Here is a 114320-nt window from a genome sequence, read left to right as displayed (position 1 = left end):
GACCTACGACCTCGATGTGCTGGTGATGGCGACCGGTTTCGAGGCCACCCGGCTACCTGCCGCGGTACGGGTGCGGGGCCGCCACGGGGAGGTCCTGGACGACCACTGGTCGGCGGGCATGGTGTCATTCGCCTCCACGGCGGTCCACGGTTTCCCGAACATGTTCGTCCTCGACGGTCCGAATGCCGCCCTGGGACACAATTCGGCCATCTACATGATCGAGACGCAGTTGGATTATGTGGTGGGCGCTCTGGACCACATGGCGCGCAACGCCATCGTCGCCATCGAGGTGACCGCGGCGGCCGAAGAGGCCTACACCCGGGAGATCGACGAGCGCAGCGCCTCGACGGTGTGGTTGACCGGATGCAACAGTTGGTACGTGGATCCCAGAAGCGGTCGGCTCACCCTGTTGTGGCCCGGCACCGCGGTGTCGTTCCGCGAACGCAACGGCACCTTCGATCCGACGCCCTATGAGATCGAATCCCGACCCGTCGACGAAGGAGGTCGATACCCGTGACAGACGAGACGATCGCCGATGCACTCGACGCCGCCCGTTGCGGCGCCGACCTCGATGAGACTCAGGCCGCCGCCTTGCTCGCCTGCTCCGGTGACGACTTGATCGCACTGCAGGAGATCGCCTCGCGGCTGCGTGACGACGGCCTCGCCGGGGCCGGACGTGACCGGCAAATCACCTATTCCCGAAAGGTGTTCGTCCCTCTCACCCGGCTGTGTCGGGATCGATGCCACTATTGCACCTTCGTCACCGTCCCCGGCAAACTCGCCCGCGCCGGGCAGGGCATGTACCTCGAGATCGACGAGGTAATCGAGATCGCCCGCAACGGTGCCGCGCTCGGGTGCAAGGAAGCACTGTTCACCCTCGGTGACCGCCCGGAGGATCGCTGGTCGCAGGCGGGTGAGTGGCTCGCCGCGCGGGGGTATGACTCCACCCTCGACTATGTGCGCGCGGCAGCGGTTGCCGTATTGCAGGAGACGGGTCTGCTCCCGCACCTGAACCCGGGGGTGATGAGTGCGGCCGAGATGCGGGCGCTGCGGCCGGTCGCGCCGTCGATGGGCATGATGCTCGAGACCACCTCGCGTCGGCTGTTCACCGAGAAGGGGCAGCCGCACTACGGCAGTCCGGACAAGGATCCGCGCGTGCGGCTGCAGGTACTGCACGACGCAGGGGCCGAACGCGTCCCGTTCACCACCGGCATCCTGGTCGGGATCGGGGAAACCCTCTCCGAGCGCGCCGAATCCATCATCGCGATCCGCGACATCCACCGGGCGCACGGACACATCCAGGAGGTCATCGTGCAGAACTTCCGCGCGAAGCCGGATACGGCGATGCGCGGCACCCCGGATGCCGAGATGACCGAATTCCTGGCGGCGGTGGCGGTGGCCCGTGTGGTGCTCGGACCGCAGATGCGAGTGCAGGCGCCGCCGAATCTGGTGTCGGCGCGGGAGTGTGCGGCGCTGATCGCCTCCGGTGTCGACGACTGGGGTGGCGTGTCACCGCTGACGCCCGATCACGTCAACCCCGAACGCCCCTGGCCCAACCTGGACGCGCTCGCGGAGATCACCGCGGAGTCGGGTTACATACTCAGCGAACGCATCACCGCGCAGCCGCCCTACGTGCTCGCCGGTTCTGAGTGGATCGATCCGGGTCTGGCCGGGCACGTCGCCGCCATCGCCGACCCGTCGACGGGTCTGGCGGCCGACGTCCACCCGCAGGGCCGTCCCTGGCCGGCCGTCGCCTGATCTCGGCCCTCCCGCCGAGAAGAACCCGGCATCCCGCCGAGGAGAAGCGGGCTCAGTCGCCGTCGAGTGCGCGCAGCGCCTGATGACCACCGATGACATCGGTGGCCCGGTGCAAGCCGAGCTGCTGCAGCGATGCCGCGGCGAGGCTGGAGGTGTAGCCCTGCGAGCACAGGATGATCCAGCGCACGTCGTGATCGACCGCTTCGGGTAGGCGCGCGTCACTGGCCGGATCGCAGCGCCATTCCAGAACGTTGCGTTCGACGACGAGTGCGCCGTCGGCTTCACCTTCCGCGGCTCGTTGGCCGGCCGGGCGGATGTCGACCAGGACCGCGCCTGCCGCCACCTCCGCCGCGACATCGGCCGCCTCGATGCGGTGCAGGCCGCGACGCGCCGCGGCGAGCAGATCGTCGATGGTGGGCACGTCGATCACTCCGGTTGGTCGGTGAGCTCGGTCCGGGTACGGCGTAATCGGCCCGGCTCGAGGACATCGTAGAAGGACATCGCCGTCAGCGGTGGGGAGTAGGCGTGCACACTCAGCGTCGGTTCGGTGGCCCCGGCGGTGCCGGCCGTCTGGCCGGGGTCATGGCGCTGCACATCGTGGACCCACCCCAGGGGGAACGATGCCTGATCGCCCGCGGCGAGCACCCGCACGGCGAGGTCCTGGCCGGTCCATCGGTACTCCCGCAGCGCCCCGGACAACACCGTCAGGGCGCCGATCGACCCCGCGTGGTCGTGCAGTTCGGTGGCACGGTCCGGGGTCCAGCTGATCAACCACAGGTCGAGCTCGTCGGTGGTCTCCAACCGTGCCGCCCAGCGCTCGACGGCGTCCCACTGTGGCGGGAGGAGGTGGTCGTAGACCCCGTCGAGGACGTCGGCCACACCCTGATCGGTGATCCGGCGCAGGTCTGCGGGCCGCAGCCGCGTCGGCAGCGTGGTGGTTCGGGTGCGCACTGGGTCGGCATGTGTGATCACGTGCACCAGAGTCGCGTGGGCGGGCCACGGCGTCGAGGATTGGACGCGCGCAGATCACAACGACGACAGAGTATGTGATCCGCATTACGTCTGAGCTCGTGGAACGGGGGCGGGTGTCGAACAGGGGGACGCCCGCCCGATACTCTTGGACACGGACTCATGTGTATGTGGCCCGTTCGTTCGGGGTCGCCGCGCGGTCCGTGATCCGGTGCGTTCAGCCCACGCACCGACCCCGGCGACGACACCGCGACCGCGATCGTTGCCGGGCCGCGAGTGTTTTGCAGCGAAGGAGAGTGTGGTGACCTACATCATCGCGGAGCCTTGTGTCGATGTCTTGGACAAGGCCTGCGTCGAGGAATGCCCGGTGGACTGCATCTACGAAGGTGGCCGGATGCTCTACATCCAGCCCGACGAGTGTGTCGACTGCGGTGCCTGCGAGCCGGTGTGCCCGGTCGAGGCGATCTTCTACGAGGATGATGTGCCCGACGAGTGGGAGCCCTACGTCAGCGCCAATGCCGACTTCTTCGACGACCTGGGATCACCGGGCGGTGCGAGCAAGGTCGGCAAGACCGAGGCGGACCCGGCGTTCATCAAGGGTCTACCGCCGATGAACGAAGAGGAATGAACTGACGCCGTGAGCACGTCTGGTTTCGCGACACGACGGCGGGTCAGCTCGGTGCTCCCGGACTTCCCGTGGGACACCATCGGCGCCGCCCGGGCGCGAGCCGCCGAACATCCCGGTGGCATCGTCGACCTGTCGGTCGGGACACCGGTCGATCCGGTCGATCCGGTGATCCGGGAGGCGCTGGCCGCATCCTCGGAGTTCCCGGGCTACCCGACGACAATCGGCACGTCTGCGTTGCGTACCGCTGCGGTCGGCGCCCTGGCCCGTCGGTTCGGCACCACCGGTCTCGACGAGTCGGCCATCCTGCCCGTGATCGGCACCAAAGAGGTCATTGCCGGCATGGTGTCGATGCTCGGTATCGGCGCAGGCGATGTCGTGGTGATTCCCGAGGTTGCTTACCCGACATACGAAGTCGGGGCGCTGCTGGCCGGTGCCACGGCGGTACGGGCGGATTCGACCGTCGCGCTGGGCCCCACCTCACCTGCGTTGCTGTATGTGAACTCGCCGTCCAATCCGACCGGCAAGGTGCTCGGCATCGATCACCTCCGCAAGGTCGTCGACTGGGCACGTGACCGGGGCACCATCGTGGTCTCCGACGAGTGTTACCTCGGTCTGACGTGGGAGGGGGAGGCATACTCGATCCTCGATCCCCGGGTCAGCGGCGGCGATCACCGTGGTCTGATCGCGGTGCATTCCTTGTCCAAGGTCTCCAATCTCGCGTCCTACCGGGCGGGCTTCCTCGCCGGTGACCGAGAACTGATCGGTGAACTACTCGCCGTTCGCAAACATGCCGGGATGATCGTGCCGTTCCCCATCCAGGGGGCGATGGTCGCCGCGCTCGACGACGACGATCACGCGCACGCTCAGCGCGAGCGCTACCGGGCCCGCCGCGAAGCGTTGCTCGCCGCGGTCACCTCGGCCGGATTCCGGGTCGACCACTCGGAAGCCGGACTCTATCTGTGGGCCACCCGGGGCGAGGACTCACGAACCACCCTGGATTGGCTCGCCGACCGCGGCATCCTCGCGGCACCCGGCGACTTCTACGGTCCCGCGGGCGCGCAGCATGTGCGCATCGCACTCACCGCGACCGACGAACGCATCGCCGCGGCCGCCGAACGTCTGAACCACTGAGGTGTGCCCGGTGCAAAACCGGGCACAGCCAGCGGTCAGTTGTTCTTGTGCAGCGCCTCGTTCAGGGCGATGCCGTCGCCCTTCCAGGGGACGACCTCCACGGCCCCGGTGAGGCTGTTGCGTCGGAACAGCAGGTTGGACTGCCCAGCCAACTCGCGGGCTTTGACCGCGGTGCCGTCCGGACCGGTGACCTTGGTTCCGGCCGTCACGTACAGGCCGGCCTCGATCACGCAGTCGTCGCCAAGGGGGATGCCGCAACCCGAGTTCGCACCGAGCAGGCACCGCTTGCCCAGCGCGATGATCTCCTTGCCGCCGCCGGACAACGTGCCCATGGTGGAGGCACCGCCGCCGATGTCGGAGCCGTCGCCGACCACCACACCGGCCGAGATACGACCTTCCACCATCGACGAGCCCAGCGTCCCGGCGCTGTAGTTGACGAAACCCTCGTGCATGACGGTGGTCCCGGGAGCGAGATGAGCGCCCAGACGGACCCGGTCGGCGTCCCCGATCCGTACGCCGCCGGGCAGCACGTAGTCGACCATGCGCGGGAATTTGTCGATGCTGTAGACGGTGACCGGACCGCGCGAGCGAAGGCGCGCGCGGGTGGTCTCGAAACCGTCGATGGGGCAGGGTCCGTGATTGGTCCACACCACGTTGGTCAGCAGGCCGAAGATGCCCTCGAGGTTGGTGCCGTGCGGTGTCACCAGACGGTGCGACAGCAGGTGTAGACGGAGATACACGTCGTAGGCGTCGATCGGCGCCGACGACAGGTCCGTGATCGTGGTCTTCACCGCCACCGTCTTGACTCCGCGCGCGGCGTCCTCGCCGATCAGGTCACGCAGATCGTGCGGGACGGCGTCACCGTCGAGGACGACGGTCTCGCTCGTGGCGGGAGTGTTCAGTTCCGGCTCGGGGAACCAGACGTCGAGGACCACGCCCGGGTCAGCCGACCCGCCGTTGGTCACCGTGGCAATACCGGTTGCGAAAGCGCCGTTAGTCGTCACGGATGCACAGCCTACCGGGGGAGGGTGACACTCGATCGATGGCCGGGGCATCGACATCGGAGACCGCACGTGGTGCCGTGTGGTCGGCCGAACACGAGGTGGGGACGGCCGAGATCCTGCCGGACGGTTGCATGGATCTGATCTGGGACCGACGGCGTCTGCTGGTCGCCGGTCCCGACACCCACCCACACCAGCACGTCTGCGAGTCGGTCGAGCACATGGTCGGCATCCGGCTGGCGCCGGGCGTCGCGCCATGCGTGCTCGGCGTCCCGGCGTATGACGTTCGGGATCTGCGGGTCGATCTGACCGATCTCTGGTCGTCGGCGGAAGCGGCGCCCTGGCTCGACGCGCTCTGCGCCGCCGCCGAGCCGTCAGCGGTGCTGCGTCGACTCGCCGACACGCGTCGATGGGAGGTGCCCGGATGGGTCACTCCGGTCGCGGATGCGTTGGCGGGTGGTCGCCGCGTCGACGAGGTCGCCGGTCTGCTCGGTGGTACGACGCGCACCTTCCACCGCCATGCCCTGCGACATTTCGGCTACGGACCCAAAACGTTGCAGCGCATCCTCCGGGTACGTGCAGCGCGGGTCGACCTCGCTACGGGGGTCGAGCCGGCGCAGGTCGCGGCCGGCCGGCACTTCGCCGATCAACCGCATATGCATCGGGAGTTTCTCGACCTGGTGGGCCGCGGCCCGGATACCTTTCGGTGCGGCCCATAGCGCCCGAATCACTTGAGCGGGCAATAGAAGTCGACGGGATTGCCGTCGGGATCGCGGACCACGGCGTACCGCTGACCCCAGAATGCATCGAACGGTTCGTGGGCCGAAGAATGGCCGGCGTCGACGAGCCGCCGGTGCAGCGCGTCGACCTGCGCCGGCGAGGCGCACTCGAAGGCCACGGCCATGCGGTGGCCGCCGGACGGTTCGGTCCAGTCGGGGGTGAACGACGAGACGACATCGCGGGTGTCGAACATGATCCGCAACCCACCGGCAGTGGTGTCGGCATGCGGTTGGTTCTCTGCCCCCTCGGGGAATGTGAGACCGCACAACCGATAGAAGCCGAGAGCTGCGCCCATGTCGCGGGTGACGATGGACAGTGCGTTGAGCGCGGGAACCGGGGTGTCGTCGACAGAGGTCATGGCGGTGACGCTACTGCGGTCGGCGGTGAGGGTCTTGAACGTTTCGGACAATTGCTGCGGGTGGTGAGCGGTCGGTGAGCTCGGCCGACGGCTACGGTGATGGGGTGACTGCTGCCGACCTCGATCTACGCGCCGACCCGGTCGAGCTGACCGCGGCACTCGTCGACATCGCGAGCGAATCGGGCGACGAAGCCGCTATCGCCGATGCCGTGGAGAGTGCATTACGTTCCCAGGCAACCGGTTTCGAGATCGTCCGCGACGGCAACCGGGTTCTCGCGCGCACCGATCGGGGGCTACCGAGCCGAGTCATCCTGGCCGGTCATCTCGACACCGTGCCGGTGGCAGGCAATCTGCCGCATCGACGCACCACCGACGACGACGAGGGCGATGTGGTGCACGGCTGCGGCACCGTCGACATGAAGTCCGGCGACGCGGTGTTCCTGCATCTGGCTGCGACGTTGGTTGATCCGGCCCACGACCTGACGCTGATCTTCTACGACTGCGAGGAGATCGCTGCGAAGTACAACGGGCTCGGCGTGATCGAGCGGGAGCTACCCGACTGGTTACGCGGCGACGTTGCCATCCTCGGTGAACCGACCGGTGGACTGATCGAGGCCGGCTGCCAGGGCACCCTGCGGGTTCGGCTGTCGGCCTCGGGCGTCCGCGCACACTCGGCGCGGTCGTGGATGGGCGACAACGCCATCCACAAACTCGGTGGGGTGCTCACCACCCTCTCTCGCTACCGGCCGCGGACGGTCGACATCGACGGCTGTGAGTACCGCGAAGGGATGTCGGCGGTCGGACTCGGCGGTGGTGTCGCGGGCAACGTCGTACCCGACGCGGCGTATGTCGACGTGAACTTCCGTTTTGCACCCGATCGCAGCGTCGAGCAGGCCCTCGCGCACGTGCGTGACGTGTTCGCCGACTCCATCGCCGATGCCGAACTCGGTGTCGAGGTCATCGACTCGGCCGCGGGCGCCTTGCCGGGGCTGTCGAACCCGGCCGCGGCCGCATTGGTCGAAGCCGCCGACGGCCGGTTCCGCGCCAAGTACGGGTGGACCGACGTCTCGCGATTTTCGGCGCTGGGCATCCCGGCGGTCAACCTCGGGCCCGGAGACCCGAGTCTGGCCCATCGCGTCGACGAACGCGTTCCGGTGAGTCAGATCGGCCAGGTCGCAGATCTGCTGCGTGCGTTCCTGACCGGCTGACCGATAGGGAGATCTTCGATGGCGCGCACCGAGTACGACTCCGAATACAACTCAGGCGAGACGGGTCCTCGTGGCTCCGACAATCCGTCGGCGGACCTGGAGACTTGCTATGTGGGCCCGATCCGGGTCCGCCGGGATCCCGGCGAGGCGTCCGAGACCACCGACCGACGCCTGCTCGAGTGGGTGGATCCGCGCGATCGTGACTTACGTGCCGAGCGCACCATGCGCGACTCCTGGCGAGTACTGCGAATCCAGTCGGAGTTCGTGGCCGGGTTCGACGCGTTGAGCGAGGTAGCCGAGGCGGTCACGGTCTTCGGGTCGGCCAGGTTGGTGCCCGGTAGCGCCGAGTTCGATCTGGCGATCCGGCTCGGACGGGCGCTTGGGGAGGCCGGCTACGCGGTCATCACCGGTGGCGGTCCCGGCGCGATGGAGGCAGCCAATCGGGGCGCCTGGGACACCGGCGCGCAGAGCATCGGGCTCAACATCGAGCTGCCGTTCGAGCAGCACCTCAACGAGTGGGTCGACGTCGGCATGAACTTCCGCTACTTCTTCGTGCGTAAGACGATGTTCGTCAAGTATGCGCAGGCCTTCGTCTGTCTGCCCGGCGGCTTCGGCACTCTCGACGAAATGTTCGAGGCGCTGACGCTGGTCCAGACCAAGAAGGTTGTGCGATTCCCCATCGTGCTGGTCGGGCGGGAGCACTGGGCGGGCCTGCTGGACTGGATGCGCGAGGTTCTGCTGGCCAAAGGGATGATCTCCTCTGACGACCTCGACCTGCTCCACCTGGTCGACGAACCCGCCGAAGCGGTCGAGATCATCGCCGCTGCGGCTGCAGGGCGGGGTGGTCGATGAGCGCGATCTGTGTGTACTGTGCGTCCGGCCCGGTCGATCAGAGCTTTCTCGATCTCGCCGCCGACCTGGGGACCGCGATCGCCGACGCGGGACACACGGTGGTGTCCGGGGGCGGCAACATCTCCATGATGGGCGCGCTCGCGGAGGCGACGCGGGCCGCCGGCGGTAGGACCGTCGGCATCATCCCGCGTGCGCTGATGGAGCGCGAGGTGGCCGATCTCGGTGCCGACGAATTGGTGGTCACCGACACCATGCGCGAACGCAAGCGATTGATGGACGAGCGGGCCGACGGCTTCATCACGCTGCCGGGCGGGATCGGAACCCTCGAAGAGCTTTTCGAGACCTGGACCGCGGGATATCTCGGGATGCACGCCAAACCGGTGGTGCTGCTCGATCCGGTCGATTTCTATGCGCCGTTGCTCGAATGGCTGGATGATCTGTGTGGGCGTGGCTTCGTCTCCCGCCGCGCGTTGGACCGCCTTCTCGTCGCCCAATCCATACCGACCGCCATCCAACTTGCTACTGCTCGGTAAGGTAGGGCGCACGGCGTGTCCACGTGCGTATGGTGCGCGCCGCAGACCAGCGAGAACGCCGAACAACGCGAACATCGAACAACGCGAACACCGAGCGGCGTCAACACAAAGATGTGGAGTAGAGATCTGATGCCGAGCAGTGACACCCACACGGACACCTCCGCGGCCGAGCCGGTCGGACTGGGGGATCTGGCCCGGGGCGTGGTCAAGATGGCGCCGCATGCGCTGAACATGATCAAGCATGCGCCGGGACTCATCCACCGTCCGCCGCAGGCGAAGCGGACCATCGGCTCGATCTTCCAGAAGCACGCGGCCGCTCACCCCGATCGACCGTTCATCCGGTTCGAGGGTCGGTCGATGACCTACGGCGAGGTGAACCGCCGGGTCAACAGGTACGCATCCTTGCTGACCGACAACGGCGTCGGCACCGGTGATGTTGTCGCGATCCTGTCGAAGAACAACCCGACCGACCTGATGCTGATCCTGGCCACGGTGAAACTCGGTGCCGTGGCGGGCATGCTGAACTACAACCAGCGCGACAAGGTGATGGCGCACAGCGTGTCACTGCTCGAGGCCAAGGTCCTCGTGCACGACCCGGACTGCGCCGAGGCTTTCGGGTCGATCCCGGCCGACGTGCAGCCGCCGCACGTTTTCGATTTCGCCGAGTTCGACGCGGCGTCCGCGGACCGCAGCGAGGACAATCCCGCGGTCACCGAGGAGCTGCCGGCGTCGACCAAGGCGTTCTACATCTTCACCTCGGGTACCACCGGTATGCCCAAGGCGAGCGTGATGAGCCACAAGCGCTGGCTCGCGAATCTTTCCGGGATCGGCGGACTGGCGGTGCGCCTGCGCCACAGCGACACCATGTACGTGCCACTGCCGCTGTACCACAACAACGCGTTGTCGGTCGCGCTCGGCTCGGTCCTCGCATCCGGGGCATGTATTGCGATCGGCCGGTCGTTCTCGGCATCGAAATTCTGGGATGACGTCATCCTGAACCGGGCGACGGCCTTCTGCTATATCGGAGAGCTGTGCCGATACCTGTTGGCGCAGCCGGAGAAGCCGACCGATCGCCGGCACGCGGTGAAGGTGATCATCGGCAACGGAATGCGGCCGGAGATCTGGGACGAGTTTGCCGAGCGGTTCGGCATCGACCGCATCGTCGAGTTCTACGGCGCGAGCGAACTCAACGTCGCCTTCGTCAACGCCTTCAGTGTGAAGCGCACCGCCGGATTCTGTCCGTTGCCGTACAAGATCGTCGAATACGACGACCACGGCGAACCCCGCCGCGATGCGAACGGGCGTCTCACCAAGGTGGGCAAGGGTGGCACTGGTCTGCTCATCGCCGAGATCAGCGAACGGGTGCCGCTCGACGGCTACACCGATTCCGAGGCGACCGAGAAGAAGATCATCCGCGACGCGTTCAAGCCGGGCGACGCCTACTTCAATTCGGGCGACCTGGTGCGCGATCAGGGATACGCACACATCGCCTTCGTCGATCGGCTGGGTGACACCTTCCGATGGAAGGGCGAGAACGTGGCCACCACGCAGGTGGAAGGTGCCCTCGACTCCTTCGGGGCGATCGCCCAGTCGGTGGTGTACGGCGTGGAAGTGCCCGGCACCGACGGCCGCGCGGGCATGGCCGCGGTCAAACTGCGCGAGGGCGCCGATCTGGACCAGGGTGAGCTCGCCGCGCACCTGTACTCACACCTGCCGTCCTATGCGGTGCCGTTGTTCATCCGGGTGGTCGACGATTTCGAGCAGACCTCGACCTTCAAGAACCGCAAGGTGGAGCTGCGTGACGAGGGCTACTCCGACACCGGCGACGACCCGCTGCACGTGTTGGCCGGTCGCGACAAGGGGTACGTCGAGTTCTATGCCGACTATCCCGATGACGTCGCGAACGCGAAGGCGCCGAAAGGCTGAACCGCTCCCTGCCGGTCGAGTAGGTGTCGAGCGTTCGGTGGGTGTTGTTCTGCTGGTCGAGTTGGTGACGAGCGTCGTGTTCGGTGGGTGTTGTTCTGCTGGTCGAGTAGGTGACGAGCGCAGCGAGGAGCCGTATCGAGACCCTCGTTACCCTGGCACCATGCTCTCCACGCTGTGCGGCAAGTCCGTCGCCACCGACCGGGCTCTGGTGATGGCCATCGTGAACCGGACGCCCGATTCCTTCTACGACCGGGGTTCGAGCTTCACCGACACGGCGGCCCAGGAGCGGATCGAGCAAGCGGTGGCCGAGGGCGCCGACATCATCGACGTCGGTGGCGTCAAGGCGGGGCCGGGCGACGAGGTGGACGTGGCCACCGAGACCACCCGGGTGGTGCCGATGATCGGCTGGATCCGTGAGCGTTTCCCCGAGGTGTTGATCAGCGTCGACACCTGGCGGAGCGAGGTGGCCGAGCAGGCTTGCGAGGTCGGAGCCGATCTGATCAACGACACCTGGGCCGGCGCCGATCCGGCGTTGGTGAAGGTGGCGGCCGCACACCGTGCCGGCATCGTGTGTTCGCACACCGGAGGCGCCACCGTACGGACCCGTCCACATCGGGTGGCGTACGCCGATGTGGTGGCCGATGTGGTGGCCGACGTCACTGCAGCCGCCCGTCGTGCTGCCGATGCGGGGGTGCCGCGTGATTCGATCGTGATCGATCCGACACATGATTTTGGCAAGAACACCCATCACGGGCTTGCCTTGTTACGCCAGGTGAACGTTCTTGTTAATACCGGCTGGCCAGTGCTTATGGCGCTGAGCAACAAGGACTTTGTAGGGGAGACTCTGGGTGTGGATCTCGATGAACGGCTGGAGGGAACCCTGGCCGCGACCGCTCTGAGTGCCGCTGCCGGCGCCCGGATCTTTCGCGTCCACGAGGTTGCCGCCACCCGTCGCGTGGTCGACATGGTCGCTGCCATCGCGGGAACACGCCCACCCGCCCGAACAGTCAGGGGACTCGCATGACCAAACAGGTTCGTCGAACCCAACAACAACGTCGGCCGGCTCGTGCCGGGGGTCGCACCGCGACCGTTGCCAACAATCGGGACAAAACCACCATGTGGCCGACTCCCGCGGACACCATGGGTGCCAAACAGCGGTGGTCTGCCACCAACACCTGGGAACAGCCGGACTGGACCATCGACGAGTTGGTGGCCGCCAAGGACGGGCGCACAGTGTCTGTGGTGCTGCCGGCGCTGAACGAAGAAGAGACCGTCGCCGACGTCATCGCGTCGATTCGGCCGTTGTACGGCACGCTGGTCGACGAACTGATCGTGCTGGACTCCGGGTCCACCGACGCGACCGCCGCGCGTGCCCGGGAAGCCGGCGCCACGGTGGTCAGCCGCGAACAGGCGGTACCCGGTCTCGAGCCCGTCAAGGGCAAAGGAGAGGTGCTCTGGCGGTCGATCGCGGTCGCGACCGGCGACATCATCGCCTTCGTCGACTCCGACCTCATCGACCCCGATCCGATGTTCGTGCCGAAGATGCTCGGCCCATTGCTCGTCGACCCGAAGATCCAGTTGGTGAAGGGGTACTACCGGCGGCCGCTTCGGACCGGCGGCCAGCAGGATGCCAACGGCGGCGGACGGGTCACCGAGTTGGTCGCGCGTCCGCTGCTCGCGTCCCAGCGTCCCGATCTCACCGGAGTTCTCCAGCCGCTCGGCGGTGAGTACGCCGGTACGCGCGAACTCTTGTCGTCGGTGCCGTTCGCGCCTGGCTACGGCGTCGAGATCGGGCTGTTGATCGACACATTCGACCGCTACGGACTCGACGGCATCGGCCAGGTGAATCTTGGCGTGCGGACCCACCGGAACCGTCCGCTGATCGAGCTCGGTGTGATGAGTCGGCAGATCGTGGGAACGCTGATGCGGCGCTGCGGAATCGAGGACTCGGGGATCGGACTGACCCAATTCACCGCCGAGCCCGACGGTTCGTTCACCCCGCACACCACCGAGGTCTACCTCGAGGATCGACCACCCATGAGTTCGATTCTCGTCGAGGAGTCCGACGACGCGGAGATGGCGTCCTAGCACGCCCCAGGTGACATACGCCCCTGGTGACAACGAGTACGCCTCTACGGGGTCGATGACCGTCGGGGCACGCGCGGCAGGCTGTCTGCCACTATTGGTGCCATGCAGACGATGTTGCTGTATCTGCTGATCATGGCCGTGGTGGTCGCGGCGGTGTTCGCCGTGGTCTGGTTCGTGTTCGGCCGTGGTGAGGAGGTGCCGCCCATCGACCGCGGTACCACGCTGACTCGGTTGCCGCGTGCCGGCATCACCGGCGATCACGTTCGCGGCCTGGTCTTTCGGCAGACCCTGCGCGGGTACTCGCCGTCGGAGGTGGACTGGGCGATGGAGAAGCTCGCCCGTGAACTCGACGAACTGCGCGGCGTCGTGCTCGACCTGCAGGCACGCGAGGAAGCCGACATGCCGAGCGTCAACGGCATTCCGGGCCACTCCGTCGCGGCCGGCCCAGAGGTCGACGAGCCCCGATCAGACAGGACGTGATCGACGCGTCGATCATCCGATCGGACCTCCGTGCCGGGCGTCGAATGGGCGTTTTCGGCACGTCGCCGCAGAGTGCGCGGGTGATCATCTCGCCACCACGTATCATTGTCCTGGCACCTGTGGCAGTCCGATCGCTGCGCCGGGTGTCGTTCCACACGGTGTGGCGGATGCTCTGAAAGGAGTTCGAGAATGGCGGCGATGAAGCCACGTACTGGGGATGGCCCCCTCGAAGCGGCCAAGGAGGGACGTGGAATCGTTGTCCGGATTCCGATCGAGGGCGGCGGGCGCCTGGTGGTCGAACTGAGTGCCGACGAGGCTGCCGCCCTCGGCGAGGAACTGCGCGGGGTCACCGGCTGAGTCGATCAGCTGATCGGCAGGTTCCGCTGCGCGTCGTCGAATCCGCGTTGCGGTGCCCGGTCTGTTCCGTCGCACTCGAGGTCGCCGACGACGACCGATCCCTGATCTGTGTGACGTCACATCGATTCGACATCGCCCGGCAGGGGTATGTCTCGCTTCTCGACGGTCGCTCGACACCGCATCGCTCCGACACCGCTGCCATGGTCGGCGCGCGACGGCGGGTGCATGAATCCGGGCTCTTCGACCCGGTCTTCCGAGCGGTCGCCGATGCCGCGTGGCCGGTACCCGGAAGCGACCTCGAATCGAACCGACCGCCGATGGTGCTCGATGCGGGCGCCGGAACCGGCCACTACCTGGCCGCGACTCTCGCCGGCTCGGACGAGTTGTGGGGCATCGGACTGGACCTGTCGAAGTTCTGTGCCCGTGCCATCGCTCGTGGACACCCGCGTGCCGCCGCTGTGGTCGCCGACGTCTGGCGTCCCCTGCCGATCCGCACCGCCTCGGTGGGTGCGGTGCTGTCGGTGTTCTCCCCCCGCAACATCGACGAGTTCGCCCGGGTGCTGCATCCCGGCGGGGTGTTGGTGGTGGTGACACCCAACGCCGATCACCTCGGCGAGATCGTCGGACCGATGGACATGTTGGGCATCGCCGACGACAAGGACCGACGACTGCGCTCGGCACTCGGCGACCGTTTCGAGGTCATCGGCGAACACCCGGTGGCGCACCGCCGCGAGCTCGATGCGGCGGGCATAGGCGACCTGGTGAGCATGGGTCCCTCCGCATTCCATCGCACCGCCGACGAGATCGCGTCAGCCGCCGCGGCGATGACCGAGATCTCCGGGCCCTGCGGGGTGACGGTGTCGGTCACGGTGACGGTCTGTCGGCCGACGACCGGTGATCACCGCAGGGTGAGCCGGTAGACCTCGAGCGTCTGCTCGGCGATCGATGCCCACGAGAACTCGGCCTGCGCACGTTCGCGGCCGGCGGTGCCCATCGCCTCGGCTTCGGCCGAATCGGAGACGACGGCGTTGACCGCCTCGGCCAGGCCCATCTCGAACGCGCGGGGATCGACCGGGTCGTAGGGCACCAGGCGCCCGCTGACGCCGTCGCGCACCACCTCCGGGATTCCGCCGACGGCAGAGGCCACCACGGCGGTCCCGCACGCCATCGCCTCGAGATTCACGATGCCGAGCGGTTCATAGATCGACGGACACAGAAAAACGTGTGCGGCGGTGAGGATCTCGCGAATTCGCGGCTGAGGCAGCATGTCGCGCACCCAGAAGACGCCGTCGCGGGACGTGGCCAGTTCGGCCACCGCCGCTTCGATCTCCGCGCCGATCTCCGGGGTGTCGGGAGCGCCTGCGCACAACACCAACTGGATGTCGGGATGGAACTGGTGGGCCGCTGCCACGAGATGTGCCACGCCCTTCTGACGGGTGATCCGCCCGACGAAGGCGACGATGGGACGGCTCGGGTCCACCCCGAGTCCGGTGAGCGCCGATTCCGGTCCGAACGGATCGTCCACCGGGAACCAGCTGGTGGTGTCGATACCGTTGCGCACCACGTGAACCCGTTCGGGGTCGAGCCGAGGGTAGGTGTTGCACACGTCGGTGCGCATCCCCGAGCTGACCGCGATCACCGCATCGGCGTACTCGACCGCATTGCGTTCGGCCCAACTCGAGACGCGATAGCCGCCACCGAGTTGTTCGGCCTTCCATGGGCGCATCGGCTCCAGTGAGTGCGCGGTGAGCACATGCGGAACCCCATGCAGCGCAGCCGAGAGGTGGCCCGCCAGGCCCGTGTACCAGGTGTGCGAATGGACCAGGTCGGCGCCATGCGCCCCGATCGCCATCCGCAGGTCCGTGGACAGCGTGGTGATCGCCGCGTTGGCCCCGGCCAGACCCGGATCGGGCTGATAGACCTGCGCGGTTTCCCGGTCGGCGCCCATACAGTGCACATCCACCGTGGTGAGTGCGCGCAGATGTCTGACGAGCTCCGTGACGTGTACGCCGGCGCCGCCGTACACCTCGGGTGGATACTCCCGGGTCATCATCGCCACCCTCATGCGCACGACGCTAACCGGATCGTCGCCGGCTCGCCATCGGTGTGGCGAAACTCGGCTTCGGGAGAGGGCCATTCGCCTAGCCGCGACGTTCGATGCCCGTTAAGTTGGAGCATGTGAGATCACAGCCGCACGTGCTCGGAATCGTTCTCGCAGGCGGCGAGGGGAAGCGCCTGTACCCCTTGACGATGGATCGCGCCAAACCGGCGGTTCCGTTCGGCGGCTCGTACCGGCTGATCGACTTCGTGCTCTCCAATCTGGTCAACGCCGGCTATGAACGGATCTGTGTTCTCACGCAGTACAAGTCGCATTCACTTGACCGTCACATCTCGCAGACCTGGTTCTCCTCGGGCTTCCACGGTGAGTACATCACCCCGGTGCCCGCCCAGCAGCGGCTCGGGCCACGCTGGTATACCGGCAGCGCCGACGCGATCTTCCAGTCGATGAATCTCATCAGCGACGAACGGCCCGAGTACATCGTCGTCTTCGGCGCCGACCACGTGTACCGGATGGATCCCTCGCAGATGGTCGAGGCCCACATCGATTCCGGTGCTGATGTCACCGTCGCCGGCATCCGGGTGCCCCGCGCGGAGGCGACCGCATTCGGCTGCATCGACTCCGATTCGACGGGACGGATCACCCGATTCCTGGAGAAGCCTGCCGAGCCTCCGGGCACCCCCGACGATCCCGAGGTCACCTTCGCGTCGATGGGCAACTACGTGTTCACCACCGACGCGCTGGTGGACGCGATCCGCGCCGACGCCGCCGACTCGGATTCCGACCACGACATGGGCGGCGACATAATTCCCGCCTTCGTCCGCCGGGATCGCGCCTATGTCTACGACTTCAAGGACAACGAGGTGCCCGGGGAGACAGAGCGGGACAAGGGCTACTGGCGAGACGTCGGTACGCTAGACGCCTTCTACGACGCACACATGGATCTCGTGTCCGTACACCCGGTCTTCAACCTCTACAACCAGCGGTGGCCGATCCGTGGCGAGACCGTCAACCTGCCGCCCGCCAAGTTCGTCCAGGGGGGAACGGCCCAGGATTCGGTCGTTGGTGCGGGTTGCATCGTGTCGGCCGGCACCGTCAGCGACTCGGTGCTGTCGGCGAACGTGGTGATCGAAGACGGCGCGATCGTCGAGGGCAGTGTGCTGATGCCCGGTGTGCGGATCGGTAAGGGAGCGGTCGTGCGCCACGCGATCCTCGACAAGAACGTGACGGTCGGCGAAGGCGTAGCGCTCGGCGTCGATTCCGAGGTCGACCGAGAGCGGTTCTCGGTGAGCAGCGGTGGTGTCGTAACCGTGGGCAAGGGCTTCCGCGTCTGACGCAGCATGCGGGAGTTCACCGACGCATCGCCACCGTTACCGCTGCCGTCGGCGTCACCGCATCGCGGCGAGGCCCCGGTCGATGAGGATCGGGACGTCGACGGTGTCCGTGTCCGCGGGGAGAGCATCGATCGGCCACCATGCCAGGTCGACCGACTCGTCGCTGCGGATCACCGGTGGCGGATCTCCGTCGGAGGTCGGTTCGGTGATCGCGGCGTAGCGCACGTCGAGGTGGCGTGTGGGTACGCCGAGCGAGCAGGTGATCGGATGGGTATGCAGATGGACCGGCATCGGCGAGAGTCGCAGGGTGGCGATACCGGATTCCTCGATAGCCTCCCGACGCGCGGCGTCGGCGATCGTCGTGTCGTCCGGCTCACAGTGCCCGCCGAGCTGAATCCACTTACCCACGCGCGGGTGCAGGGTCAGTAACACATGGCGCAGGGACGCGTCGAACACGATCGCCGACGCGGTGACGTGGCCGGGTTCGCTGGCACGCAGGCACCCGTCGGGGGCTGCGGCCAGGAATGCGAGATACGTGTGGCGCAGGGAGTCCTGTTCGGCATCGGGGGCGGCCCACGAGCGTAGGGCCTGCTCGGTCGAGGCCTTCAACGACGGTGCGCTCATCGCTCGATCACCAGTCCCGTGGTGTCGGCCGGTGCGCGGGTCGGGCTCTCGGTCGCGGGCCGCCCGACGGCGACGGCGCCCAACGGCTCCCACCCGTCGTCGAGGTCGAGAGCCCGGCGCACCACTTCGGGGGCGAAGATCGTCGACCCGATCCAGCAGCTACCGATCCCGCGCACCGACAGCGCGACCAGTAACGCGTTCACCGCGCCGCCGGCTGCGACGGTGAACATCGTGTGTTCGGCAGCGTTGCGTCGCGCATCCCGATACTCGTGAGCCCCGTCGGGAACCAGGAACGGTATCACCAGTTCCGGTGCGTCGTACAGGATCTGACCGCGGCCCAGACGTTTGGCCACCGACTCCGGTGACTTCGCGTCGCTCTCGAGATCGATACGCCAGGCCTGTCTCATCTCGTCGAGCAGGTGTGCACGGCGGTCGCCGGACCGCACCCACACGAAGCGGACGGGATGGGTGTGGTGCGGGGCCGGGGCGGTCAGCGCATCCGCGAACGCGGCGTGCATGATCTCGCTCTCGACGGGTTCGGGCGCAAAGGAACGCACCGATCGGCGGGTCAGCAGTGCCTCGCGCCGTCCGAGTTCGATGGCCTCGGCGGTGCCGAGTCGGAACAGGTCCTCGTCGGCGGGGCGGACCAGGTCGGCCGCCCGCGAACCGTCGTCGACAGGATGCAGGCCACGGATGACGGCGATGGGCATCCCGCCGAGTTTGCCCTTGACGAGATCGGCGGCGGCGGCGATCTCGTCGGCAACGGCGATGTCGGTCACGATCAGCGGATTGCCGTGCGCATCGACCGACCCGTCATAAGGGTGAGAGACGGCGACCCCTGCCGACCCGATCGCGACATCGGTCTGGCCGTTGCGCCACGCCCGACCCATGGTGTCGGTGACCACCACCGCCACGTCGAGATCGGCCAGCTCGTGGATGCGCCGTCGTAGTCCGGCCGCGCTGAGGTCCGGGTCGACGGGCAGCAGCGCGAGCTGATCGGTCGCGACATTCGAACCGTCGACGCCGGCGGCGGCCTGGACGAGACCGTTGCGGTTCTCCGTGATCAGCGTGCGGTTCTTGCGAGCCAGCACGCGAACCGATTCGGCGTCGATGAGTCGTCGGCGCAGAGCGTCTCGCTCGTCGGGGTCGGTCGGCGCATCGACCATGCGTCCCTCGACCTTGGAGAAGATCTTGCTGGTCGCCACGATCACGTCGCCGTCGGCGAGCCAGGGCGCCGCTGTGAGCAGTTCGGCGGCGACGTCCATGCCCGGCCCGAACTCGCCGAGGCCGGTGACCGGCCGGATCTCGAGTCCGCCGCTCGCGCCGTGGTCGGGTCGACCGGTGCCGGCGGTCATGCGGGTCCGCCAACGGAGCCGTCGTCGAGGTCGGGAGTGCCGACTCCGACGAGTGCGCACGCAACGCGCACCATCTGCGCGGTGGCGGCGGGATCGGTCATCAGCAGGGGAGCCGAGCCGATGGTGATCCCGTCGACGGCGGCCCGGTCGCCCTCGGCCACCAGCCAGCCGTCCAGGATTCCGTTGCCGCTGCGAGCGCCGTAGTGGGCCGCGATCGCCTCCGCCGAGGTCTCCACGCCGATCACCGACAGACATTCGTCGGCCATCCCACGCAGGGGCCGGTTGTCGATGACCGGCGAGATCCCGACCACCGGTGCGGACGTGGTCCGGAGCGCACTTCGGATGCCGGGCACACTCACGATGGCGCCGATGCTGACCACCGGGTTGCTGGGCGCGAGCAACACGACGTCGGCGTCGGCGATCGCCTCGGCAACTCCCGGCGCGGCTCGGGTGTCGTCGGAGCCCACCTGCGCGAACCCGAAGGTGGGTATGCGGGCGCGGTGGCGCACCCACCATTCCTGGAAATGAATGGCCACGCGCTCACCTTCGTCACCGTCGGGTTTGGCCACCACCACATGGGTCTCATGTCGGTCGTCGGTGGCCGGCAGCAAGCGCACCCCGGGCTGCCAACGCCGGCACAGGGCTGCGGTCACGTCGGACAGTCGATAGCCCGCGTCCAGCATCTGCGTGCGGATCAGGTGTGTGGCGAGATCGCGGTCACCCAGACCGAACCAGTCGGGGTCGGCGCCATAGGCGGCCAGCTCTTCCTTGGCGTGCCACGTCTCGTCGACCCGGCCCCAACCGCGGGCGGTGTCGATTCCGCCGCCGAGGGTGTACATGCACGTGTCGAGGTCAGGGCAGATACGCACCCCGTGCATCCAGGCATCGTCGCCGACGTTGACGACTGCGGTCACCGAATGCGTACCGGCGCTGGCGCCGGCATGTGGCGGGCTACCGATGACGTCGCCATCTGCCGTGTCCCGGTGCGAGGGCTGCTCGGCCGGATCGGGAAAGGGGGTGGGCTCGAATACCTCCCGCACGCCGGAGAGAAACCGCGCGCCACCGACACCGCCCACGAGGACCGTCACTTTCACCTCGTTCACTCTAGGCCATGTCTCCCAACGCCCTTGGCGGGCGTTGGCTGCTGTCACATGACTGACGCGTCGTCGGCGATGCATCGCGAACGTGCTGCGAGGACGCGAAGTCCGAGGTCACCGTCGGTACGCCGATGACGTGGCGACCGGGTGGCATCGGGTTCGCTACCATGGGTGGCACTCTGGGGGGGAGGGGATCGGCGATCTGTGAGATTGCAGATCTCCACCGACCCGGTCCGTGTCGGACCGAGAGATCCCGAAGACTGGTGGTATGAAGGAATCTTTCGGTTTAACTTGACCGCGGTGGCCTCGGCCGTGTGTAATCACATCAGTGTCATTCCGGGTTTCGAGATCGAGAATCGATGGAGCGCAAGGCTTTCGCTCATATGTTCGAAGAGCCCGGTGGGGGTTGGCCCCGGACACGCGGTGAGATCGACGGTGTGGGCAGATGCGGCGGAGCGGCAGGGTGGCCGGCCGCATCCGGCGGTAACTGGAACTGACAGACTCTCGAGCTAGGAGGCGCCGACGATGGCTTTCGAAAACCCGATCGGCAATCCCCTTGAACCACGCAATATTTCCGATCAACACAGCCCTGCCGCACCGATCGATCGGGCGGAAGAGCTCGCCGGTGCCGAGGTGGGCGTCAATCCCATTGGAGTGCCCGGCGATTCATTCATGTCGCCGATCATCGGTGTGGATTCCGCTGAGCCGGTAGAGAATTCGCCGTGGCCTCAGCGTCGCCACCTCTCCTTGGTGCCCAACGATTTCGATGATCTCTTCGACGCGGTCGAGGAACAGTGGCAGGACCGCGCGCTCTGTGCGCAGACCGATCCGGAGGCGTTCTTCCCGGAGAAGGGCGGGTCCACCCGCGAGGCCAAGCGCATCTGCCAGGGCTGCGAGGTCAAGTCGGAATGCCTCGAGTACGCGTTACACAACGACGAGCGGTTCGGCATCTGGGGCGGTCTCTCCGAGCGTGAGCGCCGCCGCCTCAAGCGCGGCATCATCTGAGGGTCCGCCGGTCCGCTCAGCGGGCCGAACAGTAGGGCGGTCACAGCTCCTGCGGTGTCACCGAGTGCTGTTCACCGTCACGGCGCCGATCACTCCGGCCCGCGGTCGACGGTGTCCTCATCGACGCCGAGGTGGGTCGCCACCTGCTGCACCAGGACTTCGTGGACGAGTTCCAGCAGATCGGCGCCACGCTTGGCGCGGATCTCCAGTGGTCGCCGAAACAATATGATCTGGGCCCGCGTGGGCTGACCGGTCACGTCGACGCCGGCCGGGATGAGTCGAGCCAGCGGTATGGCCCCGTCGGCGGTGACCTCGTCGGGCCACTGGATCGACTCAGGGTCGCGCGGGAGCATGCGGGGGATGTCGTCGACGGCGATGTCGAGCCCGATGAGCTGTTCGTGCCAGTGCGCATCGATCTCCGCGAACGCTTCGAGAGCGGTCACGTCGAACGAGTCGGATCGGCTGGCGAATGCCGGCACGGATTGGGGTAGCAGCGGCGAACGCAGACCGCGTCCACGGCGGTCGCGGACCCCGATTCGCCGACCGGATCGCCGTGTGGGTGCCCCGGACCGAGACTCCGCGGCCCGGCCGCGGGTTTGGTTCAGCCGACCCCGCGCGTCCTGCCCGCGGCCGCGCGGATCGTCGCCACGGCCACGCGAGGGGCGGGGAGCATCGAAGCGCATGTCGAGAGTGTAGGTATTTGTCACGTCGGTGTCTCGGGTGAGGTGTCTTTGGGCGTGCGCGCGTGTCGCCACCGGCGCGCAAGGCCCCGCGGGGATAACCTCGACTGCGTGAAGCTCCCCCGACAGTGCTGCAGGCCCGGCTGCGCCCGTTCCGCGGTGGCTACCCTGACCTTCGTCTACGCCGAGTCGACCGCGGTGATCGGACCGTTGGCCAGCAGCGCCGAGCCGCATTCGTGGGACCTGTGTGACGAACATGCCCGACGGATCACCGTGCCACGGGGCTGGGAGATGTTGCGCAGCGAGAGCGGCTTCTCCGCGCCGGTCGCCGAGGACTACGAGCTCACCGCGCTGGCCGAGGCGGTCCGTGAGGTCGGCGGCGCCGACCGTGTCGATGTGACACCGGGATTCCCCGATCTGTTCGATCCCCTCGACGACACGCGGCCGCCGGGCCGACATCGTCGCGGACGTCCCGGGGTGGCGTCATCGGAATCGTCACCGTCGGCCGATGAGCCCACACGTCGCTCGCCGCATTCCGCACGGCCACGACCGGGACGTCGAGGTCACCTACGGGTGCTGCCCGATCCCATCGACTGATCGGGGTGCGCGGCGGCGGCCGTACCGGTCATTCGCGTCGGCCTGCGTGTGGTCGCAACGTGGCGCTCGGGTCGTCGGCGAAGTGGTTGACGAGTCGGCTCCGTGGTTAATCTAGATGGCATGCGCACCGGTTCCCTCGACCTCGATGACGTCGAGGAGTTGATCGATGCCGACGTGGACGGACTGCTGCCGACGGTTGCCCTGGCCGGCGCCCAGGTGCGTGCGGTCGCGGAGGCGCAGCGTGAGGGAGTGTTGGAGCCCCTCAAGCAGTTGCGTCCGCGCAGCGTCGTGATCGTGTGCTCGCCCACCGGTGCCGCTGCGCCTGCGGCCGCCCTGGTGACCGCGGCCGTCGGCGCGCGCGTCGACGTGCCGATCGTGTGTGCCTCGGTGCTGCCGGGCTGGATCGGTCCGCTCGACGTGGTGGTGATCGCCGGTGACGACGCCGGCGATATGATGCTGGCCGACGCCGCAGCCCGATCGTTGCGCCGCCGCGCGGAGGTCGTGGTCGCCGCCCCGATCGAGGGTCCGTTGCGGGAAGCGCTGGGTGGCAACGGTATCGATCTGTCGCCGCGCGTCGGCGTGGACCCGCGTTTCCGGTTCCCGGGGTTTGTCGCGGCGCTGTTGGCCGTCGTGGTCTCGCTGTCGCAGGTGCGGTTCACCGGTCGCGCTCCCGGGCTGGCCGACCTCGCGGACGCCATCGACGCCGAGGCCGGAGCCAACCATCCGCGTCAGGAGAGTTTCCACAACCTTGCCAAGGCGATCGCGGGACGACTCGATGGCCGGTCGATCCTCTGGGTCGGCGACTCCGCGGCAACCGCGGTGGTGGCCGCGCAGGCGTCCCGGGCGCTGGTGGCTCTGGCGGGCGTGATCTCTGCGACCGCCGAGATCGGTGACGTCATGCGGCTGCATCGGGAGTTCTCGGCACGCACCGGATCGGCCCCCACCGATTCGATCTTCTACGACCCGGACTTCGACGGTCCGGCAGCGGAGGCGCCACCGCGGGTCATGGCGGTCACCACGCCGGCGCGCGACTGGTATCTGCGCAGGCGGCTCGACGGGATCGGCGATCTCGACGTGCTGACCGGCGAATCGGGCACCCCGACGCCACCGAGCCCGACGCAGATGCCCGATGAGGCGGCCGCCGACGCACCCGCAGACATCGAAGCGTTGCTCGTACTGGTGTTGCGGATCGAGATGGCCGCCGTCTATCTCCGGCTGATCAGGACCTGAGGTGATGAGAACCCTGGAAGGCGTGGTGCGGCCCTACGCGTGGGGGTCGCGGACCGCGATCGCGTCGATGCGAGGCAAGGCGGTGCCGTCCCCGCATCCGGAGGCCGAGTTGTGGTTCGGGGCTCATCCGGCCGGACCGGCGTCCTGTCTCGGCGCGGACGGTCAGATCGACGTCGACTTGCTGACGGCGATCCAAGCAGACCCACCCGGGATGCTGGGTCAACACACGATCGACCGATTCGACGGTAGGTTGCCGTTCCTGGTAAAGGTCCTCGCGGCCGAGGAACCGCTGTCGTTGCAGGCGCATCCGAGTGCCGACCAGGCGCGCGACGGCTTCGAGCGCGAGAACGCACAGGGCCTGCGACTCGATGCCTCAGATCGCAACTATCGCGACCCGTGGCACAAACCCGAACTCATCGTGGCGCTCACCGAGTTCGAGGCGTTGGCCGGTTTCCGCGATCCGGGTGCGACCGTGGACTTGCTGCGAGAACTGCAGGTCGCTGAACTCGATCCGTATCTCGGTATGTTGGCCGGGCAACCGGATTCCGAAGGTCTACGCGCCCTGTTCACCACATGGCTGACCCTGCCCGACGCGTCCATCACCACCCTGGTGCCCGCGGTGCTGGCCGCGGCGGTAGAACTCCTCAGCTCGGGACGGCCGAGGTTCGCCGCGGAGCTGCGCACCGTGCTGGAACTCGGCGAGGTCTACCCGCGAGACCCGGGAGTCCTGGCGTCCTTGCTGCTCAATCGGATTCATCTCGAGCCGGGGGACGGACTCTACCTGCCCGCGGGAAACCTGCACGCGTATCTGCGGGGGACCGGGGTGGAGATCATGGCGAACTCCGACAACGTGCTCCGCGGTGGATTGACACCCAAACACATCGACGTCCCCGAATTGCTGCGCGTGCTCGATTTCACACCCGCCGCCGTGGATGATCTCGTGCCTGCGGTACACACCGTCGGCGCCGAGCGCATCTATGTGACCGCCGCTCCCGAGTTCCGGTTGTCGCGGGTGGAGCTCGACGGCACCGGCCTGCTGTATGCCTCCTCGATCTGTTTCGACATGCCCGGTCCACAGATCCTGACCGTGCTGACCGGTTCGATCGAGGTCCGTCCGATGGGTGGCCGGCCCATCACGGTTCGGGCCGGGCAGGCGGTCTGGATCGCCGACTCCGAGCCCGATGTGGTGGTGCACGCATCGTCGTCGCGTGCGGTGTTCTTCCGGGCACTGGTCCCGGTGAGTGCGGGGCGCGAGCAGTAGCGCCGCGCCAGCGCTTCGCTACCGCCCCAGCATCTTCCATTCGTCGGGGGTCGCAACCATCGTGACGGCCACTCGCTCGTTGGCCGTGGTGACCGAGATGTCCTGGGGCGCCCGCGGGTTCTGCCGGAGGATGACCGCTGCGTCGGGGACTAGGTCGGTCACGCGTGGGTCGTCGGGTGCGAGAACCGTCAGATGCGTGGTGTGGGGTTCGGCCGGCGGCGGGGTGAGTCCGTCGTAGACCGCCACCCGGTGCCCGAGCGGGGCCTGGACCCGGTCGGAGCTCAATGCGAGTCGCCGCAGATCGCCGACCTGGGCGATCAGGTTGTGCCAGTGGGCCGGTCGCACGGAGTGCACGGTGACCGCAGCGCCGATCGCGATCGCCCGCAGGATCACCTGACCGACCACCTGTGGTCCAGCGCAGAGCGCCACCGCCCGGACGTCGGGACCGAGCAGCGGTACCGCGACGGCTCGCCCGCTGTGGTCGGCACCAACAAGTTGTCCACATCCGCCGGCCGGTATCCGCATCGACCGCAGCAACGCGAGGGCGTCGTCGCCGTGAGCGCACCGGAGGCGGCGATCGAGCCTGCCGGGTACGGCAATCGGCAGACTGGCTGCCAGAGCGTCGAATTGGTGTCCCTCCAGCACGGTCAGACCTGCCGGGAGCGGATCGGCCGTTCGGCCCGCCGTCGGCAACTCGGCGAATCGCACCATGCCGCTGACCTCGAGTGCGCGCTCGGCATCATGGCGCAGGCGCACCGTCGTGGTGGTCGACAACGCGGTGTTGACCCAGATCGTCGACATGACGGACGCGAGTAGGTCCGGGTCGATGAGCGCGCTACGAAACCGCAGTTCGCCTGCGGCGATGGAATCCCACTCCTCGCCCATGTCGTCGATCGGTGCGCCCTCGGACAACTGGGTGGTGACCGTGGTGATCTCGGCGGCGTTGAGGATCGAGACGCGCAGGCCGCTCTCCGAGAGCCGGTTGGCCACGCGGCGAGTGCTGATCGTCGCCGTGCGCAGGGCGCCGACGGCACCTCCGCCACGACGCGCCACCGCGTCGGCGCAATCGAGGGGGTTGAGGCGGAGCACGACCAGCACGGAGCGGTGCGCCGTCGCCGCCAGCGGGCCCAGGGTGCGGTGGTAGGTCTGCGCGATCGTGCCGCCGCCCCAGCTACGCACGCCGTGGCTGATCACCTCGATCGAATCCAGTCGGATGTCGAACGGGTTGATGCACTCGGCGAGCGCATCCAGTGGCACCACCTGGCCGGTCGGGTCGTTCACCGCGGCCCCGGCCGGGGTCAGATAGGTCACCGCAGGCGTTGCGGGCGACACCCGGAGCACGGTGATCAGTGTGTCGCCCACCCACCGGGCGCCGATGGTGTCGGTCACCGACGTCGGTGTCCTCAGGGGGGTGCGGCCGGTCTGTGGTCCGGCCGGAATGTCGAAGGACGCCGGAACGAGGTCGGCGGCGCCCCGCTGTGCCCGCGCCCAGCGGAAGCCGATGCGGTGCGACCAGGCAGCGACCATCGACCTGCGCCCACGCAGCGGGATCAGTGCGAGTGAGGCGAGTGCGGCGAGTATCAGCGCGATCGCACCCAGCGTGGACCCGCTGACGGCCCATCCGACGAGTCCGGCGGCGAGGACGGTCTCGATCAGCACCAGGGTGCCCAGCGGCAGGCCACGACGGTGCCGGTGTGCGCCCGCGGGATGATCGGTGTCCACGCGCGCCGCCGACCGTGTCGCCCCCGCGCTCGTCGCAGTCGGTGGCGGTGCGCCCCGCATCACCATGGAACCCCCCTCAGTTCTCCGGGTGACAGGCACGACACCCGCGGAAACGTATCGGCTACGCTACTACGCGGCGAATCGTCGGTGACCACGTGATACTCGGTGAGGCGAGGATGAGCCGTGTCTGCCACGCAGTCGGAATGGGGGAACGATGGCCCGGCAGCTGACCACCAGGGCGCAGGTGAACGGTTACCGTTTCCTGCTGCGCCGTCTGGAACATGCGCTGGTGCGGCGGGACGTGCGGATGCTGCACGACCCGATGCGCTCGCAGATACAAGCACTACTCGTCGGTACCGTACTGGGCCTGCTGGTCCTGGGTGGTTGCGGGGTGTGGGGGCTCATCCGGCCACAGGGCTCGGTGGGCGACGCGAAGATCGTCGTCAGCAAGGATGGCGGCGGCAACTACGTCGTCATCGATGACACCCTGCATCCGGTCCTCAATCTCGCGTCGGCTCGGTTGATCACCGGCAGCAGTGAGTCGCCTGCGTCGGTCAGCGACGGCAAACTCGCGTCATATCCGCGCGGACCCTTACTCGGTATCCCCGGCGCGCCCGGCGCGTTGCCGTCGTCGGGCCACCCCGGCGAGTCGTTCTGGACCGTCTGCGACACCGCGGCCGTCTACCCGAACGTCTCCGGAGAGTCGATCACTCTCACCGTCATCGGGGAGCGACCAGTGCTCGGCGGAGCGATCGACTCCGCGGACAGCGATGACGCGGTCATGGTGACCACCGGTGGCGAGACCTACCTCGTGTACACGGTGATGCGTGATGGCACGCCGCGCACGGTGCGGGCAGCCGTGGACACCGACAGCGTTCCGGTGATGCGTGCGTTGGGCCTCGAGGGGGTCGCGCCGCGTGAGATGAGTGCCGGACTACTGAACAGTTTCCCCGAGGTCGACCCGATCGAGGTGCCCGACATCAGCGGTGAAGGTCGGCCCGGGGGAATGCGCGACGACGACATCCGCGTGGGCTCGGTGGTGAAGTCCGTCGGCATCGACGATCAGACGAGCTACTACGTCGTGTTGCGGGACGGTGTGCAACAGATCACCGAGGCGACCGCAGAGATCCTGCGTCTCGCCGATCGCGACGGCACCGCTCCCGTCCAGACGGTGGCGCCGGGGGAGATCGCGGCCACGCCGACGTCCGCACGCCTACCTGTCGACGACTTCCCCGATCGCGCACCGAATCTGGTGGATGTCGACACCGGTGGCACGCTGTGTCGATCCTGGTCGCGCGGTGCGGATGATCCCGCGGCGACCACCGGGTTCCTGATCGGTCGGACGTTGCCCCTACCCGACGGTGCCGAGCCGGTATCCCTCACCTCGGCGGACGGTCCGGGCCCGGGCGTCGATCAGGTGTACCTCCGTCCGGGCACCGGTGAGTACCTCCAGGTCACCGGCGCCGAACCGGACAGCGAACGCGTCGAATCACGGTTCTTCGTCAGCGATTTCGGGATTCGCTTCGGGGTGGCCGATGCCGAAGCCGGGCAGATCCTGGGATTGGGTGAGCGTCCCATGCAGGCGCCATGGTCGGTGATCTCGCTGCTGGCCGCCGGTCCGTCCTTGTCCCGGACCGCCGCGCTGGTGTCCCACGACGGCATGGTGCCCGATCAGGACGGCCGGGCCATCGCCGACCCCGGCAACTGACCCACCGTCGGCAAACTGCCAACTGAACCTGCGCGTCGACTGGGCGCTGTTATCCGTTGACTGGGCGCTGTTTTCGGTCGACTGGGCGCGGCTGCCGTTCAGGACGTCAGTGGGCCGCCGACGATGTTGGAGACGATGCCGCGGATGATCCGGGTCCCGTCTTCGGAGCGCAGCTCGTCGTACCAAGCGGCAGTCGCCGCCGGATCCTTGGCGTGGGTCACGTCGCACCGCCGGCGCGCGCGCAGGACGAGATCGCCGGCCCGCTCGGTGCGCGACGACTCGTAGGCGGCCAGCGCTGCGTGGACATCGTCGCGGTGCTCTGTGAACGCGAACTGAAGTGCCACTGCGTCTTCCATCGCCGAACAGCCGCCCTGTCCGATGTCGGGAGTGGTGTTGTGGGCGGCGTCGCCGAGCACCGCGACCCGGCCCTTGACCCAGGTGTGAAACGGATCGAGGTCGAGGATCTCGACGCGATTGGTGGTCGCCGGGTCGAGCTTCTCGATAAGCCGCTGGACCCCGGGGGCCCAACGCGCGAAATTGTCCGCGAGGACCTCGCGCGCGGTACCGCGTTCGTAGGGTTCACCTTCTGGCATCGTCACATCGAAGAAGAAGTAGAAGCGATTGTCGGCGATGGGCATCACCGACACCCGCTTTCCGTCGCCCACGTAGGTGGTCCACTCGGTGGCCGGCCCGATGGCCTCATCCACCTCGACGAGACCGTTGAAATTGACATAGCCCGCATATCGGCGTTCCACCGGTCCGCCCAGGACATATTCGCGCGTCAGGGATTTGGCACCGTCGGCGCCGATGACGATGTCGCCCGTGGCGGTGGTGCCGTCGGCGAACTCGACCGTGGCCTGCGTGGGGCCGTCGGCGACACTGACCATCTTCTTGCCGAAGTTGATGTCCGCCATGCCGTACGCGGTCATCAGCATCATCTGCAGCTCGGCCCGGGCGACGGGGTACGGGCGCTGCCCGACCTCATCGATCAGTGGTTGCATGCTGAAGCGGCACATGGTTTCGCCGGTGAACCCGTCGACGTAGGACATGGAGTCGACGATGCCGCCGAGCGCCGCTGTCTGTTTCTCGAGTCCGAGGTGGTTGAGGCATTTGACGCCGTTGGACCAGACCGAGATCGCGGCGCCCACCGGCTTGTTCTCGGTCACCTGTTCATAGACCTCGACCTCGTGACCGATCTGCTTGAGCGCGATGGCAGCGCTGAGTCCGCCCATTCCGGCGCCGATGATGACAGCCTTCACCTCGTGGGGTCCCTTCTCTCCGGTATCGCCATCCGTGCGGGGCCGGGGCGACAGGTCAGTCAAGGCTATGACGGTTGCCGCACCACCGCAGAACGGCCGAGGTGACCGCGGGCTCCGTGAACGTGGGGGTCAGTCGCCGGTCACGCCGCGCGCCAGGGTGCGGACCATCTCTTCCCACTCGGCGGTGATGGTCTCTAGGTCGAGGCCGGCGACTTCGACGAGATGCTTGACCGCCGCCGCATTCAACGGAGACTGCACCGCGACCGAGATGACGTCGAGGCGATCGCCGAATCCCAACTGATGCAGCAAGATCTGGACATGGCGGTTGGACGCCGACCACACCGGGTGGTTCATGAAGTCGCCGCCGGCGCCGCCGGCCTCGAGCAGGATGTCCAGATGGCTCGAGGTGAGCTTGAGCCGGGCCCGGCCATAGGCGAGCAGGCGATCCAACGGGGGAGCGCCCGGCCCCAATGGTTGCGGCCCGGAGATGTAGGCGCGCTGGATCTCCGACTCTGAATGATCGAGTAGCGCGAACATCAGGCCCGTCCGGCTGCCGAAGCGCCGGAACACGGTGCCCTTGCCGACACCTGCTTCGCGGGCGACCGCGTCCATCGTCACGGCGGCGGCGCCGTGATTGTCGATGAGGTTCTGGGCCGCCGCGAGCAGCAAGCGGCGATTCCGCGCGGCATCGGCCCGTTCGGTGTCCGCCCGTTCGCCGACGCCGACGGACATGCTCAGAGGTATGAAACCGCCGTCGGGACCGTTCGACACAGTGACGAGGGTAACGGTTCGGGCGGATCGGGAATCGGTGGGATCGGCCTGCCGTTTGATACTTCGAATGGCTAACCATCGAGTGCGTGGATAACAGGAGGAGCGTCCATGAGCGAACGCAATGTGGAGATCGTGGCGCTGGTGGGCAGTCTGCGCCGCGAATCGATCAACCGAGGTCTCGCCCAACTCGCCGCCGACAAGGCTCCGGCCGGCATCACCGTGACCGTGGTCGATGGTCTGGGCCGGCTGGCGTTCTACAGCGAGGACGACGACCCCTCCATCGAGTCAGGTGCGACTCTGCCCGACGGCGTCACCGGGTTGCGTGAGGCGGTCGCTGCGGCCGACGCCGTGCTGCTGGTCACCCCGGAGTACAACGGCACCATGCCCGCGGTGTTGAAGAACGCCATCGACTGGCTCTCGCGCCCGTACGGTGCCGGTGCCCTGTCGGGCAAGCCGGTCGGCGTGATCGGCGCGGCATTGGGCCGGTTCGCGGGTACCTGGTCACGTGAAGACACCCGTAAGTCCGTGAAGATCGCTGGCGGCCACGTCGTCGAGGAGGTCGAGTTCGGGCTGCAGACCTCCTCGATGTCCGACGACGGACTCGCCGACGCGGAGCTCGTCACCGGGGTGGTGGACGCGGTTCGCCGTCTGGCCGATGAGGTGTCGGTGTCGGTCTGATCAACCGATGGTGACGATGCGCCGCCGCGAGCAAGGGCTCGCGGCGGCGTTGGTCGTTTGCGGGGTTGTGGAGTGCCGTGGGACACCTTGTGGACTGCCGGGGGACAACATGTGGACGACACGCCGGACACGCCCGACTTCACGATCTCGTATGCCTGCGACCTGCGACTTTCACGAATGTTATTCACAACCTCTAGTGGTGGTGCGAATTGTCAGCCACTAGGTGTAGTGTTTGGGAGACCGGCAGGGCGGATTACCAACACGAATGTGATTCTGCGGAAAGCGCCTCGAAGACGGTGATATAGGTCACCATCTTCACGTTGGGAAAGTGCGGCCACCGCACTGCGTTGAAGACAGATGTAGAGCGTGAATGCAGATGTCGAGCGCGAAGGTGGCGGGTTCGGTTTCCTCTGACAAGGGCCGAACGGTGACGGCCCGGATGGGTCGATGCCGGCGACATGGTGGACACCCGGGCAGCGGTGGACGCCACAGCACACACGACGACCAGACCAGCCTGATCCAACAGACGCATCGAACCGCACGAGGAGAACTTTGATGGCCATCACCGTCTACACCAAGCCCGCCTGCGTCCAGTGCAACGCCACCTACAAGGCCCTCGACAAGCAGGGCCTGGCTTACGAGGTGGTTGACATCAGCACCGACGATGAGGCGCGCGACTATGTGATGGCGCTCGGTTACCTGCAGGCCCCCGTGGTGGTCGTCGGCGACGAACACTGGTCGGGTTTCCGCCCGGACCGCATCAAGGCCCTCGCCGCATCGGCTGCCTGATCCCCCTCTGTCGGCCTGATGGGGAAGTCGGGTTCGATCATGGTGCGATCGGGGTAAGCGAGATCACGAGGTAGCACACGAGTCAGGAGTTTGGAGGTCGATCGTGACCCAGGCCTCGAATCCCGACGCTTCGGTCCGGGCGTCCCACCCGGCGCCACTGATCGTCTATTTTTCCTCGGTGTCGGAGAACACGCATCGATTCGTCGAGAAGCTCGGATTGCGCGCGCAGCGTATCCCGGTCCTCGGCGATCCTGCGGTGTTCACCGTCGATGAGCCGTTCGTGCTGGTGCTGCCCACCTATGGCGGTGGCAAGGCGACCGGCGACCGATCCGGGTACGTGCCCAAGCAGGTCATCAAGTTCCTCAACAACATCCACAACCGCTCGCTGATCCGCGCCGTCATCGCGGCCGGGAACACCAACTTCGGCGAGGAGTTCTGTCTCGCCGGCGACATCGTCTCGCGGAAGTGTCGGGTGCCCAATCTCTATCGGTTCGAGCTGATGGGCACTGTCGACGATGTCGAGCGGGTACGGGACGGGCTGGCCGATTTCGCGCTGAGCTCGGCGTTCACCCATCCGGACCGGGACGCGCTGAGCGTTTCGCGCGCCTGAACTGTCAGACCCCACGAGTACCGTTTCGCCCACAATCATCTAGCTGCAGGAGTCTTTCGTGTCGCCAACCGCCGCACCCGTCTCGGACACCGCCTCGGCCAGCAAGTCCGGAGTGCATCCCGGCCCGTCGGGGCACGAACCCGGCGAATTGGACTATCACGCGCTCAACGCGATGCTGAACCTGTACGACAGGGACGGCAACATCCAGTTCGACAAGGACCGCGAGGCGGCCAACCAGTACTTCCTGCAGCACGTCAACCAGAACACGGTCTTCTTCCATGACCTCGACGAGAAGCTCGACTACCTGCTCGAGGAGAACTATTACGAGCCCGAGGTCCTCGCGAAGTACGACCGCGAGTTCGTGAAACTCCTGTTCGGGCATGCGTTCTCGAAGAAGTTCCGATTCCCGACGTTCCTCGGCGCGTTCAAGTACTACACCAGCTACACACTGAAGACCTTCGACGGCAAGCGGTTCCTGGAACGCTTCGAGGACCGGGTGTGCATGGTCGCGCTGACGCTGGCCGACGGTGACACGGCGCTGGCCCGTCATCTCGTCGACGAGATCATCGAGGGGCGTTTCCAGCCGGCCACCCCGACCTTCCTCAACTCGGGTAAGAAGCAGCGTGGTGAGCCGGTGAGCTGCTTTTTGCTTCGCATCGAGGACAACATGGAATCCATTGGGAGGTCGATCAATTCGGCTCTCCAGCTCTCCAAGCGCGGCGGAGGAGTGGCGCTGCTGCTGTCCAACATCCGTGAGCACGGCGCGCCGATCAAGAAGATCGAGAACCAGAGCTCGGGCGTCATCCCGATCATGAAGCTGCTCGAGGACTCGTTCTCCTACGCCAACCAGCTCGGCGCGCGCCAGGGCGCCGGCGCGGTGTATCTGCACGCCCATCATCCCGACATCTACCGCTTCCTCGACACCAAGCGGGAGAACGCGGACGAGAAGATCCGTATCAAGACGTTGTCGCTCGGCGTGGTGATCCCCGACATCACCTTTCAGCTCGCCAAGGACAACGACGACATGTACCTGTTCAGCCCGTATGACGTCGAGCGCGTCTATGGAGTGCCGTTCGCCGACGTGAACGTGACCGACACGTACCACGAGATGGTCGAGGACAAGCGCATCCGCAAGACCAAGATCAAGGCCCGCGAGTTCTTCCAGACCCTCGCCGAGTTGCAGTTCGAGTCGGGCTACCCGTACATCATGTTCGAGGACACGGTGAACCGGGCCAACCCGATCGACGGCAAGATCACCCACTCCAACCTGTGCTCGGAGATCCTGCAGGTCTCCACCGCGTCAGAGTTCAACGACGATCTGTCCTACTCGCACATCGGTAAGGACATCTCGTGCAACCTCGGGTCGCTCAACATCGCCAAGGCGATGGACTCACCCGACTTCGGGCAGACCATCGAGACCGCGATCCGCGGTCTCACCGCGGTCAGCGATCAGACCTCGATCACCTCGGTGCCCTCGATCGAGAAGGGCAACAACGACTCCCACGCCATCGGCCTCGGTCAGATGAATCTACACGGCTACCTGGCCCGCGAACGGATCTTCTACGGCAGCGACGAAGGTGTCGACTTCACGAACATCTACTTCTACACGGTGCTGTTCCACGCGCTGCGGGCGTCGAACAAGATCGCGCGTGAACGTGGCCATGCCTTCGGCGGCTTCGAGAAGTCGAAGTACGCCAGCGGGGAGTTCTTCGACAAGTACACCGAGAAGGTGTGGGAGCCGGAGACCCAGAAGGTACGCGACCTGTTCGGCCAGGCCGGAATTCACATTCCCACCCAGGACGACTGGCGGGAGCTGAAGGCCGCCGTGCAGCGCGACGGTATCTACAACCAGAATCTGCAGGCCGTCCCGCCGACCGGATCGATCTCCTACATCAACCACTCGACCAGCTCGATCCACCCGGTGGCCGCGAAGATCGAGATCCGCAAGGAAGGCAAGATCGGCCGCGTCTATTACCCGGCGCCGTACATGACCAACGACAACCTGGAGTACTACCAGGATGCGTATGAGATCGGGTACGAGAAGGTCATCGACACCTACGCCGCGGCGACCCAGCACGTCGACCAGGGGCTGAGTCTCACCCTGTTCTTCAAGGACACCGCCACCACCCGCGACGTCAACAAGGCGCAGATCTACGCGTGGCGCAAGGGGATCAAGACGCTGTATTACATCCGTCTGCGTCAGCTCGCTCTCGAGGGGACTGAGGTGGAAAATTGCGTTTCCTGCATGTTGTGACAGCCTGACCAACTGTTCGTGGATGGTGTGACCATGACAATCGCGAAGTACGGTGTCATATACGGAGTCCGCTTGCGGCCAGAGTACGACTATCGCTATATCGGGCTTACAACCAAGACTGCGTCCAGACGCTTACAGCAACATTTCAAGGTTGCTGCAGCTGGCCGAAAGACTCCGTTCTACGACTGGCTGCGAAAGCAAGATCGCGACAATGTAATAGCCGATGAGCTCGATTGGATCGACGGACTGGACGACTTGGGGCAGGCTGAAATCGCGTGGATTGCCTACCTACGTCGTGACGGTCAGCCGTTACTCAATCTGGCCTCCGGGGGGCTGGGTCCTACCGGCGTTGTATGGACCGAAGAGATGCGCGAAGCAGCTCGAATTCGGTCAACCGGTCGGAAGGGAGTAAGTCGGTTCGCACAAGAAAATCCATTCTTCGGGCGAACGCACTCGGACGAACAGCGAGCGAAGTGGTCAGTCGAGCGACGAGGTTCCATTACAGGAGCGGCCAACCCGAACTTCGGTAAGTTCGGGATCGACCATCCAGGCTACGGACACACGATGTCTGCCGAATCCAGGCAGCGTCTCTCCGAGCAGCGACGAGGCTCGGGGAATCCGAACTTCGGACGCCGAGCGAGCGATGAGACACGTGCCAAGACGTCGGCAACTCGAAAGGGACGACCGCAGCCATCCAGCAAGCGAAGTGCTCACACTCGCTATCACACGAACAAAGGCGTGTTCAAAGACACTTGTCGATACTGCGTTGAGGACGCGGCCACAACAACGAATGAAGAAAGCGGAAGTTGAAATGCCTGAGAAACTGAAGCTCGTCGACCGCGTCTCCGCGATCAACTGGAACCGCGTCCCCGACGAGAAGGACGCCGAGGTCTGGGATCGCCTCACCGGCAACTTCTGGTTGCCGGAGAAGGTGCCGGTGTCCAACGACATCCAGTCGTGGCACACCCTCACCGAGTACGAGAAGCAGCTGACGATGCGGGTCTTCACCGGCCTGACGCTGCTGGACACCATCCAGGGCACCGTCGGTGCGGTCTCGCTGATCCCGGATGCGACCACGCCGCACGAGGAGGCGGTGCTCACCAACATCGCATTCATGGAGTCGGTGCACGCCAAGAGCTACAGCTCCATCTTCTCCACGCTGTGCTCCACCAAGGAGATCGACGAGGCGTTCCGCTGGTCGGAGGAGAACGAGCAGCTGCAGCGCAAGGCGCAGATCGTCATGGATTACTACCGTGGCGACGACCCGCTCAAGCGCAAGGTCGCCTCCACGCTGCTCGAGTCGTTCCTGTTCTATTCCGGCTTCTATCTGCCGATGTACTGGAGCAGCCGCGCCAAGCTCACCAACACCGCCGACCTGATCCGGCTGATCATTCGCGACGAGGCCGTGCACGGCTACTACATCGGCTACAAGTACCAGCGCGGTCTCGAGGTGCAGAGCCCCGAACGTCGCCAAGAGCTCAAGGACTACACCTTCGAGCTGCTGTTCGAGCTCTACGACAACGAGTCCGACTACACCGAGGCCCTCTACGACGAGGTCGGCCTCAGCGAGGACGTCAAGAAGTTCCTGCGCTACAACGCCAACAAGGCGCTGATGAACCTCGGCTACGAGGCGATGTTCCCCAAGGACGAGACCGACGTGAACCCGGCGATTCTGTCGGCGTTGTCACCCAACGCCGACGAGAACCACGACTTCTTCTCCGGCTCGGGCAGCTCGTATGTCATCGGTAAGGCCGTCAACACCGAGGACGAGGACTGGGACTTCTGACACCTTGCGTCTTGTAGTACGGACCGGCGATTTTCGCCGGTCCATACTACGAAATCGGGCGGTCGCGGATGCGGTCGTAGAGATCGTCGAGCAGGTCGATGGCCTCGCCGATGTCGCCAGGCGCGATACCCGAGGCGCGCAACGCTTTGCGGAGCGCATCGGCATCGAGGTCCATGATCGGGTTCATCCGCCCGGGAGTGGGCAGCGGCGGCAGCGTGGCGTTGGTGCCGTAGAAGTCGACGGCCGGAACCACCGCCGTGTCGCGGTCGGCCGCCGGTGAGTCGTCCGCCGGCGCCGTGGCTTCGCTTGCCGCGGCCAGCAACTGCACGGTGTCGGTACCCATCACGGTGAGCAGGGTCGCGGCACTGCGGTCGATCTCGGCGGCCACCTCGTAGGCGACGCACAACACGTGTATGCACCGCGGTGACTCATCCGGACACGTGCAGTCGGCGGCGATGTCGGCCGACTCGGTCGGCATGATCAACTCGCCGATTGCCGACGGTTGCTCCCCGCGCGTCAATGCCATCAGCTCTCCGGTCGCGTCGTTCGTACGCAACAGGGCGACCACGGTCGCCGGATCGACGGCTCGCATGGTGAGGGTCACCTCGAACGGGTCGAGCTGACTACCACGCACCGATGCGGTCACGCGGGCCACGCCGATCTGCAGGCGCTCGGCGTGGTGGTCGCGAAAGTACCGCCGCGCCTGAGTGATCCGCCGATGATCCGCATCGCCGGTGTGCGCGCCCTCGACGACGTCGACAAAACTACGGCCCCACCGGGTCGCGCCGTACGCGCGAGCCGCCGAGGCCCTGGGCGTCCGACGTTGACTGCCGCGCGGGCTCACTCGCTGACCGCCTCGTCGCGCAGTGCGAACAGGTCGAACAACTCGTCGTTGCCGAGCTCGGTCAACCAGGTCTCGCCGGACCGCACCGTGAGTCGCGACAGCTCACGCTTGGCGGAAATCATCTCGTCGATCCGCTCCTCCAATGTCCCGACGCACAGGAATCGGTGCACCTGGACGCGCTGATGTTGGCCGATCCGGTAGGCACGATCGGTGGCCTGGTCCTCGACCGCGGGATTCCACCAGCGATCCACATGCAGCACATGGTTCGCGGCCGTCAGGTTCAGTCCGGTGCCCCCGGCCTTGAGGGTGGCGATCAGGGCCGGCGGACCGTCGCCGCTCTGGAAACGGGCGACCATCGCATCGCGGTCGGTGCGGTTGACGCCACCGTGCAGCACCGGGATATCGGTGCCCAGCGATTCGGCGAGCCAGGATGACAACAACTCACCGAACGCCGCGAACTGGGTGAACACCAGCGCCCGATCGCCTTCGGCCGCCGCGGTGGAGAGAATGTCGAGCACCAACTCGACCTTGCCCGACCGGTGCCTGCCACGACGCATCATCGCGGATCCGTCGGCCAGATAATGCGCCGGATGATTGCACACCTGCTTGAGTCGGGTCAGTGCGGCAAGGATGTTGCGCCGACGGATGGTGCGTTGCTGTTTGCTGCGCAGCGCCTCCATCAGCTCGTCGATGACCGCGCGGTACAGCGCCGCCTGCTCGAGGCTGAGGTTGGCACGCACCGTGATGTCGGTCTTCTCGGGTAGATCGGTGATGATCGACGGATCGGTCTTCTCGCGTCGAAGGATGAACGGTTGCGTCAATGCGTTGAGGCGCCGCAGCGCGGCCGGGTCGCGATCGCGTTCGATGGGTTCGGCGAACCGGGCGCGGAACCGCGATGCCGACCCCAGCATGCCCGGATTGACCAGATCGATCACTGCTCTCAGGTCCTCCAGCCGATTCTCCACCGGCGTCCCCGTGAGCGCGATCCGGTGCTCGGCGGGTAAGCCCCGCACGGCCTTCGCTGCTTTGGTGGCCACGTTCTTGAGATGCTGTGCCTCGTCGACGACGATCCGGCGCCAGGTCCGCTGGCCGAGGATCTCCCGGTCCCGGGTGGCGATGGCGAACGTGGTGAGCACGACGTCCGCGCCGGCGAGGACCTCGCCGATCGTCGCGTGCCCCGCGCGCGACGTCCCGTGATGGACCACCACCCGCAGATGCGGGGCGAAGCGTTCGATCTCCCGTTCCCAGTTCCCGACGACCGACATCGGGCAGATGACCAGCGTGGGACCGGCAGCAGGCGCGGGCTCGGCTCGATCGTGATGATCGCCTCTCTCATGGCACAGAAGTGCGATTATCTGGATCGTCTTGCCGAGGCCCATATCGTCGGCCAGCACCCCGCCGATCCGATGGTCGGACAGGTAGGCCAGCCATTCGAGTCCGCGGTGCTGGTAGGGCCGCAATTGTGCGCACAGCGTCGCCGGCGGGGGCAGCTCCGCGGGCCGCAGCCGACCGCCGGCCGCGATGTCGTCGAGCCATGCCAGGCCGTCGATCGAGGTGACCGGTACCGGTACGGAGTCGACGACGAGATTGAACAACTCACCCATGTCGGCCGGATGGTCCGATGTGCCGTGCGCACGTTGGCCGAGGATGAACGCGGCGGCCCGGTGCAGGGCACCTCCTTCGGCGCGAACCCAGGTGCCGCGGATCTTGACGAGGTCGCCTTGACGACGGGCGAGGTCGGTGAGATCGGCCTCCGACAGGGTCATCGCCTCGGGTGTGTCACCCAGGGCCAACCGCCATTCGAACTCGTCGATCTCGGCGACGCCGATCTGCGCGGCGCGCCCGGTGCTGGTGGCCACCGGCCGGGCGCGCAGCCCCAGCGTCGGGCGCACCTCGGCCACAGTCCGGGGCAGCAGCACCGGGCAGCCGGCCTCGGTCAACGCGGCAGCGCCCTCGACGAACAGCTTCTCTACGGTGGGTGTGGTCAGCAGGAAGTCGAGGGAGTGCCGGTCGGGTTCTGCCTGCGCCAACTCGGGAAAGGCGCGGACGGCGGTGGCGAGGCCACTGGTGACACGATCGAGTTCGTGCTGGTCGAGATGCTGCGGTTCCACCGCGTGGATGCGACCGTCGGCATGGCGACGGCACACCTGTAGACGCCACAGGGTGGGCTGATCGGCGGCCCGCCGGGTGGCGTACTCCACATCATCGTCGTCAGGTTCGTGCAGTCGCAGTATCAGCATCGAATCATCTTGCGGTGCAGCCTGATTCCATTGCATCCAGGCCGACTGCGCCATGTGTAGTCGAGATCGCATCGATGGTGATAGCGGCGGTGGTTCCGTGGCCAGTGCTCGTATCAGCCATGCCGCGGGGGGATCGTCGGCGATCAACGGCCCGGCGGCCGCGATTCGGCCGCGACACTCGTGGTCGACGAGTTCGGCGATCATGTCGGTGATCGCCTCGGCGCCACCGTTGGCCGCGACCAACCCTGGTGCGGCCGCCGCCACCACAGCCAGCCAACTGCGCCATGCCGGCGTCGGTACCGACTGCCAACGCAGAAGCGATTCGCCGGCGATGTCGGCGACGCCGGGGGCCACCGAACCGGCGGCGACCGATCGGCGGACGCCGTCGAGTAGATACCGATACCACGCGATCTCGCCGCTGACCGGGTACGGGCGGGTCAGATCGAGCAGTGCGACCGCCGACGACGTGCTCAAGGTCATGCTGCTGATGAACTCACGGCCGGAGCCAGGCCCGGTAATCGTGATCTCCCGCCGAGAACGCCGCCGTGCCAATTGATCCCCGATCGCCTCGGGAAGGTCGTCGGGCCCGACATCGGATCGCGACCACCACAGTGCCAGTCCTACCCCCGGTCGCCACAGCGCATGCAGGGGCAGGGCACCTGGGTGCCCGGAGGAAGTGGTTCGGTGTGTATCGACTGGCATAACAAATCACCGATGAGCCTAATCGCTCCGTCGGACATGCTCGCCCCGACGCCGGCCGCCTCAGCGCCAGGCTGTCAACAACTCGCGAGCCCGCTCGGCCAGGCTCATCTGCCACAGCGGGCCAAAACTGACGCGTCCGACGCCGAGTCCCGCGAGATGTGCCCGATTGTCCTGCGCGGGATGACCGATCGCGTTGACCGGTAACGGCAACTCCGCCGCCAGGCGACGGTGGACGTCGTCGCTGTGGAAGCCCACCGGATACAACGATCGTGCCCCGGCCTCGGCGCACAGCCGGAGCCGGGAGATGGCAAGGTCCACCCGGTCGGACTCCTCGCCGACCTGTTTGAGGAACACGTCGGTGCGGGCGTTGATCACCACCGCGACACCCGCGGCGTCGGCGGCGGCCCGCAACGCTCCCACCAGGTCGGCGTGTTCGGTCGCCGACCGCAACCGACCACCTTCGGAGTGGACGGTGTCCTCGATGTTGAGGCCGACGGCGCCGGCCTCGAGCAGACCATCGACGAGACGTGCCGGCTCCTCGGCATAGCCTGACTCGATGTCGACGGAGATCGGGATCTCGACCGCCGTGGTGATCTGACGCACCCGGGTGAGCAGTTCGTCGAAGGTCATTCCCTCGTTGTCGGCACGACCGATCGAGTCGGCCACCGGATGACTGCCGACGGTCAGCGCGGCGAAGCCGGCGTCGGCGGCGATGTTTGCCGACCAGGCGTCCCACACAGTGGGGAACACACCGGGATCGCCGGGACGGTGTAGATCCAGCAGGGTCTGGGCGAGCTGGGCGAGGTCACGAGTTGCCATCGAGAGATCCCTTCAGGTCGTTGAGCACCAGCCAGGCGGCCGCGAGGCCGGACGAGCGATACCAGATGTCGTCGTCCACTGACAGCACCCGTTTCCAGGTCGGTGCGCCCATGTCCAGCCAACGATCGCTGAGCAGGACGTCTTCTCCGTGCGCCTGACCCTCGTCGCCGACGAAGCTGACGTAGATCAGGTCGGCGTCGGCATCGGTGAAGTTCTGGTCGGTGACCGTGGACGATCGCGGTGAGCGCTGCGGCTCCGGTCGCTGTACTCCGACCATCGACAAGATCTGACCGGCGAAACTGTCGGTGCCCGCGATCATCTCCGAGTCTCCGGTGAACCGGACCAGAGACACCTGGTTGTGCGCGGCGTCCATCCGTCGGCCGGTCTTGCGGGTCTCGGTCCGGAACTCCTCGAGCAGTCGGGTGCCGCTCTCGCTGCGCCCGAGCGCGTCGGCGACCGCCTGGAACTGCGCCTGCCAATCGCCGTCGGTCGGAATTGTCACCACGCGGGCATCGGCGAAGGCCTCGGCCGACGCCGCCGATCGGTCGGTGGTGAGCACGACGTCGGGGTCTGCTTCGCCGGCCGTCGCCGGGTCCGGCGAGGTGCCGATGGTCGGGACAGATCCGAGTTGGGGGCCGAGGTAGGTGGGTATCGAGCCTGCGTCGGACGTCACCGCGACCACCTTGGGTCCGATGCCGAGTGCGCAGATCGGATCGAGCAGGCCCGGGTCGGTCACCGCGATGCGCGCGACGTCGGTCTGCCCGGCATCGGGTGCGGTCGGTGCCAGGCAGGTGCGTGTCAGATCGCGATCGGCGTTGACGATGTTGACCTCGGCGACCCGGGTGGTCACCGTCGAGATGGGTGACCCGTCCGGCGTCGTCAACGGTTCCTCGCCAGCACACGCTGCCAGCGCGCCGGCCAGCAGAACCGCCACCGCGACGCCGCCCACGCGCGGAACCCGCCGGGGCCACGAGGCTCGATGGCGGCCGGTCGGAAGCGGGGTCACCACACTGCGATGCACGCGATCACGCTAGCACCGGCGGACCCGTCGACCTCCCGCGGCGGATCCGGTCGGTCCCGATGGATGCCCACGCGCTCGCCAGCGCGCCGCGCGTCGGCCTCCCCTAGCTCACTGACCTGCGGCTACAGTGGATGGATGAGCTCGAATACGACAGATCGTAGGACCCACTCGGCCACCGTCTGTATGAGGGTTTAGGATCAGTTACCAGCGCTCGTTTTGTTCATGTGGCGACCGCGGGGAAGTAGCAGGTGACCGACCCCGGCGGTTGTGCAACGAGGAGGATCTGTGACCGCGGTTGACCAGCCCACCACGCAAGTGGCTCCAGTGCGTCCCTTTCCGGAGCGCTACCAGCCCAAGGGTTCGTTCATCTACAAGCTGATCACCACAACCGATCACAAGCTGATCGGCATGATGTACATCACCGCCTGCTTCGCCTTCTTCCTGATCGGCGGACTGATGGCGCTGCTGATGCGTGGTGAGCTCGCCCACCCTGGTATGCAGTTCCTGTCGACGGAGCAGTTCAACCAGCTGTTCACCATGCACGGCACGGTGATGCTGCTGCTGTATGCGACCCCGATCGTGATCGGCTTCGCCAACTTCGTGCTGCCGCTGCAGATCGGCTCGCCGGACGTCGCCTTCCCGCGGCTCAACGCGTTCGGCTTCTGGTTGTTCGTCTTCGGTGCCTGCGTCGCGCTCAGCGGCTTCTTGCTCCCGGGTGGTGCCGCCGACTTCGGCTGGACCGCATACACGCCATTGACCGACGCGATCCACTCGCCGGGTTACGGCGCTGATCTGTGGATCATGGGTCTGGCCGTCAGTGGTCTGGGCACCATCCTCGGTGCGGTGAACATGGTGACCACGGTCGTCTGTCTGCGCGCGCCCGGTATGACGATGTTCCGCATGCCGATCTTCACCTGGAACATCCTGGTCACCAGCGTGCTGATCCTGCTGGTCTTCCCGCTGCTGACCGCCGCACTGATGGGCCTGGAGGTCGACCGCCAATTCGGTGCTCACCTCTACGACCCGGCCAACGGTGGCGTCATCCTCTGGCAGCATCTGTTCTGGTTCTTCGGACATCCCGAGGTCTACATCATCGCGCTGCCGTTCTTCGGCATCGTGTCCGAGGTCTTCCCGGTGTTCTCGCGCAAGCCGATCTTCGGCTACTCCGGTCTGATCTATGCGACGCTGGCCATCGCGGCCCTGTCGGTCGCGGTGTGGGCGCACCACATGTACGTCACCGGTGCGGTGTTGCTGCCGTTCTTCTCCTTCATGACCTTCCTGATCGCGGTGCCGACCGGTGTGAAGTTCTTCAACTGGATAGGCACGATGTGGCGCGGTCACATGACGTTCGAGACACCGATGCTGTTCTCGGTGGGCTTCATCGTCACCTTCCTCTTCGGTGGTCTGACCGGTGTGCTGCTGGCGAGCCCGCCGCTGGACTTCCACCTGTCCGACAGCTACTTCGTGGTCGCGCACTTCCACTACGTGCTCTTCGGCACCATCGTGTTCGCCACCTACGCCGGCATCTATTTCTGGTTCCCCAAGATGACCGGACGCATGCTCGACGAACGACTGGGCAAGATCCACTTCTGGCTGACGTTCATCGGCTTCCACACCACCTTCCTGGTGCAGCACTGGCTGGGTAACGAGGGTATGCCGCGCCGTTACGCCGACTACCTGCCGTCCGACGGGTTCACCACGCTGAACGCCATCTCCACGGTCGGTGCGTTCATCCTGGGCCTGTCGACACTGCCGTTCCTGTGGAACGTCTTCCGTAGCTACCGCTACGGCGAGGTCGTGACCGTCGACGACCCGTGGGGCTTCGGCAACTCGCTCGAGTGGGCCACCAGCTGCCCGCCCCCGCGGCACAACTTCACCGAGCTGCCCCGGATTCGTTCCGAACGTCCGGCGTTCGAGCTGCACTATCCGCACATGATCGAACGGATGCGCGCCGAGGCGCACGTCGGGGCCGGTCACAACTCGGGCAAGGACCGCCACATGGAAGACGCGCGACGTAGTCCGTTGACGGTCGGTGACCACGAGGGTTCGCCGGACCCGGATCCGCGCTGACGCGCACGCACTCTGCGAAACACGTGGTCAACGAATCGAGCGACACAACAGTTCTGATCACCGTCACCGGACCGGATAAACCCGGCGTCACCTCGGTGCTGATGGGTGCGCTGGCCGGTCAGCAGGTCAGCCTGCTCGACGTCGAACAGGTCGTCATCCGCGGCCGCCTCACCCTCGGCGTGCTGGTGTCCGCCGCCGGCGATGCCGAGGAAGTCCAAGATGTCGTCGAACAGGCGATGGCCTCGATAGGGATCGACGTCATCGTCGAAGTGGGTGCAGCCAGTGCCGGCCGTCGTCCGTCGAGTCACGCGGTGGTGGTGCTGGGAAGTCCGGTCACCGCGCGCGCATTCCGGGCGCTGGCCGGAGCGCTGGCGAAGCAGGGCGTCAACATCGACTCCATCCGGGGGGTGGCCGACTACCCACTCACCGGACTCGAGTTGATGGTCAGCACCGGACGTGACGACGTGGCCGCCGATGCCGCATTGCGTAAGGGCCTCGCCGCGGTCGCGGCCGATCACGGCGTCGACATCGCGGTGGAACGCGGCGGTCTGGCGCGACGCGCCAAACGGGTCATCGTCTTCGACGTCGACTCCACCCTGATCCAGGGCGAGGTCATCGAGATGCTCGCGGCGCGTGCCGGCCGCGAAGCCGAGGTGGCGGCGGTCACCGAGGCCGCGATGCGCGGCGAACTGGACTTCTCCGAATCGCTGCATCAGCGCGTGGCTGTGCTCGCCGGACTCGATGCCAGCGTCATCGACGACGTCGCGAGTTCGCTGGAACTGACGCCGGGCGCACGCACCACCATCCGTACCCTGCACCGGCTCGGATACCACTGCGGTGTGGTCTCCGGCGGCTTCCGACAGGTCATCGATGGCCTGGCGCACGAACTCGAACTGGACTTCGTGCGGGCCAACACGCTCGAGATCGTCGACGGCAAACTGACCGGCCGGGTGATCGGCGAGGTGGTCGACCGGGCCGGCAAAGCGAAGGCGTTGCGGGCGTTCGCCGATCAGGTCGGGGTCGCCATGGAGCAGACCATCGCGGTGGGCGATGGTGCCAACGACATCGACATGCTCAGCGTGGCCGGCTTGGGGATCGCCTTCAACGCCAAACCTGCGTTGCGTGAGGTCGCCGACGCCGCGCTGAGTCACCCCTTCCTCGATGCGGTCCTGTTCATCCTCGGTGTCACCCGCGACGAGATCGAGGCGGCCGACGCCGCCGACGGGGTGCTGCGTCGAGTACCGCTCAGCTGACGGCCGTCATGCCGGAGAATCTCGCGATCAACGGCGGCGTTGACGATCCGTTCGACGACGCATTCCGGCGCCTGCAGACCTATGTCGGCGGCGGTGCGGATCCGGCGGACCCTGCCGACGTGCTGGCCATGCAGATGGTGTTGCGCATCGAGAAGACGGAGCCACCGGCGCGTGCGGACGTACTGATTGCCGCGGCGCGCGCCGTCGCGTTGTTGTGTCTCGACGATCGTTGCGGTGGCGACGGCCCCTGGGCGACGCCGATGGACGCCTGGTGTGCCGCCCGCATCCGGAAGATCGCGCGGCGTGCTCGAGGTGCACAATGGGCTGCGGCGCAAGAAGTCTGGGGTCTGACTGTGACCGAGGGCGGGGCACAGGCACGCGCGCTGGTACCCGGGCGGGTGGGGGATGTTGATCGCCGGATCTCGCGCCTGCAGATCGGCGGCACGGACCTGCCAGGTGAGCCCTCGTCAGACCCGGATCACGCGGGGGTCGTCCTCTGGCTCAACCCGGGAGTGACGATGACCGTGGGCAAGGCGGCCGCACAGGTGGGGCACGCGGCGATGCTCGCGGTGAAGCTGATGGAACCAGAGCAGGCACGCTCCTGGCGGAGCGCGGGCTGTCCGTTGACGGTCCGCGCGGCCACCCCGCAGTCGTTCGCAGCACTGCTCGACGCCGATGCCCGCGGTGACGCGGTGGCGGTGCGCGATGCCGGGTTCACCGAGATCGCGCCCGGTTCGGTGACGGTGATCGCGGAGGTGATCGATTCATGAACGAGCACCTGCTACCGCCGTGGGCGCGCGAACTGGGCCTGGTGGCGCATCCGGAAGGCGGCTGGTACCGAGAGACCTGGCGCAGCCCGGTGACCGTGCCCGCCGGCGTCCTGCCGCAGAGCTATTCGGGCGACCGCGCTGCGGCCACGGCGATCCTGTTCCTGCTGTTGCCGGGAGAACGGTCGGCGTGGCACGCCGTCAGAAGCACCGAGCTGTGGCTTTACCATCGGGGATCACCGGTCCTGCTCGAACTCGGCGGCGACGCCGAGGAGCCGAGGACACCGACCGGGATCGTCGTCGGTTCCGATGTCGCGAATGGGCAGCAGCCCCAAGCCGTGGTGCCCCCGGCGACGTGGCAACGCGCGCGGCCGGTCGGGGATGAACCAGCGCTGGTCAGTTGCGTCGTGTCACCCGGCTTCGACTTCGCCGATTTCCGCCTGGCCGGACCCGGGGTCTGACACGCCGGTGGTCAGTCACCAGCCGCCGACAACGCTCGTGCTGGCGCGATATGGGCCAAGGTGTTGAGCCAGACGTCGCGATCCGGGGCGATCGACGCGACGATGAGCTCGTCGGCGTGCGCATGGCCGGTGAACCAGTCCAGGTAGTCGGTGACCTGCGCCGGGGTGCCGACGCCGGAGTACGTCATCATCGCCTCGATCTGCCGACCTTGCGGCATGTCGAGCACCATATCGGCCTCCTCGTCGGAGAACCGGCGATCCCGGGCGAACAACGCGTTGACCCGGGCCCGCTTGGCCTTGCGGAGCTGTTCGGCAGCCACGGCCTCGTCCTCGTCGGCGATCACACACACCCCGGCGATCACGTACGGAGCGTCGAGCTGCTCGGACGGTTGGAACTCCCGTCGATACAGGGCCACCGCCTCTTCCAGCGCCTGCGGGGCGAAGTGCGATGCGAACGCGTACGGCAGCCCCAGGGCGGCGGCCAACTGCGCGCCGAACAACGACGACCCGAGGATGTAGAGCGGGATGTCGGTGCCGGCGCCGGGAGTGGCATTAACGCCCTCGACCCGGGAGCGGCCGCGCAGATATGCCTGCAGCTCCAGGACGTCGGAGGGGAACCGATCCGCCGAAGCCATGCTCCGACGAAGGGCGGCAAACGTCTGTTGGTCTCCGCCGGGCGCGCGGCCCAACCCCAGGTCGATGCGCCCGGGATGCAACTCGGCGAGTGTGCCGAACTGTTCGGCGATGGCCAGCGGCGAATGGTTGGGCAACATGACCCCGCCCGCGCCCAGTCGGATGGTTTCGGTGTGTGCGGCGATATGCGCGATCAGTACCGCCGGCGCGGCCGAGGCGATACTGGACATGTTGTGGTGCTCGGCGTACCAGATGCGTCGGTAGCCCCAGGCCTCGGCGCGCTGCGCCATGTCCACGCTGGCGGCAAAGCTCTCACCGACCGTTTCACCGGAGCCGACCTGAGCCAGGTCGAGGATGGACAAGTCAACACTCATGTCCTTCTCAAGGCGGCGGTCCCGTCGGGTATTCCACGCTGCCCGATTGTGTTCTGCCCGAGGATGTGTCGCCCTGCTCACGACGGGTACGCGAGACGTGGTGCACGATAGGGGGGTGACGAAACCGAGTGATCGCAGTGGCGCCGACGACGTGTACGAATCCGATCCCGATCTCTTGGTCGACTTCCGCGATGTCACTCTCGTGCGGGGTGGCAACACCCTGGTGGGCCCGGTGACCTGGCAGGTGGAGCTCGACGAACGCTGGGTGATCATCGGGCCCAACGGCGCGGGCAAGACGTCGCTGATGCGGCTGGCCTCGGCGCAGGAGCATCCCACCTCGGGCACCGCGTTCGTGCTCAACGAGCAGCTCGGCAGAGTGGAGGTGCGCGAGCTGTCCACCCGGATCGGAGTCTCGAGCGCGGCGCTCGCCGAGCGGGTGCCGCCGAACGAGATCGTCAGCGACCTGGTGATCTCCGCCGGCTACTCGGTGGTCGGGCGGTGGCGGGAGAGCTACGACGACATGGATCGTGGCCAGGCCGTGGAATCGCTGGAATCGATGGGTGCCGAGCATCTGGCGGACCGGAGCTTCGGCACGCTGTCCGAGGGGGAGCGCAAACGCGTGCTCATCGCACGCGCGCTGATGACCGACCCCGAGCTGTTGCTGCTCGACGAACCGGCCGCGGGCCTCGACCTCGGGGGCCGCGAGGAACTCGTGGATCGGCTCGGGCGTCTCGCCGCGGATCCGGAGGCGCCGGCGATGGTGCTCGTGACCCATCACGTTGAGGAGATCCCGGACGGGTTCACCCATGCGATGCTGCTCTCCGAGGGGGAAATAGTGGCGCAGGGACTACTCGACGACGTGCTCACCAGTGAGAATTTGTCGACCGCGTTTCGGCAGCGCATCACTCTGAGCCGACCGGGCGGCCGGTACTTCGCCCGCCGTGCGCGGCGGGCCGGCGGGCATCGGCGCGCAGCCGGTTGACCCGAGGGCGTTACTGTCAGGGGAATCGGACCACCGATTACGTCAGACAGGAGACGACCATCATGAGTTCATCGCAGCCGACCGAACCCGCCCCGCTGCGAGACGCCGCCACGGTGGTCCTCGTACGAGACACCGCCGACGGGCCTGAGGTCTTCCTCCAGCGTCGAGTGCAGCAGATGGCCTTCGCCGGCGGCGTCACGGTTTTTCCCGGTGGGGGCGTCGACCCGCGCGACGCCGAAGCGGATATCGACTGGACGGGGCCCGGCGCCGACTGGTGGGCCCACGCGTTCCACACCGACGAACAGACCGCGCAATCTTTGGTGTGCGCGGCGGTCCGCGAAACGTTCGAGGAGTGTGGTGTCCTGCTGGCGTCCCGGCCCGACGGCTCGTTTCCCGATCCGGACAGCTTCGGCGCCGAACGGACCGGCCTCGTGGACAAGTCGTTGTCGTTCGCGCAGTTCCTCCGCGATGCCGGACTCAGTCTGCGGGCCGACCTGCTGCGCCCGCTGGCGCACTGGATCACCCCGATCATCGAGAAACGTCGATATGACACGCGGTTCTTCATCGCCGCACTGCCGTCGGGGCAGACCGCCGACGACAAGACCACCGAGGCCGAGGTGGCCGGGTGGGCCACCCCGCGCGCTGCGCTCGACCTCTGGGTCGCCGACAAGCACGTTCTGTTGCCGCCGACCTGGGCGCAGCTGACCCATCTCAGTGAGTTCGGCTCGGTGACCGAGATCCTCGCCGCCGAGCGCGAGGTGGCGGCCATCGAACCGTCGGTGGAGCCGGGTGCGGGTCTTGCCGGCCTCAAGTTCGACGGCTCGGAGCGCTATTTCGCCGTCGCTGCCGAGCGGAAGGTACCCGGACTGAGTCGGTGACGGGTTATCGCGTCCGCGCGATCACCGATCCATATCGATGACGTCGGGCTCATCGGTTCCGACGCCGATGTCGTCGCGGTCGGCCCATTCCAGCAGCGTGTCGAGGCGGTGGGCGACGTCGTCGATCTCGGCGTGCAGGTCGCCGATCTCGACGAACCGGTCCGGCATCGTCGCGATGGTGAAGTCGTCCGGAGCGATGTCATCGATCTCGTCCCACCTGATCGGTGCGGACACCGTGCCGCGCGGGTTGCCGCGCACCGAGTAAGCCGAGGCCATCGTGTGATCGCGGGTGTTCTGGTTGTAGTCGACGAACACCGCGGTCGGGTCGCGATCCTTGCGCCACCAGGTGGTGGTGACGTCGTCGGGTGCGCGTCGCTCGATCTCGCGGGCGAACGCCAGGGCGGCCCGGCGTACGTCGGCGAAGCCCCACTCTGGTTCGATTCGTACATAAATATGCAGGCCACGGCCGCCCGAGGTCTTGGGGAAGCCGCGCATCCCGAGTTCGTCGAGCACTTCTTCGACGACGTGGGCGACCCGCTGGATGCGAGAGAACGGGCAATCGGGCATGGGATCGAGGTCGATCCGCCACTCGTCGGGGGACTCGGGATCGTCGCGTCGGGAGTTCCAGGGATGGAACTCGACGGTGGACATCTGCACCGCCCAGATCACACTGCCCAACTCGGTGACACATAGTTCGTCGGCGGTACGGCCGAACCGCGGAAACCAGAGTTCGACCGTCTCGAGCCAGTCGGGCGCACCGGCCGGAATGCGCTTCTGGTGTACCTTCTTGCCGTCGACCCCTTGGGGAAATCGGTGCAACATGCATGGTCGTTCGCGTAGCGCGCGGACGATGCCGTCGCCGACTGCCAGGTAATACTCGGCGAGGTCACGCTTGGTTTCGCCACGCTCGGCGAAATACACGCGCTCCGGACTGGACAGCCGGATGATCCGGTCACCGACCGGCAGTTCGATCGGTTCACCGGCATCGTTCGAGGCCTTGGCCATGGACCAACTGTATGGCCTCCGCTCCCGGTCGCGACGGACGAACGGTAGCCTTCGACCATGGCTGAGTTCGTCACACTCGAGACATCCGACGATCATCCCGGAGTCGGCACCATCCGGTTGAACCGTCCGCCCATGAACGCGCTGAACCGGCAGGTACAGAACGAACTCGCGGCTGCTGCCGACGAGGCGACAGTGCGCGACGACATCAAGGCCGTCGTCATCTACGGCGGGCCGAAGGTCCTCGCCGCTGGTGCCGACATCAAAGAGATGAACGAGATGACCTACGCCCAGATGAGCAAGGTGGCCGGCCGCCTGCAGTCGGCGCTGGGTGCCATCTCGGAGATCCCCAAACCGACGGTCGCGGCCATCACCGGCTACGCACTCGGCGGTGGGCTCGAGGTGGCACTCGGCGCCGACCGGCGCATTGCCGGCGACAACGCCAAGCTCGGCGTGCCGGAGATCCTGCTGGGTGTGATCCCCGGTGGCGGCGGAACCCAGCGGCTGGCGCGGCTGATCGGTCCGGCCAAGGCCAAGGACATGATCTTCACCGGGCGTTTCGTCGCCGCGGATGAGGCGCTGGAGATGGGGCTCGTCGACGAGGTCGTGGCACCCGACGACGTCTACGACACCGCACTCGCCTGGGCGGGACAGTTCGCCAACGCGGCAGCCATCGCACTCGCCGCCGGCAAGAAGGCCGTGGACCAGGGACTCGGAGTGGATCTCACCACGGGTTTGAAGATCGAGGAGCAATTGTTCGCGGCGCTGTTCGCGACCGAGGACCGCGCGATCGGCATGGCGTCGTTTGTTGAGAACGGCCCCGGCAAGGCGGCATTCACCGGCAAGTGAGCTCCTTTCGCCCCCGCCCCACCATCAGGAGAACCCACACATGACCACCGACGTGACCCCGGGGACCGACCCCGAACCCAACCCGCACGCCACTGAGGAGCAGGTGCGCGCCGCCCTGGCCGACACCAAGCTCGCGCAAGTGCTTTACCACGACTGGGAGGCCGAGACCTACGACGACAAGTGGTCGATCTCCTACGACGAGCGCTGCATCGACTATGCGCGCGGCCGATTCGACGCAGTCGCCGCAGATCAACCACTGCCGTATGAGCGGGCCATGGAACTCGGTTGCGGCACCGGTTTCTTCCTGCTGAACCTGATGCAGTCGGGGGTCGCCACGAAGGGATCGGTCACCGACCTGTCGCCGGGCATGGTGAAGGTCGCCCTGCGCAACGCGGAGAACCTCGGGCTCGACGTCGACGGCCGAGTGGCCGATGCCGAGCGAATCCCGTATGACGACAACACCTTCGATCTCGTCGTCGGCCATGCCGTGCTGCATCACATCCCGGATGTCGAACAGGCCTTGCGGGAGGTACTGCGGGTGCTGAAGCCCGGTGGGCGTTTCGTGTTCGCCGGCGAACCCACCACCATCGGTGACTTCTACGCACGCTGGATGAGTCGCGCCACCTGGGCAGCGGCGACCAACGTGACGAAACTGGGGCCGCTGAAGTCGTGGCGCCGACCGCAGGAGGAACTCGACGAGTCGTCGCGAGCGGCCGCGTTGGAGGCCGTCGTCGATATCCACACTTTCGATCCGGCCGATCTCGAACGGATGGCACGCAGCGCAGGCGCGACCCAGGTCGACACCGCCACCGAGGAGCTCGCCGCCGCGATGCTCGGTTGGCCGGTACGCACCTTCGAGGCGGCCGTCCCGCCCGGCAAGCTCGGCTGGGGCTGGGCGATGTTTGCCTTCAACGGGTGGAAGCGACTGTCCTGGCTGGACGAGAAGGTCCTCCGGAAAGTGGTGCCGCCCAAGTTCTTCTACAACGCGATCGTCACCGGTATCAAGCCGGGTGGTTGACCATCGGTCGGGTACCGCGCAGAACGTTCCCCACACCTGCGGCAGGTGTGGGGAACGTCTCGCGTGGTGTCAGTTGTCGACGGGATTGAGGGTCGACGACGCAACCGGGACTCCGAGCACCGTGTTGATGGCACGGTAACCGTCCCGGGTCTTGATCAGGACGAGGCGGCTGACCGGTGGTATCTCCGCGTATCCACCGGTCGGCGTGTGGGTGAGAGCCAGGGGTGTCCCGGCCGGGCCGATGAGCTCGTCGCCGACGACCCGATAGATCTGACACGGTCCCGGCTCCACCGAACTGCCGTAGCGGGTCTGCACACAGAATTCGTAGGTGCCGTCCTCGACCTGTGCGTGTGCGGGTCCGGAGCCGGCGGCGAGTGCAGTCCCGGCTACGGCGGCGGCGAGAGAGGATACGGCTACTGAGCGTCTCATGGCACGGATCTTTCCTTAGGCTAACCTAACTCGTCAACTCGTCGGTTCCTCGGGAAAGATGGTGGTCGATGGGATACCGATTCACGGACGATGATGTGTCGTTCCTGCGGTCGCGTCACGGCGCCGAGGCTCTCGCGAGTGCGTCTGCGCTGGAGCTGTCTGCGTCGTCGATGCTGCGTGACGTCGCCGACCTCCGTGCGCGATTCGCGCCGCGCGACGGCGCCATCGTCGAAACCGTGTTGTGTCGTCGGCGGGGGAAGGCGAAACTACGTGTCGCCGAACGGATGTTGTTCACGGAGGACGCAGTGCAGCAGGCGACCGCCTCTCCGGTCGCGGCGCACCGCGCGACGGAGATCGCGGCACGCCATCCCGGTGCAGTGGTACACGACGTCACCTGCTCGATCGGCGCGGAAATGATGGAACTTGCTGCACAACGACAGATCTCGGGTGTCATCGGCAGCGATCTCGACCACACACGTCTCGCGATGGCGCAGCACAACACGGGCCTCGACGGTCCGCCGGCCACCCTACTCGTCGCCGACGCGCTCTCGCCGACCTCGACCGCCGATGTCATCGTCGCCGATCCGGGCCGGCGCTCGGGCGCCGGACGGGTGTTCCGGCTCGACCAGCTCACGCCGCCGCTGCTCGACGTGTTGACAACGTATTCGGGGCGTCCCCTTGCGGTGAAATGTGCTCCGGGACTTGACTACCAGACGTTGCGGGACCTGTACGGCTTCGACGGGCAGGTGCAGCTCTCGTCGCTCGACGGCGCAGTCCGTGAGGCATGTCTGTGGACCGACCGTGACGGTGAGCCGCGCCGCCGTGCCACCGTGATGCGCACCGAGCCGGATGGTTCCGTGCAGTCCTACGAGGTCACCGACGCCGATGCCGACGACATCGGCGGCGGCGAGGTGGGGGAGTGGATCATCGATCCCGACGGTGCCATTGTGCGTGCCGGTCTGGTGCGTCATTACGCTCGGCGCCACGGTCTGTGGCAGCTCGATCCGCAGATCGCGTACCTGACCGGGACCCGAGTCCCGTCGGGTGAACGTGGTTTCCGCGTCCTCGAGGCGTGCGGCGTGGCGGACAAGGAGTTGCGACGTCGCCTTGCCGCCTACGACTGTGGCACCCTCGAGATCCTCGTTCGCGGACTCGACGTGAACCCCGACGAGCTACGAAAACGGCTCAAACTCAAGGGTGCACGCGCGCTGGCCATTATTCTCACGAGGGTAGGGCGTCGTGGTGTCGCCTACCTGTGTGAACCGGGCGTGCGAACACCTGGCCTCATCTAGGCTGCCACGCCAGAGCGGCCCGCCACGCCACTGTGTGCCCGGCCTCACCGGCTTTCGATCGATGCCTTGCTGTCGAAGAAGTAGACCTTGCCGATATTGGTCGCGGTGGCGATCTGGCCCCACGGCGATACCGCGACTCCGGTGGCGAATCCGACGGATTCGGGCAGGGGCAGCGTGCGCATGGTGGTGCCGTCCGCTGCGGAGACCTCGGTGAGCGACAACGAGTCCTTGCCCTCGTCGCGCACCACCGTCCATGCGGTGTCCTGGTCGGTCAGCGTGGACAGGCTGACCACAGCGAGATCGTCGCGCTGCCACACCTGTTCAGCGTGATCACCGGCATCGCGCAGCAGGGTCAACGGTGCGCCGAGAACGCCCGTGGGGATGATGAGCCCGTCGGGTGACACGCTCATCGTCGCGAAGCCGTAACCGCCGTTGTCGTACGTCCACCGGGTGGCGCCCGACGCCGCGTCGATGGCCACGATCCGGCCGAGGCGACTGAACGCGTACACGGTCGAACCGTCTGCCGACAGCGTCGGCGCCCCGATCACACCGCCCGGCACATCGGCATGCCAGATCTCGCGCATCGTGCGCCCACCGTCCTCGGTGGCGTAGCTCATCGCGCGGATCTGCGAGGCGATGGCACCCTGCGGCCAGAAGTTCACGAAGAAGCGTTCATTGGCGGTGTCCACCGCCGGGGGTGCGGGGATGGCGCAGCGCGGTCCGTTGGTGACGCATTCGCCGAACCCGAAGGTCGGGTCGTCGGGGTTCATGTCCGTACGCAACCGGACCTCCGGCGCGGTGAAGTCGCTGGTCTGCGAATTCAGCAGCAGGAGTTGACCTTGGGTGGTCGCCACCAGAACCTCGCCGGGAGCGGCGAACTTCGCCGACAGCGGCACCCCGATCATCGGCATCCGCCAGCGGATCGCGCCACCGGCGCTGAACGCCAGGAACATCGACTCCTCACCGACGTACGGTTGATCGAACTGGTCGACGAGCAACGAGTTCACCTCGGTGCCCGTCCGCATTCTCTTGCAGAAGTTCTTGCGGCCGTTGCGCGGATCGAGGATCAGCAGGTTGCAGCCGTTCGCGGTGCTCGATGTGACACCCACGTTGCCGTTGCCGGAGATGGTGAGCGGTGCGGTCACCGGGCCGCCGGTGGGGCGCGTCCAGCTCAGTTCGAGATCTTCGGGCACCGCGGGATAGGCGAAGTTGGAGTTGGCGGCGTTGCCGCCATAGCTCGACCATCCCGCGCTCGCCACCGAGCGGATGTCGATGTGGCCGTCCGAACACGAGGTCACCAGCACCGCCACCACACTCGCCAGGATCGTCGCGACGATCATTGGCGTGCGGCGTGCGTTCTCGGTGCGAGCACCCTCACCCACCGGGGCTGCTGCAGCCATCGGCGCTCCTGTTCTGGTCGCGGTTGCCCCGTCGGTCGACGTGCCAGTCTCAGAGCCTAACGTGGGCCCGAACGGTTCTCGATTAGGGTTTGTCGACATGACCACGATGTGGAATGCCTCCTACCGCTCGCGCCTGCGGGCAGGGCGCCGGCGTGATCCGGCGCAGGCCCGTTTCCTCACCCTCGACTCGTTGCGCTGGGTGAAGCGCAATCGTGCCTACACCCCGTGGTACCTGGTTCGTTACTACCGGCTGGCGCGATTTCGGCTCGCGAACCCCCACGTGGTGCTGCGGGGCATGGTGTTTCTCGGACGCAACGTGGAGATCCATGCGACCCCGGAGATGTCACGGCTGGAGATCGGCCGCTGGGTCCATATCGGGGATGGCAATTCGATCCGTTGTCATGAGGGCAGCCTGCGCATCGGCGACAAGACCGTCTTCGGCTGCAACAACGTGGTGAATTCGTACCTCGACCTCGAGATCGGCGGGTCCACCCTGATCGCCGACTGGTGCTACATCTGCGACTTCGACCACAAGATGGACGACATCACGTTGCCCATCAAGGATCAGGGCATCGTCAAGGGGCCGGTGCGCATCGGCCCGGACACCTGGGTCGCGGCGAAGGTGTCGGTGCTGCGCAACACGATCGTGGGCCGGGGATGTGTACTCGGCTCACATGCGGTGGTGCGTGGGGTGATCCCGGACTATTCGATCGCCGTCGGCGCCCCGGCACGGGTCGTGAAGAATCGTCAGGACGATTGGGCGCAGTCAGCGCAGCAGCGGGCCGAACTCGAGCGGGCATTGGCCGACATCGAACGCAAGAAGGCGCAAACACACGATTCGTGAGCCCGATGCCCCCGGGATCAGTGAGCTCCGGGTGCCACACCTTCACTCGGTTGGACGACGACGAAGCCAGGTCCGTGGAACGCCAGCTGAAACGATTCCCCCGAGCCGCGACCGATCAGCGAACCGAGCTTGAAGTCGTTCTTCAGTCCCGGGGACAGGGTGCTCGACCAGCACACCGCCGCCTGCGGGTCGACAAAGGTGGGCTGAACCGAGCAGTCGAGGATCATCGGCGGTCCATCGCTGGCGATTCCGACGGTGCCGTGGCCGCCGAGAGTCAGGTTGAACAACCCGCCGGCGAGCATGCCGGCGTTTCCGATCGAGGTGATCTTCCAGTCGAGAGACGCGTCGAAGGCGAGCAGACTCGACGTGTTGATGGTGAGGGAGTCGCCCTCGAGGTCGATGGTGAACACAGTGCTGTTGGATCGGGCGAAGAAGACCTCGCCCTGCCCGCGCACCCGCATCAGTTGCCCACCCTCGTTGGTGACCGCCTTCTTCAGGAAGTTCGACATCGACCCCGAGCCTTCGTGGGCGAAGTCGAACTGACCTTGATAGGCCACCATCGCACCCTTGGCGGCCAATGCCTCCGGGCCGAAGCCGAGTCGCAACATCTTGTCCGACTGCAAGGTCCAGCGCTGCGCGCTCTGCTTCTCCTGATTGACCTGATCGAAGATGGGACTGCGCACGATGACTCCTCAGCTGTCGGGTGCGGTGTCGGCGCTCACTGTCGGTTGTGCAGGATCACGCTCGGGCAACGGTCGTTGCGGGATGTGTGGTCTACCGACCGGATGACGAACGCGTCGTTTGGCGGCGAGATACACCCCGGCGGTCCGTTCGGCCACCTCCGCCCAGGAGAACTCGACGGTGAGTCGTTCCCGTGCACGGCGAGCGCGTACGGCTGCCGCGGCCGGGTCCGCGAGACCCGCCCGCACGGCAGCGGAGAGCCCGGCGATGTCACCGGGTGCGAAGGTGAGCCCGGTGGTGGGATCCGACACCGCCTCACCCAGGCCGCCCGCCGACGACACGATCAGCGGGATACCGGTGGCCGCTGCCTCCAGAGCCACGATGCCGAACGGCTCATATCGACTCGGCAACACGATGGCGGCACATCGGTGCATCAGATCCACGAGTCCGTCGTGGTCGACGGCGCCGAGGAAACGGACCGACTTGGCGACCCGGTGGCGTCGGGCCTCGTCGACCAGCCAGTCCAGCTGAGTGCCGGTGCCGGCAACGGTCAGGGTGGTGCCGGGGTGGGTGCGCCGGATGCGGGGCATCGCGGCGATGAGATCCTGCACCCCCTTCTCGTACTCGAGGCGGCCCGCGAACAACAGCTCGGGCGGTCCGGATACCGGTGGCCGCGGGGCGAACGGCCAGGTGCGGATGTCGATGCCGTTGTGGATCACCGACACATCAGCGATGTCCGGACCGAAGAGGCGACCGACCTCGTCGCGCATCGACGTCGAACAGGTGATCAGCGAATCCGATTCGTGCGCAAGCCACCACTCCACCGAATGCACCTGCCGATTGGTTGGCCCGCTCACCCAGCCGCTGTGCCGGCCGGCCTCGGTGGCATGGATCGTGGACACCAGGGGGACGTCGAAGAACTCGGCCAGGGCCACAGCCGGGTGGGCGACGAGCCAGTCATGAGCGTGCACCACATCGGGTACCCACGGTGATGCGCCGGTCGGATCTCGGCGTCCGCCGAACGCGGTCATGCCGGCTCGGATCAGCGCATGTCCCATCGCCAGGGTCCAGGCCATCATGTCCTGGCCGAAATCGAACTCCGGCGGATCCTCCGCGGCGGCGATCACCCGAACGCCGTCGGTCCGGGTGTCGGTGGTGGGGTGGCTGACCGCGTCGGTGCCCGTGGGGCGCCGCGTCAACACCACCACATCGTGGCCGGCGAGTGCGAGTTCGGTGGTCAGCTGATGCACATGCCGACCGAGGCCACCCACCACGACCGGTGGGTACTCCCACGAGACGATCAGCACCCTCATCTGGCATCCCCCATCGCGCTCACGCGCCCGAGCCACCCGGCGGCGTGGCGGTGTACAGTCGCCGCGCGTCCAGCCCGGCGAACAGATTGTCGGCCCGAGACCAGTTGCGGGCGAGTCGCTCGGCGAGGTCGACCCGGCCGCGGAGTGCGGCGTCGCAGATCTCCCGGGTTGCGTGCGCATGTTTGTGCGCCCGTTCCACAGCGTAATGCGCAGCCGTGTCCTTGGAGACCATGAACGGCCAGTCCGATGACACCGTGAGCAGCGTCTCCCGCACGATCTGATCGGCGACGCGGTTGCGTCCGCCCCGATACCCGGCGCCCGCGCCGAGGGCCACCGGCTCGATCAGCTTGTCCACCGCCGCCAACGCGGTCTCGGTGACCTCGGCGTTGAGCGCCACCAGGTGGTCGACCTGGGGACCGTTCCAGACGCGCCAATCCTTGCCCGATCCCCACGACGATGCGGCCAGATCCACGGGGGCACCCACGAGACCGTTCCGTCGCGCGGAGTCGAGGGTGCCGACCCGGATGCCGGCCTGCGGCAGGCGGTGCAGCACCCGCTCGAGCCAGACCGGACCCTCGTGCCACCAATGTCCGAACAACTCGGTGTCGAACGCGGCCACCACCAGTGCGGGACGGCCCAACCGAGCCGATTCGTCGATGAGCCGACGACGTACGTGGTCGACGAAATCATCGACGTGTCGGTCGATGATCGGGTCCACGCCTGCGGGGTCGTAGGGTTTCTTGTCCTCGGCGGCCACCGTGCGTCCGGTCACCCGGGCCGGTTTGAGGCCGGTCAGGTGGTCGTAGGTATGAAAGTCCCGGTACGCGGCGTGCCCCGGATAGCCCGATCGGGGTGACCACACCCGGTAACTGACGGCCAGGTCCCGGCCGAATGCGACGACGTCGGAGCCGCCGACAGGTCGGCCGAGGGCGGTGTCGCCGCGGAGCGTCGGCCCGTCCACCATGAAGTGTCCGACCCCGGCTGCGGCGTACTCGGTTTCCATTCCGGGGGCGAAGGCGCATTCCGGGGCCCAGATCCCGGCCGGGTCGATGGCCCAGCGTGTGCGCGCGTCGGCCAGCCCCTCGCGTAGCGAGAACTGGCGCAGCCGGCCGTCGAGCAGCGGGGCGAACGGGTGGGCCAGCGGCCCGCCCAGGATCTCCACGACTCCCGCCGATGCCAACGCGCGGATCTGCGGGCTGCCGCCGTGGCGCCAGTGCGTCTCGAAGTCGGTGAGGGCGGCTCGGGAGGCACGGAATTCCCGGGTGCCCAGATCGCGGCGGGTCCGGTCACCATCGGCCGCGGCCGCCGTGGCCCGCAGATGCCAGTCCGCGAGCCACTCGTGCATCGAATTGGTGCACTGCGGGTCGTCGAGCTGCGCGGCCAACACCGGTGTGATGCCCAGTGAGAGTTGGTCGGTGGCACCGGCATCGGCGAGGCGGCGCAGCATCGCGAACAGCGGCAGATACGAACCGGCCCACGATTGGTACAGCCATTCCTCGCCGACCGGCCAGCGGCCGTGGTTGGCCAGCCATGGCAGGTGCGAGTGCAGCACCAGGCAAAACTGTCCCGGAACCGGTTGCGCGGACGAGGTCACGTCGACGGTACTGCGGGTCACGGTCGTACGGCGACAGCGAGGAGGTCGAGACTGGCGTCGATGTCCACCTCAGGTGCCGCCGCATCGCGGATCTCGAAGTCGGTCAGGCGGATTGCGGCCACATCGGCAACGAGCTCGGCAGGCCACTGCTGACCGGCCAGCGCACGGTCGATCTGAGCATCGATCACCGACCCACCCCATTTCGCGTCGAGCGCGCCCAGTTCGGCGCCGTGGTACACCCCGTGCATCGACCCCACGGCGAGTCCGCCCTCGATCAGCAGTTCGCGTAGCTCCGTGGCGTCGAGCTCGCGGGTGTGGAACGGATTGAGCGGGGTATCACGGCCCGGCGAGAAGGTGATGCGATTCGGGGTGGAGATGAGCAGTCGCCCACCCGGTCGCAGGACCCGGCGACACTCGGCGACGAACGCGCCCTGATCCCACAGGTGTTCGATCACTTGGAAATTGATCACCACGTCCACCGAGTCGGCGGGCAGCGGCAGATCGATCAGGTTGCCCTGGTGCACCGTCAGGCCGGGGTAGCGGCGACGGGTGTGGGAGACCGCGGCCTCGTCGTAGTCGACGCAGACCACCGACCGCGCCACCTCGGCGAGCATCGCCGCGCCGTAGCCCTCGCCGGAACCCGCCTCGAGTACATCGGCACCTGCGCAGCGATCGAGGACGTGGGCGTAGGCCACCTCGTGCCGCCGGAACCAGTAATTCTCCTCGGCGATCCCTGGGACGGTCCGCTCGCCGGTCACCGCGAGGGTGTCGTGTGACTCGCTCATCCCCACGACAGTAGTAGGTGGGCATCCCCACTCAACGTTCATGCTTGCCGCGACCGCCGCCGCAGCCGATCGGCCCGCGCGTTATGTGAGGTAGGCGATGTTTTGTGCCAGCCGAGCAGACGCTAAAGTGGGGGAGACCGATAGCAACTTACTGGGCAGTAAGATGTTGAAACCGACGCAGGAGGTCGACGCAGACCCATGACAAACATTGTCGTTCTGATCAAGCAGGTTCCTGATACGTGGTCCGAGCGCAAGCTGACCGATGGGGATTTCACCCTGGACCGTGAGGCCGCCGACGCCGTACTCGACGAGATCAACGAGCGCGCGGTCGAGGAGGCCCTGAAGATCAAGGAAGCCGACGGCGGCGAGGTCACCGTGCTGACCGCCGGCCCTGAGCGCGCCACCGAGGCCATCCGCAAGGCGCTGTCGATGGGTGCCGACAAGGCGATCCACATCAAGGACGATCAGATGCACGGCTCCGACGCCGTCCAGACCGCTTATGTGCTGGCCCGTGCGCTCGGCACGGTCGAGGGTGTCGAGCTGGTCATTGCAGGCAACGAGGCCACCGACGGCCGCGTGGGTGCGATCCCGGCGATGATCGCCGAGTACCTGGAGCTCCCGCACCTGACTCATCTGCGCAAGCTCACCGTCGAGGGCGAGACCCTCAAGGGTGAGCGCGAGACCGACGACGGCATCTTCCACATCGAGGCCGATCTCCCGGCCATCGTGAGCGTGAACGAGAAGATCAACGAGCCGCGGTTCCCGTCGTTCAAGGGCATCATGGCCGCGAAGAAGAAGGAAGTTCAGGTCGTCACCCTCGCCGAGATCGATGTCGAGGCCGGCGACGTGGGCCTGGAGAACGCCGGCAGCCAGGTGACCGCCTCCGCTCCGAAACCGCCGAAGACCGCCGGTGAGCGCGTCAGCGACGAGGGCGATGGTGGCACCAAGGTCGCCGAGTACCTGGTGTCGCAGAAGATCATCTAGTCCGCACGGGCCCTGACATCACCAGCGACAACCCAGACATTCAGGAGATAGAAGAAACATGGCTGAAGTACTCGTGCTCGTGGAGCAGGACGCCGAAGGCGCCCTGAAGAAGGTCACCAGCGAACTCATCACCGCCGCCCGTGCGCTCGGCACCCCGTCGGCCGTCGTGGTCGGCAAGCCGGGATCGGCCGACGGTATCGTCGACGGTCTTAAGGAAGCCGGCGCGGAGAAGATCTACGTCGCCGAATCCGACGATGCGGCGGCCTACCTCGTCACCCCGCAGGTCGACGTGCTCGCGTCGGTCGCCGAGCAGGCCTCGCCGGCCGGCGTCCTGGTCGCGGCCACCCCGGACGGCAAGGAGATCGCCGGGCGGCTGGCCGTGCGCTTGGGCTCGGGCGTGCTCGCCGACGTGGTCGACGTCAAGGAGGGTGCGGTGGGTATCCACTCCATCTTCGGTGGCGCATTCACCGTCGACGCCCAGGCCAAGGGCGACGTCCCGGTCTTCTCGGTCCGTCCGGGTGGCGTCGAGGCGGCTCCGCAGGCCGGTGCCGGTGAGCGCGTCGACGTCGAGGTTCCGGCGCAAGAAGACGGCGTCGTGAAGATCACCAAGGTGGAGCCGAACGTCGGTGGCGACCGTCCGGAACTCACCGAGGCCTCGATCGTGGTCTCCGGTGGCCGTGGCGTCGGCAGCGCCGAGAAGTTCTCGGTGATCGAGGAGCTCGCCGATTCCCTCGGTGCCGCCGTCGGCGCATCGCGTGCCGCGGTGGATTCCGGGTACTACCCCGGTCAGTTCCAGGTCGGTCAGACCGGTAAGACGGTGTCGCCGCAGCTCTACGTCGCGCTCGGCATCTCCGGTGCCATCCAGCACCGTGCCGGCATGCAGACCTCGAAGACCATCGTCGCGGTCAACAAGGACGAAGAGGCGCCGATCTTCGAGATCGCCGACTACGGCGTCGTCGGCGATCTGTTCAACGTCGCACCGCAGCTGACCGAAGAGGTCAAGAAGCGCAAGTGAGGTTGATCGGCTCACGAAGCTGAGCCAAGCGAACCCCGGTGGCCCCCGATGTGTCGATACCGACACGTCGGGGGCCACCGTCGTCTACCCGGGGCGAGTGCCGGGTGTTCACCACGCGCGCACCGACACGCAACGTCGATGTGGCGATCAGGTCGTTCGACGTCGGTGTCATCAGGTCATGACCATCACGTCGAGTCCGCCCGCCGAACCGGTCGTCGCATTGCCACCGCTCGATGCGCCTGCGCTCACCGTCGTCGGGTCGAAGCATGCGTGGTACCCCGACAGCGCGTGTGGGGATCGGTGCCGCCAACTCGATCCGGCCGAAGCGGGCGGATATCTGCTCGTCGCGATCCGGCTGACGGGTTTGTTCGCCATGGTCGTGCTGCTCGCCCTGACCGGGCCGCTGGCGGCGGTGTGTCCGCGCCTGGTCCGTCGTCGGTACCTCGTGCGGGCCGCCCGCGCACTGCTGTGGTCGATCGGTGTGTCGGTGCGCGTGGACGACCGCCGCCCGTTCGTGGGTGGCACGCGTGGTCTCATCGTGGCCAATCACACGTCGTTCCTGGACATCTTCGCGCTCGCCGTGATCTGCCCCGCGCACTTCGTGGCGAAATCCGATGTCGCCGCGATGCCGGTGATCTCGGGGATCGCCCGCCGACTCGGCGTCATCACGATCGACCGTGCGGCGCTGCGCCGCCTGCCGGCCACCGTGGCCGAGGCGGTGGAGCGACTCCATCGCGACAGTTCCGTGGCGGTGTTCCCCGAAGGCACGACGTGGTGTGGCCGCGAGGCCGGTCGGTTCCGCCCGGCCTTCTTCCAAGCGGCCATCGACGCCGGTGTGCCGATCATCCCGGTTCATCTGCGTTTCACCGCCCACGACGGCTCGGTCACGGCAGCGGCCAGCCTGATCGGAGACGACTCGCCGTTGGACACGCTGCGCCGGGTGCTGGCCGTGCGCGGTCTCGTCGTGCGGGCCACCGTCCACGAGGCGCAGCTACCCGATGCCGACCGTCGTGCCCTGGCACTGCGCTGCGAGCGGCTGGTCTCCGGGGCCGCAGGTTGAGATGAAATCGTTGATATATCTCATATATGTTGTATCCCGAACGCACGACGACCCGTCGGCGTGGTGATCCAACATCAGGAGGACTGCGAGCAATGACGTCCGCACCGGCCCTGTCCCGCGCTGAGGCGCAGAAGCGATTCGCCGCCCTCGTCGCCGCCACCGGCGTCGTCGACGATGCCGAACTCGACGCAGTTTGGGCGGCACTGGAGACCATGCGCCCCGAAGAGATGTTCGGTGCGTGGAAGGGAGGAGAGTTCACCACCGGCCATCCGGTCAACGGCATGCTCGAGAAGGCCGGCTGGTATGGCAAGACCTTCGTCTCCCGCAGCGATGTCCAGCCGCTGGTGTGCCGTGGTGAGGACGGAAAGCTGTTCTCCGACAAGAAACTCGGCAAAGGCGAAGCGAGTCTCTGGGCCATCGAGTTCCGCGGTGAGGTGACCGCGTCCATGGTCTACGACGGTCAGCCGGTCATCGACCACTTCAAGCGCGTCGACGCCAACACCGTGATGGGCATCATGAACGGCAAGGGTGGTGTCGTCGACGGCCGGCACCTCTACTTCTATCTCGAGCGGGACTGAGCGCCGGTGCAGATCGACGCCGCGGTCGTCTCCACCCCGGGCGGCCCCTTCGAGGTGATGCAGATCGAGATGGACGAGCCGCGCGCCGGCGAAGTACTGGTACAGATGCGGGCGGTCGGTATCTGTCATACCGATCTCGGCATGAAGGCGACCTGGTCACGGCGTCGCCTGCCGCAGGTCTTCGGGCATGAGGGCGCCGGGGTGGTGGCCGCGGTCGGACCGGATGTCACGGGCCTGCAGGCCGGGCAGACGGTGAGTCTCACCTTCCGCAGCTGCGGGCGGTGCGGCCAGTGCACGAGCGGTCACCCGGCGTACTGCACGGCCGGACTCAACATGGCCGGCCGACCCGATGGCTCCCCGACGTTGCGGCGGGGTTCCGACCCCGTCTTCGGTGGATTCTTCGGCCAGTCGAGCTTTGCGACCTACGCGATGGCCCACGCCGACAACGCGATACCGGTACCGGCCGATGTTCCGGCCAGTGTCGCGGCACCGTTGGGGTGTGGTGTGCAGACCGGGTACGGCACCGTCACTCAGGTGATCCGTCCGGCGCCGGGCTCCACGGTGACGGTGTACGGGGCGGGCAGTGTCGGGCTGTGCGCGGTGCTCGCCGCCGTCCGCGCCGGTGCCGACGTGGTGGCGGTGGATCCGATCGCCCGACGCCGGGAACTGGCGGAGAAGTTCGGCGCAATCGGGAGCGTGGATCCCGCCGCGACCGACGATGTGGCCCGCGCAGTGCGGTCGATCCATCGGCGCGGTACCGATCACGGCATCGACACGACCGCCCGGCAGGATGTCGTCGCGGCGGCGGTGCAGGCCGCCGAACCCCGCGGCGACATCGCGCTCGTCGGGATCGGTCGCACCCTCGAGTTCGACGTCATGAGCGTTCTCTACAAAGGACTGACGATCCGCGGCGTCATCGAGGGTGATGTGGTCGCGGCCGACATCATCCCGGAACTCGCCACCCTCTATCTCGCCGGGGAACTGCCGCTCGACGAGCTCATCACGACCTACCCGTTCGCCGACATCGAGCGGGCCGCGGCCGACTCGCTGACCGGCACGACCGTCAAGCCGGTGCTGCTGTTCGACTTCTGACGCGCGGACGCCCACCGGCGCTCCGGCGGTGGGCGAGTCCCACCGACAGCCGCCCGGCTCGTGTCGATCACCTCACTGTCGGATCGTGCGGGAATTGGTGGGCCGTCGATGCGCGTTTATCCTTGCTGAGACATGTCCACGCCATCCCGAGCCCCAATCTACCTCGATCACGCTGCGTCGACCGGCATGCTGCCGGACGCCATCGAGGCGATGACCGCTGTCTTCGCGCAGCCGGGCAACGCGTCGTCGCTGCACGGGTCGGGCCGATGGTCGCGTCGCCGACTCGAGGAGGCACGCGAATCGGTGGCCGCGTCGGTGGGGGCCCGACCCTCGGAGGTCATCTTCACCGGTGGGGGTACCGAGGCGGACAACCTCGCTCTGAAGGGGATCTACCGGGCGCGGCGGCGAGCCGATGGCCGTCGGCGCCGGGTCATCGTGTCCGCGGTCGAACATCATGCCATCCTCGATCCGGCCCTGTGGTTGTCGGACGTCGAGGATGCCGAGTTGGTGATCGCGCCGGTGGATGGCGAGGGTTTCGTATCACCGTCGTGGCTGCAGGCCGAGCTGGCCGAGCATGCCGACGAGACCGCGGTCATCTCGGTGATGTGGGCTAACAACGAGGTCGGCACGATCGAGCCGATAGACGAGCTCGCCGCCATCGGGGCGGAGTTCGGGGTTCCGGTCCACTCCGATGCCATCCAGGCGGTCGGCCACATCCCGGTCGATTTCGGTGCCGCCGGGCTGGCCGCGATGAGTCTCGCGGCCCACAAGTTCGGTGGGCCCCAGGGCGTCGGCGCCTTGCTGCTGCGCCGCGACGTCGATTGTGTCCCGCTGCTGCACGGAGGCGGGCACGAGCGTGACGTGCGCTCGGGTACGCAGGATGTGGCCGGCGCGGTCGGCATGGCGGCGGCATTGCGCTGGTCGACCGACCATCTCGAGACGAACATCGAGTCCGTGACGGCGCTGCGCGAGAAGCTGTTCGCCGGGCTCCTCGCGTTGCCCGGCACCACCGCCAACGGTCCGCGCGACCAACGCCGCCTGCCCGGCAATGTGCACGTCTCCTTCGACGGCTGTGAGGGGGATTCGCTGCTGATGCTGCTCGACGCCAACGGTGTCGAGTGTTCCACCGGATCCGCGTGCACCGCAGGCGTGGCACAGGCCAGTCACGTGTTGTTGGCCATGGGACTCGACGTCCCGACTGCGCGCGGGTCACTGCGCTTCTCGCTGGCCCCGACGTCGACAACTGCCGACGTCGACGCGGTCGGCGAGGTCATCGGCCAGGTCGTGAACCGCGCTCGTGCGGCCGGCCTGGTGTCATCACCGAGTGGAGAGGTCAGCTGATGCGCGTACTCGCCGCGATGAGTGGTGGCGTCGACTCCTCGGTCGCCGCTGCCCGCGCCGTCGACGCCGGACACGAGGTGGTCGGCGTCCACCTGGCACTGTCGAGCGCTCCAGGTGCGCTGCGCACCGGATCGCGTGGCTGCTGTTCGCGGGAGGACGCGTCCGACGCGCGTCGTGTCGCCGACGTTCTCGGCATCCCGTTCTATGTCTGGGATTTCGCCGACCGGTTCAAAGACGACGTGATCGACGAGTTCGTCGATGCCTACGCAGCCGGTCAGACCCCGAACCCGTGTCTGACATGCAACGAGAAGATCAAATTCGCCGCATTGGCTCAGAAAGCGGTGGCGCTGGGGTTCGACGCGCTCGCGACCGGACATTACGCGCGCCTGGCCGACGGTGAGCTCCGGCGTGCGGTCGACGAGGACAAGGACCAGTCCTATGTGCTCGCTGTGTTGACCGCCGAGCAGCTGGCACGAGCGATGTTCCCGGTGGGGGACACACCCAAGAGCGGGATCCGTGAGGAGGCGGCCCGCCGTGGACTGGCTGTCGCCGAGAAACCGGACTCCCACGACATCTGCTTCATCCCGACCGGAGACACGCGCGCCTTCCTCGGCGCACGGATCGGCATCCGGCCGGGGGCGGTGGTCGACGCCGACAGTGGTGAACGACTCGCCGACCACAAGGGCGTGCACGGCTTCACCATCGGCCAACGCAAGGGACTCGGCATCGACGCACCGGCCGCCGACGGGCAACCGCGGTACGTGACCGATATCGATCCGACCTCGGGCACGGTGACAGTCGGTTCGGCCGCCCACCTCGATGTCTGGTCCATCACCGCCGGTCGCGCCGTGTGGACATCCGGAGTGGTGCCCGACGGGCCAATCGACGTGATGGTGCAGGTACGCGCCCACGGCGGTCTCGCCCCGGCCCGTGCGACCCCGATATTCGCCGACGACGAACCCGCGATCGAGATCGCCCTCGCCGAACCTCTCACCGGCGTGGCGCGAGGTCAGGCCGCAGTGCTCTACGCACCCGACGCGCAACACGGTGACCTCGTACTGGGTTCCGGACGAATCCGTGCCACCGACTCCGATCCCGCGTCCGGCGCCCCCGACGCACGGGTTCCGGCCGGCGCCCACCGGTGAACGCAGCCGAGAGAATCCAGCTCGGCGGTACCGGGACCGGCATCGGCTCGATGCCCGGCACCGACGCCCGCGAGGCAGCGGCCGTTGTGAACGGTGAACTCGACCTCGCCCATCTCGTCGAGCTGCCCGCCCGTGGCGTGGGCGCCGACATGATCGGACGAATGGCCGCCGTCCTCGTCGATCTACCCATGGATGCCGACACCTGGGGCTACCGGCTCGGGTCACGGGGCGCGGGGTCGGCCCGGCGTGCCCGCGATCATCTGCAGGCCGACCTCGATGCCGTCGAGGAGATCTGGGACGCTGCAGGATTCATCGGTACCTCGCGCCCCTTCAAAATCCAGGTCTGCGGGCCTTTCACCCTGTCGGCGTCGGTCGAACTGCCGTCCGGTCACAAGGTGCTGCGCGATCGTGGGGCGTGGCGAGACGTGGTCGCGTCGACCGCGGAGGGGACCCGCGAGTTGGTGGGGGAGGTGACCCGCCGGCTCGGGGCCGAGATCATCGTGCAGCTCGACGAGCCGATGGTCGGCCAGGTCATCGACGGCGCGGTGGTACCGCTGACCCGATTCGACACCATTCCGGCGGTCCCGGTCGTCGAGGTCGTGGATGCGTTGCGCGGGCTGATCGACGTCGTCGACTGTCCGGCCATCGTGCACAGCTGCGCCGCCCCGCGCTGGGACCTCATCACGCGCATGCCCGGAGTCGGTTGGTCACTTGATGTGACCAGCGTGACGAGTGACGATCTCGACGGGCTCGGGATGCTGCTGGACCGCGGTGACATGTTGGTGGCTGGTGTAGTGCCCGGCACCGGCGGGGATCGCCGCGTGCGAGCCGAGACCGTCGCCACCCGCCTGGCCACCCTCGTCGACCGCATCGGGCTACCCCGAAAAGTGTTGTCGGACAGCGTTGTGGTCAGCCCCACCTGTGGGTTGGCCGGGGCCGAGCCGGGTTGGGCGAAGGCGGCGCTGGGGGTCTGTGCGGCGACCGGCGAACTCCTCGGCACCGATCCCGAGGCGCTGTGATCGGAGCCACCGCACGCGCTCCGAGGCGCCAGACGGCGACCCAGATTCAGCGCGCGTCGAGTTCGGCGACGGATCTCGCGGGCGCGATCTGGCGGTAGCTGGCGTCGAGCAATTCGGTGACCTCGGTCCAATCGGTCCTCTCGTCCAGCAGCATCCCCAGCCAACCGGCCGGCCCGAGGTAGGCGGGCAGGTAGAAGCGCGGATCGGCGAGCAGCGCCTCGCGTTCGGCCGGGTCGGCGACGAACAGCACCGACTGGTCATGGCGTTCCCGACTGCCCTTCACACTGCCGCCGTAATTGCCGAACATCTTGGGGCATCGGAACGTCGGGCGCCCGTGCGCGATGACCTCGGTCGTGTGGGGCAGTGCCAGCGCGATCTCGCGAATCCGTCCCAGGTACGGGTCGTCGTCGGAGAACATGATCGGATGCGGCATGGGCTCAGCCTAGAACGATCGGCACTGCGGATGTGTCGGACACCTTCGATACGCTCGTGACGTGGCAGAACAAGGCAACCCCACCGACGCCGGCGGTGACCTGCGTGAGCAATGGACGACTCTCGCCGACGAGATCCGCGATCACCAGTTCCGCTATTACGTCAAGGACGCGCCGATCATCTCCGACGGCGAATTCGACCGGTTGCTGCGACGACTGCAGGAACTCGAGGACGCGCACCCGGAACTGACCAGCCCGGATTCGCCGACGAAGCTGGTCGGTGGAGGCTTCTCCACGGCGTTCACCCCGGTCGACCATCTGGAGCGGATGCTGTCGCTGGACAACGTCTTCGATTCCGACGAGATGCGCGCCTGGGTGGATCGTGTGCACGTCGACACCGGCGGTCACGGTGAGTTCCTGTGTGAGCTCAAGATCGATGGCGTGGCGCTGTCGTTGGTCTACGTCGACGGAACGCTGACCCGGGCGGTCACTCGCGGGGACGGACGCACCGGCGAAGACGTGACACTCAACGCGCGCACCATTGAGGACGTACCGCGTCGGCTCACCGCCGCCGAGGGCTTCCCGATCCCACACGAACTCGAGGTGCGCGGTGAGGTGTTCTTCCGCGTCGAGGATTTCGAGGCGCTGAACGCCTCACTGGTCGACGACGGTAAACCTCCCTTCGCCAATCCGCGCAACTCGGCGGCCGGTTCTCTGCGTCAGAAGAATCCACAGGTCACCGCCCGGCGGCGACTGCGGATGATCTGCCACGGCATCGGCCACACCGAGGGGTGGCGCCCCGCGTCGCTGCACGATGCCTATCTGGCGCTGGGAGCGTGGGGGCTGCCGGTGTCCGCCCATACCACCAAGGTGGCCGGCGCCGACGAGATCCTGGACAAGATCGCCTACTGGGGCGAGCACCGCCATGACGTAGAACACGAGATCGACGGCATCGTGGTGAAACTCGATGACGTTGCGCTGCAGCGGCGCCTCGGTTCCACGTCGCGCGCCCCACGCTGGGCGATCGCCTACAAGTACCCGCCGGAGGAGGCGACCACCACTCTGCTCGACATCAAGGTCGGGGTGGGGCGTACCGGCCGGGTGACCCCATTCGCGTTCATGGAGCCGGTACTCGTCGCCGGCTCCACGGTGTCGCGAGCGACTCTGCACAACGAATCCGAGGTGCGGCGCAAAGGGGTGCTCATCGGCGACACCGTCACCATCCGTAAGGCCGGCGACGTGATTCCTGAGGTCCTCGGTCCCGTCGTCGACGTTCGCGACGGCAGTGAGCGAGAGTTCGAAATGCCCACGCACTGCCCGGAATGCGGCACCGCGTTGCGTCCGGAGAAGGACAGCGATGTCGACATCCGCTGCCCCAACGCCCAATCGTGCCCGGCGCAGCTGCGCGAGCGGCTGTTCCATCTCGCCGGCCGCGGTTCCTTCGACATCGAGGCGCTGGGATATGAGGCAGCCACGGCGCTGTTGTCTTCCGGTGTCCTGACCAATGAAGGAGACCTCTTCTCGCTCACCGCAGACGACCTCACCAGGACCGATCTTTTCCGCACGAAGGCCGGAGCACTCTCCGCCAACGGCAAGCGACTACTCGCCAATCTCGACGGCGCGCGAAAGGTACCGCTGTGGCGCGTGCTGGTCGGGTTGTCGATTCGGCATGTGGGTCCCACCGCAGCTCGTGCGCTGGCCACCGAATTCGGTTCGCTGCAGGCAATCGAAGACGCGTCCACCGACCAGTTGGCCGAGGTCGAGGGGCTCGGTATGACCCTCGCGCAGAGCATCAACGACTGGTTTGCCGTCGACTGGCACCGCGACGTCATCGAGAAGTGGCGCGCGGCAGGCGTTTCCATGGAGGACGAACGCGACGACTCGATCGTCCGGACGTTGACGGGCAAGACCATCGTGGTGACCGGGTCTCTCCAGGACTACTCGCGCGACGGCGCCAAGGAGGCCATCCTGCAACGTGGCGGTAAGGCGTCGGGGTCGGTGTCGAAGAAGACCGATTACGTCGTCGTCGGAGACTCACCGGGCACCAAGGCCGCCAAGGCCGAACAGCTCGGTGTCCCGATCCTCGACGAGCAGGCGTTCACCCATCTTCTGCAGACCGGTGAAGCACCAGAGGCCGAGTGAGTCAGCTGTCGGCGCGCAGCACGGTGCTGACGATGCCGGTGAGATAGCCGAGTCGGGCGATCTCGGAAGGACGGAAGTCCGGGCCGCCGATACGGCCGAGCAGAACCGCTCGTGCGCCGTCCCCCAGCGGCGCGGCCGCCAGGCGCGTGTCCATGTCCTGCCATGCCTCAGGCACCCAGTCGGCGGTGGAATCGAGTTGCGCGGCTCGATCGATGGGCAGCCAGTCCGCCCGGGTGAGTGGTGTCTCCGGCGCGCCGGAGCTGCCGAACAGCTGCAACACCCCGTTGCTGGCGCTGGTGATCACCATTGCCCACGAAACCCGCAGGACGCGCGGTGCGTTGTCGACGAGGACCTGCAGCTTGTGGTCGTCGGTGGTCGCGACCTGATCGACGAGCTCCAGTTCGCGGTGGGTGTCGAGAACCCCCGCATACGGTCGGATCGAGTCGACGCGCACCCCCTTGAGCTTTTCGGCCGCCGTGATCAGACCGTCCGGTAGCGAACCGGGCGCGATGTCGACGACCAGATCGTCGACGGCATAGCCCTCGCCGCGTTCGACCACTTCCAGCGACAGGATGTCGGCGCCCACCGAACCGAGCTGGACGGCGAGCAGCCCGAGACTGCCCGGGCGGTCCTCGAGGTACACGCGCAGCAGGTACGACACGCGGCTCATTGTTGCACCGAGGTGTGACCACCGTGTGACGAGAGGGGGCCGCGGCCGGTCTGCGCAGGTGCCGTGGGCGCAGGCCCACCGCGCCGCCGCGCGGGTGCGCGAGTACTGCGCCGGTGATGGTCGGGGGTCACGATGATGTCATGGCAACCGACGACACAGGCGCCGCAGCAGATCAGCCCCAGATCTCGACCCAGGTCACCGCATCAGTCGCCCGCCGGATCGAGCCGGGGCGTGAGCACGACTTCGTGAGTTGGACCGATGCGGGCATCGCGTTGGCGCGAACGTTTCCGGGATTCCTCGGTGGTGGCTGGCTGCGCAACTCCCGAATCGATGACGAGTACTACGTGGTCTATCGGTTTGCCGACGAGAAGACCATGGACGACTGGGTGTCCTCACCAGTGCGCAAGGCCTGGCTGTCGCGAGGTGAGGGCGTCGCGGTGGAGTATGCGACGCACCGCTTGTCGGGCATCGAAGGCTGGTTCGAGCCGCAGCAGCACTTGACCCACGCCGTCCGGGTCGCCGGGGCGGCGCCGCCGCGGTGGAAACAGGCGATCACGATCTGGCTCGGATTCTTCCCGATGTCGTTGCTCATCAATGTGGTGGTGGTCAGCCGAATCGACGGGCTCCCGCTGGTGCTCACCACGCTCATCGCCACGCTGATCAACACGCCGATCATGGTGTATGTCGTGTTGCCGTGGATCACCGTTCGATTGGCTCGGTGGCTGCACTGAGCACCGCGTCACGCGCGCGCAATGGACTCCCATAGGCTGGTGGGGCACACCTGAGCACTCGGCGAGAAAGGACCTGGCATGTCCAGCGGATCGGAGTCGGCCATCTCCCGGGAGGAGGTCGCGCACCTGGCTCGGCTGTCCCGGCTTGCGCTGACCGATGAGGAACTCGATCAGTACGCCCAGCAACTCGACTCGATCCTGGCTCATGTGGCGCAGGTGTCCGAGGTCGCGGCCGACGATGTGCCCGGCACCGCACACCCGGCCGAGCTGGCCAACGTGTTGCGCCCCGACGTGGTGGTCCCCGGCCTGACCACCGATCAGGCGCTCTCCGGTGCGCCGCGTGTGGAACAGGACCGGTTCGCCGTCCCGCAGATCCTCGGGGAGGAACAGTGACATCAGCCCGCACCGCCGGCGAGATCACCGGGCTCTCGGCCGCCGACCTCGCCGCCAAGATCTCGGCGCGTGAGCTGTCGTCGGTGGAGGTCACCCAGGCCCATCTCGACCGCATCGCCGAGGTCGACACCGACCTGGGCGCCTTCCTGCACATCAGCAGCGCTGAGGCGTTGGTCGCCGCCAAGGCCGCCGACGACGCCATCGCCGGTGGCGAGGCGCCTTCGCCACTCGCCGGTGTCCCGATCGCGCTGAAGGATGTGTTCACCACCACCGATGCGCCGACGACCTGCGGTTCAAAGATCCTCGAAGGCTGGGTGCCGCCGTATGACGCCACGGTGACCGAGCGGCTCCGGGCGGCCGGCATCCCAATTCTCGGCAAGACGAACATGGACGAGTTCGCCATGGGTAGCTCCACGGAGAACTCGGCCTATCAGGTCACCCGCAATCCATGGGACACCGACAAGATCCCCGGTGGATCCGGCGGCGGCAGCGCGGCCGCACTCGCGTCGTATCAGGCGCCGCTGGCCATCGGCACCGACACCGGCGGCTCCATCCGGCAGCCGGCGGCGGTCACCGCCACGGTGGGCGTCAAACCCACCTACGGCACCGTGTCCCGTTACGGCCTGGTGGCTTGTGCATCGTCGCTGGATCAAGGTGGTCCATGCGGCCGGACGGTCCTCGACACCGCGCTGTTGCACGAGGTGATCGCCGGCCATGACCCGCGCGATTCCACGTCGATCGACGCGCCCGTCCCCGACGTGGTGGCGGCCGCGCGGTTCGGTGCCGAGCAGGATCTGACCGGTGTGCGCATCGGCGTGGTCACCGAACTGCAGGGTGAGGGCTATCAGTCCGGTGTCCTGGAGTCGTTCCGGGCAGCGCTGCAAGTGCTCACCGACCGCGGCGCCGAGGTGGTCGAGGTGTCGTGCCCGCATTTCAGCTATGCCCTCGGCGCCTACTATCTGATCCTGCCGTCTGAGGTGTCATCGAACCTCGCTCGTTTCGATGCGATGCGGTACGGGCTGCGCGTCGGCGATGACGGCACACACAGCGCCGAAGAGGTGATGGCGATGACCCGCGACGCCGGCTTCGGTCCAGAAGTCAAGCGGCGCATCATGATCGGCACCTACGCGCTGTCGTCGGGCTATTACGACGCCTATTACGGTCAGGCCCAGAAGGTGCGGACCCTGATCGCGCGCGACTTCGCTGCAGCCTACGAGAAGGTCGACGTCCTGGTTTCGCCGACCACCCCGACCACGGCGTTCGCGTTGGGGGAGAAGGTCGACGACCCACTTGCGATGTATCTGTTCGATCTGTGCACCCTGCCGGTGAACCTGGCCGGAGTGGGCGCGATGTCGGTGCCGTCGGGTCTGTCGGCCGACGACGGCATGCCCGTCGGCCTGCAGATCATGGCCCCCGCGCTGGCCGACGACCGGCTGTATCGGGTGGGCGCCGCCTACGAGGCGGCGCGCGGGCCGATCGAGTAGCACATCACGAGGACAGACTCCCGGTGCCCTGTTCGAGACCGTAGCGGTGCCCGACGCCGGGGGCTCCGTCGAGCGCTCCGAGCAGGTCGGCCGAGGTCTGAAGGAACCCGATGAGCGGCAGCCAGGGTGGTTGTGGCGCATCACGTCCGACGGCCCGGGTGTCGTGTGGTGGCCGGGATGGCCGCCACAGCAACGACACTGACCATCGCGGAATCGGGTCGGTGCGGTTGGCCACGATGATGCGGCGACTCCCGATCCCGGGACGTCGGGCCACCGAATCCCCTGGCACGCCCACGAGGACGGTCTCGGCGAGGTCGCCGGGATGAGTGCGGTCGGCCCATGAACGGGCCGCCTCGGCACCCACCGCGCCGAGGCTCTGTCCGTAGATGTGGATCTGCGGTCGTTGCGGCGGCGGACGTGTGCCGGTCCGGTGGAGGACGGCCCGCAGCAGTGTGATCGTGGTTTGTCCGGCCGCTGCCCGATCGGCGACGAAGGTCTGCCACGACGGGCGAGCCGAATACTGCATCGCCAGCACCGCGACGTCGCCGGCGAATCGCTCGCGGTAGCCGTGGACCGTGGCCTCGTCGACCCATCCGGAACCCGTTGGCACCGCGATCACCACGGCCCGCCGGTCCAGTCCGCCGGCCCGCACCCACCGGGCCACCAGCTCGTCGCTGCCATGAGTCACCGATGCGCCGTCGGCGTCGGCGTAGAAGACGTCGGCGGGCACGTCGGGTCGGCGGTCCGCCGGTTCATCGGCCGTGGCCGCGGGCAGCATGCCTGTGGCGAGAGCGGCGACCATTGCGAGTAATAACGTTGTGGTGCGCGGCAACCACACGATCATCACGAAGGCGAGCAGGCCTGCCGCGACCGACGCGGCTGCCCAGCCGAGGCCAACGGCGGGCATACCGAGAGCGCCGCGTAATCCGTTCTGCCAGGACATGCTGAGAAGCGCCGCGCAACTGGTCGCGCCGAGGGACGCGGCCGCGGTTGCCGCCGTCGGGGCAGGCCGGGCCGGCGATCTGCGGGTTGCCAGCAGCGCGCACACGGTGACGACGGCGACGCACCCGGCCGTGAGTGCAGCCGACACCGCCGCTGGTCGGGGCAGTCCGGATGGCCACAGCGCTGCGATCGCTGCGAGGCCCGCCGCCACCGAGACCACCGGGTGCGGCCCGCGAGCCCCGGGCGCGGTCACCGCGCACCGCGCTCGTGCAGGGCCGCCCAGCCGCGGCCGACGCCGGAGGTGACGATCGCAGCGGTTGATTCGGTCGGTGCCGGCGGGCCGTCGAACTGCCGCCAGGTGTTCAGCCGCAGCCCGAGATCGGCGGCGGTCGCGGCGGCCTGACACAGCGGAGACGTGCACGCCGTATGCATCCGCTGGACCAACATCCGGTCCAGTCGCAAGCGCGCCCAGCCGCCGAGGCGATGACCGGTTCGGTCAGCGAATCTCAGCACGTCGTAACCGAAGTCGTGGGAGCGGCAGAGCACTTCGAAGCGCTGTGGCAGCGCGATCGGGGACGAACACCCACCAGCGGGGTCCACCGGATAGCCCGCCTGCATCTGTGGGCGATACCCGAACATGGCGACGAAGCCCGACGGTGTCTCGGCGGCCGCGCGATACTGCCGACCGCTCGTCAGATGCCACACGATCCGGCCGGCGGTGCTCGTCAGGTCCTCCGGCGCGGGGGCGCTCGCGGTCGGTTCCCGCGCGGCGTGCACAGTGCTCGGGTGGGCCGACGCCGGACCGTAGCCGACTCCGAGAACTATTGCCGCCGAGAGCAAACCGGCGATCAGTCGTTGGCTTGGTCGGCTCGGCCGCCGATGCTGTCGTTTCATGTGCTCGACGCTAGGAATCGGCCTCGCCGCCCCACATCGGCCGAATCGGTGATCACCCCGACCATCGCGAGATCGTCACGTGATGCGGTTCCTCATCCCGGCGAGTGAGCGTGGAATCCCCCGAAAGTATGAGGACGTGCGGTCCCGCGCGCCCTACGGTGAGTGGACGAGGTGATGGAGATGTTTCGAACAGTGCGAAGGCTGACGGGCCGGGCGGCGACGGTGGCGCTGCGGGAGGTGGCCGAACATCCGGCTGCCCGCGACCCGGCCGTGCAACGCTACGTGCGGTCCCCGATGAACTGGTTCTTTCTGTTTGTTGCGGCGGTATTGTTCTCGGTGTCGTGGCCCACCTTGTCATTGACGCATTCGGTACCGGCGTATGCGCAGCCGGTTGTCGCGGCCTTCGCCGCGCTACCGGTGGCGCTGGTCTACTGCGCGCCGGTGGCAGGGTGGGCCGTGTCCGTGGTGTCGGCTCAGCTGATCGGGCTGCTGATCCCGACGGTCAACGGCTGGCCGTGGTCGGTTCAGGTCGTCCACATCATCTCGTTGCTGGTGTTGACCTTCGCCGCGTATCTGCGGTGCACGTTGCGTTGGATTCCGGTGGTATGGGTCAGTACCTGCATCGTCTTCGTGCTGGCGGCCCCCGCCGACGCCCGCGGTGGCTGGGTGTTCGGGCTGACTTTCGGTGCGGTCGTCGTCGCGCTGATCCGGGTGCTGGCCAGGTCGCGCCGCCAACTCGCTGTCAGCACCGAGCAGAAGCAGGTGGTCGAATCCCAGAAGGCGATCCTGCAGGAGCGGACCCGAATTGCTCGTGATCTGCATGACGTTGTGGCCCATCGAATGTCGGTGGTCGTGGTGATGGCGCAGACGGCTCGTTACCGGCTGGTCGACGTCAGCGACGAGGCGGCGGCGGAGTTCGAGGCGATCGCTGTGTCAGCTCGCGCATCGCTCGACGAGGTGCGCCAGATGCTCGGCGTGCTCCGTACCGACGGGGAGTCGACTGCCGCACCCAATCCGGATCTCGACGATCTCGGTTCGCTCGTCGACCACACCCGGCTGACCGGCGCGACAGTGGATCTTGTCGACACCGTCGCCCACGAGAAGATCAGCGCAGCAGCGGGTCTGGTCATCTATCGGATAGTGCAGGAGAGCCTGGCCAATGCGACCCGACATGCGCCGGGTTCGACAGTGCAGATCTCGATACTCTCGGCGCAGGTGGGGGTCATCGAGGTGTGTGTGCGCAACACCGCACCGACCGCCGAACCCGTGCGTCTGCCGGGTGCGGGCACCGGCATCGTGGGCATGGTCGAGCGTGCCGCGGCGGTGGGCGGCGCACTCACCGCCGAGCCCACCGCCGACGGCGGGTTCGCGGTACGTGCGTTGATCCCGGACCACCCCGGAAACATGGTGGCTGCCGTCGGGTCGGCGGTGGGTGCGAGCGAATAGGCTTATCCGCGTGGCTGTCACGGTGGTGGTTGTCGACGATCAGGCAATGGTGCGCCAAGGATTCTCCGCGCTGCTTGGGGCGCAACCGGACATCTCCGTCCTCGGCGACGCCGCAGACGGTGTCGCCGCCGTCGAGCTGTGCGCCCGGGTCCGGCCGGACGTGGTGTTGATGGACGTGCGCATGCCCCGCAAGGACGGCCTGCGCGCGGCCGAGGAGATCCTCCGCGCGTCGGCCGGACGCGAGGGCGCCACCCGGGTACTGATGCTGACGACCTTCGACATCGACGATTATGTCTACGAGGCCCTGCGCATCGGTGCGTCGGGCTTCATGCTCAAGGACGCACCCGCCGATGAACTCGTCCGTGCTGTGCGGGTCGTCGCCGATGGCGAGGCGCTGTTGGCTCCGTCGGTCACCCGGCGGCTCATCGAAGAGGTGACCGCACGCAGATCGCGCACACCGCGCAGCCGCGCGGCCGACCAACTCACCCCGCGGGAACGGGAGGTGCTCGACCTCGTCTCCGACGGACGGTCCAACGGAGAGATCGCCGGCCGGCTCTACGTCTCCGAACAGACCGTCAAGACCCACGTGAGCAGTGTGCTGAACAAACTCGGTCTGCGCGATCGCGCCCAGGCGGTGGTGTTCGCCTACGAGAACGGGCTGAAGTGAGGACACCGGAAGTTCACTCTTCGACCTCACGACGCGGACGCGACACCCGGCGCAGGCCCGCCCGGACCACTAGATTGGCAGGGGTAGGTGTCTGCAGGGTCGACAGGAAGGTCTCAGGGCGATGGCCAAGAGGTTCGGCATTCTCACCAGCGGCGGTGACTGCCCGGGACTGAACGCGGTGATCCGCGGCGCAGTACTCAAGGGCGAAACCGTCTATGGACACGAGTTCGTCGGCTTCAAGGACGGCTGGTACGGGCTGGTGTACGGCGACATCATGGAACTCGATCGCTCCACGGTTCGCGGATTGTCCCACGAGGGTGGAACAATCTTGGGTACCAGCCGGTTCGGGCCGTATCAGGAACCCGACGGCGGCGCGGAGAACATCAAGAAGGTGATGAAGAACCTCGGCATCGACGGTGTCATCGCCATCGGTGGAGAGGGCACCGCGTCGGCATCGCGACGGCTGTACGAGGACGGCATCAACATCGTCGGCGTTCCCAAGACCATCGACAACGATCTCGACGCCACCGACTACACGTTCGGATTCAACACCGCGGTGGAGATCGCCACCGAGGCCATCGATCGCCTGCGCACCACCGGCAACTCGCACAAGCGGTGCATGGTCCTCGAGGTGATGGGACGGCACGCCGGTTGGATCGCCCTCTACTCCGGCATCGCCGGCGGCGCGCACGCGATCCTCATCCCTGAGCAGCCCGAGAGCCTCGATCAGATCTGCGCCTGGGTCACCCACGTCAAGAACCGTGGTCGTGCCCCGATGGTGGTCGTCGCCGAGGGATTCAAGTTCCCGGACATGGATGAGGCCTATTCGGTGAAGGGGCTCGACGGCTTCAACCGTCCGCGCCTCGGCGGTATCGCCGAGGTGCTCGCCCCGCTCATCGAGGAACGTACCGGTATCGAGACGCGCGCCACGGTGTTGGGTCACATCCAGCGGGGCGGTGTCCCCACGGCATTCGACCGGGTCCTCGCGACCCGACTCGGTATGGCGATCACCGACCTCTGCGCCGACAAGGGGTGGGGCAAGATGGTGGCGCTCAACGGCACCGACATCGTGCGCGTCGATTTCTCCGATGCGCTGGCCAATCAGAAGTCGGTGCCCGCCGATCAGTACCAGGAGATCCGGGTCATCTTCGGTTGACCCGACGGGTCAGCGGGTTGCGGGTGGCGTCGCCGGGTAGACCGGCGGTGTCGACGGTTGCGCCGGTTGCGCCGGTTCGCGCGGGATGATCAGCCACAGCACCAGGTACAACAACACCTGCGGGCCGGGCAGCAGGATCGACGCCACGAAGAGCACCCGGATCACGGTGACATCCCAACCGAAGCGCTTGGCGATACCGCCGCACACTCCGCCGAGCCAGGCGTCGTCGCGTGAACGCATCAGTCGGGTGGGAGCCGGAGTCGTGGTGGTCATGGTTGTTCCTTTCGTCTGACATCGACGCTACGGATTGCTCGTCCCGGTCGCATCGGGGATGACCCTGATCTCCACCCGGGTTCGCATCGCTTGCGTCCGACGACCCGGGGGGCCGACGGATCACGGGAGCAATAAGATGGCATCCATGACTGCCGCTGCCACCGAACTGCTCGACTACGACCAGGTCATCGCAGAGTTCGACCCCGTCCTCGGCCTCGAGGTGCACGTCGAACTGGGCACCGCGACCAAGATGTTCTGCGGCTGCCCGACCGCGTTCGGTGCCGACCCGAACACCCAGGTGTGTCCGGTGTGCATCGGCCTGCCGGGGTCGCTGCCCGTCGCGAACGTCAAGGCCATCGAGTCGGCGATCCGGATCGGGCTGGCGCTCAACTGCAGTATCCGGCCGTCGAGCGTGTTCGCCCGCAAGAACTACTTCTACCCCGATCAGCCGAAGAACTATCAGATCTCCCAATACGACGAACCGATCGCCTACGACGGCCACCTGGAGGTGCTGCTGGGAGACGGCACCCCGTGGCGGGTGGAGATCGAGCGTGCGCACATGGAGGAGGACACCGGCAAGTCCTTGCACATCGGTGGTTCCGGCCGCATCCATGGAGCGAGTCATTCACTGCTCGACTACAACCGGGCCGGCGTTCCGCTGGTGGAGATCGTGACCAAGCCCATCGTCGGCGCCGGTGAGCGTGCACCGGAGATCGCCCGTGCTTACGTGTCGGCTCTGCGAGATCTGCTCAAGGCCCTCGACGTCTCCGATGTCCGGATGGATCAGGGCTCGCTGCGCTGCGACGCCAACGTCTCGTTGATGCGCAAGGACGCAACCGAGTTCGGCACCCGCACCGAGACCAAGAACGTCAACTCGCTCAAGAGTGTCGAGGTGGCGGTGCGTTACGAGATGCAGCGGCAGGCCGCGCTGCTGCTCGCCGGGGGCGAGGTCGTGCAGGAGACCCGGCACTTCCATGAGGCCGACGGCACGACGTCGGCGGGACGTCGCAAGGAGACCGCCGAGGACTACCGCTACTTCCCCGAGCCCGACCTGCCACCGGTCGCTCCGGACCCGTCGTGGATCACCGAGCTGGGTACGACGTTGCCGGAGATGCCGTGGGTGCGCCGCGCCCGTATCCAGGACGAATGGGGTGTCTCCGACGAGGTGATGCGTGACCTCGTCAACGTCGGCGCGATCGACCTGGTGATCGCGACCGTCGACGCCGGCGCCGGCGTGGAAGCCGCCCGCGGGTGGTGGGTGTCGTTCCTGGCGCAACAGGCCAACACCCGCGGTACCGAACTCGCCGACCTGCCGATCACTCCGGCGCAGGTGGCGCGGATCATCGGCCTCGTCGACGAGGGCAAGCTCACCACCAAACTCGCTCAGCAGGTAGCGGTGGGGGTGCTCGACGGCGAGGGCGAGCCGGATCAGGTGGTGGCCGATCGCGGCCTCGAGGTGGTGCGCGACGATTCGGCTCTGCAGAAGGCGGTCGATGATGCCCTGGCCAACAACCCCGACATCGCCGACAAGATCCGCGGGGGCAAGGTCGCTGCGGCCGGCAAGATCGTCGGCGACGTGATGAAGGCCACCCGCGGTCAGGCCGACCCGGCTCGGGTCAAGGAACTCGTCCTGGCCGCCTGCTCCTGATCGGGCCCGCTCCGGGCAGACTACCTCCGGCAACGGGGTGCAATCTGCCGGCGAGGCTACCCGGTCAGGTCCGGTCCTCGGTCGACGACGGCGGCAGCCAGCGGACCACGCGGTCGTCGGTGCTGACCGGCTCACCCGAGGTGCGGTTCACCGTGGCGAACTGGATCACACCGTTCTCGAGCGCCACCATCCGACCCAACGCGCCGTAGCGCTTCTCCAACACCACTGCGGGTGGGGTGATCGCCGGCTTCTCCCGAGTCGGTTCGGTGAGGGCCTCGATGTGCTGGGTGCGAGTCGTCGAGACGAAGATGGCACCGGAGGTGACCGCGCAGCCGGCGATCTGCGGGCGGTCGGGCCACGTCCACAACACCTTCGGGCCCGATGGCTCCAGGACCTGGATGCGATCCTCGGTCGCGGTCTGGTCGGCGACATAGAGCGAGCCGGTGGTGGCGCTCGGACACAGGGACACATTCGAACCGAAACCCGAGGCCAGGATTCGCGGGCGCGGGTTCGCGCCCGAACTCAGCGACGTCACCGACAGGATCTTGCCCGCCAATGACGAGGGATCATTGGCGGCGGCCGGGTTGCCGGCGTCGCCGGTCGCGACCACCAGCTCCGTCGGGGACCTGAAGAACATCGCGCCCATGTTCCCGCTGGCACCCTTGGGAATACCCACCAGGATCGGTTTGGGCACGTCGCCCGGTGCCAGGCGCACCACCCGATTGTCCGACGCGGTGGTGATCAATGCGTAGATCAACCGGTCCTGGTCGTACGTGGGGGAGAAGGCGAAGTCGATCAGTCCGCCGTCGCCGGATGCGTCGACCGGCGCTGTGGCCAGAACACGCTGCGGTCCATAGCGTTTGGTGGTGATGATCTTTCCGGTGGTGCGTTCGGCCACCACGGTGACCTCACCCTGATCGTCGCCGGGCATCACCGCTGCGGTGGACTGCAGGCAGGTGGCGATCACCGCCGGGTCCGGGTCCACACACGGACCGGGGGGCGGTGGTACCGGTGGTTCGGTGGGGGAGGGACGGGGCTGTTGCTGCTGCGCCGGTGACTCGTTGTTGGCGCTGAACGCACCGGCGTCCTTCGCGCGATCCTGCTCGGTGAAATCGGCACATCCACTCGCCGCCAGCATCAGCACACCGAGCACCACCAGAGTGATCAGGCGACCGGGGCGGGTGCGGGCCGATGCGGTCGACCGCTCGCGGTCGTGTTCTGACCTCGGCCACCCCATACGCATGGCGTCCAGCGTAGGCGATCGTTTCCGACTCACCGCGCGCTGCTCGAGGCGTCCAACGGTGTTGGCGCCTACAGTCGGAACCGTGAGCGAACGTGACCCAGCCGCAGGCGGCGGCTCCAGTCCGTACGACGAACCAACGGGCGAGATCGATCTCGGGACGGCCGCATCCGGGCGCCGCCGGCCGGTTCCCACCGAGGATCGCGACACCTTCTATGACCGACACGCTGCGGCGGGCCGCAAGCGGGTCGATGATCTCGATGACATCGCACCTGACGAGGTACAGACCCGATCTGTGTCGACGCCGACAAATCCCGCCCCGGCCGACCCGGAGTCGGCAGACCCGACCCCGGCCGATCCGACCCCGGCCGATCCGACCCCGGCCGATCCGACCCCGGCCACTGAGGCCATCGACCGTCGACCGGCGGGGGCGGTGGATCCCCGGCCGCCGGCCGCAGAGGATCCGACCACCCCGATCGTCGCGCAGGCCCCGACCCTCGGCGACGCAGGCGCGCCCACCACCGCCTTCGGTGCGTCCGCGGCACCGCGGACCACCGCGTATGCGGCCGAGCCGGCCGGCGACGACCGAGCCGATCCGTATCCGACGCCGGAGACCTCGCCGATCGCGGAGCCGTACCCCGTCGGCGACAGCTACCCGACCGGTGATGAACGTCTGCGGTCGGTGGAAGAGGATCTCGCCGACTCTGAGCGGCGCGCTCGACGGGGCACCATCGACCTCGGCCTGCTGCTGCTTCGGGTCGCGGTGGGACTCATCGCGATGGCACACGGAGCGCAGAAACTGTTCGGGTGGTGGAACGGCCCGCGACTGTCGGGCTTTCAGGACATGCTGGTCAACGCGCCCAATCCGGCGATCGGCTTTCAGGACGACGCCGCGCGGCCCCTTGCCGTCGTCGGCGCGCTCTCGGAGACCCTCGGTGGGTTGATGCTGGTGGTCGGGCTGTTCACCCCGCTGGCGGCGTCGGCGGTGCTCGGTGTGATGCTCGTGGCCGCGGCATACAAGGCCACTCTGGCCGGTGGCGTATGGTTCTTCGCCTCCGGTGGCGGGGGAGCCGGGATCGAATACGAACTGCTACTGGCGGTGTGCGCGGCGGTCATCATCCTGACCGGTCCCGGCCGGATCTCCGTCGATGCACCACGCGGTTGGGCGCGCCGACCCGCGTGGGGGTCGCTGGCGCTGCTGGTGGTCGGCGTGGGCGCCGCGGTCGCCGTGTGGCTGCTGTTCAACGGGACCAACCCGTTCGAGTCACCCGGCAATCCCACCGGCTGAGCGCCCGCTGCCGGTCGGTCAGTCGACGACGCGCACCGCGCCCCGATCGGCCGAGGTGGCCAGCTTCGCGTAGGCACGCAGTGCGGTGGTGACCGGTCGCTGTCGGTCCTTGGGCTGCCACGGTCGCTCGGACGCCTCCATCTTCGCGCGGCGCTCGGCGAGCACGTCGTTGTCGACGAGCACCTCGAGGCGCCGGGTCCGGACGTCGATCAGGATCGGGTCCCCATCCTCGACGAGCCCGATCGCGCCACCCGATGCCGCCTCGGGCGACATGTGTCCGACCGAGAGCCCCGACGACCCGCCGGAGAACCGGCCGTCGGTGATCAACGCGCACTTACGACCCATGCCGGTGCCCTTCATGAAGGCGGTGGGGTGCAGCATCTCCTGCATACCGGGTCCACCGGCGGGCCCTTCGTACCGCACCACGAGCACCTCGCCGGCCTGGATGGTCTTCGACAGGATCACCTGCACGGCGTCCTCTTGACTCTCCACGACGCGCGCGGGCCCCTGGAAATGCCAGAGTTCCTCGTCGATGCCCGCAGTCTTGAGCACCGCGCCGTCGGGCGCCAGATTGCCGCGCAGCACACACAGACCGCCCTCGACGGTGTAAGCGTGCTCGAGATCGCGGATACAGCCGCCGGCCGCATCGGTGTCCAACGACGTCCACCGGTTCGCCGTGGAGAACGGGGTGGTGGTACGCACACCGCCGGGCGCCGCGTGGAACAGCTCGACGGCCGCGTCGATCGCCGTGCCGCCGCGGATGTCCCAGTCATCGAGGAACTGCCCGATCGTCGGGCTGTGCACGGTTGCGGCGGTGTCGTCGAGCAGACCGGCCCGGCGCAGTTCGCCCAGGATCGCGGGGATTCCACCGGCGCGATGCACGTCCTCCATGTGGTAGTCGGAGTTCGGTGAGACCTTCGACAGGCACGGCACGTTGCGACTGATCTCGTCGATGGTGGAGAGGTCGAAGTCGGTGACCTCGCCCTCCTGCGCGGCGGCAAGGATGTGCAGGACCGTGTTGGTGGAGCCGCCCATCGCGACATCGAGCGCCATCGCATTGCGAAATGCGGTGGGGGTGGCGATGTTACGGGGCAGCACCGAACTGTCGTCGTCGCGGTACCAGCGCAGGGCCGCTTCGACGATCACGGTGCCGGCACGTTCGAACAGCGCGCGGCGGGCCTCATGGGTGGCCAGCGTGGATCCGTTGCCGGGCAAGGCCAGGCCGAGGGCCTCGGTGAGACAGTTCATCGAGTTGGCGGTGAACATGCCCGAGCACGATCCGCAGGTGGGGCACGCCGATCGCTCGACCTCGGACAAACCCTGCTCATCGACGGCGCTGTTCGCCGACGCCGAGATCGTGGTGATGAGATCCGACGACGGGTGGGCGACTTCGCCGACCACCACGGCCTTGCCAGCCTCCATCGGTCCACCCGACACGAACACCGTCGGGATGTTCAACCGCATCGCGGCGTTGAGCATGCCAGGAGTGATCTTGTCGCAGTTGGAGATACACACCAGTGCATCGGCGGTGTGGGCGTTGACCATGTACTCGACGGAGTCGGCGATGATCTCGCGACTCGGCAGGGAGTAGAGCATTCCGCCGTGCCCCATCGCGATTCCGTCGTCGACGGCGATCGTGTGGAACTCACGCGGCACCCCGCCCGCCGCGCGCACCGCGTCGGCGACGATCTCGCCGACGTCCTTGAGATGCACGTGGCCGGGTACGAACTGGGTGTAGGAGTTGGCGATCGCGACGATCGGCTTGCCGAAGTCATCGTCGGTCATACCTGTGGCCCGCCACAGGGACCGGGCTCCTGCGGCCTCGCGGCCGACGGTGGTGGTTCGGGACCTCAGAGCTGGCATCGCTGTTTCCTTGTGTCGACATGTCCGCCTGGACTCGGGCGAACTCGTGAACGCCACCGCATGGGGCCGTACACGATTGACGAGGCTACTCCGCGGCGACGAGCGCGAACAAAATGATTTCGTTGGGTCAGTTCTCGTCGTCGGCAGCTGCCGCGGCGTACGGATCGGGAATGCGACCGCGGCTGGCCGCCGAGAGCCGGGGCAGGTCGGCGAAGGTGAAGGCGGGCAGGCGGACCCGCGTGCCGTTGGCCAGTACCGCCCGCACCGAACTCCACCGGGGGAACTGCAGGCCGTCGATCTCGCTCCATGGGATCTCACGGGTGGAGAAGGTGTGCACGGCCCGCAGGCCGTCTTCGGTCACGACGGTCCGGATCCGGACGATCCACCAGCCCAGCAGTACGGGCAGGATGAGGGTCCAGCCCAGCCAGACCAGCGACGCACCGGCGAGGATCACCGTGACCACGAACATCATCGGCACCGCGAAGTAGGCGAGACGTTGAATCCGGAACGTCTGCGGCAGTTCGACGGCGGGTGCATCATGAGAGGCGGGCGATGGAGTTGACACCCGACCATTGTCTCACTTCACGCATCCCGTTGATTCACCAGTATGTTCCCACGATGTGGGATGCCGATGGGCGCGGTTTGACTCTTGACATGCGCCGGTCCTACCGTGAAGGCGTGATGCAGCATCAGATTCTCGTAGTACTCGGCCGGCGCGTCGTCGCCTGACGGGTCACTTCGTAGACCTCCAGCATCGACGCGCCACCCTCGAACAGCTCAGCTGTCGGGGGTTTTTTCTTGTCAATTGAACGAACACCAGAGCAAAAGGATCGTGCAGTGAGCGCACCAACAGCACGTACCGACGACGCGCGGGGAACCGCGCGCGAAGCGGCGCCGCGTCAACAGTCACCAGCGGGCGGGAATCTGCGCGCGGTAGGTCAGCACACGGTTGCTCCCGAACGCGTCAGCGGGGCGCAATCGGTGGTTCGTTCGCTCGAGGAACTCGGCGTCGAGATCGTCTTCGGCATCCCGGGCGGAGCCGTTCTGCCCGTCTACGACCCGCTGCTCGACTCAGCGAAGGTGCGTCACGTCCTGGTGCGCCACGAGCAGGGCGCGGGTCACGCGGCCACTGGTTACGCCCAGGTCGCCGGACGTGCCGGCGTCATGATGGCCACGTCGGGCCCCGGCGCGACCAACCTGGTCACCCCGCTGGCCGACGCGCAGATGGACTCGGTCCCGGTGGTCGCGATCACCGGTCAGGTGGGTCGCGCGCTCATCGGAACCGACGGTTTCCAGGAGGCCGACATCTCCGGCATCACCATGCCGATCACCAAGCACAACTTCCTGGTGAACAACCCCGCCGACATCCCGCGCGTGATCGCCGAGGCGTTCCACATCGCCGAGAGTGGACGCCCGGGTGCAGTGCTCGTCGACATCCCCAAGGACATCCTGCAGAGTCAGACCACCTTCTCGTGGCCGCCACAGATCGACCTGCCCGGCTACCGTCCGGTGACCAAGCCGCACGGCAAGCAGGTCCGCGAGGCGGCACGGCTGATCCAGTCGGCCAAGGCGCCGGTGCTCTACGTCGGTGGCGGTGTCATCAAGGCCAACGCGTCCGAGGAACTGCGTGAGCTGGCCGAGCTGACCGGTATCCCGGTGGTCACCACGTTGATGGCGCGCGGTGCATTCCCCGACAGCCACTCCCAGCACCTGGGTATGCCGGGTATGCACGGCACCGTCGCCGCGGTCGCGGCGCTGCAGCGCAGCGATCTGCTCATCACCCTCGGCGCCCGCTTCGATGATCGGGTGACCGGTCAGCTGTCGTCGTTCGCGCCCGACGCGAAGGTGATCCACGCCGACATCGATCCGGCCGAGATCGGTAAGAACCGGCATGTGGATGTGCCGATCGTCGGCGATTGCAAGGCGGTCATCGGCGACCTCCTCGAGACGATCCGCAACGAGCGCGCGACCACCACCGAGGCGCCGGACCTGTCGACGTGGTGGCGGTACCTCGACGGCATCCGGCGCACGTATCCACTGAGCTACGACCGTCAGGCCGACGGCTCGATGTCGCCGGAGTTCGTCATCTCGGCCATCGGCAAGGCCGCCGGGCCCGACGCGGTGTACTGCGCAGGCGTCGGGCAGCACCAGATGTGGGCCGCGCAGTTCATCTCCTATGAGAAGCCACGGACCTGGCTCAACTCGGGCGGTCTGGGCACCATGGGCTACGCCGTCCCGGCCGCGATGGGCGCCAAGGCCGCCGCGCCGGACACCGAGGTGTGGGCCATCGACGGTGACGGCTGCTTCCAGATGACCAACCAGGAGTTGGCCACCTGCGCGATCGAGGGCATTCCGATCAAGGTCGCCCTGATCAACAACGGCAATCTGGGCATGGTTCGCCAATGGCAGACGCTGTTCTACGAGGAGCGCTACTCCAACACCGACCTGGCGACGCACTCACGTCGCATCCCGGACTTCGTGAAGCTCGCAGAGGCGTTGGGCTGTGCGGCATTCCGGGTGGAGAACGAAGCCGACGTCGACGAGGTGATCGCCAAGGCCCGCGAGATCAACGACCGGCCGGTCGTCATCGACTTCATCGTCGGTGCCGACGCGCAGGTGTGGCCGATGGTCGCCGCGGGTACCGGCAACGACGAGATCATGGCGGCGCGCGACATCCGTCCGCTCTTCGATGATGACGAATCCGCCTCGGTCGACACACCGGAGATCCATGAGGCCATGGGCCGCACGGATGCCGCGGTGCTGGCCGGTTCCGCAGACAAGAAGGACGAGCAGTGAGCACCACCCATACCCTCAGCGTTCTGGTCGAGGACCGGCCCGGCGTGCTCGCCCGTGTCTCGGGCCTGTTCTCGCGGCGCGGCTTCAACATCGAGTCGCTCGCCGTGGGACCGACCGAGCTGAAGGGGATCTCACGGATGACCATCATGGTCACCGTCGACGACTTCCCGCTCGAGCAGGTCACCAAGCAGCTCAACAAGTTGATCAACGTCATCAAGATCGTCGAACAGGACCCGGAGAGTTCGGTGTCCCGAGAACTGATGATGATCAAGGTGCGCTCGGACTCGGCGGTGCGATCAGAAGTGATCGAGGTGGTGAACCTGTTCCGCGCGAAGGTGATCGACGTCTCGCCGGAATCACTGACCATCGAGGCCACCGGCACGAGTGAGAAGCTCGAGGCGCTGCTGCGGATGCTCGATCCGTATGGCATCCGGGAGATCGCGCAGTCGGGCGCGGTCACATTGGGTCGGGGACCCAAGAGCATGTCGGCCAACCGCTGACACGAACGAATCACACGAGAAGAAATCGAAGGGAATCCAACTGTGGCGATCGAACTGTTCTACGACGACGACGCCGATCTGTCGATCATTCAGGGCCGCAAGGTCGCGGTGATCGGCTACGGCAGCCAGGGACACGCACATTCGCTGTCGCTGCGTGACTCCGGCGTCGACGTCGCGATCGGCCTGCGCGAGGGCAGCAAGTCGCGCGACAAGGCCGCCGAGCAGGGCCTGAAGGTCATGACCGCCGCCGAGGCCGCTGCCTGGGCCGACGTCATCATGATCCTCGCCCCGGACACCTCGCAGGCGAAGATCTTCACCGAGGACATCGAGCCCAACCTGAAAGATGGCGACGCCATCTTCTTCGGACACGGCCTCAACATCCACTTCGACCTGATCACGCCGGCCGAGAACATCACCGTCGGCATGGTTGCGCCGAAGGGCCCCGGCCACCTGGTGCGTCGTCAGTTCGTCGACGGCAAGGGTGTGCCCTGCCTGATCGCCATCGACCAGGATCCCAAGGGTGAGGGTCAGGCTCTCGCGCTGAGCTACGCCAGCGCCATCGGCGGTGGCCGTGCCGGCATCATCAAGACCACCTTCAAGGAAGAGACCGAGACCGACCTGTTCGGTGAGCAGGCCGTGCTCTGCGGTGGCACCGAGGAACTGGTCAAGACCGGCTTCGAGGTCATGGTCGAGGCCGGTTACGCCCCGGAGATGGCCTACTTCGAGGTGCTGCACGAGCTCAAGCTCATCGTCGATCTCATGTACGAGGGCGGCATCGCGCGCATGAACTACTCGGTGAGCGACACCGCGGAGTTCGGTGGTTACCTCTCGGGGCCGCGCGTCATCGACGCCGACACCAAGGAGCGGATGCGCGGAATCCTCAAGGACATCCAGGACGGCACCTTCGTCAAGCGTCTCGTCGCCAACGTCGAGGGCGGCAACAAGGAACTCGAGGGGCTGCGTAAGCAGAACGCCGAGCACCCGATCGAGGTCACCGGCAAGAAGCTGCGCGATCTGATGAGCTGGGTCGACCGGCCGATCACCGAGACCGCCTGAGCGACTTCACGTCCCTGACTTTTGGTAGCTACGACAGTGGCCCCGAGGTGAGACCTCGGGGCCACTGTCGTAGCTGACGATCAGATCGGGCGGAAACCGCCGTACTGCGGCAGCGAACCGACCCGGCGCAGGATCGGGGCGATGTTGGTGCCCGTCTCTGGTCCGAGGCAGGCGAGGAAGTAGTAGGCGTTGACCATGCCCACGAGGCGGTCGCCGACGACCACCGGGCTGCCGGAGTCGCCCTCGACCACACACAGCTGGCTGAAGTGCACATCGCCGTCGGAGAACCAGCTGATACCGCAGGTGTTGCCGGTGGTGCGGCCTTGCTTGCAGGCGACGGCCGGGAACGCGAGCGGCCGGGGGTCCACGCTGCGGATGGTCAATCCGCGCACGGAGCGCAGCGGCACGACCTTGGCCGGATTGAACTCGATGACCGCGATGTCGAGATCACTCGCGGAGTACGTGATGGTGCCGGCCTGACCACGGTCCTGGAAGGTCTCGGAGTACACCTTCTGGCCGGGATTGCCGCAGTGACCGGCGGTGATACCGATCAGCTTGCCGGTGTTGGACTTGCCGATGGTGGTCAGCGTGCACGCTGCCGCGGAATTGCCGCCCTTGAGCACCAGGATTCCCGATCCACCACCGAGATAGATCTTCGCCGGTGCGGCATCCACTGAGCCAGCCCCCAAGCCGGCCAGCACTGTTGCAGCCAGAACAGCCAACAGTGCTGTCAGCTTCCTCATCATCCACTCTCCGCTCATCGATGCGCACAGAATCAACGGCCCCGGAGCCGAGCCCGGGGCCAAGCACACGGTACCGGGCGGTAGCCGCGTGATGCGTGGTGCGGAATCGTCCCGGGGTCGGTTTGCAACCTATCCGTAATGCCGATCACAATCTACCGTGAAATTCCGGGGGCGGACCCGAGCAGCGGATACCGCCTGCAAATCCGACATGCGGCGACGACTAAGCTGTCCGCGGAAGTCCCCGTGGTCGCCTCTGCGCCGCCTGCGGCGATCTCCGCCTTCTCACTGACTTTGGCCCCCGACCATGGAGACTATCGTGACCTCAGCTGGCCGTCCGGTCGTTCTGATCGCCGACAAACTGGCTCCCTCGACCGTCGAAGCGCTCGGCGACGACGTCGAGGTCCGCTGGGTGGACGGCCCCGACCGGCCGAAACTGCTCGAAGCCGTGGCCGACGCCGACGCCATTCTCGTACGGTCGGCCACCACCGTCGACGCCGAAGTGCTCGACGCCGCACCCGGAGTCAAGATCATCGCGCGCGCAGGTGTCGGCCTCGACAACGTCGACGTCCCGGCCGCGACCAAGCGCGGCGTGATGGTCGTGAACGCCCCCACCTCCAACATCCACACGGCGGCCGAACATGCCGTCGCGCTCCTGATGTCCGCGGCCCGACAGATCCCCGCCGCCGACGCCACGCTGCGGGAGCACACGTGGAAGCGCTCGGCGTTCAACGGTGTGGAGATCTTCGACAAGACGGTCGGCGTGGTCGGCCTCGGCCGCATCGGCCAGCTGGTCGCCGCTCGGATGGCCGCGTTCGAGACCTCGATCATCGCCTACGACCCGTACGTGTCGCCGGCCCGCGCCGCTCAGCTCGGCATCGAACTGGTCAGCCTCGACGAACTGCTCGAGCGCGCCGACTTCATCACCGTGCACCTGCCGAAGACTCCGGAGACGCTGGGACTCATCGGCAAAGACCAGCTGGCGCGTACCAAGAAGGGTGTCGTCATCGTCAACGCCGCGCGCGGTGGCCTCATCGACGAGCAGGCGCTTGCCGATGCGATCAACTCCGGGCACGTCCGGGGCGCGGGACTCGACGTCTACGCCACCGAGCCGTGCACCGATTCGCCGCTGTTCGAGCTGCCGCAGGTCGTGGTGACCCCGCACCTCGGCGCCTCCACCAGCGAGGCCCAGGACCGTGCCGGCACCGACGTCGCCAAGAGTGTCCGGCTCGCGCTGGCCGGACACTTCGTGCCCGACGCGGTGAACATCACCGGCGGTGCGGTGGATGAAGAGGTGGCGCCATGGCTCGAGGTGGCGCGCAAGTTGGGCTTGCTGGTGGGAGTCATCAGCGACGAGCCACCGACCTCGCTCGTCGTCGACGTCCGCGGCGAGCTCGCCGCCAACAACGTGGAGGTTCTCGGCCTCTCGGCACTGCGCGGGCTGTTCTCTGCGGTCCTCGACGAACCCGTCACCTTCGTCAATGCCCCGGCTGTGGCCGCCGATCGTGGCGTGACCAGTGAGGTCACCACCGCGCCGGAGAGCCCGAACCATCGCAGCGTGGTGGACGTGAAGGCCGTCTTCGCCGACGGGTCGGTGCACAACGTATCGGGCACGCTCACCGAACCGCGCCTGGTGGAGAAGATCGTCAACATCAACGGCCGCAACTTCGACCTGCGGGCCGAGGGCCACAATCTGATCGTCAGCTACGCCGACAAGCCCGGCTCGCTCGGGCGGATCGGCACCCTGCTGGGCAACGCCGACATCGACATCCAGGCGGCGGGTCTGTCGCAGGATGCCGACGGCCCGGGAGCCACCGTGGTGCTGCGGGTCAGCGCCAAGCTGTCCGACGATCTCGTCGCCTCGATCGGTGAGGCCGTCGGCGCCACCCTGATCGAACAGGTGGATCTGTCGTGAAGCTCGCAGTGATCGCCGGGGACGGCATCGGTCCCGAGGTCGTCGGCGAGGCCATCGGCGTTCTCGAAGCCGTGGTGCCCGCGGTGACGACCACCGACTACGACCTGGGCGCACGCCGGTACCACCGCAACGGAGAGTTGCTCACCGCCGACGACCTGGCGTCGTTGCGCGAACACGACGCGATTCTGCTCGGCGCCATCGGGGACCCGTCGGTGCCGTCGGGTGTGCTCGAGCGCGGCCTGCTGCTGAACATGCGTTTCGCCCTCGACCATCACGTCAATCTGCGACCGGCCCGCAAGCTTCGCGGTGTCAACTCGCCGCTCGCCGGCGATCCGGACATCGACTTCGTGGTGGTGCGGGAAGGAACCGAGGGTCCCTATACCGGTAACGGTGGCGCGATCCGCGTCGGCACACCGAACGAGGTCGCCACCGAGGTCAGTGTGAACACCCGGTTCGGTATCGAACGCGTGGTGCGTAACGCCTTCGAACGTGCCCGGGCGCGCCGCAAGAAGCTGACGTTGGTGCACAAGACCAACGTGTTGACCTTTGCGGGTGCGATGTGGAGTCGCACGGTTGCCGAGGTCGGCGCCGAATATCCCGACGTGACCACCGATTACTGCCACGTGGACGCGGCGACCATCTACCTGGTCACCGATCCCGGGCGATTCGACGTCATCGTCACCGACAATCTGTTCGGCGACATCATCACCGACATCGCCGCCGCGGTCACCGGCGGCATCGGATTGGCCGCGTCGGGCAACATCGACGCCACCGGGACCAATCCGTCGATGTTCGAGCCGGTGCACGGCAGCGCGCCCGACATCGCGGGGCAGGGCAAGGCCGATCCGACCGCTGCGATCCTGTCGGCAGCCCTGCTGCTGGCTCATCTCGGTGAGACCGACGCGGCCGAGCGAGTCGAGAAGGCCGTCGCCGACGATGTGGCCGCTCGCGGGTCGGAGGCGTTGAGCACCACCGAGATCGGGCGCCGTATCCGCGAACGCGTCTGATCTCCATCGCGCGACCGTCGCGACAGAGCCCCGCCCGGGAGACATCCGGGCGGGGCTTCGTCGTCGTGGCCATCGTGTCTCGCACGACGCCGGTTCATTGTTCTATTTTCGATAGAACTATATGATCAGCACGTGTTGATCCGCATCGACCCGTCTTCGCGCGTGCCGCTGTACGAACAGATCGCCTCGTCACTTCGCGGCTCGATCGCACGCGAGGAGATCGGAGGTGGTGAGCGGCTCCCGGCCGCACGCGATCTGGCCGCGTCGCTCGACATCAATCTGCACACCGTATTGCGCGCCTATCAGTTGCTCCGCGACGACGGGGTCGTCGAACTTCGTCGAGGGCGGGGGGCGGTGGTGACACACGCGGCCGCCGGGCGTGCCGAACTCGCCGATGCGGTGGAGGGTCTGATCCGGGTGGCGCGGCGACTGGGCATGTCGGCCGACGCGACGGCCGCCGAGATCCACGGGAGGTGGACGCTGTGAGTGGACCGGACGAACAGGGGGACAGCATGAACAGGTGGTTGATCGGGGCGCTCGGTGTGCTTCCGTCGATGATCGCCGGAGTCGTGGGGTCCCTGCTCGTGGCAGCATGGGCCGACGGCCTACCCGATCCGGTGGCCACGCACTGGGGTGGCGGTGGCGCCGACGGTTTCACCAGCGTTCCGGTGGTGGTTGCCTTGCCGGCCTTCGTGGGGATCCTCGGTGCCGTCCTCGGTGCACTGTCGGTGCTGCTGCGCGATCGCACCGCCTTTCGTCTCACGCTCGGAATCGTTGTGGGCGTTGCAGTGTCGACGATCGCCATCATCGTCTTGGCGACCGGGTCGCAGCGCGGTCTCGCGGATGCCGGTGACGCCGCCACCCCGACGTGGCAGCTGCCGGCCGGCTGGCTCCTGGGACTCGCGGCGGGCGCGGGAACGGCTGCGCTCGTGCCGAAGTGGACGTCGACGGAGCAACCGCCAGATGTCGGCGAACGGCCCGACGTCGCGCTCGCCCCCGGCGAGCGGGCACTGTGGACACGGGTCGCGACCACGTCCGGCGTGGCGACGGCGATCATCGCCATCGCCTTGATGATCCTGATCTCGGTGGCACTGCTGGTGCGCTCATGGCCCGTCATCCTCATCGCGGTCGGGGTACTCGTCGTGTCTGTCGCGATGTGGAGTGTCCGGGTGACGGTCGACCGTCGCGCGGTGGCGGTCCGCGGCCGACTCGGCTGGCCGCGCACCGTGATTCCGATGGCGGAGATCGATCACGCCGAGTACGTGCAGGTTCGGGCACTGCGTGATTTCGGCGGCTACGGCTATCGCGCGGCGATGCATGGGGATCTGAAGGGGGCCAAGGGTTTCGTGCTCCGGTCCGGAGACGCGCTGCTGATCCTCCGGCGCGGTGGAGCACGCCACGTAGTCGTGGTGGACGACGCTCGCACCGCCGCAGGGCTGATCAATCGATTTGTCGATCCCGCGGGACGAGGGGAATGGCGATGAGTGGTGTCACGGCGGTCAGCGCGAAGGCGATCGGGAAGCCGGACGCGGCGATCAATGCGCCGAGTATGGGGGTACTCGCCGAGGTGGCCAGGTACTGGGCGGTGTTCTGAATCGCCAGACCGCGCCCGCTCCATGACGGGCCGGCGTATTCGGCGATGGCGGTGAAAGCCAAGCCGTTGTCGGCGACCGAGGCGATCGAGGCGATCACCATCACCAGTGGTGCGACGGGACTCCCCAACCAGTCGGTCAGTGCCAGCGCCATCGTTGCCAGGGCGGCGATCAGGGCGATCAACCGGATCGGACGCATGCGCGAGCCCCACGCGTCCGACACCCGTCCGGCCACGATGCGGCCGATGGCGCCGATCACCTGTGTCACGGTCACCAGGACGCCCGCCGCGGCCGGCGGCCATTGATGCGCGACGATCAACCAGGTGGGCACGAAGGTCCACATCATGGCCTGCGGAATCACCAGCAGCACGCTCACCCCGTGGACTCGGGCCAGGAATCCGCTGGTTCGATAGGGATTTCGACCAGTGCTCGACTCCGTCACGTCGGCGGGGCGTCGCGGCGGCGATGGTGGATCCACGATCCCGACGACGCACGCGATGAGTCCGAGTCCGGTCACCACCATCGGAACCGCCAGGGCCGCGGTGACGCCGAGTGCCTGCGCGGTCAGCGGCATGGTGAGCGCGCACACCGCGATGCCGAGCGGCTGTGCCATCTGACGTACCCCCATCGCGGTGCCGCGTTGTCGAGCCGGGAACCAGCCCACCACGATTCGACCGCTGGCGCCGTTGGCTGCCCCGGAGCCCAATCCGCCGACGAACAGTGCTGCGCCCAAGGCCCACAACGGGGCGTCGACGGCGGAGATGACCACGGCGGCGATGGTGCCGGCCAGGGTGATGCACAGTGAGATGGTCAGGACGCGGCGCTCACCGTATCGGTCCAACAGTGCGCCCCACGGGATGATCAGCAGCATCAGGCCCACCGTGGGCACCGTGGCCAGCACCGAACCCGCAGCGAGCGACATGCCGTGCTCGGTGTGCAGGGCCGGGATGAGATACGCAACGCCGCTGACCGCGCAGGTGGTGGTCATCGCGGCGACCAATGCGCAGCACAGCATCGTCCATCGGCGCGCCGCGGTCATCGTCGGCTGCGTCCGCACAGGGGTTTCGGCGACGCGGTCCATTTCACTCCATCTCAATATGTGAAACACAACGTCCACATTGTAGAACGAGGCGTGGGCTGGTCCAACCCGCGTCCCGAGTGCTGAGAAAAGGCGGTGCGATAGTGTCGTGCCATGCGTTTAGGTCGAGTAGCCAGCCCGGACGGGGTCGCCTTTGTCGCCATCGAGGACGCCGAGGACGGCCCTCGGGCGCGTGAGATCGCGGAGCATCCGTTCGGCACACCGTCGTTCACCGGACGATCGTGGGCGCTGGCCGACGTCCGTCTGCTCGCGCCGATCCTGGCCTCCAAGGTGATCTGCATCGGTAAGAACTACGCCGCACATGTCACCGAGATGGGGGGTGAGCAACCGGCCGATCCGGTGATCTTCATCAAGCCGAACACCTCGATCATCGGTCCGGAGGTTCCGATCGTGCGTCCGCCGAACTCCGAGCGGGTCGACTACGAGGGGGAACTGGCGGTCGTCATCGGGCAGCCCTGCAAGGACGTCGCAGCGGCCAAGGCCGCGGAGGTGATCCTGGGCTATACCGTCGCCAACGACGTCACCGCCCGTGATCAGCAGCAGGCCGACGGCCAGTGGACCCGTGGCAAGGGTTATGACAGCTTCTGTCCGCTCGGTCCCTGGATCGAGACCCAGTTCGACCCGACCGATGTCGAGGTGACCACCGAACTCGACGGGGAGGTCAAACAACGCTCGCGGACCTCGCTGATGCTCCACGGCGTCGGTGAGATCATCGAGTGGATCTCGCGGATCATGACCCTGCTACCAGGTGATGTGATCCTGACCGGCACCCCCGAGGGCGTCGGCCCGATGGTTGCGGGCCAGCGCGTCGCGGTCACCGTGGAGGGGATCGGCACGCTGTCCAACCCGGTGGTGGACAAACCGTGAAGGGGCCGAACATCGCGCGTGTCAACGGGATCGAGCTCGCCTACGAGGATGTCGGTAGTGGGCCGCTGGTGGTGATGGTGATGGGAACCGGCAGCCCGGGCCGGGTCTGGCAGGCCCACCAGCAGCCTGCGCTGGTCAAGGCCGGGTATCGGGTGGTCACCTTCGACAACCGTGGCATCTCGCCGTCCTCGGAGTGCGTCGAGGGCTTCACCGCCGACGACATGGTCGCCGACACCGCCGCGTTGATCGAGCATCTCGCGGCCGGTCCGGCGCTGGTGGTCGGAACCTCGCTCGGTGCGCGCATCACCCAGGAGTTGGCCCTGGCGCGACCCGACATTGTGAAGGCCGCGGTGATGATCGCCACCTACGGTCGCAACACTCCGCTCCAGCAGGCGATCTCGGCGGGGGAGCGGGCGCTCTACGACAACAAGATCACGTTGCCGCCGGAGTATGCGGCGGCGATCACCGCGCATCTCAACCTGTCCCCGCACACACTCGACGACGACCGGACGGCCAAGGACTGGCTCGATGTGATCGGATTCTCGCCGCAGACGGTCACCGCCGGTGTCCGGGCGCAGTTGGGGTTGCACGATCGCGAGTCGGATCGGCTTGCCGCGTACCGGGCCATCGCGCGTCCCGCCTTGGTGATCGGTTTCGCCGACGATCGCACGCTCCCGCCGAAACTGGCCCGCGAGGTCGCCGACGCGATCCCCGGGGCGCGCTATGAGGAGATCGCGAAGGCCGGCCATTTCGGATACCTCGAACAGCCCGCCGAGGTGAACCGGCTGCTGATCGAGTTCCTCGGAACCCATCGCTGAGCCGTTCGATACGCTGACCACCATGAGTGGTTCCGATGTGCGCGTTCGCTTCTGTCCGTCTCCGACCGGTACCCCCCACGTGGGGCTCGCCCGGACGGCGCTGTTCAACTTCGCGCAGGCGCGCCACGACAAGGGCACCTTCGTCTTCCGGATCGAGGACACCGACGCGGCGCGCGACACCCAGGAGTCCTACGACGCGATCCTCGATGCGTTGCGCTGGCTGGGCCTCGACTGGGACGAGGGGCCCGAGGTGGGAGGCCCCTATGCGCCCTATCGGCAGTCGGAGCGACGTGGCCTCCATCTCGACGTGGTGGCTCGGCTGCTCGAGGCTGGGGAGGCCTATGAGGCATTCTCCACTCCGGAGGAGGTCGAGGCCCGGCACCGCGCCGCGGGACGGGACCCCAAGCTCGGCTACGACAATTTCGATCGTGAGCTGACTGATCAGCAGCGTGCGGATTTTCGTGCAGAAGGACGCAAAGCTGTTGTGCGACTGCGTATGCCGGACCATGACATTACCTGGGACGATCTCGTTCGGGGTACCACCACGATCAAGGCGGGCACGGTCCCGGACTTCGCGCTGACCCGTGCGAGTGGTGACCCGCTGTACACGTTGGTGAATCCCGTCGACGACGCGATGATGAAGATCACCCATGTGCTGCGTGGGGAGGATCTCTTCTCCTCGACCCCACGGCAGATCGCCCTGTACGACGCGCTCATCAGGGTGGGGATCGCCGACCGGGTGCCGGAATTCGGGCACCTCCCGTTCGTGATGGGGGAGGGCAACAAAAAGCTCTCCAAACGCGACCCGGGGTCGAATCTGTTCCACCATCGGGATCGTGGATTCATCCCGGAGGGTCTGCTGAACTATCTGGCATTGCTCGGGTGGGGCTTCTCCGGTGACAACGACATTTTCACCCTCGACGAGATGGTCGCGGCTTTCGATGTGCGCCAGGTGAACTCGAATCCGGCCCGGTTCGACCAGAAGAAGGCCGACGCGATCAACGCCGAACACATCCGGCGGCTGGACCCGGCCGACTTCACCGCTCGCCTGCGGCGCTATCTCGTCGACACCGGCAAGCTCGCCGAGCCGGTCGACGACAGCGCCTTCGCTGTCCTGGCCGAACTCGTGCAGACCCGCATCCAGGTGCTCGGCGACGCATGGCCGCTGATGTCGTTCCTCTATCTCTCCGACGCCGATTTCGTGATCGACGAGAAATCGGCGGCCAAGAATCTCGGAGGCGATGCGGGACCGGTGCTCGATGCCGCGTCGGCGGCGCTCGGCGCGTTGGACGGCTGGACGGCGTCGGCGATCGAGGAAGCGCTCAAAACGGCCCTCGTCGATGAGTTGGGCCTCAAACCCCGCAAGGCGTTCGGACCGGTACGGGTCGCGGTCACCGGATCGCAGGTGAGCCCTCCGCTCTACGAATCGATGGAGCTGCTCGGCCGTGACAAGAGCCTCGGGCGGCTGGCCGCAGCACGCGAGATGGTCGCAAAATAGGGGTTTGACCTGCCGATTTGTGGTCTAGGGGGATACCTTTGGTAGTCTTCTCCTCGGTTCTTTTCCGGCCGGGACGCCGAATCGGAGAAGGGAAAACCTTGGGGTATGGTGTAATTGGCAACACAGCTGATTCTGGTTCAGCCATTCTAGGTTCGAGTCCTGGTACCCCAGCGAGCTGTTGGGATACGATCTCTGACCGAGGCAATATCCTGATGGTTCCAACTGAATAGCGTGTCCATGGCCCCGTCGTCTAGCGGCCTAGGACGCCGCCCTCTCAAGGCGGTAGCGCGGGTTCGAATCCCGTCGGGGCTACACAGGAAGGCGCCTCCTCCGATTTCGGAGGAGGCGCCTTTTTCGGCGTGCGGGGCGTCAGTCGTCGGCCGACGGGGCGGTGCTGCCCGCGACGGGCATCGGGTCGAGGCCGAGCTTGCGGTGATCCCACGATCGCACCTTTGCCGGGATCAGGCGCACGGCCACCCGCTTGTGCATCATCTGGTCGACGAAGGGCCGCATCTCGTCGGTGTACGGCCCGGTGTATCGCTCCCAGACGCTGATGCCGACGCGCAGGCACGAGTCCGGGTCGTCGAGGATCTCGGCGCTCCCCTCGAAGGACACCCCGCGCAGGGTGTCGTAGGTGTCCCCGTCTTCGATCATCACGGTGCAGCGACCGTTGCGGCGCAGGTTGACCGCCTTCTGCGATTTGGCCTTCGTCTCGAACCAGATCTCGCCGTTGACCACGCCGTACCACATGGCCACGAGATGGATGCCGCCATCGGGACCGGTGGTCGCCAGCGTCGCGGTGCGGCTGTTGGCGACGAAGGTCTCGATCTCGGCTTCGGACATGACGATCTGGCTGCGTTGATTGACTCCCATGCAGTGACGCTAACCGACCGCGGGTGCCGGCAGGTCAGGTGCGGGTCGGTTGCAGCCGTTTGTGGATCGCGTCGGCGGCGGCGAGCAGATCGGCTGCCCAGCGTGCTCCGGGGCGTCGCCCCATGCGGTCGATCGGCCCGGAAACCGAGATGGCCGCGACCACGTCTCCGGTGGCGTCGCGGACCGGCGCGGACACACTGGCCACCCCGGCCGCACGTTCACCGGCGCTCTGCGCCCAGCCGCGGCGTCGTATCTCGTGCAGTGCCCGCTCGCTGAAGACGCTGTCATGCACCAGAGCGCGTTGAGTGCTCGAGTCGGTCCAGGCGAGCAGGACCTTGGCGGCCGATCCGGCGCTCATCGGGAATCGGGTACCCACCGGGACGGTGTCGCGTAGCCCGGTCGGCGGTTCCATGGCAGCGATGCACACTCGTTCGGCGCCCTCGCGACGGTAGACCTGAACAGATTCGCCGGTGATCTCCCGCAGTCGCGGCAGTACCATCAGGGCCGCCTCGCGGACCGGGTCGTGCGAGGAGGCGGCGGCCAGTTCCGCCAGCGCGGGACCGGGATACCAGCGGCCCGAGGAGTTGCGCGCCAGGAGGCGATGGGTTTCCAACCCGACCGCGAGTCGGTGCGCCGTCGCCCGCGGCAATCCGGTGCGGTCGCACAACTCGGTCAGATTGCACGGAGCCTCGGCGATCGCGTGGAGTACCACCACAGATTTGTCGAGCACGCCGATTCCGCTCGTCGTCGGCGATGCGCTATCCTTTCCCATAGGACGATACTAGCGTCCCAGATAATGAGATGCACCCCCGACAGATGCGAGTAGTGCCATGAGCTCCAGCCCCAACGCGCCGCGTACTCTTGCCGAAAAAGTGTGGGACGACCACGTCGTCGCACGCGGCGACACCGATGGTGCCGGGAATCGTAATCCCGACCTGATCTACATCGACCTCCATCTCGTGCACGAGGTGACCAGCCCGCAGGCTTTCGACGGCCTCCGGCTCGCCGAGCGTCCCGTGCGCCGACCGGATCTGACCATCGCCACCGAGGATCACAACGTTCCGACGGTCGACATCTTCAAGCCGATCGCCGACGAGGTGTCACGCACTCAGGTCGAGACTCTGCGGCGCAATTGCGAGGAGTTCGGGATTCGCCTGCATCCCATGGGCGATGCCGAGCAGGGCATCGTGCACGTGGTGGGCCCGCAGCTCGGGTTGACCCAGCCTGGGATGACGGTGGTGTGCGGTGACAGTCACACCTCCACACATGGTGCGTTCGGATCGATCGCCATGGGCATCGGAACCTCCGAGGTCGAACACGTGTTGGCCACGCAGACATTGTCCTTGCGCCCGTTCAAGACGATGGCGATCACCGTCGACGGCGAGCTGCCGGCGGGTGTCACCAGCAAGGACCTCATTCTTGCGGTGATCGCCAAGATCGGGACCGGCGGCGGCCAGGGGTACATCCTCGAATACCGCGGAGCGGCCATCGAGAAGTTGTCGATGGAAGCCCGGATGACCATCTGCAACATGTCGATCGAGGCGGGCGCCCGGGCCGGGATGATCGCGCCGGATCAGGTGACCTACGACTTCCTCAAGGGGCGCCCCCATGCTCCGACGGGAGCGGACTGGGACGCCGCGGTGACCTACTGGGACAGTCTGCGAACCGATCCCGATGCCGAGTTCGACGCCGAGGTTCACATCGATGCCTCTGCGCTGACGCCGTTCGTCACGTGGGGAACCAACCCGGGCCAGGGTGCGCCACTCGGGGCTCGGGTGCCCGACCCCGCCGAGATCGTCGACGAGAATGACGCCGTCGCGGCCCGACGAGCGTTGGAATACATGGACCTGGAGCCCGGAACGCCGCTTCGCGATGTGAAGGTGGACACCGTGTTCGTCGGATCGTGTACCAACGGGCGGATCGAAGACCTGCGGGCGGTGGCCGACATCCTGAAGGGGCGCAGCATCGCCGACGGGATGCGCATGCTGATCGTGCCGGGCTCGATGCGGGTGCGTGCGCAGGCCGAAGATGAAGGGCTCGGTGAGATCTTCGTCGCATCCGGCGCCGAGTGGCGTCAGGCGGGATGCTCGATGTGTCTGGGCATGAACCCCGACCAGCTCGCTCCAGGTGAGCGGTGCGCGTCGACGTCGAACCGGAACTTCGAAGGGCGGCAGGGCAAGGGTGGCCGCACCCACCTGGTCTCGCCGGCGGTCGCGGCCGCCACCGCCATCCGGGGAACGCTGTCGGCCCCCGCGGATCTCGGCTGACCCTCGCCCCTCGTCACCACACGCACAGGATCGGAACACATCATGGAACCATTCATCACCCACACCGGGATCGGCGTGCCGCTGCGCCGCAGCAATGTCGACACCGACCAGATCATTCCGGCGGTCTATCTGAAGCGAGTGACCCGCACCGGCTTTGAGGACGGGTTGTTCGCCGGGTGGCGCGCCGACCCGGATTTCATTCTGAACAACGAACCGTGGAGCCAGGGGTCGGTACTGGTCGCCGGTCCGGACTTCGGTACCGGGTCGTCGCGGGAACACGCGGTCTGGGCGCTGTCGGACTTCGGCTTTCGAGTGGTCATCTCGTCGCGCTTCGCCGACATCTTCCGTGGCAACGCCGGAAAAGCGGGACTGGTGGCCGCCGAGGTCGAGCAATCCGACGTCGAACTCATCTGGAAGCGCCTCGAGGAGCAGCCGGGACTGGAACTGACGGTCAGTCTTGCCGATCGGACCGTGACCGCCGGAGACCTCGTGGTGCCGTTGGCAATTGATGACTACACCAGGTGGCGTCTGATGGAGGGTCTCGACGACATCGGATTGACGTTACGCCAGGTAGAGGTGATTTCTGAGTTCGAAAAACAGCGGCCGTCGTTCAAGCCGGTGACGCTGCACAGCTGACCGAGAACCTCGTCTACGGGTTGTTCTGGCCTGTTCCCGGAATCTGATCGCTGCTTTCGATTTCGCAACATGCCTGGTTAATTGGCGTGGAAGATGGACGTTTTCGAATTCGACGTTTACCGTGTGGAGTTAGCTGGCCTACCGATGGGTCAGAACAGCTTGCGGAGGTTTCAATGAACAAAGCAGAGCTCATTGATGAGCTGACGAAGAAGCTCGATGCGGATCGCAAGACTGCGACGGCCGCTGTCGAGCTCGTGGTGGACACGATCGTGCGCGCCGTGAACAAGGGCGAGAGCGTGACGATCACCGGGTTCGGTGTCTTCGAGAAGCGCAAGCGCGCTCCTCGTGTGGCGCGTAACCCGCGCACCGGCGAGACCGTGAAGGTGCGTGCCACTTCGGTTCCCGCGTTCCGTCCGGGAGCGCAGTTCAAGGCGGTCGTGGCGGGCAAGCAGAAGCTGTCCGCCAGCGGTCCCGCGGTGAAGCGGGGCAGTGCAACGGCGGCGCCGGCGAAGAAGACCGCAGCCAAGAAGACCGCGGCGAAGAAGACCGCGGCGAAGAAGGCTCCGGCCACGAAGACCGCAGCCAAGAAGGCAGCACCGGCCAAGAAGGCGGCGCCGGCGAAGAAGACTGCGTCCAAGAAGGCTCCGGCCAAGAAGACCGCGGCCAAGAAGGCTCCGGCCAAGAAGACCGCGGCCAAGAAGGCTCCGGCCAAGAAGACCGCAGCCAAGAAGACCGCAGCCAAGAAGACCACCGGCCGCCGCTGAGGCGCCGGTACTTTCATCTGCTCGCCTCGGCCCTCGACGTCCTTCCCTCGTCGGGGGCCGAAGCGTGTGACCGATCAGTGCGTGTGGATCAGCCCTGGCGGTCGGTGTGCGGTAGCGGACTGTCGATGTGGTCGGCGGCGAGCAGTCGGCCATTCGACGTCGACAGCACCCACACACTGCCTTTTCTGTTGCGCTTGACGGGCAAGGTCAGGTCATCCTCATGGGCCCACCACTGCATCAGCGGCGGAATCACCTTCCCCTGGCTGCACACCGCGTGGATCGCCGATGTGTCGGTCGCGATCTCCCGTATGCGGCGATGAGCGGCGTCGGAGTTGGCGCGGTAGGCCTCCTCGGACAGCGCGGTCTCCGGCACGATCGCCACACCCAACTTCTCGGCCGCAGGAGCCAAGGTCTGCTCGCAGCGCACGCGGTCGGCCGAGTGCAGACGTTCGGCGCCGAAGGCGTCCAGCAACGTCGACAGGTCACGTGCCTGGGCTCGACCGAATTTGTCCAGCGGGCGCAATCGGTCGTCGCCCTTGTACCGCGTACGACGGCCGGCGCGCGCGTGACGCACCAGCAGCAGGGTGTGCACGTCGGCCGGGAGGCGTTCGAACTCCTTGAGTACCTTCCGGTCCAGCCCGTAGCTGAGCAGCCCGGCCGCGGCGGCCGGGTCGAGCCAGCGCAGGTCATCGACCTCGTGATTCGCGGTGAAGTCACCGCCCAGCGCGCGGGCGGACCAATAGCGCACGCGTTTGTACCCGCTGGGGATCTGGTAGCCGACATCCATCAGATGACGACCCAGCCGGCTCAACTGTCCGGTCTCCTCGCGGATCTCGCGGACCGCGGTGGAGACCAGTGTCTCCCCGTCGTCGATCTTGCCCTTGGGAAGGGTCCAGTCGTCATAGCGCGGTCGGTGGACGAGGCAGATCTCCACGCCGTCGCGGGTCGGGCGCCACAGCACGGCACCCGCGGCCCACACCGTCTTCGTTGTCTTGGACATCGAAGAGAATCCTAGGTTCTCGAGGTTGCCGGCAGGTTCACGAATGGTGGTCGGGTCGTCGGCGGTTGCGTCGGATCATCTGGCGCTGGTGGTCGCGGACCTCTTCGCCGGCGGCCGGTGATGCCACCCAGCTGCCGTCGGATCGCAGTTCCCAACACCGTGTCCGCGGATCCAGGGCGGAGGCGAAGACGTCCCCGAGCTCGGTGGTCAGGCGGTGATCGCGGACCTGCACCATCACCTCCACCCGACGGTCGAGGTTGCGGTGCATCATGTCGGCGCTACCGATCCAATACTCGTCCTGCGCACCGAAGTGGAGTACGCGGGAGTGCTCGAGGAATTGGCCGAGAATCGAGCGGACCACGATGTTCTCGCTGACCCCGGGCATGCCCGGCCGCAAGGCGCAGATGCCGCGGACCACGACCTCGACAGGGACACCGTTCTGCGATGCGCGATACAGGGCGTCGATCACCTGCTCGTCGACGAGGGCATTCGCCTTGAGCTGCACGCGGGCCCGGGTATCGCCCTGGAGGAAGCGGTCGATCTCACCGTTGATGCGTTCGATGATGCCCGAACGGATTCCGTGCGGCGCCACCAGGATGTTGCGGTACTCCTTCTTTCGCGAGTACCCGGTGAGGGTGTTGAACAGGTCGGTGAGGTCGGCGCCGATGTCGGGTGCGGCGGTGAACAGACCCACGTCCTCGTAGAGCCGTGCGGTCTTAGGGTTGTAGTTGCCGGTCCCGATGTGGCAGTAGCGTCGGATCGACGAGCCCTCGCGGCGCACCACCAGACAGGTCTTGCAGTGTGTCTTCAGACCCACGAGGCCGTACACCACGTGTACGCCGGCCTGCTCGAGTTGCCTGGCCCACTTGATGTTCGCCTGCTCGTCGAATCGCGCCTTGATCTCCACCAGCGCGACCACCTGTTTGCCTGCCTCCGCGGCATCGATGAGTGCGTTGATGATCGGGGAGTCGCCCGAGGTCCGGTAGAGCGTCTGCTTGATCGCGAGGACCTGAGGGTCGGCTGCTGCCTGTTCGATGAAACGCTGCACGCTCGTGGAGAACGAGTCGTAGGGGTGGTGCACGAGTACGTCACCCTCGCGCAGCGTGGAGAAAATGCTCTTGGGGGTCTCTCGTTCGCCGAACGCCGGATGTGTCGCGGGAACGAACGGGCGGTCCTTGAGATGGGGCCGATCGAGTCCGTTGACCTCGAAAAGGCAGGACAGATCCAGCAATCCCGGAACCTGGATGACGTCATCGGGGTTGACGTCGAGTTCACGCAGCAGCAGTTCGAGCATGTGCTCGCTCATGTCGTCGGCGACCTCGAGTCGCACCGGGGAGCCGAAACGCCGGCGGGCGAGTTCGCGTTCGAGCGCTTGCAACAGGTCCTCGTCGCGGTCCTCTTCGACCTCGAAATCGGCGTTCCGGGTGATCCGGAACGCGTGATGCTCAACGATTTCCATGCCCGGGAACAGATGCCCGAGGTTGGCCGCGATCAGTGTCTCCAGCGGCAGCAGAATCGTCTTCGATTCGTCCTGTTGCGAGGGGTCGTGGCGGCGCATCAGGGTGTCTACCCGGATCAGCCTGCTGACATTGTCGGGAACCTTGATTCGGGCGAAGTGTTCGCCACCGGTGTTGGCGTCCTTGACCGTCACGGCCAGGTTCAGCGAGAGCCCGCTGATATATGGGAACGGGTGCGCGGGGTCCACCGCCAGCGGGGTCAGCACCGGGAACACGTCTTCGTGGAAATAGTCGATCAGCCGGGTCTTCTGATCGTCGGAGAGTTGCGCCCACGTGACGACGTGGATGTCGTTGTCGGACAGGGCCGGGTTCACCGAATCGAGGAACACCCGGGCATGCCGTTCGGCGATCGTTTGGGTGCGCGCGGCGATGCGACGCAACTGTTCTCGCGGCGACAAACCGTCCGCCGAGCGCACCGACAGCCCGGTCTCGTCGCGTCGCTTCAGCCCGGCTACGCGCACCATGAAGAACTCGTCGAGGTTGGAGGCGAAGATCGCCAGGAACTTCGCTCGTTCCAGCAATGGCATCGACGTGTCCTCGGCCAGCGCCAGGACACGTGAGTTGAAGTCCAGCCAGCTCAGTTCGCGATTGAGGTACCGGTCGTCGGGAAGGTCCGTGGCTTCTTCGGGGACGAGAGTCGCGGCGGGCGGCGCCCCGGGGATCGATGTGATCGGTTGGGTGGCGGTGTCGTCGGCAGGGCTCACCGTTCAATCATGACGCATCGCGGGTGGCGCTGAGACGTTTGGTGGCCGAATCCGATGGTGTGCGGCGATTCGAGGAGGATGTGGGGCCCAGCGGCCTCGTCTCACCCAGGATTGCCGCGGTGTGGCGGCCCACTCCCAGCGATCGGGCGGCGTCGAGATCGGCGGCGGTGTCGACGTCGGTGCGCAGATCCGCCCAGCGGACGTGACCGGGATCGAGTTCGACCGCTCCGGCGGCGCGGTGGGCGGCCGCGGAATCGGGCCCGAACCGTGGCGGTTCGGTGATGCTGCGATCACGGAGCAACACCGTGGTGCCGCGTCCGTTTCGATCGGTCAGGACCGCCTGTCGCAATCCGTCCGCCGCGGCGATCACCGCTTGCATGCTGGTGGCCGTCGCCGCAGGCAGATCCGCTTGCACAAGCATCACCGTCCGCGCCGTCGGCCAGCGGCGGCGCGCGATTGCGGATGCTTCGGCGAAGGCCTGGTTGAGTCGATCGGTGTCGATGGGCCGGGCGCCGCGATCCTCGCCCACACTGATCGCTCCCGCCGCGCGGGCGGCGGCGAGTACCTCGTCGTCGGGACTGATGACCGCGATGCCCTCGACGCGTGGACCTCGCAGCGCATCGATGGTGTCGAGCAGCATCGCCAGCACGAGGTCGCGGTGCAATCCGTCGGACGCCGGTCCGCGGCTGGCCGCCAACCGGGACTTGGCCTCGGCCAGGCGTTTGACCGCCAAGACGGCCACGACATCACCTGGGCGTGGGGCGCCCGCGTCGGTGTGTGATGTCGATTCCATGGCATCCATGATGCCGATCGCGCGAGCGGAGTGTGACACGCACCCGTCTGATCCGGTCCGGCGCTCGTGGACATACCACTAGTGTGAGGTGCGAAGTGTGGTCGGCGAAGGAGTGATCGTGCGTGCGGTGGTGATGGGTGCGGGATCCTGGGGAACCGCGATCGCGAAGGTGTTGGTGGACGCCGGGACGGAGACGACGATCTGGGCTCGGCGGCCCGAGCTCGCCGAGCGCATCACCCACGACCACGCCAATGGCGATTATCTGCCCGGCATCACCCTGCCGGATGGTCTGCGCGCGACGAGTTCGGTCGTCGACGCGGTCACCGGCGCCGACGTGGTGGTGTGTGCGGTGCCGTCACAGTCCTTGCGGGCCAATCTCACCGAGTGGATGCCACACGTCGCTGACGATGCGACGTTCGTCTCGCTGGCGAAGGGGGTGGAGACCAGCACCCTGCTGCGGATGAGCGAGGTCATCGCCGAGGTGTCCGGTGCGCCGGTAGAACGGGTCGCGGTGTTGTCCGGACCCAATCTCGCCCGCGAGATCGCCGAGGGGCAGCCGGCGGCTACGGTCATCGCGTGTCGCGATGAACACCGAGCGCAGGACCTGCAGCAGGCCTTCAACACCGGGTATTTCCGCCCGTACACCAACACCGATGTGGTCGGCTGCGAGATCGGCGGTGCGGTGAAAAACGTCATAGCCCTGGCGTGCGGAATGGCCAGCGGCGTCGGATTCGGGCAGAACACGCTGGCGACCATCATCACTCGCGGTCTGGCCGAGACCATCCGCTTGGCCGTGGCGGTCGGCGCTCAGATCGAGACCCTCGCCGGCCTGGCCGGCGTCGGCGATCTGGTCGCCACCTGTTCGTCACCGCTGTCGCGCAATCGGACCTTCGGCGCGCACCTGGGTCAGGGCGCGACGATGCAGGAGGCGCAGGATGCCACACACGGGCAGGTCGCCGAAGGCGTCAAATCGTGTTCGTCGGTGCGGGCACTGGCGGTGAAATTCGATGTGGAGATGCCGCTGACCGACGCAGTGCACCAGGTCTGTCATTCGGGACTGTCGGTTGCCGACGCAGTGAGCTCGTTGCTCGGCCGCCGGACCAAGCCGGAGATCTACGACTGAGTCGATCCGGGATCAGCCGCGGACCCGCGATCCGTCCGACCGATATCAGCCGAAGTCCAATGGTGCCCGCGGCAACGTCTGGTCGATCACCGCGCTGACGTCGGTGATCGGTGCGTTGCCGGCGTTCTCGGGGATCCACATCGCCACATAGGGGCGGTGGTCCACGCACACGTATGCCTGGCCGGCACCTTCGACGGTGTCGGTGATGAACCACTGAACCGGGTTGATCACCTGCAGGTTGCTCGTCGGCGACAGCTCGTCGGGACGTGAGATACCGCACCGCAGTGTGACGGGGTCGGTGTCACCGTCCGACGACCACGTCACCGTCGTGCCCGTGACCTGCTTGTCGCCGAAGCCGTCGAAGGTCTGCGGCAGTGCGGCGATGAGCTTGTCGCAATCGGCAGGGGCCGCCTCATCGGATGCGTAGGACTCGATCGGTGTGGACGGATCCGGTCGCAACGCCGCGAAGGTGATGAAGCCGACGATGACCATCGCCGGAATCGCCACCAGGGTGGCGATCAGTGCCGGGCTCAGTCTCGGGCCGCTGCCGTAGCGTGCCTGCGCGTCGTCGCCGGAGGCCTCGCCGGCCTGGTTCTCGTCGGTCACGACGAACACACTAGTGCGCGGAGTCGCCCGAGATCAGTGCGAGGACTGCACCACCGGACACGTGAGGGTGCGGGTGATTCCGTCCACCTTCTGGATCTGCGGCACGACGTTCTCGGTCAGGTGCGCCGCATCTGCTGCGTCCACACGGACGATGACATCGTAGGGGCCGCTGACCTCTTCGGATGTGGCGACACCGGAGATCTCCGCGATCGTTGCCGCTGCCAGCGCGGCCCTTCCGACCTCGGTCTGGATCAGAATGTATGCCTGAACCACGCCCATCCTCTCGTCTGCACCGGGGTCCGGCTGTCGACCCGGTGTCAGTATTGTCGCTGACAACCCCGTCCAAGCGCGACTGGAAGCGAATCGAGGAGTTGTGGTGTCCGTCGAAGGTGCCGGGGAACCGGTCGATCGGTCGAGGTCGGTCGGCGATGTCGGAGAGCGGCGCCTGATCGTCGAGTTGACCCGGTCCTCGAGAGCGTTGGATGCCACCCACCGCACAGCCGATGTGGTGATCGGTTCCGGGGACGATGCGGCGGTGATCGACACCGCCGGGCCGACCGTCATCAGCACCGACACCGCGGTCGCGGGCCGGCATTTCCGCTTCGATTGGTCGGATCCACGCACCGTCGGGGCCCGCGCGGTGATCCAGAGTGCCGCCGACATCGCAGCGATGGGCGGGCGCGTGACCGGCACCGTTGTGTCCATCGCGTGCCCCGCCGACACCACCGTCGGCACCGTGCTCGACCTTAACGACGGAATCCTCGACGCCACCCACCGACTCGGTGGTCGGGTGCTGGGCGGTGACCTCGTCGGTGCCGATGAGGTGGTGCTGACCGTGACCACCGTGGGTGCTCTGGACGGTGCGACGCCGATCGTGGTCGGCGGCGCGCGGCCTGGCGATGTGCTCGCGGTCACCGGCACGGCGGTGGGTGCGAGCGCGGCCGGGCTCGCCTTGTTGCTCGACGCGCACGACCGTGGAAACGATGAACTGCTCACCGAGTTCGCCGATCTGGTCGCCGCTCATCGACTTCCGGCGCCCGACCTGGGACAGGGGCCGGCGGCGGCGCATGCTGGTGCGCATGCGATGACCGATATCTCCGACGGGCTCGTGGAGGAATTGATCACCATGGCCGCGGCCTCCGGTGTGGCGCTCGCGGTGTCGAGCGATCGCATCCCGGTGGGCAGCGACATGCGTTCCGCGGCGCGCCGTCTGGGTGTGGATCTGCGCGAGTGGACCGTGGCCGGTGGAGAGGATCACGAACTGTTGGGCGCGTTCGCAGCCGGTACGGTCCCGCCGGGCTGGACCACGATCGGCGAGGTCCGCGACGGCACCGGTGTGCGGGTGGACGGTCGGGCGGTGCAGGATCTGCGGGGGTGGCAATCGTTCGGGTCCTGAGCCCGTGCCAATTGTCTGCGCTCGGCATGCCTTAGATTCGGTGCATGGCTATCTATGCGCTCGGTGATCGTGAACCCACCATCGGTGACGATGTGTACGTCCACCCCGATGCGGTCGTCATCGGGGATGTGACCCTCGGCGACGGGGTGTCGATCTGGCCGACCGCGGTTCTGCGGGGCGATTCCGGGACCATCACCGTGGGCCGACGGACCAACATTCAGGACGGCACGATCATCCACTGCACCCCGATCGACGCGACGGTCATCGGCGCCGAATGCGTCGTCGGGCACAACGCGCACATCGAGGGCGCGACGATCGGCGATCACTGCCTCATCGCGTCGGGTTCGGTGGTGCTCAATGGATCGACGGTCGGCAGCGGCGCGATCGTCGGGGCAGGTGCGGTCGTGCCGTTCAAGTTCACCGTGCCGGACCGCACGATGGCCCTCGGTGTGCCGGCCAAGGTCCGAGAGGGCTTCGAGGTGCCGGAGGGTCACGTGGACCTCAACGTCGAGATGTACTTCGAGAACGCCAAGTACTTCCGGGAGTCGCTGCGGAGGATCGGATGACCTCACCCACAACCGAATCCACGGGAGACGGGGCGAAGCCGCTGTCGGATCTCATCGACCCGGGCTGGGCCGATGCGCTGGCTCCCGTGGAACCGGTCATCACCGCGATGGGACAGTTCCTGCGTGCCGAGAACACGGCCGGACGCGGTTATCTGCCCGCCGGCAGGAATGTGTTGCGTGCGTTCACCAATCCGTTCGCCGATGTGCGGGTGCTGATCGTCGGGCAGGACCCCTATCCGACGCCCGGGCATGCGGTGGGACTGAGTTTTTCGGTGGCGCCAGACGTCTCGCCGATACCGCGGTCGCTGTCCAACATCTACCGCGAGTACTGCGCGGACCTCGGTTACCCCCAGCCGGCCAACGGGGATCTGACTCCCTGGGCGAAATCCGGTGTGCTGCTGCTGAACAGGGTCCTCACCGTGTCGCCGGGGGAGCCTGCCTCGCATCGTGGGAAGGGCTGGGAACAGGTCACCGAATGCGCGATCAAGGCACTGGTCGCGCGGGCGGCCGATCCGCTGGTGGCGATTCTCTGGGGACGCGACGCCGCCGGACTCAAGCAGTGGCTGCCCGATGTCCCGGTGATCGAGTCGGCTCATCCGTCACCACTGTCGGCGAGCAGAGGGTTCTTTGGTTCCCGCCCGTTCAGCAGAGCCAACGACGCGCTCGAGGATCTGGGAGCCGACCCGATCGACTGGCGGTTGCCCGCCGCCTGAGGTTTCAGGCGTTGCGGGCGGCCGCGAAGTCCGGTTTGCGCTTGGCGACGAAGGCGTCGACACCCTCGATGCCCTCCGGTGCCGCGGACAATGCGGAGATCGACTGCGCCTCGGCGGCGAGCTGATCGCCCAGAGTCGAGGTGGCCGATCGGGTGAGCAGGGCGCGGGCGGCCCCGTCCGACTGCCACGGGCCGGCGGCGATCTTCGCCGCGGTGGCGAGTGCGGTGGAATCGACCTCGTCGTCGGCGACGATGTCGGACAACAGTCCCCAGCTCAGCGCCTTGTCCGCGTCGATGACCGGGTCGGTGAGGATGATCTGACGGGCGCGTGCGGCGCCGACGATGCGGGGTAGCGTCCAGGTCATCCCGCCGTCGGGGGACAGTCCGATACCGCGGTATGCCGGTCGCATCTTGGTGGAGGTCCCGCCGATCGCGACATCGGCGTGGGTGACGATGCTCATCCCGGCGCCGGCGGCCCAGCCCTTGACCGCGGCGACGACCGGCCGATCGGCTTCGTGGAGGGCGCTGACGAAGGCGTGGAAATTGTCGGCGATCTCACGCAGGAAGGTGGGGCGGTGGGCGGCCGAGGCGAAGTCGCGGACGTTGCCACCGGCGCAGAAGTTCGCGCCCGGACCCTTGAGCAGGATCACCCCGACCCGGCGCTCTCCGCGCGCGATTTCGCGGAGTGCGGCGGCGCCCGCGGACAGGGCGTCGTCGTTGAGCGGATTGCCCGGTGCGTCCGAGGAGATCGCGATGGTCAGGATGCCGTCGCTCTCGGTGACGAGCTCGGCAGTGGGTGCGGTGGCAGGGTCAGCGGTCATGGTCTGCAGACTC

Annotated in this window: 111 protein-coding genes and 2 tRNA genes (1 of these 113 running past the window's edge); 71 read left to right on the top strand and 42 right to left on the bottom strand. The window is 67.0% G+C overall.

Features of this window, described 5'->3' with window-relative positions:
* A protein-coding gene (locus tag OSB52_RS11685) for a flavin-containing monooxygenase (RefSeq protein ID WP_266061778.1) crosses the window boundary here: on the top strand, positions 1–517 show its final stretch. The gene continues 989 nt to the left of window position 1, outside the view; only the last 517 of its 1506 coding nucleotides appear in the window; its start codon lies beyond the left edge, outside the window; its stop codon occupies positions 515–517.
* Positions 514–1758 (top strand): 7,8-didemethyl-8-hydroxy-5-deazariboflavin synthase CofG, encoded by a 1245-nt coding sequence (cofG, locus tag OSB52_RS11680; RefSeq protein WP_266061777.1) that lies wholly within the window; start codon positions 514–516, stop codon positions 1756–1758. Before OSB52_RS11685 ends, cofG begins: the two co-directional genes overlap by 4 nt.
* 52 nt (positions 1759–1810) lie before the next feature.
* Here cofG and OSB52_RS11675 read toward each other — a convergent pair whose 3' ends face one another.
* Both OSB52_RS11675 and OSB52_RS11670 read right to left on the bottom strand, forming a co-directional pair.
* Positions 1811–2179: a rhodanese-like domain-containing protein gene (locus OSB52_RS11675; RefSeq protein ID WP_235722444.1), complete on the bottom strand. Its 369-nt coding sequence runs from the start codon at positions 2177–2179 to the stop codon at positions 1811–1813.
* Between the two features lie 5 nt (positions 2180–2184).
* Complete coding sequence (locus OSB52_RS11670) at positions 2185–2730, bottom strand: cupin domain-containing protein (protein WP_266061776.1); 546 nt, start codon at positions 2728–2730, stop codon at positions 2185–2187.
* A gap of 295 nt (positions 2731–3025) precedes the next feature.
* Between OSB52_RS11670 and fdxA the strand changes: the two genes are divergently transcribed.
* Positions 3026–3355, top strand: a complete 330-nt coding sequence (fdxA, locus tag OSB52_RS11665; protein WP_235722448.1) for a ferredoxin — start codon at positions 3026–3028, stop codon at positions 3353–3355.
* A 9-nt stretch (positions 3356–3364) separates the two neighbouring features.
* On the top strand, positions 3365–4486 hold the full coding sequence (dapC, locus tag OSB52_RS11660; RefSeq protein WP_266061774.1) for a succinyldiaminopimelate transaminase: 1122 nt from the start codon (positions 3365–3367) through the stop codon (positions 4484–4486).
* A gap of 35 nt (positions 4487–4521) precedes the next feature.
* Here dapC and dapD read toward each other — a convergent pair whose 3' ends face one another.
* Positions 4522–5490: a 2,3,4,5-tetrahydropyridine-2,6-dicarboxylate N-succinyltransferase gene (dapD, locus tag OSB52_RS11655; protein WP_266061772.1), complete on the bottom strand. Its 969-nt coding sequence runs from the start codon at positions 5488–5490 to the stop codon at positions 4522–4524.
* Between the two features lie 38 nt (positions 5491–5528).
* Here dapD and OSB52_RS11650 point away from each other — a divergent pair, with 38 nt between their 5' ends.
* Positions 5529–6206, top strand: a complete 678-nt coding sequence (locus OSB52_RS11650) for a DUF6597 domain-containing transcriptional factor (RefSeq protein ID WP_266061770.1) — start codon at positions 5529–5531, stop codon at positions 6204–6206.
* Positions 6207–6214: 8 nt separating this feature from the next.
* Here the strand turns inward: OSB52_RS11650 and OSB52_RS11645 are convergent, their stop codons facing one another.
* Entirely contained in the window at positions 6215–6625 is a 411-nt protein-coding gene (locus OSB52_RS11645; protein WP_266061769.1) for a VOC family protein, read from the bottom strand.
* A 104-nt stretch (positions 6626–6729) separates the two neighbouring features.
* Between OSB52_RS11645 and dapE the strand changes: the two genes are divergently transcribed.
* The 9 genes from dapE (at position 6730) to OSB52_RS11600 (ending at position 14989) form a co-directional block, all read left to right on the top strand.
* A complete protein-coding gene (gene dapE / locus OSB52_RS11640) occupies positions 6730–7833 on the top strand; it encodes a succinyl-diaminopimelate desuccinylase (RefSeq protein ID WP_266061823.1) in 1104 nt (367 codons plus the stop codon).
* A gap of 18 nt (positions 7834–7851) precedes the next feature.
* Positions 7852–8685 carry an LOG family protein gene (locus OSB52_RS11635; RefSeq protein WP_266061767.1) on the top strand — a complete coding sequence of 278 codons (834 nt, stop codon included), beginning with the start codon at positions 7852–7854 and terminating at the stop codon, positions 8683–8685.
* On the top strand, positions 8682–9218 hold the full coding sequence (locus tag OSB52_RS11630) for an LOG family protein (RefSeq protein WP_266061766.1): 537 nt from the start codon (positions 8682–8684) through the stop codon (positions 9216–9218). The genes OSB52_RS11635 and OSB52_RS11630 overlap by 4 nt, the downstream gene beginning before the upstream one ends.
* 129 nt (positions 9219–9347) lie before the next feature.
* A complete protein-coding gene (locus tag OSB52_RS11625; protein ID WP_266061765.1) occupies positions 9348–11144 on the top strand; it encodes a long-chain-acyl-CoA synthetase in 1797 nt (598 codons plus the stop codon).
* 160 nt (positions 11145–11304) lie between these two features.
* Positions 11305–12168 carry a dihydropteroate synthase gene (gene folP, locus OSB52_RS11620; RefSeq protein WP_235722458.1) on the top strand — a complete coding sequence of 288 codons (864 nt, stop codon included), beginning with the start codon at positions 11305–11307 and terminating at the stop codon, positions 12166–12168.
* Positions 12165–13232: a glucosyl-3-phosphoglycerate synthase gene (locus OSB52_RS11615; RefSeq protein ID WP_266061762.1), complete on the top strand. Its 1068-nt coding sequence runs from the start codon at positions 12165–12167 to the stop codon at positions 13230–13232. The genes folP and OSB52_RS11615 overlap by 4 nt, the downstream gene beginning before the upstream one ends.
* A 102-nt stretch (positions 13233–13334) precedes the next feature.
* On the top strand, positions 13335–13712 hold the full coding sequence (locus OSB52_RS11610) for a DivIVA domain-containing protein (protein WP_235722461.1): 378 nt from the start codon (positions 13335–13337) through the stop codon (positions 13710–13712).
* Between the two features lie 189 nt (positions 13713–13901).
* Positions 13902–14069 carry a DUF3117 domain-containing protein gene (locus OSB52_RS11605; protein WP_076479797.1) on the top strand — a complete coding sequence of 56 codons (168 nt, stop codon included), beginning with the start codon at positions 13902–13904 and terminating at the stop codon, positions 14067–14069.
* A gap of 47 nt (positions 14070–14116) precedes the next feature.
* The gene (locus OSB52_RS11600; protein ID WP_328713736.1) at positions 14117–14989 is read left to right on the top strand and encodes a putative RNA methyltransferase; all 873 of its coding nucleotides are present in this window, start codon (positions 14117–14119) and stop codon (positions 14987–14989) included.
* Here the strand turns inward: OSB52_RS11600 and glgA are convergent.
* Positions 14968–16134 carry a glycogen synthase gene (gene glgA, locus OSB52_RS11595; RefSeq protein WP_235722463.1) on the bottom strand — a complete coding sequence of 389 codons (1167 nt, stop codon included), beginning with the start codon at positions 16132–16134 and terminating at the stop codon, positions 14968–14970. The two genes, OSB52_RS11600 and glgA, sit on opposite strands and share 22 nt — an antisense overlap.
* A 113-nt stretch (positions 16135–16247) precedes the next feature.
* On the opposite strand from glgA, the gene glgC reads away from it, so the two are divergent.
* A complete protein-coding gene (gene glgC, locus OSB52_RS11590; protein WP_266061758.1) occupies positions 16248–17462 on the top strand; it encodes a glucose-1-phosphate adenylyltransferase in 1215 nt (404 codons plus the stop codon).
* A gap of 54 nt (positions 17463–17516) precedes the next feature.
* Here glgC and OSB52_RS11585 read toward each other — a convergent pair whose 3' ends face one another.
* From OSB52_RS11585 to cofD, 3 genes are read right to left on the bottom strand one after another with little or no spacing between them, the layout of a single operon-like run.
* Positions 17517–18086 carry an NUDIX hydrolase gene (locus OSB52_RS11585; RefSeq protein ID WP_266061756.1) on the bottom strand — a complete coding sequence of 190 codons (570 nt, stop codon included), beginning with the start codon at positions 18084–18086 and terminating at the stop codon, positions 17517–17519.
* Positions 18083–19441 carry a coenzyme F420-0:L-glutamate ligase gene (locus OSB52_RS11580; RefSeq protein WP_266061754.1) on the bottom strand — a complete coding sequence of 453 codons (1359 nt, stop codon included), beginning with the start codon at positions 19439–19441 and terminating at the stop codon, positions 18083–18085. Before OSB52_RS11580 ends, OSB52_RS11585 begins: the two co-directional genes overlap by 4 nt.
* The gene (cofD, locus tag OSB52_RS11575) at positions 19438–20535 is read right to left on the bottom strand and encodes a 2-phospho-L-lactate transferase (RefSeq protein WP_266061753.1); all 1098 of its coding nucleotides are present in this window, start codon (positions 20533–20535) and stop codon (positions 19438–19440) included. The genes OSB52_RS11580 and cofD overlap by 4 nt, the downstream gene beginning before the upstream one ends.
* A 750-nt stretch (positions 20536–21285) precedes the next feature.
* On the opposite strand from cofD, the gene OSB52_RS11570 reads away from it, so the two are divergent.
* A complete protein-coding gene (locus tag OSB52_RS11570) occupies positions 21286–21543 on the top strand; it encodes a WhiB family transcriptional regulator (RefSeq protein WP_171011557.1) in 258 nt (85 codons plus the stop codon).
* An 89-nt stretch (positions 21544–21632) separates the two neighbouring features.
* Here the strand turns inward: OSB52_RS11570 and OSB52_RS11565 are convergent, their stop codons facing one another.
* Positions 21633–22079, bottom strand: a complete 447-nt coding sequence (locus tag OSB52_RS11565; protein ID WP_235722780.1) for a metallopeptidase family protein — start codon at positions 22077–22079, stop codon at positions 21633–21635.
* Positions 22080–22334: 255 nt separating this feature from the next.
* Here OSB52_RS11565 and OSB52_RS11560 point away from each other — a divergent pair, with 255 nt between their 5' ends.
* The 3 genes from OSB52_RS11560 to manA all read left to right on the top strand — a co-directional run bounded on the left by OSB52_RS11560 (position 22335) and on the right by manA (position 25311).
* Positions 22335–22820 (top strand): DUF3499 domain-containing protein, encoded by a 486-nt coding sequence (locus tag OSB52_RS11560; RefSeq protein WP_266061752.1) that lies wholly within the window; start codon positions 22335–22337, stop codon positions 22818–22820.
* Between the two features lie 120 nt (positions 22821–22940).
* Positions 22941–24050, top strand: coding sequence for a hypothetical protein (locus OSB52_RS11555; protein WP_266061751.1), 1110 nt, complete (start codon positions 22941–22943; stop codon positions 24048–24050).
* 4 nt (positions 24051–24054) lie between these two features.
* The gene (gene manA, locus OSB52_RS11550; protein WP_266061821.1) at positions 24055–25311 is read left to right on the top strand and encodes a mannose-6-phosphate isomerase, class I; all 1257 of its coding nucleotides are present in this window, start codon (positions 24055–24057) and stop codon (positions 25309–25311) included.
* Between the two features lie 18 nt (positions 25312–25329).
* Here manA and eccE read toward each other — a convergent pair whose 3' ends face one another.
* On the bottom strand, positions 25330–27033 hold the full coding sequence (eccE, locus tag OSB52_RS11545; protein ID WP_266061748.1) for a type VII secretion protein EccE: 1704 nt from the start codon (positions 27031–27033) through the stop codon (positions 25330–25332).
* Positions 27034–27247: 214 nt separating this feature from the next.
* On the opposite strand from eccE, the gene eccB reads away from it, so the two are divergent.
* Positions 27248–28741, top strand: a complete 1494-nt coding sequence (eccB, locus tag OSB52_RS11540) for a type VII secretion protein EccB (RefSeq protein ID WP_235722476.1) — start codon at positions 27248–27250, stop codon at positions 28739–28741.
* A 98-nt stretch (positions 28742–28839) separates the two neighbouring features.
* Here the strand turns inward: eccB and hpxO are convergent, their stop codons facing one another.
* Both hpxO and OSB52_RS11530 read right to left on the bottom strand, forming a co-directional pair.
* Complete coding sequence (hpxO, locus tag OSB52_RS11535) at positions 28840–30000, bottom strand: FAD-dependent urate hydroxylase HpxO (RefSeq protein ID WP_235722782.1); 1161 nt, start codon at positions 29998–30000, stop codon at positions 28840–28842.
* Between the two features lie 129 nt (positions 30001–30129).
* Positions 30130–30771, bottom strand: a complete 642-nt coding sequence (locus OSB52_RS11530) for a TetR/AcrR family transcriptional regulator (RefSeq protein WP_235722478.1) — start codon at positions 30769–30771, stop codon at positions 30130–30132.
* Positions 30772–30879: 108 nt separating this feature from the next.
* On the opposite strand from OSB52_RS11530, the gene OSB52_RS11525 reads away from it, so the two are divergent.
* From OSB52_RS11525 to nrdF, 5 genes are all read left to right on the top strand, one after another.
* Complete coding sequence (locus OSB52_RS11525) at positions 30880–31449, top strand: NAD(P)H-dependent oxidoreductase (protein ID WP_266061744.1); 570 nt, start codon at positions 30880–30882, stop codon at positions 31447–31449.
* Positions 31450–32004: 555 nt separating this feature from the next.
* Entirely contained in the window at positions 32005–32238 is a 234-nt protein-coding gene (locus tag OSB52_RS11520; RefSeq protein WP_235722481.1) for a redoxin NrdH, read from the top strand.
* A gap of 103 nt (positions 32239–32341) precedes the next feature.
* Positions 32342–32848: a class Ib ribonucleoside-diphosphate reductase assembly flavoprotein NrdI gene (gene nrdI / locus OSB52_RS11515; RefSeq protein WP_266061743.1), complete on the top strand. Its 507-nt coding sequence runs from the start codon at positions 32342–32344 to the stop codon at positions 32846–32848.
* Between the two features lie 58 nt (positions 32849–32906).
* Positions 32907–35102, top strand: a complete 2196-nt coding sequence (nrdE, locus tag OSB52_RS11510) for a class 1b ribonucleoside-diphosphate reductase subunit alpha (RefSeq protein ID WP_235722484.1) — start codon at positions 32907–32909, stop codon at positions 35100–35102.
* 811 nt (positions 35103–35913) lie between these two features.
* Positions 35914–36888 carry a class 1b ribonucleoside-diphosphate reductase subunit beta gene (gene nrdF / locus OSB52_RS11500; RefSeq protein ID WP_266061740.1) on the top strand — a complete coding sequence of 325 codons (975 nt, stop codon included), beginning with the start codon at positions 35914–35916 and terminating at the stop codon, positions 36886–36888.
* A gap of 46 nt (positions 36889–36934) precedes the next feature.
* Here nrdF and OSB52_RS11495 read toward each other — a convergent pair whose 3' ends face one another.
* From OSB52_RS11495 to OSB52_RS11480, 4 genes are read right to left on the bottom strand one after another with little or no spacing between them, the layout of a single operon-like run.
* Positions 36935–37732: a hypothetical protein gene (locus OSB52_RS11495; protein WP_266061738.1), complete on the bottom strand. Its 798-nt coding sequence runs from the start codon at positions 37730–37732 to the stop codon at positions 36935–36937.
* On the bottom strand, positions 37729–40674 hold the full coding sequence (locus tag OSB52_RS11490; RefSeq protein WP_266061737.1) for a DEAD/DEAH box helicase: 2946 nt from the start codon (positions 40672–40674) through the stop codon (positions 37729–37731). Before OSB52_RS11490 ends, OSB52_RS11495 begins: the two co-directional genes overlap by 4 nt.
* Before the next feature lie 60 nt (positions 40675–40734).
* Positions 40735–41493, bottom strand: a complete 759-nt coding sequence (locus OSB52_RS11485) for an isocitrate lyase/PEP mutase family protein (protein ID WP_266061735.1) — start codon at positions 41491–41493, stop codon at positions 40735–40737.
* Positions 41480–42514, bottom strand: coding sequence for an ABC transporter substrate-binding protein (locus OSB52_RS11480; protein WP_372474970.1), 1035 nt, complete (start codon positions 42512–42514; stop codon positions 41480–41482). Before OSB52_RS11480 ends, OSB52_RS11485 begins: the two co-directional genes overlap by 14 nt.
* Positions 42515–42799: 285 nt before the next feature.
* Between OSB52_RS11480 and ctaD the strand changes: the two genes are divergently transcribed.
* The 4 genes from ctaD to OSB52_RS11460 are packed head-to-tail and all read left to right on the top strand — an operon-like array spanning position 42800 to position 47065.
* Positions 42800–44584: an aa3-type cytochrome oxidase subunit I gene (ctaD, locus tag OSB52_RS11475; protein WP_266061734.1), complete on the top strand. Its 1785-nt coding sequence runs from the start codon at positions 42800–42802 to the stop codon at positions 44582–44584.
* Between the two features lie 23 nt (positions 44585–44607).
* A complete protein-coding gene (gene serB / locus OSB52_RS11470) occupies positions 44608–45837 on the top strand; it encodes a phosphoserine phosphatase SerB (RefSeq protein ID WP_266061732.1) in 1230 nt (409 codons plus the stop codon).
* Positions 45838–45845: 8 nt separating this feature from the next.
* Positions 45846–46607, top strand: coding sequence for a peptidyl-tRNA hydrolase (locus OSB52_RS11465; RefSeq protein WP_266061730.1), 762 nt, complete (start codon positions 45846–45848; stop codon positions 46605–46607).
* On the top strand, positions 46604–47065 hold the full coding sequence (locus tag OSB52_RS11460) for a cupin domain-containing protein (protein WP_235722503.1): 462 nt from the start codon (positions 46604–46606) through the stop codon (positions 47063–47065). Before OSB52_RS11465 ends, OSB52_RS11460 begins: the two co-directional genes overlap by 4 nt.
* 11 nt (positions 47066–47076) lie before the next feature.
* On the opposite strand, the gene OSB52_RS11455 is transcribed toward OSB52_RS11460, so the two are convergent.
* Positions 47077–48072 (bottom strand): LLM class flavin-dependent oxidoreductase, encoded by a 996-nt coding sequence (locus OSB52_RS11455; RefSeq protein ID WP_235722504.1) that lies wholly within the window; start codon positions 48070–48072, stop codon positions 47077–47079.
* A gap of 151 nt (positions 48073–48223) precedes the next feature.
* Between OSB52_RS11455 and OSB52_RS11450 the strand changes: the two genes are divergently transcribed.
* Entirely contained in the window at positions 48224–49054 is an 831-nt protein-coding gene (locus OSB52_RS11450; protein WP_235722785.1) for an ABC transporter ATP-binding protein, read from the top strand.
* A 62-nt stretch (positions 49055–49116) separates the two neighbouring features.
* A complete protein-coding gene (locus tag OSB52_RS11445) occupies positions 49117–49932 on the top strand; it encodes an NUDIX hydrolase (RefSeq protein ID WP_266061728.1) in 816 nt (271 codons plus the stop codon).
* A gap of 21 nt (positions 49933–49953) precedes the next feature.
* On the opposite strand, the gene ligD is transcribed toward OSB52_RS11445, so the two are convergent.
* Complete coding sequence (ligD, locus tag OSB52_RS11440; protein WP_235722508.1) at positions 49954–50937, bottom strand: non-homologous end-joining DNA ligase; 984 nt, start codon at positions 50935–50937, stop codon at positions 49954–49956.
* 57 nt (positions 50938–50994) lie between these two features.
* On the opposite strand from ligD, the gene OSB52_RS11435 reads away from it, so the two are divergent.
* Entirely contained in the window at positions 50995–51783 is a 789-nt protein-coding gene (locus OSB52_RS11435) for an enoyl-CoA hydratase/isomerase family protein (protein WP_266061726.1), read from the top strand.
* Positions 51784–51823: 40 nt separating this feature from the next.
* Positions 51824–52801, top strand: coding sequence for a class I SAM-dependent methyltransferase (locus tag OSB52_RS11430; RefSeq protein ID WP_235722511.1), 978 nt, complete (start codon positions 51824–51826; stop codon positions 52799–52801).
* Positions 52802–52870: 69 nt separating this feature from the next.
* On the opposite strand, the gene OSB52_RS11425 is transcribed toward OSB52_RS11430, so the two are convergent.
* A complete protein-coding gene (locus OSB52_RS11425) occupies positions 52871–53230 on the bottom strand; it encodes a hypothetical protein (RefSeq protein ID WP_266061724.1) in 360 nt (119 codons plus the stop codon).
* A gap of 68 nt (positions 53231–53298) precedes the next feature.
* On the opposite strand from OSB52_RS11425, the gene OSB52_RS11420 reads away from it, so the two are divergent.
* A complete protein-coding gene (locus OSB52_RS11420; RefSeq protein WP_266061722.1) occupies positions 53299–54522 on the top strand; it encodes a THUMP-like domain-containing protein in 1224 nt (407 codons plus the stop codon).
* 44 nt (positions 54523–54566) lie between these two features.
* Here OSB52_RS11420 and OSB52_RS11415 read toward each other — a convergent pair whose 3' ends face one another.
* Positions 54567–55922, bottom strand: coding sequence for an outer membrane protein assembly factor BamB family protein (locus tag OSB52_RS11415; protein WP_235722516.1), 1356 nt, complete (start codon positions 55920–55922; stop codon positions 54567–54569).
* Between the two features lie 97 nt (positions 55923–56019).
* Between OSB52_RS11415 and OSB52_RS11410 the strand changes: the two genes are divergently transcribed.
* Positions 56020–56766 (top strand): acyltransferase, encoded by a 747-nt coding sequence (locus tag OSB52_RS11410; protein WP_235722518.1) that lies wholly within the window; start codon positions 56020–56022, stop codon positions 56764–56766.
* A gap of 17 nt (positions 56767–56783) precedes the next feature.
* Here OSB52_RS11410 and OSB52_RS11405 read toward each other — a convergent pair whose 3' ends face one another.
* Genes OSB52_RS11405 through OSB52_RS11390 form a run of 4 tightly spaced genes read right to left on the bottom strand, consistent with a single transcriptional unit; the run spans position 56784 to position 61139 of the window.
* Positions 56784–57449, bottom strand: coding sequence for an AIM24 family protein (locus tag OSB52_RS11405; RefSeq protein WP_235722520.1), 666 nt, complete (start codon positions 57447–57449; stop codon positions 56784–56786).
* Between the two features lie 9 nt (positions 57450–57458).
* Positions 57459–58760, bottom strand: coding sequence for a glycosyltransferase family 4 protein (locus OSB52_RS11400; RefSeq protein WP_266061720.1), 1302 nt, complete (start codon positions 58758–58760; stop codon positions 57459–57461).
* A 19-nt stretch (positions 58761–58779) separates the two neighbouring features.
* A complete protein-coding gene (locus OSB52_RS11395; RefSeq protein ID WP_266061819.1) occupies positions 58780–60354 on the bottom strand; it encodes a 1,4-alpha-glucan branching protein domain-containing protein in 1575 nt (524 codons plus the stop codon).
* A 17-nt stretch (positions 60355–60371) separates the two neighbouring features.
* A complete protein-coding gene (locus OSB52_RS11390; RefSeq protein ID WP_266061718.1) occupies positions 60372–61139 on the bottom strand; it encodes a class I SAM-dependent methyltransferase in 768 nt (255 codons plus the stop codon).
* A gap of 198 nt (positions 61140–61337) precedes the next feature.
* Between OSB52_RS11390 and OSB52_RS11385 the strand changes: the two genes are divergently transcribed.
* The 8 genes from OSB52_RS11385 (at position 61338) to OSB52_RS11350 (ending at position 69373) form a co-directional block, all read left to right on the top strand.
* Positions 61338–62123, top strand: a complete 786-nt coding sequence (locus OSB52_RS11385; RefSeq protein ID WP_266061717.1) for an electron transfer flavoprotein subunit beta/FixA family protein — start codon at positions 61338–61340, stop codon at positions 62121–62123.
* Positions 62124–62181: 58 nt separating this feature from the next.
* The gene (locus tag OSB52_RS11380; RefSeq protein ID WP_266061716.1) at positions 62182–63138 is read left to right on the top strand and encodes an electron transfer flavoprotein subunit alpha/FixB family protein; all 957 of its coding nucleotides are present in this window, start codon (positions 62182–62184) and stop codon (positions 63136–63138) included.
* 178 nt (positions 63139–63316) lie between these two features.
* The gene (locus tag OSB52_RS11375; RefSeq protein WP_266061714.1) at positions 63317–64198 is read left to right on the top strand and encodes a lysophospholipid acyltransferase family protein; all 882 of its coding nucleotides are present in this window, start codon (positions 63317–63319) and stop codon (positions 64196–64198) included.
* A gap of 92 nt (positions 64199–64290) precedes the next feature.
* Positions 64291–64776 carry a DUF4334 domain-containing protein gene (locus OSB52_RS11370; protein WP_235722530.1) on the top strand — a complete coding sequence of 162 codons (486 nt, stop codon included), beginning with the start codon at positions 64291–64293 and terminating at the stop codon, positions 64774–64776.
* A 6-nt stretch (positions 64777–64782) separates the two neighbouring features.
* A complete protein-coding gene (locus OSB52_RS11365; RefSeq protein WP_235722532.1) occupies positions 64783–65868 on the top strand; it encodes an NAD(P)-dependent alcohol dehydrogenase in 1086 nt (361 codons plus the stop codon).
* 132 nt (positions 65869–66000) lie between these two features.
* The gene (locus OSB52_RS11360) at positions 66001–67209 is read left to right on the top strand and encodes a cysteine desulfurase family protein (RefSeq protein WP_235722533.1); all 1209 of its coding nucleotides are present in this window, start codon (positions 66001–66003) and stop codon (positions 67207–67209) included.
* Entirely contained in the window at positions 67209–68354 is a 1146-nt protein-coding gene (mnmA, locus tag OSB52_RS11355) for a tRNA 2-thiouridine(34) synthase MnmA (protein WP_235722535.1), read from the top strand. Before OSB52_RS11360 ends, mnmA begins: the two co-directional genes overlap by 1 nt.
* A complete protein-coding gene (locus tag OSB52_RS11350) occupies positions 68351–69373 on the top strand; it encodes a uroporphyrinogen decarboxylase/cobalamine-independent methonine synthase family protein (protein ID WP_266061712.1) in 1023 nt (340 codons plus the stop codon). Before mnmA ends, OSB52_RS11350 begins: the two co-directional genes overlap by 4 nt.
* Before the next feature lie 46 nt (positions 69374–69419).
* Here OSB52_RS11350 and OSB52_RS11345 read toward each other — a convergent pair whose 3' ends face one another.
* Positions 69420–69806 carry an MmcQ/YjbR family DNA-binding protein gene (locus OSB52_RS11345; RefSeq protein ID WP_235722536.1) on the bottom strand — a complete coding sequence of 129 codons (387 nt, stop codon included), beginning with the start codon at positions 69804–69806 and terminating at the stop codon, positions 69420–69422.
* Positions 69807–69867: 61 nt separating this feature from the next.
* Here OSB52_RS11345 and ligA point away from each other — a divergent pair, with 61 nt between their 5' ends.
* Positions 69868–71946, top strand: coding sequence for an NAD-dependent DNA ligase LigA (ligA, locus tag OSB52_RS11340; protein WP_266061711.1), 2079 nt, complete (start codon positions 69868–69870; stop codon positions 71944–71946).
* A 1-nt stretch (position 71947) separates the two neighbouring features.
* On the opposite strand, the gene OSB52_RS11335 is transcribed toward ligA, so the two are convergent.
* On the bottom strand, positions 71948–72616 hold the full coding sequence (locus tag OSB52_RS11335; protein WP_235722540.1) for an ACT domain-containing protein: 669 nt from the start codon (positions 72614–72616) through the stop codon (positions 71948–71950).
* A gap of 140 nt (positions 72617–72756) precedes the next feature.
* Here OSB52_RS11335 and OSB52_RS11330 point away from each other — a divergent pair, with 140 nt between their 5' ends.
* From OSB52_RS11330 to gatA, 3 genes are all read left to right on the top strand, one after another.
* A complete protein-coding gene (locus OSB52_RS11330) occupies positions 72757–73347 on the top strand; it encodes an antibiotic biosynthesis monooxygenase (RefSeq protein WP_235722547.1) in 591 nt (196 codons plus the stop codon).
* Between the two features lie 78 nt (positions 73348–73425).
* The gene (gene gatC, locus OSB52_RS11325) at positions 73426–73740 is read left to right on the top strand and encodes an Asp-tRNA(Asn)/Glu-tRNA(Gln) amidotransferase subunit GatC (protein WP_235722549.1); all 315 of its coding nucleotides are present in this window, start codon (positions 73426–73428) and stop codon (positions 73738–73740) included.
* Entirely contained in the window at positions 73737–75224 is a 1488-nt protein-coding gene (gatA, locus tag OSB52_RS11320; RefSeq protein ID WP_235722551.1) for an Asp-tRNA(Asn)/Glu-tRNA(Gln) amidotransferase subunit GatA, read from the top strand. Before gatC ends, gatA begins: the two co-directional genes overlap by 4 nt.
* 4 nt (positions 75225–75228) lie before the next feature.
* Here the strand turns inward: gatA and OSB52_RS25000 are convergent, their stop codons facing one another.
* Complete coding sequence (locus OSB52_RS25000) at positions 75229–76419, bottom strand: alpha/beta-hydrolase family protein (RefSeq protein WP_266061707.1); 1191 nt, start codon at positions 76417–76419, stop codon at positions 75229–75231.
* Positions 76416–77060, bottom strand: a complete 645-nt coding sequence (locus tag OSB52_RS11310) for a hypothetical protein (RefSeq protein ID WP_235722555.1) — start codon at positions 77058–77060, stop codon at positions 76416–76418. The genes OSB52_RS25000 and OSB52_RS11310 overlap by 4 nt, the downstream gene beginning before the upstream one ends.
* Before the next feature lie 180 nt (positions 77061–77240).
* Between OSB52_RS11310 and OSB52_RS11305 the strand changes: the two genes are divergently transcribed.
* From OSB52_RS11305 to OSB52_RS11295, 3 genes are all read left to right on the top strand, one after another.
* Positions 77241–78506 carry a sensor histidine kinase gene (locus tag OSB52_RS11305; protein WP_266061705.1) on the top strand — a complete coding sequence of 422 codons (1266 nt, stop codon included), beginning with the start codon at positions 77241–77243 and terminating at the stop codon, positions 78504–78506.
* A 10-nt stretch (positions 78507–78516) separates the two neighbouring features.
* Positions 78517–79173 (top strand): response regulator, encoded by a 657-nt coding sequence (locus OSB52_RS11300; RefSeq protein WP_235722558.1) that lies wholly within the window; start codon positions 78517–78519, stop codon positions 79171–79173.
* A gap of 121 nt (positions 79174–79294) precedes the next feature.
* A complete protein-coding gene (locus OSB52_RS11295) occupies positions 79295–80329 on the top strand; it encodes a 6-phosphofructokinase (protein WP_235722560.1) in 1035 nt (344 codons plus the stop codon).
* 9 nt (positions 80330–80338) lie between these two features.
* On the opposite strand, the gene OSB52_RS11290 is transcribed toward OSB52_RS11295, so the two are convergent.
* Positions 80339–80602, bottom strand: a complete 264-nt coding sequence (locus tag OSB52_RS11290) for a PspC domain-containing protein (RefSeq protein WP_235722561.1) — start codon at positions 80600–80602, stop codon at positions 80339–80341.
* 145 nt (positions 80603–80747) lie between these two features.
* Here OSB52_RS11290 and gatB point away from each other — a divergent pair, with 145 nt between their 5' ends.
* Complete coding sequence (gene gatB / locus OSB52_RS11285; RefSeq protein WP_235722563.1) at positions 80748–82250, top strand: Asp-tRNA(Asn)/Glu-tRNA(Gln) amidotransferase subunit GatB; 1503 nt, start codon at positions 80748–80750, stop codon at positions 82248–82250.
* A gap of 64 nt (positions 82251–82314) precedes the next feature.
* Here gatB and OSB52_RS11280 read toward each other — a convergent pair whose 3' ends face one another.
* The gene (locus tag OSB52_RS11280) at positions 82315–83415 is read right to left on the bottom strand and encodes a PQQ-dependent sugar dehydrogenase (protein ID WP_235722788.1); all 1101 of its coding nucleotides are present in this window, start codon (positions 83413–83415) and stop codon (positions 82315–82317) included.
* Between the two features lie 160 nt (positions 83416–83575).
* On the opposite strand from OSB52_RS11280, the gene OSB52_RS11275 reads away from it, so the two are divergent.
* Complete coding sequence (locus OSB52_RS11275) at positions 83576–84778, top strand: DoxX family protein (protein WP_266061701.1); 1203 nt, start codon at positions 83576–83578, stop codon at positions 84776–84778.
* Positions 84779–84796: 18 nt separating this feature from the next.
* On the opposite strand, the gene ilvD is transcribed toward OSB52_RS11275, so the two are convergent.
* The gene (ilvD, locus tag OSB52_RS11270) at positions 84797–86641 is read right to left on the bottom strand and encodes a dihydroxy-acid dehydratase (protein WP_266061700.1); all 1845 of its coding nucleotides are present in this window, start codon (positions 86639–86641) and stop codon (positions 84797–84799) included.
* A gap of 127 nt (positions 86642–86768) precedes the next feature.
* The gene (locus tag OSB52_RS11265) at positions 86769–87206 is read right to left on the bottom strand and encodes a PH domain-containing protein (RefSeq protein ID WP_266061699.1); all 438 of its coding nucleotides are present in this window, start codon (positions 87204–87206) and stop codon (positions 86769–86771) included.
* Between the two features lie 272 nt (positions 87207–87478).
* Between OSB52_RS11265 and OSB52_RS11260 the strand changes: the two genes are divergently transcribed.
* Genes OSB52_RS11260 through ilvC form a run of 3 tightly spaced genes read left to right on the top strand, consistent with a single transcriptional unit; the run spans position 87479 to position 90993 of the window.
* Positions 87479–89437 (top strand): acetolactate synthase large subunit, encoded by a 1959-nt coding sequence (locus OSB52_RS11260; RefSeq protein ID WP_235722575.1) that lies wholly within the window; start codon positions 87479–87481, stop codon positions 89435–89437.
* Positions 89434–89937: an acetolactate synthase small subunit gene (gene ilvN / locus OSB52_RS11255; protein WP_235722582.1), complete on the top strand. Its 504-nt coding sequence runs from the start codon at positions 89434–89436 to the stop codon at positions 89935–89937. Before OSB52_RS11260 ends, ilvN begins: the two co-directional genes overlap by 4 nt.
* A gap of 42 nt (positions 89938–89979) precedes the next feature.
* The gene (gene ilvC / locus OSB52_RS11250; protein ID WP_235722584.1) at positions 89980–90993 is read left to right on the top strand and encodes a ketol-acid reductoisomerase; all 1014 of its coding nucleotides are present in this window, start codon (positions 89980–89982) and stop codon (positions 90991–90993) included.
* Between the two features lie 80 nt (positions 90994–91073).
* Here ilvC and OSB52_RS11245 read toward each other — a convergent pair whose 3' ends face one another.
* A complete protein-coding gene (locus OSB52_RS11245) occupies positions 91074–91739 on the bottom strand; it encodes a chymotrypsin family serine protease (RefSeq protein ID WP_235722585.1) in 666 nt (221 codons plus the stop codon).
* Positions 91740–92052: 313 nt separating this feature from the next.
* Between OSB52_RS11245 and serA the strand changes: the two genes are divergently transcribed.
* The 4 genes from serA (at position 92053) to OSB52_RS11225 (ending at position 96139) form a co-directional block, all read left to right on the top strand.
* The gene (serA, locus tag OSB52_RS11240) at positions 92053–93648 is read left to right on the top strand and encodes a phosphoglycerate dehydrogenase (RefSeq protein ID WP_235722587.1); all 1596 of its coding nucleotides are present in this window, start codon (positions 92053–92055) and stop codon (positions 93646–93648) included.
* Entirely contained in the window at positions 93645–94655 is a 1011-nt protein-coding gene (locus OSB52_RS11235; RefSeq protein ID WP_235722589.1) for a 3-isopropylmalate dehydrogenase, read from the top strand. The genes serA and OSB52_RS11235 overlap by 4 nt, the downstream gene beginning before the upstream one ends.
* A gap of 132 nt (positions 94656–94787) precedes the next feature.
* Positions 94788–95141 (top strand): GntR family transcriptional regulator, encoded by a 354-nt coding sequence (locus OSB52_RS11230; protein WP_235722594.1) that lies wholly within the window; start codon positions 94788–94790, stop codon positions 95139–95141.
* On the top strand, positions 95138–96139 hold the full coding sequence (locus OSB52_RS11225; protein ID WP_266061695.1) for a DUF1648 domain-containing protein: 1002 nt from the start codon (positions 95138–95140) through the stop codon (positions 96137–96139). The genes OSB52_RS11230 and OSB52_RS11225 overlap by 4 nt, the downstream gene beginning before the upstream one ends.
* Here OSB52_RS11225 and OSB52_RS11220 read toward each other — a convergent pair.
* The gene (locus OSB52_RS11220) at positions 96096–97328 is read right to left on the bottom strand and encodes an MFS transporter (protein ID WP_266061693.1); all 1233 of its coding nucleotides are present in this window, start codon (positions 97326–97328) and stop codon (positions 96096–96098) included. The genes OSB52_RS11225 and OSB52_RS11220 overlap by 44 nt on opposite strands.
* Before the next feature lie 111 nt (positions 97329–97439).
* Between OSB52_RS11220 and OSB52_RS11215 the strand changes: the two genes are divergently transcribed.
* From OSB52_RS11215 to OSB52_RS11195, 5 genes are all read left to right on the top strand, one after another.
* Complete coding sequence (locus tag OSB52_RS11215) at positions 97440–98213, top strand: fumarylacetoacetate hydrolase family protein (RefSeq protein WP_266061692.1); 774 nt, start codon at positions 97440–97442, stop codon at positions 98211–98213.
* Positions 98210–99031 carry an alpha/beta fold hydrolase gene (locus OSB52_RS11210; protein ID WP_266061690.1) on the top strand — a complete coding sequence of 274 codons (822 nt, stop codon included), beginning with the start codon at positions 98210–98212 and terminating at the stop codon, positions 99029–99031. The genes OSB52_RS11215 and OSB52_RS11210 overlap by 4 nt, the downstream gene beginning before the upstream one ends.
* Before the next feature lie 22 nt (positions 99032–99053).
* Positions 99054–100529, top strand: a complete 1476-nt coding sequence (gene gltX, locus OSB52_RS11205) for a glutamate--tRNA ligase (RefSeq protein ID WP_266061689.1) — start codon at positions 99054–99056, stop codon at positions 100527–100529.
* A 99-nt stretch (positions 100530–100628) separates the two neighbouring features.
* Positions 100629–100700 (top strand) — tRNA-Gln (locus OSB52_RS11200).
* 68 nt (positions 100701–100768) lie between these two features.
* Positions 100769–100841, top strand: a tRNA-Glu gene (locus OSB52_RS11195).
* 57 nt (positions 100842–100898) lie between these two features.
* Here the strand turns inward: OSB52_RS11195 and OSB52_RS11190 are convergent.
* Both OSB52_RS11190 and OSB52_RS11185 read right to left on the bottom strand, forming a co-directional pair.
* Entirely contained in the window at positions 100899–101402 is a 504-nt protein-coding gene (locus OSB52_RS11190; RefSeq protein ID WP_266061688.1) for a PPOX class F420-dependent oxidoreductase, read from the bottom strand.
* Positions 101403–101436: 34 nt separating this feature from the next.
* On the bottom strand, positions 101437–102174 hold the full coding sequence (locus OSB52_RS11185; RefSeq protein ID WP_235722605.1) for an IclR family transcriptional regulator: 738 nt from the start codon (positions 102172–102174) through the stop codon (positions 101437–101439).
* A gap of 58 nt (positions 102175–102232) precedes the next feature.
* Between OSB52_RS11185 and leuC the strand changes: the two genes are divergently transcribed.
* From leuC to OSB52_RS11170, 3 genes are all read left to right on the top strand, one after another.
* Positions 102233–103669 carry a 3-isopropylmalate dehydratase large subunit gene (gene leuC / locus OSB52_RS11180; RefSeq protein WP_266061687.1) on the top strand — a complete coding sequence of 479 codons (1437 nt, stop codon included), beginning with the start codon at positions 102233–102235 and terminating at the stop codon, positions 103667–103669.
* A gap of 42 nt (positions 103670–103711) precedes the next feature.
* Positions 103712–104305 carry a 3-isopropylmalate dehydratase small subunit gene (gene leuD, locus OSB52_RS11175; RefSeq protein ID WP_235722609.1) on the top strand — a complete coding sequence of 198 codons (594 nt, stop codon included), beginning with the start codon at positions 103712–103714 and terminating at the stop codon, positions 104303–104305.
* A 173-nt stretch (positions 104306–104478) separates the two neighbouring features.
* Complete coding sequence (locus tag OSB52_RS11170) at positions 104479–105069, top strand: HU family DNA-binding protein (protein ID WP_266061686.1); 591 nt, start codon at positions 104479–104481, stop codon at positions 105067–105069.
* A gap of 88 nt (positions 105070–105157) precedes the next feature.
* Here OSB52_RS11170 and OSB52_RS11165 read toward each other — a convergent pair whose 3' ends face one another.
* The 3 genes from OSB52_RS11165 to cofC are packed head-to-tail and all read right to left on the bottom strand — an operon-like array spanning position 105158 to position 109083.
* Entirely contained in the window at positions 105158–106069 is a 912-nt protein-coding gene (locus OSB52_RS11165) for an NUDIX hydrolase (protein ID WP_266061684.1), read from the bottom strand.
* A 37-nt stretch (positions 106070–106106) separates the two neighbouring features.
* On the bottom strand, positions 106107–108290 hold the full coding sequence (locus OSB52_RS11160; protein WP_235722613.1) for an RNA degradosome polyphosphate kinase: 2184 nt from the start codon (positions 108288–108290) through the stop codon (positions 106107–106109).
* Positions 108291–108297: 7 nt separating this feature from the next.
* On the bottom strand, positions 108298–109083 hold the full coding sequence (gene cofC, locus OSB52_RS11155) for a 2-phospho-L-lactate guanylyltransferase (RefSeq protein ID WP_235722615.1): 786 nt from the start codon (positions 109081–109083) through the stop codon (positions 108298–108300).
* A gap of 118 nt (positions 109084–109201) precedes the next feature.
* Between cofC and OSB52_RS11150 the strand changes: the two genes are divergently transcribed.
* Positions 109202–110206, top strand: a complete 1005-nt coding sequence (locus OSB52_RS11150; RefSeq protein WP_266061817.1) for an NAD(P)H-dependent glycerol-3-phosphate dehydrogenase — start codon at positions 109202–109204, stop codon at positions 110204–110206.
* Positions 110207–110251: 45 nt separating this feature from the next.
* Here OSB52_RS11150 and OSB52_RS11145 read toward each other — a convergent pair whose 3' ends face one another.
* A complete protein-coding gene (locus OSB52_RS11145; protein ID WP_266061683.1) occupies positions 110252–110812 on the bottom strand; it encodes a DUF3515 domain-containing protein in 561 nt (186 codons plus the stop codon).
* 33 nt (positions 110813–110845) lie between these two features.
* Positions 110846–111091, bottom strand: coding sequence for an Lrp/AsnC ligand binding domain-containing protein (locus OSB52_RS11140; protein WP_235722618.1), 246 nt, complete (start codon positions 111089–111091; stop codon positions 110846–110848).
* 97 nt (positions 111092–111188) lie between these two features.
* Between OSB52_RS11140 and thiL the strand changes: the two genes are divergently transcribed.
* The 3 genes from thiL to OSB52_RS11125 are packed head-to-tail and all read left to right on the top strand — an operon-like array spanning position 111189 to position 113487.
* On the top strand, positions 111189–112208 hold the full coding sequence (thiL, locus tag OSB52_RS11135; protein ID WP_266061682.1) for a thiamine-phosphate kinase: 1020 nt from the start codon (positions 111189–111191) through the stop codon (positions 112206–112208).
* Between the two features lie 44 nt (positions 112209–112252).
* The gene (locus tag OSB52_RS11130) at positions 112253–112774 is read left to right on the top strand and encodes a gamma carbonic anhydrase family protein (protein WP_235722622.1); all 522 of its coding nucleotides are present in this window, start codon (positions 112253–112255) and stop codon (positions 112772–112774) included.
* Positions 112771–113487 carry a uracil-DNA glycosylase gene (locus OSB52_RS11125; RefSeq protein ID WP_235722624.1) on the top strand — a complete coding sequence of 239 codons (717 nt, stop codon included), beginning with the start codon at positions 112771–112773 and terminating at the stop codon, positions 113485–113487. The genes OSB52_RS11130 and OSB52_RS11125 overlap by 4 nt, the downstream gene beginning before the upstream one ends.
* Positions 113488–113491: 4 nt before the next feature.
* On the opposite strand, the gene OSB52_RS11120 is transcribed toward OSB52_RS11125, so the two are convergent.
* On the bottom strand, positions 113492–114307 hold the full coding sequence (locus OSB52_RS11120) for an enoyl-CoA hydratase/isomerase family protein (protein WP_235722625.1): 816 nt from the start codon (positions 114305–114307) through the stop codon (positions 113492–113494).
* Between the last annotated feature and the right edge of the window lie 13 nt (positions 114308–114320).

It is taken from the genome of Gordonia aquimaris (assembly GCF_026262595.1).
GTDB classification, from domain to species: domain Bacteria; phylum Actinomycetota; class Actinomycetes; order Mycobacteriales; family Mycobacteriaceae; genus Gordonia; species Gordonia tangerina.
This window is presented reverse-complemented; position numbering and strand designations above follow the sequence as displayed.

Coding starts and splice junctions, on each gene's coding strand:
- OSB52_RS11650 (WP_266061770.1), top strand. CDS start 5,529: ATGGCCGGGGCATCGACATCGGAGACCGCACGTGGTGCCGTGTGGTCG.
- OSB52_RS11645 (WP_266061769.1), bottom strand. CDS start 6,625: ATGACCTCTGTCGACGACACCCCGGTTCCCGCGCTCAACGCACTGTCC.
- OSB52_RS11635 (WP_266061767.1), top strand. CDS start 7,852: ATGGCGCGCACCGAGTACGACTCCGAATACAACTCAGGCGAGACGGGT.
- OSB52_RS11630 (WP_266061766.1), top strand. CDS start 8,682: ATGAGCGCGATCTGTGTGTACTGTGCGTCCGGCCCGGTCGATCAGAGC.
- OSB52_RS11625 (WP_266061765.1), top strand. CDS start 9,348: ATGCCGAGCAGTGACACCCACACGGACACCTCCGCGGCCGAGCCGGTC.
- folP (WP_235722458.1), top strand. CDS start 11,305: ATGCTCTCCACGCTGTGCGGCAAGTCCGTCGCCACCGACCGGGCTCTG.
- OSB52_RS11615 (WP_266061762.1), top strand. CDS start 12,165: ATGACCAAACAGGTTCGTCGAACCCAACAACAACGTCGGCCGGCTCGT.
- OSB52_RS11610 (WP_235722461.1), top strand. CDS start 13,335: ATGCAGACGATGTTGCTGTATCTGCTGATCATGGCCGTGGTGGTCGCG.
- OSB52_RS11605 (WP_076479797.1), top strand. CDS start 13,902: ATGGCGGCGATGAAGCCACGTACTGGGGATGGCCCCCTCGAAGCGGCC.
- glgA (WP_235722463.1), bottom strand. CDS start 16,134: ATGAGGGTGGCGATGATGACCCGGGAGTATCCACCCGAGGTGTACGGC.
- OSB52_RS11585 (WP_266061756.1), bottom strand. CDS start 18,086: ATGAGCGCACCGTCGTTGAAGGCCTCGACCGAGCAGGCCCTACGCTCG.
- OSB52_RS11580 (WP_266061754.1), bottom strand. CDS start 19,441: ATGACCGCCGGCACCGGTCGACCCGACCACGGCGCGAGCGGCGGACTC.
- OSB52_RS11555 (WP_266061751.1), top strand. CDS start 22,941: ATGCGCACCGGTTCCCTCGACCTCGATGACGTCGAGGAGTTGATCGAT.
- manA (WP_266061821.1), top strand. CDS start 24,055: ATGAGAACCCTGGAAGGCGTGGTGCGGCCCTACGCGTGGGGGTCGCGG.
- eccB (WP_235722476.1), top strand. CDS start 27,248: ATGGCCCGGCAGCTGACCACCAGGGCGCAGGTGAACGGTTACCGTTTC.
- OSB52_RS11525 (WP_266061744.1), top strand. CDS start 30,880: ATGAGCGAACGCAATGTGGAGATCGTGGCGCTGGTGGGCAGTCTGCGC.
- OSB52_RS11520 (WP_235722481.1), top strand. CDS start 32,005: ATGGCCATCACCGTCTACACCAAGCCCGCCTGCGTCCAGTGCAACGCC.
- nrdF (WP_266061740.1), top strand. CDS start 35,914: ATGCCTGAGAAACTGAAGCTCGTCGACCGCGTCTCCGCGATCAACTGG.
- OSB52_RS11490 (WP_266061737.1), bottom strand. CDS start 40,674: ATGCCAGTCGATACACACCGAACCACTTCCTCCGGGCACCCAGGTGCC.
- OSB52_RS11485 (WP_266061735.1), bottom strand. CDS start 41,493: ATGGCAACTCGTGACCTCGCCCAGCTCGCCCAGACCCTGCTGGATCTA.
- OSB52_RS11465 (WP_266061730.1), top strand. CDS start 45,846: ATGCCGGAGAATCTCGCGATCAACGGCGGCGTTGACGATCCGTTCGAC.
- OSB52_RS11460 (WP_235722503.1), top strand. CDS start 46,604: ATGAACGAGCACCTGCTACCGCCGTGGGCGCGCGAACTGGGCCTGGTG.
- OSB52_RS11455 (WP_235722504.1), bottom strand. CDS start 48,072: ATGAGTGTTGACTTGTCCATCCTCGACCTGGCTCAGGTCGGCTCCGGT.
- OSB52_RS11445 (WP_266061728.1), top strand. CDS start 49,117: ATGAGTTCATCGCAGCCGACCGAACCCGCCCCGCTGCGAGACGCCGCC.
- ligD (WP_235722508.1), bottom strand. CDS start 50,937: ATGGCCAAGGCCTCGAACGATGCCGGTGAACCGATCGAACTGCCGGTC.
- OSB52_RS11435 (WP_266061726.1), top strand. CDS start 50,995: ATGGCTGAGTTCGTCACACTCGAGACATCCGACGATCATCCCGGAGTC.
- OSB52_RS11430 (WP_235722511.1), top strand. CDS start 51,824: ATGACCACCGACGTGACCCCGGGGACCGACCCCGAACCCAACCCGCAC.
- OSB52_RS11425 (WP_266061724.1), bottom strand. CDS start 53,230: ATGAGACGCTCAGTAGCCGTATCCTCTCTCGCCGCCGCCGTAGCCGGG.
- OSB52_RS11420 (WP_266061722.1), top strand. CDS start 53,299: ATGGGATACCGATTCACGGACGATGATGTGTCGTTCCTGCGGTCGCGT.
- OSB52_RS11415 (WP_235722516.1), bottom strand. CDS start 55,922: ATGGCTGCAGCAGCCCCGGTGGGTGAGGGTGCTCGCACCGAGAACGCA.
- OSB52_RS11410 (WP_235722518.1), top strand. CDS start 56,020: ATGACCACGATGTGGAATGCCTCCTACCGCTCGCGCCTGCGGGCAGGG.
- OSB52_RS11400 (WP_266061720.1), bottom strand. CDS start 58,760: ATGAGGGTGCTGATCGTCTCGTGGGAGTACCCACCGGTCGTGGTGGGT.
- OSB52_RS11390 (WP_266061718.1), bottom strand. CDS start 61,139: ATGAGCGAGTCACACGACACCCTCGCGGTGACCGGCGAGCGGACCGTC.
- OSB52_RS11385 (WP_266061717.1), top strand. CDS start 61,338: ATGACAAACATTGTCGTTCTGATCAAGCAGGTTCCTGATACGTGGTCC.
- OSB52_RS11380 (WP_266061716.1), top strand. CDS start 62,182: ATGGCTGAAGTACTCGTGCTCGTGGAGCAGGACGCCGAAGGCGCCCTG.
- OSB52_RS11375 (WP_266061714.1), top strand. CDS start 63,317: ATGACCATCACGTCGAGTCCGCCCGCCGAACCGGTCGTCGCATTGCCA.
- OSB52_RS11370 (WP_235722530.1), top strand. CDS start 64,291: ATGACGTCCGCACCGGCCCTGTCCCGCGCTGAGGCGCAGAAGCGATTC.
- OSB52_RS11360 (WP_235722533.1), top strand. CDS start 66,001: ATGTCCACGCCATCCCGAGCCCCAATCTACCTCGATCACGCTGCGTCG.
- mnmA (WP_235722535.1), top strand. CDS start 67,209: ATGCGCGTACTCGCCGCGATGAGTGGTGGCGTCGACTCCTCGGTCGCC.
- OSB52_RS11345 (WP_235722536.1), bottom strand. CDS start 69,806: ATGCCGCATCCGATCATGTTCTCCGACGACGACCCGTACCTGGGACGG.
- OSB52_RS11335 (WP_235722540.1), bottom strand. CDS start 72,616: ATGAGCCGCGTGTCGTACCTGCTGCGCGTGTACCTCGAGGACCGCCCG.
- OSB52_RS11330 (WP_235722547.1), top strand. CDS start 72,757: ATGGCAACCGACGACACAGGCGCCGCAGCAGATCAGCCCCAGATCTCG.
- gatC (WP_235722549.1), top strand. CDS start 73,426: ATGTCCAGCGGATCGGAGTCGGCCATCTCCCGGGAGGAGGTCGCGCAC.
- OSB52_RS11310 (WP_235722555.1), bottom strand. CDS start 77,060: ATGAAACGACAGCATCGGCGGCCGAGCCGACCAAGCCAACGACTGATC.
- OSB52_RS11305 (WP_266061705.1), top strand. CDS start 77,241: ATGTTTCGAACAGTGCGAAGGCTGACGGGCCGGGCGGCGACGGTGGCG.
- OSB52_RS11295 (WP_235722560.1), top strand. CDS start 79,295: ATGGCCAAGAGGTTCGGCATTCTCACCAGCGGCGGTGACTGCCCGGGA.
- OSB52_RS11290 (WP_235722561.1), bottom strand. CDS start 80,602: ATGACCACCACGACTCCGGCTCCCACCCGACTGATGCGTTCACGCGAC.
- gatB (WP_235722563.1), top strand. CDS start 80,748: ATGACTGCCGCTGCCACCGAACTGCTCGACTACGACCAGGTCATCGCA.
- ilvD (WP_266061700.1), bottom strand. CDS start 86,641: ATGCCAGCTCTGAGGTCCCGAACCACCACCGTCGGCCGCGAGGCCGCA.
- OSB52_RS11245 (WP_235722585.1), bottom strand. CDS start 91,739: ATGATGAGGAAGCTGACAGCACTGTTGGCTGTTCTGGCTGCAACAGTG.
- OSB52_RS11220 (WP_266061693.1), bottom strand. CDS start 97,328: ATGGACCGCGTCGCCGAAACCCCTGTGCGGACGCAGCCGACGATGACC.
- OSB52_RS11215 (WP_266061692.1), top strand. CDS start 97,440: ATGCGTTTAGGTCGAGTAGCCAGCCCGGACGGGGTCGCCTTTGTCGCC.
- gltX (WP_266061689.1), top strand. CDS start 99,054: ATGAGTGGTTCCGATGTGCGCGTTCGCTTCTGTCCGTCTCCGACCGGT.
- OSB52_RS11190 (WP_266061688.1), bottom strand. CDS start 101,402: ATGGGAGTCAATCAACGCAGCCAGATCGTCATGTCCGAAGCCGAGATC.
- OSB52_RS11185 (WP_235722605.1), bottom strand. CDS start 102,174: ATGGGAAAGGATAGCGCATCGCCGACGACGAGCGGAATCGGCGTGCTC.
- leuC (WP_266061687.1), top strand. CDS start 102,233: ATGAGCTCCAGCCCCAACGCGCCGCGTACTCTTGCCGAAAAAGTGTGG.
- leuD (WP_235722609.1), top strand. CDS start 103,712: ATGGAACCATTCATCACCCACACCGGGATCGGCGTGCCGCTGCGCCGC.
- OSB52_RS11170 (WP_266061686.1), top strand. CDS start 104,479: ATGAACAAAGCAGAGCTCATTGATGAGCTGACGAAGAAGCTCGATGCG.
- OSB52_RS11165 (WP_266061684.1), bottom strand. CDS start 106,069: ATGTCCAAGACAACGAAGACGGTGTGGGCCGCGGGTGCCGTGCTGTGG.
- cofC (WP_235722615.1), bottom strand. CDS start 109,083: ATGGAATCGACATCACACACCGACGCGGGCGCCCCACGCCCAGGTGAT.
- OSB52_RS11140 (WP_235722618.1), bottom strand. CDS start 111,091: ATGGGCGTGGTTCAGGCATACATTCTGATCCAGACCGAGGTCGGAAGG.
- OSB52_RS11130 (WP_235722622.1), top strand. CDS start 112,253: ATGGCTATCTATGCGCTCGGTGATCGTGAACCCACCATCGGTGACGAT.
- OSB52_RS11125 (WP_235722624.1), top strand. CDS start 112,771: ATGACCTCACCCACAACCGAATCCACGGGAGACGGGGCGAAGCCGCTG.
- OSB52_RS11120 (WP_235722625.1), bottom strand. CDS start 114,307: ATGACCGCTGACCCTGCCACCGCACCCACTGCCGAGCTCGTCACCGAG.